The following is a 115343-nucleotide window of genomic DNA, read 5'->3' on the forward strand; positions in this document are numbered from 1 at the left end:
CCCCGCGCTCGGCGGCAACCCGGTCGTGCAGGGCAAGGACCCCACTTCGCTGATTCACGTGCTGCTGGCAGGCAGCGCCCTCGAAGGCACGAAATCGTCGCCCTCGTCGTTCACGATGCCGGCGTTCGGCTGGCGTCTATCCGATCAGGAAGTGGCCGACGTGTCCACCTTCGTGCGTGCGAGCTGGGGCAACACCGGCGCGCCAGTGAGCGCAGAAGACGTCGCGAAGGTCCGCAAGACCGTCACCGTGAGCACGCCGGGGCTGCCGCCTGGCGCAACGCTCAAGCACTAACGCGCCCCGCGCAGCACTTTTCCCTCCCCGCGTTTCACGCCTGCGGTCTCGTTCGCGAGACCGCAGGCGTGTGCGCGCATAACCAGAAATCGCTCAACAGGCGATCTTTAGACGTTGATACAACAAATGATGAGAAAACACCTGCTCGCCGCACCAGTCCTGTTCTCGCTCGCCGGCATCGCCTCGGCGCAAGGCTCGGTCACGCTCTATGGTATTGCCGACGCCGGCATCACGTATCGCAGCAACGAGCGCACCGGCACCACCGGCGCTTACACGGGCCATTCGAACGCGGGCCTCTCCACCGGCAACCTCTCGGGCAGCCGCTGGGGACTCAGGGGCAAGGAAGACCTGGGCAACGGTCTCGCGGCCATCTTCCTGCTCGAAGACGGCTTCGACATCACGAACGGCAGCTCGGGCCAGGGCGGGCGCCTGTTCGGCCGCCAGGCCTTCGTGGGCCTCGCGGACCAGCGTTACGGCTCGCTCACCATGGGCCGCCAGTACACCTCGCTCGACGACTTCGTCGGGCCGGTTGCGCCCGTGAACTTCATCGGCGGCTTCGGCGCGCATCCGGGCGACATCGACGACCTCGACCAGACCACGCGCGTGGACAACTCGATCAAGTACACGAGCGCGAACTACGGGGGATTCACGTTCAGTGCGCTGTACGGTTTCGGCGGCCAGGCGGGCAGCATGAAGCGCAAGAACACCTGGAGCGTGGGCGCGGGCTATGCAAACGGCCCGCTGCGCATGGGCGTGGGTTATGAACGCTCGGACAACAGCAAGACGGGCCTCGACGATCCCACCTACGGCAAGTGGCAAGGCACGTACGACGGCACGTTCAACTCGTCGATCAACGAAGGCTATGCGAGCGCGCAATCGCAGCAGGTGGTGGCGGCGGGCGCAACGTGGGACTTCGGTCCCGCCGTGGTCGGCGTGAACTACAGCAACGTGCAATATCGCTCGGGCGCGAATTCGCTGTTCTCGGGCAAAGCGATCTTCAATATTGCGGGCGTTTTCACGCAGTGGAACGTGCAGCCGCGCACGCATCTGTTTGCGGGCTACAGCTATACGCGGGGCAGCGCGGTGGAAGGCGTGGATCAAGACGCGCAGTACCACAACATTTCGGTGGGCGCGACCTATGATCTCTCGACGCGCTCGACGGTGTATATGCTCGCGGGCTACCAGCACGCATCGGGCATGACGCTCGACGCCGCCGGCAATCCGGTTGCGGCGACCGCTTCGGTCTCCGACAAGGGCAACGGCCACTCGTCGGCCACGCAATCGCAAGCCATTGTGAGCGTGGGCTTGCGTCAGAAGTTCTAATAATCTAAAGCTTCGTTGCTTGCGCAACGAAATCGCGGGTGCTCATGCCATGAGCACCCGCTTGTTTTTTTCAGCCGCGCCGCCTTTCAGTGCAGCACCTCGGGCCGATCCAGCAGGCCGTAGAACTCGTCGATCGTCACGGTCGGTGCGAACTGCGAGAGCGTGGCGACGATCACGTCGTCGGTAATCGCCGATCCTGCCGCCGATTCGAGCTGAACCCCGGCCGCGGCGGCCTGGCTCTCGGCCAGCTCGAGGGCGATCGACAGGATGAAGCGCGCGTCGGTTTGGGTGAGTAGGGCTTTCATGCTTGCTCTAACGGCGCGCGCACGGGGAATCTTTAGGGTTTTGTGGGGTTTCGTGAGGTTTGGTAATCGTTGCGCGCAACCCTATGCTCAGCGCGTACGCGCCACGAACTGCCCGGGACTCGTACCCGTCAATCGTCGGAACATTGCGATGAACGCCGACGACGTGGCGTACCCCAGATCCAGCGCCACGGCTTCGACGCTGCGCCCCGCATGCAGCATCGGCAGCGCGTCGACGAGCCGGATGCGCTGGCGCCATTCCGTCAACGACATGCCCAGCTCGTTTTGCGCGCGGCGCATGAGCGTGCGCTCGCTCATGTGAAACGCAACGGCAAGCTCTGCAAGCGAGCGATTGTCGGCGGGATTCTGCCGTAGCACCTGGAGGATAGCGTTGAGATCGGCGTCGTCGGTATGCGGCACGAAGCTGCCCGTGGTCGCGCAGGTCGACAGCTGATCCACGAGCACGCGCAACAAACGCGCGCGCTGCGCTTCGCCCTCCTCCTCCGCTAGCGTCACACGCAGATGCTCGAGGATCGCGCGCACGAGCGGCGACACCATCACCGCGCAGCTCGTTGCCGGCATGCGCGTGCACAGGTCGCGGCTGATGTAGACCGAGCAATGCACGGTCTCCTGCTCGTTGAAGCCCACGTGCTCGGTGCCCGGCGCGATCCACAGCCCGAGATGCGGCGGCGTGATGTAGTGCTCGTCCCCCGCCTTCACCTCGGTCGTGCCGCTGAACGCGTAGACGAACTCGCCCCACGGGTGGCACATCTGCGGATACGTGGCATGCGAAGGCATGTGCTCCATGCGGAAGAACACGGGCGTGGGCAGCACGTCGGTGAAGGGCGGCAGGCGCAGGTAGCGCGCCGGGCGAGCACGGGCAGGTGTTTTGGGCATGGCGGTCTGGGGCTATCGATTGTCAGTTTTGCGCTATATGCGCGCATCCCGTCGCATCAATACTACGCCCACTGCCAACAAACTTCAGCCGAATCCTTCAAATCAGTGAGCCCGCAATGAGAAAGCAAGTCGACGCAACGGCCGCGGCCATCATGGTGGCGCTCTGCCTCGCATGGGGTCTGCAACAGGCCGCGATCAAGGCGGTGGCCGGGGACATCGCGCCCATGCTGCAGATCGGGCTGCGTTCGGGCGTGGCGGCGGCACTCGTGTGGCTCTTCAACCAGCTCGTTTCGCGCGAGCGCTGGCTGCCGGGCGTGGCGCGCGGCGCGGGGCTCGTCACAGGCGGCTTGTTCGCGCTCGAATTCGTGTTCGTGGCCATGGGCCTGCGCTGGACCAATGCCTCGCACATGGCCGTGTTTCTCTATACCGCGCCGATGTTCGCGGCAATCGGCCTGCATCTGCGCCTGCCCGACGAGCGCCTCGCGCGGCTGCAATGGGGCGGCATAGCGATCGCCTTCGCAGGCATCGCCATCACGTTCCTCGGCCCCGCGCTGCTGGGCGCCGACATACCGGGCTCGCCGTTGTGGCTGCTCGGTGACTTCATGGGCCTTTGCGCAGGCGCGGCGTGGGGGCTCACCACCGTCGTCGTGCGGACGAGCCGCCTGAGCGAGGCGCCCGCCACGCAAACGCTCTTCTATCAACTGGCGGGCGCTTTCGTCGTGCTGCTGCCGTGCGCGGCTCTGACCGGCCAGGCGCATTTTCACGGCACGCCGCTCGCCCTGGCCTCTATCGCATTCCAGACCTTGCTCGTCTCGTTCGTGAGCTATCTCGTGTGGTTCTGGCTGCTTCGCCGCTATCTGGCCGCGCGCCTCGGCATACTGTCGTTCATGACGCCGCTGTTCGGCGTGGCGTTCGGCGTCGCGCTGCTGCACGAGCGCGTGGAGCCCGCGTTCCTGTTTGGCTCGGCACTCGTGCTGCTCGGCCTGCTGGTGGTGAATGCGCAGAGCTGGGTCCGCCAGGCGTTCGGCCGCCGTGCGGCCAACGCAAACGGCGCCCATGCTTCCTGATTCGATCTACAAAGTACCCGCATTACGCGGCATCTACGGTTTTTCGGTTGGCGTGACGACGTCTCGCCGCATGCCTGCGGTTTCTGAGGTAAAGTCGCTCGGGTTCCGACTCACCGCGAATCCGGCACCCGATGCAAACCCTCTCGACTTTTACGCCCGTAGCGCTCGAACACGCGAGCCGCCTCATCAATCACGGCCCCACCGTGCTCGTCACCAGCAACGACGGCAAGCGCCGCAACGTCATGGCGGCCGCGTGGTCGATGCCCGTTGAATTCACACCGCCGCGCATCGCCATCGTGATCGACAAGCGCACGTTCACGCGCGAACTCATCAACGTGAGCGGCACGTTCGGCGTGATCATTCCGGGCGCCGCCGCAATCGATCTGACCTACGCCGTGGGCAGCGTCAGCGGCCGCGAGACCGACAAGTTCCAGCGCTTCGATATCGCCGCCATTACGGGCCCGAAGCTCGGCTTGCCCCTGCTCGAAGCAGGCTGCTGCGCGTGGATGGAATGTCGCCTGATTCCCGAACAGCACACCGAAGACGCGTACGACACGTGCTTCGCCGAAGTCATCGCTGCCGCGGCCGACCCGCGTGTCTTCCGCAATGGCCACTGGGAACTCGACAGCAGCAACGCGGACTTGCACACGATCCACCATCTGGGCGCCGGCAATTTCGTGCGCGCCGGCAACACGATCAAGGCACGCGAACTCGTGTAAGCGCGCCAACGCGATCAGCCCGCTATGATCGCGTGTGGCGGGGAATCGCCGCAATTATTTAGCATTGCAAATATTTGAAAACATCCAACGGCGTGTTTTCAAACGGCCAGGAGCCACGCATGAGCGATCTCGATACGCCGGCATCATTTGGCAGCCCCAAGGCGACCGCGCAAGCCGGACGACTCGGTTACCTGCCCGTCGCGCTGTTCGGCTCGGTCATGGGGCTTGCCGGGCTCTCGTCGGCGTGGCGGCTCGCGCACCGCATCTACGGCATGCCGCTATGGATCGCGCAGTTGATCGGCGTGCTCGCCGTGCTGGCGTTCCTGATGATCGGCTTCGGGTACGCCGTGAAATGGGTCACCGGCCCCGATGCCGTGAAAGCCGAATTCAATCATCCCATCGCGGGCAATCTCTTCGGGACCCTGTTCATCAGCCTGCTTCTGTTGCCCATCCCGCTTGCCGACATGAGCGTGCCGTTCGCGCGCGCTGTGTGGATCGTCGGCGCGATCGGCATGATCGTGTTTGCGTGGTTCGTCATCATGCGCTGGCTCAGTCAACGTCAGCATCCGTCCCACGCCACGCCCGCGTGGATCGTGCCCGTCGTTGGGCTCATCGACATACCGCTCGCCACGCCCGCCATCGAGATCACGGGCGTGAACGGCGTCCTGATGCTCGCGCTCGCCGTGGGCCTCTTTTTCGCTGTGCCGCTTTTCACGCTGATTTTTTCGCGTCTCATGTTCGAGGAGCCTATGGCCAACAATCTGCAGCCGACGCTCCTCATTCTGCTCGCGCCGTTTGCCGTGGGCTTCTCGGCCTATGTCACCGTGACAGGCGAAGTGGACCGCTTCGCCGATGCGCTCTACATGCTCACGCTGTTCCTGCTCACTGTGCTCGTCGGCCGGTTGCGCTATCTCGCGATCACCTGCCCCTTCCGGCTCTCGTGGTGGGCCGTGAGCTTTCCGCTCGCGGGCTCCGTGAGTTGCGCCGAGCGTTACGCCGATCATGCTCCGAGCCCCATCACGCACGGCATCGCGATCTTTCTGCTCGCGACGGTCACGCCGCTACTGCTCCTGCTGGCCGGCCGCACATTGTGGGGCGTGCTGCGGGGAGAACTGGAAGCGCTGGCCCGCTAGCAGCTCGAACACAACTGCGTGCTTGAATTTCATAGACAATCGGTCTAATATCGGCCACATGGAACCGATCATCGCCAAACCGCGCCGCGGCAGGCCGCCGAAAGATCCGCGCGCGCACGCCGACACACGCGACACGCTCATTCGGGCCGGCATGGAAATGCTGACCGAACAGAGCTTCGCGGCCACGGGGCTGGATGCCCTGCTCAAGCGGGTGAACATCCCCAAGGGCTCGTTCTATCACTACTTCGACAGCAAGGAAGCGTTCGGGCGCGAACTGATGACCGCGTACGACGCGTACTTCTGCGCGAAGCTCGACCGCTGGCTGCAGGACGACACGCGCCCTGCTCTCGAGCGGCTCGGCGCCTTCGTAGACGACGCCAGCAAAGGCATGGCCCGTCACCACTACACACGCGGCTGCCTCGTGGGCAACCTCGGCGTAGAGGTGGACATCCTGCCCGACGACTTCCGCGACACGCTCGAACGCATTCTGCAGGGCTGGCAAGCGCGCATCGTGTCGTGCCTGCGCGAGGCCCAGCGCGAAGGCGTGCTCGCCAGGCGCATCGACCTTGCATCACTCGCCGCTTTCTTCTGGATAGGCTGGGAAGGCGCGGTGCTGCGTGCGAGGCTCGTGCGCAGCGCGGCTCCGCTCGATACATTTTTTAGAGGTTTCATCGCAGGGTTGCCTCGCGCGTGAGCCGCGGCAACGCCACCCGTATACTGTTTCAGGAGCAGGATCCATCATGTTCAAGGCCATTCTGATCGATAAGGAATCCGGATCGTATGAAGCGCGCATTGCCGACCTCGACGACGCGCGCCTGCCGGAAGGCGACGTGCTCGTCGAGGTCGGCTACAGCACGCTCAACTACAAGGACGGCCTCGCGATCACGGGCAAAGGCCCTGTCGTTCGCAGTTTTCCCATGGTTCCGGGCATCGATTTCGCAGGAACAGTCGCGCAAAGCGCGAACCCTGCCTACGCGGTGGGCGACGCGGTGGTGCTCAACGGCTGGGGCGTTGGCGAACAACATTGGGGCGGGCTCGCACAGAAGGCGCGCGTCAAGGGCGACTGGCTCATTGCGCTGCCGGCAGGCTTCACGCCGCGGCAATCGATGGCGGTCGGCACGGCCGGCTACACGGCCATGCTCTGCATTCTCGCGCTGGAGCGGCATGGCATCACGCCCGCCCATGGCGACGTGCTGGTCACGGGCGCGAGCGGAGGCGTGGGCAGCTTTGCCATCGCACTGCTCACGCGCCGAGGCTATCGCGTGGTGGCGTCGACCGGCAGGCTGCAAGAGGCGGAGTATCTGAAGCAACTTGGCGCCGTCGAAGTCATCGACCGCGCCTCGCTATCGGAGCCGGGCCGCCCGCTGCAGAAAGAGCGCTGGGCTGCCGCGATCGATTCGGTTGGCGGCCACACGTTGGCAAATGTCTGCGCGAGCCTGTGCGCCGATGGAGCGGTGGCTGCCTGCGGCCTGGCACAAGGCATGGATCTTCCCGCGACGGTCGCGCCATTCATTCTGCGCGGCGTGAGCCTCCTCGGCATCAATAGCGTCACGCGTCCGTTTGCGCAGCGGCAGCAAGCCTGGCACGCGCTGGGAGAGACGCTCGATCTGAAGCAGCTCGACACCATTACGCGAGAAATCGGCCTGACCGAGGCCATTGCGGCCGCAAGCGATCTGCTCGCCGGACAGGTGCGCGGGCGGCTAGTGGTGGACGTCAACCGGTAACGTGCGCAGCCGCGGCGATTCAACGCCTCACGATCTCGCCGCGTTCACGAACCCTTCGCGAACGCGCGCGGCGTGACGCCGAGAAGTCGCGTCGTCCAGTGGGACATATGGCTTTGGTGCGCGAACCCCGCTTCGAGTGCCACCTGGCTCAGGCTGAGTTTGCCTTCGATGAGCAGCGCCCTCGCGCGTTCGACGCGCCGCCGCACGACATATTGATGCACGGGCATACCCAGCGTTTCGCGAAACAGGGTCTTGAAATGCGGCACGCTCAGGTCGACGAGTGCTGCGAGTTCGCCGAGCGTGAGGCGTTGATCGAGATGGCTTTCGATGTAATCGGTCACGCGCGCCGCTTTGTGTGCCGTAAGCACGGCGGCTCCCCGGCCTTCTGATGCGCCCGTGCCGCCGAGCAGCCGCACGACCATTGCAGTGGAAATGCTCTCGGCGAATAGCGGGTCGCAAGCCGTTCCCGCATCGATTTCGGCCAGCAGCGCGCCCGCCAGCGAATTGATGCGCGGGTCGCGCAACTGGAGATGCGGCCGGATCTCGCGCTTGCCCCATGGGTTCTCCATCTGCTCCGCAATCGATCGCACGAAACGGTCGTCGAACCACACGCGCAGAATCGTGCACGCCGCATCATCGGTCCATTCGCCTTCGACGCCGGCGGGCACCACGTCCGCGTCGCCGTGCGCCTGAAGCCGCGATTGACGGCGGCCGTCGCACGCGCATCGCGCACGCACCGGCGTGCCGACATGAATGCCAATGCGGTGGTACGCCATTGCGGGGAAGCGATGCTGCCCCGCACTCACACGCAGCAGTTCGGCGCCACCGCCATGCCAGCCCAATCCGGCGCTCGAACGCAGGCTCACGCTTGTTCCAGCGTGCCGGTGCGAATCTGCAGTCAGTGCGCTCATGGCAATCCTTTTCGACGCTCAAGCCGTGCGGGAATTCGTGCGATGTTTGCGGCCAGTTTACTGGATTCCGGCCACGCTCGCGCACCGCGCCATGGTGGACGTATTCAATCATCCGATTCTGCGCAACGCCATCCGTTCCTGCGCGCCATACGGCGTTCGTCTGCTTACGATGACGCAGACCACGCACACCAGGAGAAAGCGATCATGTTCGTGATTTTTGGAGCAGCGGGAAAAGCCGGGCGCGTCACCGCCGCCGCGTTGCGCCGTGCGGGCAAGCCCGTGCGCGCCGTAGTGCGCCACGCTCGCCAGAGCGAGAGTCTTGCGGCGCTGGGCTGCGAAATCGTGCTCGCCGATCTGGCCGACGCGCAGTCGGTCGCGGCCGCGATCAAGGGCGCTCACGCCGTCCAGTTGCTATGCCCCGTTCCATCCGGTGATACGGATCCCGAAACGACCATGCGCACGATGATCGACGTCGCGACCGACGCCCTGCGCGAAAACCCGCCCGCCACGCTGCTCGCCATTTCCGACTATGGCGCGGAATTGCCATTGAATACCGGCATCACGCGGCTGTATCACTACCTGGAAAAGCAGCTGAAGCCCATTGCCACGCAATTGGTGTTGCTGCGCTCGGCGGAACATATGCAGAACTGGGCGGCGTTCATTCCCGGCGCGCTCGCAACCGGTACGCTGCCGAGCCTCCATCTGCCTTTGGAGCGCCGCTTTCCCACGGTCGCCGCACAGGACGTTGGCGCGGCAAGCGCCGCGCTGCTGCTCGAACAGCACCGGTCCGGCACGCCGAGAATCGTGAGCATTGAAGGACCGCAGAGGGTCAGCGTGAACGACATCGCGGCGGCGCTCAGCGCCGCGAGCGGCCGCACGATCACGCCTCATGCGCTGCCGCGCGAATCGTGGGCCCCCATGCTTCTCAGAGCCGGACTCGGCGAGAAACACGGCCGGCTCATCACCGATCTTTACGACGTCTACAACACCGGCCGCATCGACGTGGAAGCAAGCCGCAGCGAGCGGCGCTTCGGCACGACTGCGCTAAGCGACGTGTTCGGCCCGCTCGTTGCGAAATTCAACAGCCAATAGCGCGCACGCCGCGATGACAAAAAAGCCGGGCGCTCCGCACGCCCGGCCTCTAGTGCATGACTGCGCGGCGATCAGAACCACTTGCCGAACTGGCCGCCCGGCGCAAGCGACACCCCGCGCAGCACTTCGCCGAAGCCCGCGTTGCGCAGCGTCACGAAACGCTCGTTCGCAGCACCCGAAGCCGTGGTGTTGCGCAACACGTCGCGCACGGCGACGAGGCGATTCGGGTCCGCGCCCTGGTCGCCGTTGCCGCTCACCGTCGAGGTGATCGCCCAGATCGTGACCGTGCCGTCCTGCTCGACGTGGCCCGTGATGTTACGCAGGCCGTCGGTGGCGGGCGACCACGGCAAACCGGTCGCGCTGTTCGTGCCCACCGGATAACCGGCCACGGTGTACGAAGTCCCCAGATTCAGGCCGTTCTGGAGCGTGTACGCGAGCTTCCACGACTTCGTTGCGGCGTTGTACACCCACTTCTGCAGGCCCGCACCGGTCTGCTGCGCGGCGTGCGTGTACAGGTCCGTGCCGCCCGAATAGCCATCGCCCTCGTCGGCCACATAGAGCGTATTCGCATTGGCGAACCACAGGCCGAACGGATACGAGAGCGTCGTCGCCGTCTTGTTCGGCGTAGCCGGGAAACCCGCGAGCACGCATACGTTGCTCGGCAGGCCGCTGGTCGTCAACGTGGAGGCGTCGTACGCAAGCGGATTGGACGGCAGTTTCGCGCCCGCCACCGGCACGCCTACGCCGCCCGAGGGGCACGCCTTGCCCGTGGTGTCGACGAAGTACACCGTGTTCACGCCGTTGCCGCCGCTGCCCTTCGTGAAGTACACCACGTTGTTGAAGACGGTGAGACCGCGGTAATTGTCGTCCTTGCCGACCTTGTCGGCCTTCGCCCCGAGTTGCGTGACCGAGAAGCTCGCGAGCGGCGTGGGCGTGCCGGGCGTTTGCTGCGCCTCATGCTGGTGCGTCGCCGCGATGAATTGCGCGCCCGCCCCAAGAATCACGCCTGCCGGCTGCGGGTTCGATCCGTTGCCTGCGTTGCCCACCGTGTAGTAAAAGCCGTTGCCTTCGCCGTTGTCGTTGCCGTTGTTGAGCAACGCGGCTCGGCCGTTATTGCCGCTGTATGCATTCGTCTCCGTAAATGAGAAGTGCCCTTCGGCATCGAGCCGCGCCACCGCGCGATAGAACGCCTGACCGTCCGGATTCGTCGGATCGATCGCGCCCGGCGTATTCGAGTTCGATACGTCGACCGTGTTGACCGGCGCAACGTAGCCCATGAAAGTCAGGTAACGGCCGTCGCTCGAGAGGTTGAGCGCGAGTTCGGACTTGGAGCTGAAGCTCGTCACGAGCTGGTCGTGGCCATGGCCCGGGTGCAGACTGTTGGGCACTTCCAGCGTGTGGACGACCTGGCCGCCCGGCGTAATGGTATCGAGGAAAATGCGCGCCGTGATGCCGAAGCTCGGATCGTAGAGCACGTTATTCCAGACGGCCGGATACGTGCCGTCAGTGGGCGCGCCGCCCGTGGGGCAGCTCGCCTGCGCGCTGTTGCAATTGGGCGGCAGCGTCATGCCCGGGGTGACGTTGCTCGACACATTGTCGTAGACACCGCGGCTCACGACGAGCAGGCCCGAACCGCCGAAAAACGTGTCGGTATCCTGGCCGGCAGCGGATGCGCCTGCACTGGCGCAAACCAGAGCAGCGGCAAATGCAAGACGGGAAGGACGTGCGGCAAAACCAGCGCCGCAAAATGCTGAGCGAAGCGTATTGATGGCCATCTGTAGCGTCTCCGAAAGGAATTACAAGCGTTTTGTCAGGACGAACTGGGGGTCAATCCCGCTTACCGTAGCGAAATTTTGTGAAAGATTCGTTGCAGGTCATGCGGCGCGGTTCAGGCGTTTTCCTCTGCGGAAATCCAGACACTCAGCCTGTCTTCGATGCGGGAAAATTTCGTTTGTTATCCTCATTATCCGTTCGTGCGCCCGCACGCGACGCTTCGTCATAAAACCGCCGCACGATAGCGGGATTCAATTTGAATCCTGCCTGTCATCATCCTGTAATTGACACTACGCGGACCCGATAGCCTCCGCGACTTCCCAGAGAACATGAATAACGGGAGAGGCTTGTGAGACCATTGCGCCCCCTGATTGCCGCGTTAGTTTGCGGCGTTTGCACGTTGTCGGCCCGCGCCGACGGCGTGACCGGATGCGGCAGCACGCTCGCCGCGCCCCTCTACACGCACTGGGCCACCGCCTACCAGAAGTCCGGCGGCGGCAAGGTGATCTATCGCAGCACCGGCTCCACGGACGGTATCAAGCAAATCGTGGCGCACACGGTCGACTTCGCCGGCTCCGACGCTCCTCTCTCGAGCGAGCAATTGAGCAAGGACGGATTGCGGCAGTTTCCCACCGCGATCGGCGGCGTGGTGCCGGTGGTGAATCTTCCGGGCATCAAGGCCGGGCAGTTGATGCTGAACGGCGAAGTGCTGGGCCAGATCTTTCTCGGCAAGATTCTGTTCTGGGACGACCCGGCCATCGTGCGGCTCAATCCGAAGATCAAGATGCCCAACACGCCGATCGCCGTCGTGCGGCGTCTGGATGGTTCGGGCACGACGCTGATCTGGACGCACTATCTATCGCAGGTCAGCCCCGAATGGAAACGCAAGGTCGGCGAAGGGACCAACGTTCACTGGCCCCTGGGGATAGGCGGGAAGGGTAATGAGGGCGTCGCCACGTTCGTGGGTTACCTGCCCGGCGCGATTGGCTATGTCGCCTGGGACTTCACGAAGCAGAATCATCTGACCTACACGGCGATGACCAACCCGGCGGGCGCGGTCGTGGAGCCGGGCATCGATACATTCAGCGCTGCGGCCGCGAATGCGGACTGGTCAAGCTCGCTCTTTCAGGTGCTCACCAATCAGCCGGGCAAGGATGCATGGCCCGTGATGGGCGCGACCTACGTGCTGTTGCAGGCGACCCCGGACGGCTCGCCGCGCAACGCTGAAACGCTGAAGTTTTTCGACTGGGCGCTCACGCACGGTGAGCCGACGATTCAGGCGCTGGACTATATTCCGCTGCCTGCCGTGGTCGTCACGAAGATCCGCGCGCAATGGCACGGCGATAAACCCGACGCCGTCGCAGCCAAAGCCGTTGGCACGCAGTAGCGCCCACAAACGCGTCGCCTGGATGGATGAGCAAACGTGGGCAGAGTTCAGTGACGGCGCGCGCGAATCAACGCTTGCCTGCTTTGCGCCTGCGGGAATCGGATTTACGGCAGAGGTCAGTCAACACCCAGCGCGCGATGATCTCGGGGCGATTCGTCCCGTACTGCGCAAACTTGATTTCGTTTTCGAAGTACACGATGACGCTTCCGGCCATGACGCGGTAAGCACCCGCGTAGTTCACGCCACCCAGTTCGATGTTCAGGGGATGAGTGGTTTCGTATTCTGCAAGAGCCAAGGTAAACGCGGAAATGTCTAAATTATGACAATATCGTCTCGCGGCCCCATTGGTCAATTAAATATGCGTTTTGTTTCATATTGACGATTGCCGTCCTGATTTCCGGACATTACGGGACGCTGTCGTGCCGTTTACCGGGGCACGCATTAACGCCGCCTGACTCAGCCTGCCATATGGGCTTGCGGCGAACCAGCGCTCGCCGACGGAAGCGCTCCACGCATTCACCCAGCGCGTCGCCATCAATTTTTCAGGTTCTGCTTCGGCATTCATCAGCCTCTTCATTGCTAGCCCAAGGCGGTGCATTGCATACCGCTTACGGCGCGCTTCAGCGTCTACTCGCGCGTTCATCGTCTCGCCTCTTCCAGTTGAGTATTGCGTAGACAAAAACCTGGAGACCCACCCGCACCGATACCTTGCAAAGCCGGAGCATTGATTTTCGCCGAACCACGCGAGAACGCTCATTAAGGCACGGAAAATAAGGCGGAAACATCAGGGAGAGTATTGAGGCAGTCGCCATGAAAGCGCTTTCGCACGACGACGGGAAAAAGGGCACGCCATCCATGACGATCCGGCTTTCTGCTCGCCACACTACGCCGGCCATATGACACTCGTTAGTAAGCCACGAATTCAGGCCTTTTTGTCGAAATACAACCGATGAATGGCGGCGACCTGGCGACGCACCGCGCGATCATGATGGATCGCAATCCCTCCCCAGAAGGTTCACAGCGCATCGATCCATGCGAACAACGACACCCGGCGGCCCCCGATTCGCGCTCGGTCGCGCACTCAAGCAACCGTTGCTGAATGTGGTGGCCCGGTTGCCCGACAGCGTGCAGCGCGCAATGTTCATCCCGCCGATACGGCGCCTCTGCATTCGCGTTCCGGTATTGCGCGCGGTGTACTCCGGCTGTCTGCGGCGCCACCCCATCGATCTCCTGTACGGAACGAATACGAGCGGACTGGTGGATTCCAACGCGCTGCAGCGCGACGCCGATCTGGCCGTCCAACTCAGGCCTTACATGGGCTCGCAGCCGACCATCATCCGCCGCGCGCTCGACACCCTGGGCGATATCACCGGCTATACGTTCATGGACATCGGTTGCGGTAAAGGCCGGCCGATGATCGTCGCCTCCGAGTATCCATTCTCTTTGGCGCTGGGCTACGACATCAGCGCGGATCTGGTGCGAACGGCGAACGCAAACGCGACCGTCATGGCGCGGCGCTTCCCACAACGGCCGCCCATACGCGCACTGCACGCCAACGTCGCCGATTTGCAGGTGCCGTCGGGCAACGTGGTCGTCTTTCTGTTCAATCCATTCGGACCCGAGTTGATGGCGTCGTTGCTCCAGAAACTCGAAGCGGGCCTCACGAGCGGCACCATCGAGCATCTTTTCATCGTCTACGATAATCCCGTGTGCGGCGAAGTCTTCGACGGCTCCTCCCAGTTGCAGCGCTGGTTCGCCGGCGTATTTCCGTACGGTCACGACGAAGTCGGCTTCGGACCTGAGGACCACGAGAACGTCGTCGTCTGGCAAAGCGTGCGCGGCGCGCGCCCTGACAAATTCGCGGACCGCAATCGCCGCATTACGACTAAAGACCGCCTCAGCACTTCCATTGAAGGCTGAATCACAGCACCACGAATTCATTCAGGAGACGCAAGTGCCGACCTCCGTCGTGGCGATATACGAGTCGTCGCCGGCCGCTTCCTTCCGGTACGCGGTGCGCACGTGCGAGACCGTCGATGCGTTTCGTGCATTCGAACCCCAATGGCGTGCGCTTTTATCCGGGACCGAGCCGTATTCGCCTTTCATCAGCTACGCCTACTGCGAGGCAGCCGTCGAGGCGGCGCTGAAAAGCGGCGCGAAGGTCGAGGTCGCGACGGTTCATGATGCGCGTGACCTTCTGGCACTATGGCCGGTTGTAATCACGCGCACAGGCGCGTGGCGAACGGCCCGGGCGCTGGGCTGCGGATGCGGCGAGGAATACGGCGGCCCGCTGATCGCCGACACCCGCCGCGCAGAGCTTTACGATGCGGCGGTCAAGGCCGTCTTGCGGATTCACGCCGACGTACTCCACATTCCGATGCTGGAAAACGGCAGCACGCTGCAGCATGCGCTCGATGCCGCGCCACAGTCCTGGGTGCAGCGCGCGCTGCCGCAGCGTTGGCGCGTAATGCCCGGCTATTCGATCGACCTGCGCGCTGCGCCCACGTGGAACGATTTCCTTGCAACGCGGCACTCGACCCTGCGCGCCGCGCTGCGTTCGAGCGTGAAGCGGCTGCGGCGCGAAGGGGAAGTCAGTTTTGGATGGTGCAACAGCGCCGAGGACACTGAGCGCGTTTTGAGGTGGCTATTCGCCAATAAACGCCAATGGGCCCTCAAGCGCGGAATCGAATCGCCCTATTTGATGGACGACCGCGTACGCGATTTCTTCATAGACCTTGCCAGGCGAACCGACCTGACCACCTTGCCGCTCGTCGCCTATGTGCAGGTCAATGGGCAACCGGTGGCGGCGTCGGTCAATCTCGTCGGCACGCGCAGCGTCGAGTATTTGATCACCACCTATGACGAAGCGTTCAGCGTGTTTTCTGTGGGGAACCTGCTGATCGAATTTATTGCGCAATGGGCCCAGGCCCATGGCCGCGATTTCGACTTCCGGCCGCTGCATGGCGACTACAAGGTACGTTGGGCGGATCGCGAAACAAAGCACGAATCGCGCATCGTCGTGCTCAATGCACGCGGGCGGCTCATCGAGCTGGCGTTGTCGTGGGCCCAGGCGAGGCGCGTCTATCGAAAACTCACGACACTTGTGATGGCGCGCCTGAGATGAGCGAATAGCGTGCAATGCATAGGCGCCGCTCACGGCCTCACCGCACCGCCCTCCCCGTGTGTTTCGCTTTGCGGCGAATCGTCAAGCTTTTCGAGCGCCGGGTTGTGAGGGAGGACGAGCGCCGCGCCCGCGCCCACGAGCCCGGCTCCCGCAAGACATAGCAGGCCTGCGCCGAAGCCGCCCGTGCTGTCCTTGATCCAGCCCATCGCGTAGGGGCCGAAAAAACCCGCCAGATTGCCGAGCGAATTGACGGCGGCAATGCCGCCGGCCGCCGCTGCGCCCGAAAGGAACGCGGCCGGCAGCGTCCAGATCACCGGCAGGCAGCCGAAAATACCGAAGCCCGCAATCGAAAGCGCGAGCATCTTGAGCACCGGATTATCGAGTCCCGCGGCAGCCGCAATACCGGCGGCCGCGACGGCCAGCGCGAATGCGACGTGACGCTTGCGCTCCAGCCGACGGTCGGAATGCCGACCCCACAGCACCATAGAAACGACGCCCACCGCGTAAGGCAGCGCAGTGACGAAGCCTGTCTGCACATTCGTGAGCCCAAACGCCTTGACGATCTGCGGAAGGAAGAAACTGAGACCGTAATTGGTTGCATTCGCACCGAAATAGATCAGCGCCACCGCCAGCACGCGCGGATTGATCAGCGCCTCCAGCACGCTGAACGAGCGCACCTTCTCCCGATGACGTCGTTCCTGCGCCTGGCGATCGACGAGCCAGCGGCGCTCGTCGTCGGCTAGCCAGCCGGCGTCGGCGGGTTTGTCGGTCAGATAGAACAGCACGGCCACGGAGAGCAGGACCGCAGGAATTGCCTCGATCAGATAGACCCACTGCCAGCCCGCCAGCCCCCCTCTACCGTCCAGCGAAAGCAGCGATCCGGATACCGGGCCGCCAATCACCGTCGACAACGGAATGGCCGCCATGAAATAGCCCACCACGCGCGCGCGATATTTGGCGGGAAACCACAGGGTAAGCAGAAAGATGATGCCGGGGAAAAAACCCGCTTCAGCGATACCGAGCAAGATACGCAGTCCGTAGAAAACGTGCGCGTTCGACATGCCAGTGATGCGGGCGAGATCCGGAATGAACGCCATCGCGCCCGCGATAATGCCCCACGTGAACATGATGCGCGCGATCCAGCGCCTTGCGCCGAAACGTTCGAGCAGCAGGTTCGACGGCACCTCGAAGAAGAAATAGGCAATGAAGAAAATCCCCGCGCCAAAACCGAACGCGCTCGCGGAAAGATCGAGTGCCTTGTTCATTTGCAATGCAGCAAAACCGACGTTGACCCGATCGAGATACGCCACGAAATAGCATAGGATCAGGAACGGCACGAGCCTTGCCGTCACGCGCGCCATGGTGCGGTTTTCAAGCTCCATCTCTGTCTCCTTCGAGGCCGGCTCCGCTGCGCGGTGCGCCAATCACGGGCCGGACCGTTCGTCCGTTTGGAATCGTTAAAGACTAGTCGCTCGCAACCCGATACGAAAGGGTGGTTCACATGGTGGGACATCGACCGCAAACGGCATGACAGCCGAACTAAAGCTTCGGACACGACAGCACTTGCAGGGGCTGTGTGGCGACCCCGGGCTGGGCGCCACCGGTCGGTGTGCCCTGCGGAGGCGTCGAAACGAGGCGCACGCTGTCTGGCCCGGCGTTGGCTAGTGCGTACTTCTCTTCGCTGCCTTGGGGTTGCCAGTACGCGCGAAATACGGGTCCATCGCTAAAGACGAGCAGCGTGCCATGCGTGGCCTGGCCCTCGGAAACGAAATCGACCGGCTCGCCGCTGCGCAGTGCGAAGCCGCCCGCGGCGTTTGTCCCTATGAGCTTCCCGCACGGCGGCGCGGCGTCAGGCGTGGGCGTGAGGGCAGGATCTGCGCCATGTGCGGGCTGCGTCGTGAGCACCGCCACGCCGAGACATGACGACAACGCGAGCATAAAAGTCGTTTTCACGCGCAACCTCGTGAATTCGCCATCGATCTTGCGGACTCGCAAAACGCATTCCCGCGCGAGAAGGGAACGAATGGCCCCCAGCACCTTAAAAGTCGCCGGAGTCCTTGCCGAGCGTGTTGATATCGATCTCGAGGGCGCGGCAGACGTCACGCACGAATTCATCCATGGCAGCCGTGCATTCAGGACTTCCCGCCGGGAAGTCCTCGGGGTTTTTCTTGCCTTGCGCACGGCGGATGGCGCGAATGCTTGCCTCGAGCGCGCGCGCCTCTGCCCAGATGGGAGGTTTGTCGGGATAGTCGGGATGTTTGCGCGCCATGGACGGTATTTCGGCAACGGCTACGCGAACTTTAGGCCGGGCCACCAAGCGAACGGCGGCACGTCCATATAGTTGAGGACGCCAAACGTTTGCGCCGAAATCATTGCATTGCGAATGACCGCCCTGGTGCGGAAAAGGCCGGGATTGAGGGCACGTTGAAAGCCCCCGAAGAATGAGGCGCGCGTCTACGATGAAAATCACGCGCGCTACCTCCAGAATTCATGTGAGCGGTCGTAAACGGGGGTATTACATTTCGTTCCCGGCAGTTGCAACGGGACCGCCCCGACTCGCAAGACCATGTTCAACGTTCTGGCCCAGTATTGGGGAACGATTCGGCGCACTTTCCTCGCCGGTAACAGCTCGGCCCTGAAGCTGGCGCAGTTGCGCGTGATGATCTATCAGCTTCCCATGATGTATGGGCTGCTGGTCGTCAACACGTGGGGCATGGTGCTGCCCCACGAGAACGTGATTCCCGCCTGGCAGGGCGTAATCTGTCCGCTCGTACTCACAGCATTTTGTTTCGTACGCGTGCTCTCGTGGTTGCGACTCTCCAGGATCCGTGTCAGTGCGGAAGACGCCGCTACGATCCTGCGCAATTCCGGCAGGCTCGCCTGGGTCTTCTCTATCTCGTTCACGGCATGGTCGCTGTCCCTGCTGCCTCATGGCGGCGCGGCATTCAAGCTTCATGTCGCGTTTTACATGGCCATCACGGTCATCGGCGTCATCTTCTGCCTGATGAACGTCATCAAGGCGGCGTTCACCGTCACCGCCATCGTCAACGGCGCACTCGTCGTAACATTCCTGAGTTCCGGAAATGGCGTATTCCAGGCAATCGCCATCGATACGTCGCTGGTTTCGCTCGCGATGCTGGTCGTTGCCTTCACGCAATTCAAGAACTTCTCGGATCTCGTTGCCACACAAGCCGAAAACAAACGCCTCGCGAATATCGACAGTCTCACGAATCTCCCCAACCGGCGGGCTTTTTTCGCCTCGCTCGACAAGCATTTCGATGCTGCCATGGCATCGGGCGGCCGGCTCGCGGTGGGCCTCGTCGATCTCGACGGCTTCAAGTCCGTCAACGATATTCACGGCCACTCGCTGGGCGACCACGTGCTGGCCGAAGTCGCGTCGCGCCTCGCCGACGCGGCGCGCGTCACGATCACGCTTGCGAGACTGGGCGGCGACGAATTCGGCATCATCGTCACGGACGACTGCACGGACGCCGGCCTCTCGCAACTCGGCCGCACCATCTGCGATGTTTTTCACTGTCCCGTACAGGTCGGCGAGATTTCCGTTCGGCTTGGGGCGACGATCGGCTTCTCCACCTATCCGCACATTTCACGAACCAAGGCGGATTTATTCGAAACGGCCGACTACGCGCTTTACGAAGGCAAGCGCCGTTCGCGCGGCTCGGTGACGATCTTTTCGGAGACGCACCGCAACGCCATCATTCGCGAGTCGCAGATTGCCCAGGCGCTGCGCTCCCCCGATCTCGCCAACGAACTTGATCTCGCGTTCCAGCCGATTTACTCGCTCGATCGCCAGCGCACCGTCGGTTTCGAAGCCCTGGCGCGCTGGCGCAGCGCCTTGCTCGGCACGGTCCCGCCCAGCGAGTTCATTCCTGCCGCGGAGCGCAACGGCGTCATCAACGGCTTGACCCTCGCGCTGTTTACCAAGGCCCTGGCCAGCGCGAAGCAATGGCCAGCTCGTATCGGCTTGTCCTTCAATCTTTCCGCGCATGATTTCGCCAGCGAGTCCGCGGTGAAAGAGTTGGCCCGGTGCATAGTCAGCAGCGGCATCGACCCGGCCCGGCTCGACTTCGAAATCACCGAAACAGCGATGGCCAAGGACTTCGACCAGGTCCAGAAAGCGGCCAAGGTGCTGCGCGCGCTGGGCTGCGGTTTGTCGGTCGACGATTTCGGCACCGGCTATTCGAGCCTCTCGTACCTGTGCAAACTTCCGCTCACGCGACTGAAGATCGACAGGATGTTCGTGAGTGGCCTCAAGGAACGCACAACGGCGTTCACCGTCGTGCGCACGCTGCTCAATCTCAGCCGGCAGATGTCGCTCGACTGCGTCGTCGAAGGGGTGGAAACAGCGGACGAACTGCAAACGGTCGCGGCGCTCGGGGCCACGCTCATTCAGGGCTACTACTGTTCGCGCCCGATGGAGGCTTCGGCAGTGGCGGCTTTTCTGGAGCGAGAAAGCGAGGGCGAAACGGTGGCGCGCCTCGCGCAGGAATGACGAGTAGTCCGCATACCAGAACGGCTGCTGGACTGTTTATGCGGCTCAGCCCGTCAGAGCGCCCAGGCAGCGGCCGCACGAACGCGCCTGACCCAGGCGCAGGCGCCCGGCGCTAACAGTCACCTCATTGCCGCATTCGCACCGGCAAACCCACTTGCCATCGCCGGCATAGCGATCCGTCGTTAGCTGGCCGAACACCTCGCCACCCTTCAGCGCAGGCGAGCCCGGCCGCGACCGCCACACGCGACGCTGCTCGCCGCAGCCGCAATCGCGGGTCTGGCCGCCCTCCACCGCATCCAGCGCGGCCGTAACGTGAGCGCCGCAGCGGCACCGCCAGAGCCACACGCCGGCGCCGCGATATTGAAGCGCGACGAGATCGCCGAACGCGCGACCGGAAACGTCGCGGTACGGCGGAAACGGCCATTCAGGCGGCAAGGGGGGACGGATACGCTGGTTCACGACAGGTAGATGGGATTCGGCGTTCTGGTCTCAAGGGTATCCGGCCGTCCAATTCGCGGGCGCGCGGCCCGGCAAAGAGGGGCGGATCGTCCTGCGCGGCCGGCAGGTCACCGCCTCGTTACGGGGTATCGGTGTATTTTGGCATCTCACGCCACCAATGATAAATCGTGAACGTCCTGGCAGCAGAAGTGGACGCCATTTGATCCGGTTTGGCCCGGGCTATGCGGCTGCTCTCCGGGCGCAAGCTCCGCGAGCGATTCGATGCGCAACGCATGGGCGATGATGTCTCGCGCCACCTTTCGTATCGGAACAAATTCGACATCGAAAGTCACTCCAGAACATCCTGTTCGCACGATGCACTGCGGGCCAGCAAGCGGGAGCCTGCCGAGCCTCTCCGCAGCCTGCGGCGCTCCAGCGCATTGCGCAACTGGCCCACGATCAGCGTGCCGGCAATCACCGCGAGATACAGGGTGACGAGAGTGTGACGTGCGCCGTTGAGGGCGGCCTGATGGACGACGAGCGCGGCATCGACGGGCGGAAGCCGGTGGCCCGCCCCTTCGACGGCTCCCATCATGTGAATGAAGCCGGCCGCCGAAAGCAGCGGCAACATTACGAACAGGATCAGCAGGGCCGGCCGAAAGCGACGCGCCCATGCATGGTGGCGCAACCGGAACCACAGTCCGAGGCATCCGTGTATCCAGCCGGGCGCTAACAGCGCGAGTTGCAGGCCCTGCGTGCCGCTCGTCAGCAGCACGACGATAACGCGCTCGTAGTTGGGTTCGAAGCCATAGAGCGAAGATGCAAGCCGGGTCGTCACCGCATGCCGGATCAGCAGGAGCGGCAGGCTGAGCCCGGCCCACAGGCGAATCCATTCCGCAGGCGGCAGCACCCAGTGGCGCCGCCCGTATATCGTGTGCAGCGCCAGCGCGAAATGCACGGATGCGGCGCCATACAGCGCGATCGTGCCGGGCGCGCTGCGCCAAAGCCGCAGCGCGAGTACGAGACCGTGTCCGGCAAGCTCGAGCGACCAGATGCCGAGCGCGTGATTGACCAGATGCAGAAAGAGATACGTCAGCATCACGAGGCCCGACGTGAGTTGCAGCCGGCGCAGCATAAGTTGAACGTTGATTCTCGCTGCGCTGCCGCGGCGACGGGTCATGCCGACGATGTCCATATTTGTTTCCGCCATTCGTGTGCCACGCCTGCCGTACCGCGAACCCACGCCGGTTATTCCCGCGCTCGACCCGCAAAAAATCAGGGAATAAAACAGCGGCGCTCGCGGTATTGCACGTGAAGCCCGCCCTGGAGGCGCTCCGAATTGCACCGGCGGTCGACTTCCCGAACCCACGCGAGAGGACATCATGTCGTCAGATCTTCCTTCCCAACCGTCACGCCGTAACGCCCTGAAATGCCTCGCCTTCGGTGGCGCCGGCACCGTGTTCGTTCTGGCCGGAGGCGTCCTCACGCCCATGGAACTGGCACTGGCGGCGAGCAGCAAAGAGAACGCCGGCGTGCCGCTGTTTCTGCAGATCAGCGACTCGCATATTGGCTTCAACAAGGAAGCCAATCCCGATGTCGCGGGCACGCTCAAACAGACCATTGACTATGTGAACGCCATGCCCGTCAAGCCCGCGCTGGCGATTCACACGGGCGATATCACCCATCTCTCCAAACCTGAGGAATTCGATCTGGCGGCGCAATTGCTGTCCGGTCTCGACATTACCGAGTTGCACACGACGCCCGGCGAACACGATGTGACAGATGGACCGCAAGGCGAATACTTCAAGCGTTTCGGCAAGGCATCGGATAACCGGGGCTATTACAGCTTCGACCACAACGGCGTGCACTTCATCGCGCTCGTCAACGTGATGCATTTCAAGCCGAACGGGCTCGGAAACCTGGGCGAGGACCAACTCGCCTGGCTGGAAAACGATCTGAAGGGCCGCACGTCGAGTACACCGATCGTCGTGTTTACGCACATGCCGATGTGGACGATCTACGAACCATGGGGATGGGGTACCGGCGACGCGGGCCAGGCCATGGATTATCTAAAGCGCTTCGGCTCGGTGACCGTGCTCAATGGCCACATACATCAGATCGTTTCCAAGGTGGAGGGCAATATCACGTTCCATACGGCACGCTCGACCGCCTATCCGCAACCGACGGCCGGCGACGGTCCCGGACCCGGGCCGCTCAAGGTGGCAAGCGATCAGTTGCCGAAGATGCTTGGCGTGACCAGTATCCGGATCTCGCGTCATCCCCTCGCGGCGACGCTTTCCGACACGTCCCTCGCCTGACCTTGCGTCTCGCTCATTGAACAAGGATTCGAGCCATGCTATCCATTCACTATCGTCGCGCGTTCGCCCTCTTCTACGGGATCGGGATGCTCATGGCGGGGGCGTCCCTTGGTGTGCCTGTCGCGCAGGCGCAGGAGCCCAATGAGATCGACATCAAGAACTTCATGTTTTCGCCCATGGCGCTCACCGTGAAGGCAGGCACCACGGTGACCTGGAAAAATATGGACGGCGAACCGCATACCGTCGTCAACGATGCGGGCGTCTTCCACTCCGCCGCGCTCGACCAGAACGACACGTATCAGTTCAAGTTCGACAAGCCGGGGGTGTACAAGGTGTTCTGCGGCATTCACCCGTATATGAAGGGGACCATTACGGTGCAGTAGAAACCAGGCGATGATACAAAGCGTCGTCGCGCGTATCCAACTCGCTTGCGCGACGCGACGACGCCTGTTCGCGGTTCAAGGATTCGGCAGCAGGGTCGGCGAAATCTGCGCTGCGTTGCTGATGAAAACGTTCGTCGCATCGTCCTGCAGCAAATAGCCTTGCTTGACGAGTGCGTTTGCCGCGGCCGCAACCGCCGCTTGGTAGCGTGAGCGGCTGCCGCCATAGAGCGCGTTCAGGGTGGCCCGGCTATCGACGCCGCCTGACTGCGCGGACGCGTTCACCGCGAACGGAATCGCCGCGCCGTTGGAGATGCAGCCTTCGCCAATCGCGTGGCCGGCACCGCGATAGTTCCACCCGGTGTAGGTTGCAAGCGGTACGCTCACATCCGGCACGAGTACGCCCGTGGTTTCGTTGCCGTTAGCGTCGACTTTTGGCACGAGAATCGTGTAGGGCTGCGCAGTGTTCACGACCGGCACGGCCTTCCTGTAGTCAGTCACGAAGACCTGATTGTATTCGCCGTTGAACGTGAGACGGAGCGCTGTGGGCGTCGCGGCGGGCCCGCTCGGCACGGTCACGTTCTCGAGATCAGGGAAGCCGGTCGCCGCTTGCGTCGGCGCAACCAGATTGCCCGATGCGACGGTCGGATACTGCGAGGCGGGCGGCTCCGTGCCCTTGCCGGCCCACGCGACCAGCGCGGGAATCAGTGCGCGCTCAACGGGCGTCTCTTCCACGGGTGAGCCCGGCAACTGACACAGACTGCCTGTGGCCGGCACCGTGAAGTTGCCCGTGGTCACGCCGCTGCCGCCGCCGTGCTGCGTGCCCGGCACGAGGTAGTAACGCACGTTCGGCGGCAAGCGGATGTCGTTGCCCCGTCCATCGGTGACGACCAGCGACGCGGCGCCGCCCCACCATTCAAATGCGCCGTCGAGTTGCATGATCTTCGGACAGGTCCCGGAGGCCTCGCAACGCTTCAGCAGGCCATCGGTCGCGCCGCTGACCGGATCGGTCGTGACCGCGTACGTGAAGGGGAACTGGAAACCCGGCATGAAGTGGTCTTCATGCTGTTTCGACCACCGTCCCGGCTGTGCGAACGCGGCGTTGGTCCACGTGCGGCGGGCAGCCGAAATGATCGGAAATAGTCCGTCGAAAACGATCCTTCCGTGCTTGTCCTCGTTGAACCCCTGGTAGAGAAAGTCCTTGATGAAGCGGCCCGACTGCGAAATGCCTTCCCCGATGGCGACGTCGAAGTTCGTATCCCGGGAGCACTTCGACGCGGCACACGCCGCGTCCTTCAGATCGTTGAGCGGATTCTGCACGCCACGTTCATCGGCCCTGTCGTAGCGCAACCATGAGACGAGATCGCGCAGCGCCGCAAAGCCGATGCCGTCGATGGTCGGCGCCGCGGCCTTGTAGACGAAGCTGTATATTGTCCCGGCATCGGGCGGGACGGTCCTGCCGTTGGGACCCGGCACCGACGCGGGCGGCGTGAACTTGACCGAGTAATTCCCTTCATAGACATTGTTCGGCGTGCTGATATAGCTCCACGTACTCACCTTCTCCGAAGGCGCTGTGTAGGTTTGCACACCGCCCGGAATGCTGCCGTAGGCCGATAGCCACGACTGCCGCGCGGTGAAGGTCACGCTCCCCGTGTCGTTGAGATCGGCGGGCGGGTACGTGAGCGGGATCGTCGTCGGATCGCCTCCCGCATAGTCGGGAATGAACTCTTCGCGCGATAACGCGGTCATCGGCGAACCGTCCTTCTTGGTGGCCACGGGGAATCTCGTGCCGACCAGACCCGTGCCGGCGAGCGTACTCGTACCGTTGAGCGGAATATCGCCTTGCCAGCCGCTCCAGAGAATCGTATAGCCGTGGCGCAGCAACGATGGGAATGTGGAGGGCGGGGGTGCGCCGGTATCGAGCGCGCCCCCGCCAATGAACGACCCGTCCGCGAGCTTGTTGCCGCGATTCACCACGTCGTAGAAGAGCACGCGCGTGGCGTTCGCCGCGCTTTGCGGACGCAGGATCACGACATCGGTCCAATAGTCGACGTAACCATCGACGCCGACCGGCGCGTTCCTGATGTTGACAATACCCGCATTGAGCGGAGAGCGCGGATCGAGGGCGCCGTGCACGACGGCGGTGATGACCTCGTATGGGCCCGCCGCGCCGGCAGGCGTCGCACCGCCAAACGCCGGTTCGGCAGCAATAATCTGAAAGCTCTTTATGAAGCCCGCGCCCCGCTGGCCAGGTTGCGGGCCGTGCGGATCGCTGTGGGCAATTCCGCCGACGAACATGCCACTCGCACCGGCAATCAGTAGCATTCCTATATTTCTCGTCTTCATCGTAGAATCTCCTAACCGTGGCGAACATGGCGGAAGCGGAGTCTCGCGCCGTGTCCTTCAAGAACGGCGAGCCCGAGAGATGCAAGGCTTCCACGCGAATCGGCCAGCATGGCGCATGCATGCTGGACCGACACGCGCGAACAGGCGTGGCGGAAGTCGAATGCTTACGATTGGCCGAAATCGTTTGATATATCTTGCGCGGCCTTGTGTATTTATAATTCGCGCAAACACGATTCCTACTGTCGTTTACGCGTACGCTGAAGGTACTCGCGCAAGCATCGCAGGTCAGCGTTTCGCAATATCGTCGCCGTGCGAGTCCTTGTAGACGACCTGTACGTCGACGGTCCGGCCGTCGTCGCCGAACTCGCGCGCCTGCCTGCGCAGCGCGCGGATCTTCCACCAGAGATAGCCGACGACAATCGCGCCTACGCCGAATAGCACGGCAAGCAGCACCAGCGACAGCATTGCTGCCACCACCAGCACGATCGTGCTGACGACGACGGCCGCCAGCCGGCTGAACCATCCGTACGCGCCGATCCGGATCCCTTTCTGGTATGTCGCGCGCCGCGGCGACGGTTTGTCGTTGTCCATTCCACTTCTCCTGGCCGCCGTCCGGCTGAACTGCCCGCGCGAGCGTGGACTTTGCCTGGACGGCGGATCCTCAATGATGCCGACGAGTCCCGCGATACGCGTGGCGCATTGTCCGGATCCCACATCTTGACGATGCACATGAAGCGTTCCGAAACATATCTGCCCACGCAAGCCGGTCGTCGTCGTTCGGTTAACAGAAAACTTACCCATCGGCCGCTCGCGCCTGTGTCTATTCTAAAGAAGTAAGGCAAGCCGAATCGAGTCGTTTCCAGTCACTGTTGAATGGGACAACCTATCATGGCTGACACGAGCTACACGGCGCGCAAGTCCGTCGCCGACATAGTGCGAAGCGCCGATGCCGAAGGCGGCCGCGCGCTGTCGAAGACCCTGGGGGCGCCCAGCATCACGGCGATGGGAATCGGCGCCATTATCGGCGCGGGCATTTTCGTCCTCACCGGCACGGCGGCGGCACAATTTGCCGGACCGGGCATCATCCTGTCCTTCGTGCTGGGTGGCATTGCGTGTGCGTTCGTCGGCCTCTGCTACTCCGAACTGGCCGCCATGCTTCCCGTATGCGGCAGCACTTACACGTATACCTATGCGACGCTCGGCGAAGTGTTTGCGTGGATCATCGGCTGGGACCTGATTCTCGAGTACGCCATGGGTGCCGCGACGGTAGCCGTCGGCTGGTCAGGGTATATCGTCAGCCTGTTGCGCAACGTCGGAATCAGCATCCCGCCCACGCTTGCTGCCGCACCCGGCACGACGGTCCAGTTGCCTGACGGCTCGACTGTCGCCGGCATCATCAATCTCCCCGCCGTGCTGATCATCGCGATTCTCACGACGATGCTGGTGCTCGGCACGCGCGAGTCGGCTCGCATCAACAACGTGATGGTCGCAGTCAAGTTGACGGTCGTGGTGGCCTTCATCGTTATCGGCGTGTTCTTCGTGCATCCCGCCAACTGGCACCCATTCGTTCCGCCCAACACCGGCGCGTTCGGCAGCTTCGGGGCGAGCGGCATTTTGCGTGGCTCCGCCGTTGTGTTCTTCGCGTTCATTGGCTTCGATGCGGTATCGACCGCCGCCCAGGAGGCGAAACGGCCACAGCGCGACATGCCGATCGGGATCCTCGGCTCGCTGGTCATCTGCACCTTGCTCTATATCCTCGTGGCCGCCGTGCTCACCGGACTCGTTCCATACGCACAGCTGAACGTGCCAGACCCGATCGCAAAGGGTGTCGACGCCATTGGTTTCACCTGGTTTTCCATACTGATCAAGATCGGCGCACTCACCGGGCTGACCACTGTGATTCTGGTGCTGCTTTACGGGCAAAGCCGGATCTTCTTCACGATGTCGGAGGACAGACTGCTTCCCCATCTGTTTTCCACCGTCCATCCGCGCCTGCACACGCCGCATCGAAGCCAGATGATGATCGGCACGGTCGTCGCCATAGTGGCGGCCCTCACGCCGATCGGCGTACTGGGCGAGATGGTCAGCATCGGCACGCTGTTTGCGTTCGTGCTCGTTTGCGGCGCCGTCATGTACCTGCGCCGCAGCGACTCAGACGCGAGCCGTCCATTCCGCGCGCCCGGTGTGCCGATCGTCCCCATTCTCGGCATCGCCTTTTGCGTGTTGCTGATGGTGGGACTGCCGGTCATCACCTGGGTACGGCTGATCGTCTGGCTGTTGATCGGCATGCTGATCTACATGTCTTATGGCCGGCATCATTCGCGACTTCGCCATCCGGAGCGTGAATGACGGAACCGGTGGGCAACCATGAACGCTCAGCATGCGTGTTTCGTTCGCCCGGCGCGGGCTGCAATGTGTGCGGCTTCACTCGCAACGCTTGCCGCCTGCGGCGGAAACGCATGCATTGGCCTCAATGGCTGCGGCGGCACAAGGGTGACGCCAAACGTCACTATTTCCGGCACGGCCGCCACCGGCACAGCGATCGCCAGCGCGACGGTCAACCTAAGTTGCGCTCAGGGCTCGGGGTCCACCCTGTCCGACGCTGGTGGACACTACGCGATCACGTTCAATGCCACGCCTGCCTGCATCCTCAGCGTAAGCTCCGGCGGCGTGAGTCTGCATTCGGTGGCGGTTGCCGGGGGCACTTTCAACACGACGCCCGAGACCGAGCTGATGCTCGTCTACCTTGCCTCGCAACTCGGCACGACCGAGAGTGGTTTGATAGCGGGCTTTCCCGCCAACTCGCAGTACCAGCAGGTGCTGGGCAACCCGTCCGACGTGCAGGCCGCGCAATCCGCAGTGGTGACGAATCTGCAGCAGCACTATGCGGTCACGCTGTCGGTACCGGCTTTTTTAACGACATCCTTTACGGTTGGCCAGGCAGGTGTCGATCGCGATCTAGGCGCGCTGGCGGCAGCCGGCGCGATCGACGCGAATGGCATGCCCGATCCGGCCGCCGTCTCGCTGCTGTCGGCGGCGGGCGCCGCGCATCCGCTTACCGCGACGTCTGCCCCCTCTTCCGGCACTGGCGGTGCTGGCAGCGGCAGCGGAATGATGTGACGCGGACGTGCCAATGTCCGAACGGCGCCGGACCGCTGCGCCCAAAGGAAGGTTAGAACCGCGTGCGGAAGCCCACCGTTGCCACGACCTGATTCCCCGTTGACGATGCACCGCCCGCGGTGTTGATGAACGCGACGTACTGATGACCCGAGACGTGCTGGTACATCGCTTCGGCGTAGACGTCCGTGCGCTTGGAGAACATATACACGGCCTGCAGATTCACCTGATTCCACTTCGGGTCCGAGCCAAAGGATGTGTTGCTGCCGTTGCCTACGCTACCATCGGTATACGTGTACGCAATGCCGATGTGGAACGCGGGCGTGAAGGTGTACTTGCCGTTCAGTTCGTAGTTGTCGAATCGCATCGTGCCGCTGTTGTTCACGTTGGTCTGGCCGAATGACGTCGTGCCCTGATACTGGCTGTGGGTGTAGACGAAACCGACGACGGCCGGCCCGAACGTGTAGTTGATGCCAGCGCCCACTGTGCGCTGCACGTCGGCCCCGAGCACGAAGCCACCCGTGCCGTTTGCCGTCGATTCGCCAATATCCACTGCACCGGAACTGCTTGCCGAAGTACCGGTTGATCCATTGATCTGCAGGTAACCGGCAGCCACGTTCAATGGACCCCAGCTATAGCTCGTACCCGCACTGTAGGCTCTGTTGACGGCGAACTGCGTGTTGTTCGAGAACGCATACAGACCGCCGAACTGGAATCCGGCGTAGTTGGCGCTCGCGTACTTCACCGCATTGTTCATCCGCAGTGAGTGGTTCAGATTGTCGTTGTCGAACGGATGGGCGAACCCGGTGTCGCCGAACGTTCCCGCGGTGCCGGACAAGGGGGCGACGAAGTCGACGAGAGAGTCGTATTGACGGCCGAGTGTGAGCGTGCCGAACTGGCCGGACGAAAGGCCGACGTACGCCTGGCGCCCAAATAGTCTGCTGTCCTGACCAAGCTTGCCGTTTTGCACATTGAAGCCGTTTTCGAGTACGAACAAGGCTTTGAGCCCGCCGCCGAGATCCTCGGCGCCGCGCAACCCCCAGCGGCTACCGTTGATGTTTCCGCTCGTGGCCTGCCAGAGCGCGCCTTGCGCCGTACCTTTCTTTACGTTGTTCGTATACATCAGACCGGCGTCGATGAGGCCGTAGAGCGTGACGGAACTTTGCGCATGCACGGTCGCTGCGGCAACCAGACCCGAAGCAGCGAGAGTCAGGCGGATCTTTTTCACGGGCGACTCCAGATATCAGTGAAATGAAGTGAGCAGTGCCCGTGAAGTGTACGAATTCTGGGTATTCGGCAGAAACGATTCCATGGAATACTGGATAGAACGAAGTATTCCCGTTCTCTGTCATATTCCATTCAAATTCCATAAACGACGGTGCCTGGCAGACGCGTAAGTCGCTGCTGAATAACTTTGGGATGTTGTGGTGACGCGACAGGAAGCGGAACTACTTTGCGCATAGCATAAAACGTCCTAAATCAATTTATGAAATTCCTATGAGGATTCCTCCGGAATGATTCTCGATGTCGCGGCCTTCGCGTACTGCTGATTTCGTCGTCAGCGTGCTCACTTGGCACGAATATCGATACCTCCAGTACAGCCACCAGACTCGCCGCTGCGGCATCGTTCTTGCGCTAGACGCTGGGCGCTCGTTCGAAATCAACGATTGGAGAGACCGTGAACACGACCAGCTATCCGGCGGCCATCGCAGTGGTATGCGCTTCACTTGCATGCACGCTCGCGCACGCACAGGGCACCGGCACGGCGCCTTATGGCACGAACCTTAGCCAGCAATCCGCCGCTTCCGGCACGCAGGGCAGTGGGCAGTCCGGCGCGACGGCCCATAAGACACCTTCGCAGCAGCGAGCGACGCGGGCAAACGGGGCATCCGCACCGCGTGCCAATGCAGCCGAAGACACGGGCGCGAAATGAGAGCGATGCCGGACCGTCGGCGCAACGCCCATTGTGAAGTCGCGGCTCAACGCTCCGTGGCGCGAGGACCCGCTGGCTGGCTGGAAGTGCGTTCGCCATAGGGCGTGCCCCGTTAACGGCTTTCAACGTCGATAGCCGTCCGAAACGGACGATTAACGAACGCGTCGACGATACGCTCTGCACTTGAACGGAAAGGGTGCGAGAGCTACGATCAAAATACAGGTGTTGTCCAACCTTCTCCACGTCCCCCGCATGGCTAGCGCCAGCGGGGATTTTTTTGGCGCGGAACGCGAAGACCGCTACTAGACCGCTACTAGACGATAGGCAGCTGGCTGTCGCCTGCGAGCAGCAATTGAGGTTTCTGGACAAAGGACCATCCATGGGCGGTGCGCTCGAATACCCACACCATGTCGAAGCGATCGTCCGGCCAGACCTGTGGAACGGGAGCTGCACCGGGTAGATGCCTGATCAGCGAAGGCAAAACTTTGTGCTCCCAGGCAATCAGGACGACACCGCTTTGCACGAGAACGTCAGCCATCAACTCCTGGCCTTCGTCCTTGGCGTACCTGGTCACATAGTTCACGTGCGTGCTTTCGCGCAATACCGCGACGAGCGGTTCGACCGTCTGCATCGAGCGTTTGCTCATGCTGCCCTGCCCCAGGCCGGCCGCAAATACGGCGTTGGGCCACAACTGCCGGTCGCGATCGTTATGGCATGCCGCGAACATGCGCGCGAGCGCACCGGCGCGCTGCCAGCCTCGCACCGCGAGGCTTTCCTCGTCGGCGCCACCGTCCGAACCGACTCCACCACCCAGCGCCACGCCAGGCTTTTCCGCGTGGCGGATAAAAAGAATGCGATGCGGTCCCATGTCGATGCTCCTGGAACAGGCGGGTTTCTCGTCGCCCGCGCGCCCCTTTCTGCGTCTGCGCTTCACGTACCGTTGCAAGCGAGATCGCGCGGATGTCTGTCCCTCTTTCAGGCGGACAGATCGCCCTTACCGCGCGGCTCTGCATCCGGGTCGACGTCTGGGACCTTTTGGTCGTGCTCCGCTTCGTATGGCCCCTGCTCCGGATGGTCTTTCCCTTTCGGAAGCAGCGTACTGTCCATGTTCCCATGGGGCTTCTGCTCGACGGTACCGTCGGGCCGCACGTCGACATCGTGATCGCCCGGTGCGTTCTTCCGGGCGTCCGCACGCTCGACGGGATCGGCTGGGTCATCCTTTCTTTGCTCGCTCATGACTATCTCCGCAGTGAGTATCGCCTTGAGCGCATGACGCGTGCCGGCACATGTTAGCCATGTGCGGCGCACAGGGCGACACGCTGTTGCGATCCGGGAACGTGTCTGGCTCCAGCTCTGTGAACCCACTCATAGGCTCCTGGGTCGTCACGACCGACGAACCCAACGACATGAATAACTCCTCCGATTTGATCATTGCCCTTCCTGAGGGACTGTACTGCCCGGCAGGGGCGTTTTACATCGATCCGTGGCTGCCGGTCGACCGGGCAATCATTACTCATGCGCACGCTGACCATGCACGCGTTGGTCATCGCCACTACCTGACGGCACAAGCGGGACTCGGCGTACTGCAGACCCGACTGCCAGGTATCGCAGTGCAGGGATTGCCGTACGGCGAACAGATCGAAATCAATGGCGTGCGCCTGTCATTGCATCCGGCAGGACACGTGCTCGGGTCAGCCCAGGTGCGGCTCGAGCATGCCGGGCGTGTATGGGTCGCATCGGGCGACTACAAGATCGAACCGGACCCGACATGCACGCCGTTCGAACCTGTCCGGTGCGACACGTTCATCACGGAATCGACTTTCGGTTTGCCTGTCTACCGGTGGGAACCGTCGCATGCCGTATTCGACGGCATCAACGCGTGGTGGCGGCATAACGCGGCCCAAGGACTGGCGTCGGTGCTGTTTTGCTATTCCTTCGGCAAGGGGCAGCGTGTGCTCGCCGGCCTGGACCCTGGCATCGGCCCGATCTTCTGCCACGGCGCCGTCGAGACGTTGAATCGAATCTATCGTGATGCGGCAATCGACTTGCCCGCTACGCGACTCGTCGGCGAAATCCCGATGCACGACAAGGCCGCGTTCAGCAACGCGCTGATCATTGCGCCGCCCTCCGCGAAAGGCAGCGCGTGGACACGGCGTTTCGGCGAGCATCGCGACGCATTGGCATCCGGCTGGATGCGTTTGCGCGGTGCGAGACGCAGGCGCGGAGTCGACCGCGGATTCGTGTTGTCGGATCATGCGGACTGGCCCGGTCTCCACGATGCCATCGAAGCAACTGGCGCAGAGCGCGTGATCGTCACGCACGGCTACATCGAGCCGATGGTGCGATGGCTACTCGAACATGGATTCGATGCCGGCACCTTCGCAACCGAATACGGCGGCGACGCGATCGAGGCGGACGCCGATGCCGCCTCGACGGAGGACGCGCCGAAATGAAACGATTCGCGGCACTCTACGCAGCGCTCGACGCGACGACGTCCACCAACGACAAGCTCGAAGCATTGGTTGCCTATTTCTCCGGCGCCGAACCTGAAGACGCGGCGTGGGCGTCGTATTTCCTCGCAGGAGGCAAGCCTCGCCAGTCGGTGCCTACGCGCGTGCTGATCGAATGCGCACGCGATTGCGCCGGCCTGCCGCAATGGCTGTTCGACGAGTCATATCAGGCAGTCGGGGACCTGGCAGAGACGATCGCGCACGTGCTGCCGCCGGCGTCGCGTGAATCGGAACTGGGTCTCGCGCAATGGGTCGAGCAGCGCCTGCTGACGTTCCGAGGCAGCGAGCCGGACACCGTACGCGAGCGTTTGACCGCCTACTGGGACGAACTGAACTGGAGCGAGCGGTTTTTGCTCACCAAGCTCATCGGCGGTGGTTTTCGTGTCGGCGTGTCACGGCAGCTCGTCGTGCGCGCGCTCGCGCAGGTCGCGGGCGTCGACCACAAACGCATCGCGCAGCGCTTCGTCGGGTGGACGCATTCGCACAAGACGCCGACAGCAGCCGGGTATCTCCGGCTTGTCACCGCTTCGGCCGATGGCGAAGATACCGACACGCCGCAAGAAACCGACATCGGCCTGCCCTATCCGTTCTTTCTCGCGCATCCGTTGCAGGCCGACCCCACAACGCTCGGCCCGACCGCCGACTGGATCTTCGAGTGGAAATGGGACGGCATTCGCGCGCAGCTCGTCAAACGCGCAGGACGCGTCTGGATCTGGTCGCGGGGCGAAGACCTCGTAACCGAACGTTTTCCGGAGCTGGAGGCGATGGCTGCTGCCTTGCCGGACGGCTCGGTCATAGACGGGGAAATCCTCGCGTGGGAACCGGGGGCGAGCGCACCATTGCCATTCGCGCGTCTGCAGCCGCGTATCACGCGCAAGTCCCTGACCAAAAAGGTGCTCAGCGAGTCGCCCGCCGCGATGGTCGCCTACGACCTGCTCGAAGCCGACGATCGCGATCTGCGCACCCAACCGCTCGTAGTACGACGCGCGCGACTGGATGCGCTTGTTCAGTCGCTGTCCCAATCGCCCGCGATCGATTTGCTGCGCGTGTCGCCAGTCGTCGCCGCCGAAGACTGGAACGCGATCCGGCAATTGCGCGAGGAAAGCCGCGCACGCGGCGTCGAAGGGCTGATGCTGAAACAGCGGACATCGATGTACGGGGTTGGACGGACCAAGGCATCGGGTACGTGGTGGAAATGGAAGATCGATCCGTTTTCGATCGACGCCGTGCTGCTATATGCCCAACGTGGGCACGGCCGGCGTGCGAGTCTCTTCACCGACTACACGTTTGCGGTCTGGGACGAAGCGAACGGCGTGCGGACGCTGGTGCCGTTCGCCAAGGCGTACTCAGGGCTCACCGACGAAGAGATCCGCAAAGTCGATGCAATCGTGCGCAAAACGACCATCGAGAAGTTCGGACCGGTGCACGGCGTCACACCAACGCTGGTGTTCGAGATCGGCTTCGAAGGAATCCAGGCAAGCTCGCGGCATAAGTCGGGCATCGCAGTGCGCTTTCCCCGGATGCTGCGTTGGCGCACCGACAAGTCAGTCGAGGACGCGGATACGCTCGGCATGCTCAAGGGCTTCCTGAGCGAGGCACAGACATGAGCGAATTCTCGCCTGGCGCCTGAGTGTTGCGAGCGAGAAGCGCTCGCGCTAACGGTCAAGCGCATAGCGCGCGGCAATGTTCGCAGGTATTAGCCGACGGAAGCGTTCATAGCTCGAGACTTTCACGGAGCCTTGCGAGCCGCCTTCGTTGTGACGCAACGAGATCGTGGGTACTTTCTATGGCGTTCAGCCGGCCTACCCAATATTCGCGGTCGAGTCCCTTCGGCAAAGGTTCTGCACCCTGGAACCGTACCTGCCGGACAATACGCTCGATGTGATCGAGTTGCAGATCGGCAAGCCTCGATGGCAGCAAGCCAACGCGACCGTTCGCCATGGTGGTGCCATTCACTTTCGATATCCCCTGTCGATGCTGTCTATATGGTTTGCACGAATGGGCCGTGGCCTGCTTCGCGGACACTGCCAAGCCATGGCGCATGACTCGTACCTGTCAGGTGTTCGTGGGGAATTACCGTATGAATTAGCGCTTTACGTGTTGGAAGCATCGGCGTCCTGCGCACGGGGAAAGCGGTCGTGCCCGAGCGGTCGCGCCCGGAAAGACCAGCCGAAATGCGCACGACTGCACGCGGTGCGCGGGGCGTGGGAACAGGCTGTGCTGAGGGTCAGCAAACAACTGACTTGCGCGAACGGGAGCAGCGTTCCCGTTCGCGCAAGCCGGGCATGCGATTCAATGGTTCGCTGGCGCGGTGCCGTTTGCGCCGCTGCGGCACGGCGCATGCCTGCACGTCTCTCGCAGATCGACGAGGAAAACATCATGGGCATAGTGCGGATCGGCATTTCCGGCTGGCGTTATGATGGGTGGCGCGGCACGTTCTACCCGCACGGCTGGCCGCAAAAGCGCGAACTCGACTTCGCGTCGCGGGCCGTACAGACCATCGAAATCAACGGCACGCACTACAGTCTGCAATCGTCGTCATCGTTCGAGCACTGGCGAGACGAAACACCGGAAGGTTTCGTCTTCAGCATCAAGGGCGCGCGCTACCTCACACACATGTTGCGCTTCCGCGACGAAACGGCAACGGTTGCGTGCGCGAACTTCTTTGCGCAAGGCTTGCTCGCACTGAACGATAAGTTGGGGCCTTTGCTCTGGCAGTTCCCGCCAAACTACACCTTCCATGTCGATCGCCTCGAACGCTTCCTCGCACTGCTGCCGCGCGACACGGAAGCCGCGTTGCGTCTGGCGAGGCGCCACGACGCGCGGGTGAAGGCTCCGTGGCTAACCATCGACCGCAACCGGCCCCTGCGCCACGCCATCGAAATCCGTCATGCGAGTTTCGTTGTCCCCACGTTCGTGGATCTGCTACGACGCTATCGCGTGGCGCTCGTGGTGTCCGACTCCACGGAGCCGTGGCCGTATGCCGAGGATGCCACCGCCGACTTCACCTACGCACGGCTGCATGGTTCAACAGGAAAGTATGCGGGAGCCTACAGCGACGCGGCGCTGGACAAATGGGAAGCGCGCTTCAGGGCGTGGAGCGAGGGGAAATCCGCCGCGCACGCGCGACTCATCGCTCCAGAACTCGAGGCAGTCGAGCGCAAGCCGCGCGACGTGTACTGCTATTTCGACAACGATCAGAAGACCGAAGCGCCTTTCGACGCGCGCCGCCTGATGACCCGGTTTGGATTCGCGGAAGAACCGCTCGCGCGCGACACGTGAGGTCGCGCGCGTTCACTACACCTGGCGCACCGCTGCCGCCACGGCCCGCCATTCCATACGCTTCAGCGTTCCGTTGGCGAGCTTGACTCAATTGCGCCGTCTACCGAAGGCGGTGGCCCCTCCCCGAGCTCCGCACCGGTCTTCGGATCGCTCGTGGGGTCGGACGTGAGCCGCTTCGCCATGGCCTGCAGCGCCGCTAGTTGCGAGGGTTCCAGCGAGACGGAGGCCCCGCCGTCTCCTCCGTCGACTGCTGGCTCTCCCGCGCGGATGCCAAGGCCGTGCCCGCTATTCCATGCCGCCGCCACAGTCTCGGCACCTTGCGACATCTTGTAGTAGACGCTCGCGTATTCCGGCACCGGCGGAAGCTTGCCCGGCGGGAAGTTAGGCGAGATCGAATACAACGCCTTTTCGAACGACTTCTGGTGCGAAACCTCGCGTGTCATCAAGAAACCCAGCGCCTCACGCACGCCCGGATCGTCGGTCACATTGATGAGCCGCTCGTAGATGAGCTTCGCACGCGCTTCGGCGGCAATGTTCGAGCGCAGGTCCGCTGTCGGCTCGCCGATGGTGTCAATATAGGCAGCGCTCCACGGCACACCGCCCGAGTTCGTAAGCGCAGGTCCACCCCCATAAAGCACCTGAGTGACGTGGCTGTCGTTTCCCGCGCCATTGAGCTTGCGATACAGTTCGGCTTGCCGGTCCACGGCTTCGGCAAGCTCGCCCTTCGCGCCACGATTGAGCATTGCCACGATCGAGCCGATTATCTCCAGGTGACTCAATTCTTCCGTCGCGATATCAAATAACATGTCCTTGCGACCTGGGTCCTCCTCGCCTACCGCTTGGGTGAAGTAGCGCATGGCCGCAGCCAGTTCACCCTGGGGGCCGCCAAACTGCTCGAGAAGCAGGTTGGCCAGGCCGGGATCCGTCGCGGCGACGCGCACGGTGTATTGAAGCCGCTTGTTATGCATAAACATAGGGTTCTCCTTGAAAAACGATTGATCTCCACAGTTGGAGAACCCGAAAGCGCAACGACCGTACCTAAACTGATTCTTGTTCAGTGAAAAGGGCCCGCAGTGGAGTCGATGATGGCTCGCCACTGCTCAAGCTCGCGGGCTTGAGCAGCATTCGGCGAAACTTGATTGCCAGTTGCGCGCGGCTATACGGTTTGCTGTGGGAGTCGGTTGAAGTAATGCTCGATACGCGACAACGCGTATTGCGCGGCCGCGGCGCGAATCTCATTGCGCGATCCCGCGAAGCGTTCGGTTTCGGTGAAGGTCACGCAGCGCCCATCTTCCAGACGCCAGGACCAGCCGAAGCACTGCGTGCCGGCCGGCGGCCCCTGCCCGTCGCAAACCGCATCTGCAACGCCGGTATTGGAGACGGCAACATCCGCAGTGCACCCCTGCGCCGCTAGCGCTCCCTCGGCCATCTCGCGCGCGACCTCTTCGCTCGTGAGCCCGTAACGGTCCATCGTTTCTTCGCGCACGCCGAGGAAGCCGGCCTTTCCTGTGGGCGAGTAGGCGACGAAACCAACGTCCAGGCAGCCACCGCTTCCCGGCACGGCAGCCAGTGCGGAGGCCATTAGTCCGCCCGTGCAAGACTCCGCGGTTGCGAGTTTGCGCCCCACCGAGATGAGAAATGAGACGACGTGCTGTTCGATACCCATCGCAGGTCTCCACGTTCCGGCGTGCAGGCGAGCGCCCGCGTGCCCGCCTCTGAGCGCAAGGAGCGTGCCCTCCTCGCCGCCTGCGCGGTACGCCGGTTGCGCATCGTTTTAGACCGCAATAGCGATTCGCGTGTATCGCGCGCGTCGCCCGCCGTTTGGGAGCAACGATGAAACTGACCGGTCCGCGTTTCGTAAAAGGCAGCGCTTGCGCCGTGCGCGAGGTAACGCAGTGACATCGCGCACATCTCACCGCCAAGGTGATCACGACGAATCGCGCCCCGCGCGCCGCACCGTTGACCCCCAGGCCGATCCGCATCAGGAACCCGAGTCGCTGGATGCATGCCGGCGCTGCACGTTGTGGAAAGACGCCACCCAGGGGGTGCCGGGCGCGGGCAACGCGCGCGCAACGGTGATGCTCGTCGGCGAGCAGCCCGGCGACAGCGAGGACCGCGCAGGCCTGCCGTTCGTCGGCCCGGCAGGCGCACTGCTCGACACCGCGCTCGAAGAAGCGGGCATCGAACGCAAGGCCGTCTATGTGACCAATGCGGTGAAGCACTTCAAATGGGAACTGCGCGGCAAGCGCCGCCTGCACAAGACGCCTGCCCAGCGCGAGGTGGACGCCTGTTCATATTGGCTCGAACGGGAGCTTGCGCAAATCAAGCCGAAGGTCGTGGTCGCGCTCGGCGCAACCGCCTTGCGCGCAGTTCTGCGCGACCCTAACGCGCGGCTGAAGGCCTACATGGAACACGCGGGGCGCATCGGCGATCTCGTCGTCGTGGCGACCTGGCACCCTTCGTACGCGCTGCGGGCGCCGAGCGTCGAGGCCCGCGACGAAGCGCGCGCGCAGATCGTCGAGGCACTGCGCCTCGCATACGCGCTTGCTCGCAGACGTTGACGAGCCGCATCACGCAACGGTGTCCGCATGCGCGCCTGGAGTCGCAGCAGACGAGCGCACGTGCCGCGACGCTGTCTTGCTCGTAGCCAGTTTCTGCGTCTTTGTCGCGCCGCCTTTAGCGAGGTCCTTCGCCCCCTTCGCGCGTACTTTACGGCTCGACTGCGCGAGCAGGCGGACGAGGCTCGCGTCGCTTGACGCGCCAGCGCGATCGCCGCGCGACACCTCGCGCGCGCGCCGCTTTGCGTCGCTTTTCAGAAAGACAACGAGCGCTGCCTCGTCTGCCTTCAGTCCACGGCGGCGCACGACGGGTAGCGCCTGCGCGAGGGCGCCCGCCTCGAAGGCTTCGATTACGGCCGGATGGATATAGCACTTGCGGCACACCGCCGGCGTATTGCGCAGCACCTGCGAGATCTGCTTGACGGTGTCGGCGACGTCTTTGCGCGCCTGCGTCGCCGTTTGCCATTCGAGCTTGCGCAGCGCCGCAAGCGCGAACACGCTGCCCGCCCACGTGCGGTAGTCTTTTGCGGTGAAATCGGCGCCCGTGACCTCATGCAAATAGTCGTTGATGTCCGAGGAGGTGACCGAGTACCTCGCGCCATCGGCATCGAGATACTGAAAGAGGTCCTGGCCCGGCAGTTCCATACAGCGCCTGACGATGCGCGCAACGCGTGCGTCGCTGACCGCGACGTCGTGCTCGATGCCGCTCTTGCCGCGAAACCGGAAGCGCAAGCGGTCAGACGACACTTGCAGATGCCGCTTGCGCATCGTTGTCAGGCCGTAGGAGCGGTTTTCGCGCGCGTACTCCTCGCTGCCCACGCGAATCAGTGTGCTCTCGAGCAGGCGCACGACGGTCGCCAGCACTTTGTCTCGCGGCATGCCTTCGAGCGCGAGATCGCGCGCCAACCGGGCGCGCAGTTTCGGCAGCGCGGCACCGAACCTCAGCAAGCGCTCGTACTTGGTCGCGTCCCGTGTTTCACGCCAATGCGGGTGATAGCGGTACTGCTTGCGCCCCCGCGCGTCACGGCCTGTCGCCTGCAAGTGGCCCCGTCCATCCGGGCAGATCCACACCTCGGTATAGGCGGGCGGAACCGCCAGTGCATTGATACGGCGAATCTCGGCCTCGTCCTTGATGCGCTTGCCTTGCGTATCGAAATAGACGAACGCTCCATCGATCCGCTTGCGCGTGTATCCGCGATGCGAGTCATCGACATAGCGCAGGCCGGAAGGCCCGACGTCCGTTGGGGATACGCTGCTGACGCGCGCGGTGCTTTTGCGGCCCGGCTCTCTTGTAGGTGCCTGATTTTTTGCCACGGCTTGCCTCGTTCGGATGGTGTTGTTTGGGCAACGAAGCGCAATAGCCGTGCCGCCAACGCCGGTGCGAGATCATGCGTCGGGGCAGCGCTGGGACATGCATGCCGCCTTCCAGTGAGCCAGCGGGCCGAATCGAGAATACGCAATGCGGCGATGCAGCAAGACCGGGGCCCGCATCTCGTGCTCGCAGGTCGCACCGCGCGCGCCCGCAACGTTTCCTGCTGCAACGCTTATTCCCTCGAGCAAGCCGTGCGCTCAGGAATGAGTGCCGACTTTCTGGGCCAGCGCCTGGGCCATACGGTAATGCTCTTCGATGGTTGGCAACGCCTTGCGCGCCGCCTCCTTCAGGCTGGCGTTCTGGCCGTCGCTGATTTCCTTCTGGAACGCGGCCACCGCTTCCTTGTGGCCTTCTACCCCCACCTTCTGCGCGTACGCACTATCAAATTGCTCATCCTTGAGCGGCCGCAGTGAATCGAGAATCGATGTATCGGAGTTGTCCTTCGGTACCGTTACACCGTGCGGTGCCGCGAGCTTCAATTGCGCCGTAAGCTTCATATGATCGGCGATCATATGCTCTGCAAATTTGTGCACGTCCTTGTTCTTGGTGTTATGCATGGCGAGCTTCGCGGCGTCGATTTCGGTCGATCCAGACATCGATGCCGCCTGGACGAAATTTCGATCCACATCCGGCAGTGGATTTGCCGCGGTGGCGGAAGCCGCCTGGGACTGCTGTGCGGTGGCTGCGAGCGGAAGACCGCACGCCATGGCCAGACCGAGACTAGCGAGAACGAGTTTCATGTTGGTATCCCTGGGTCGTTAGCGGGGCCCACATGGACCGCGCGTTGGCTCTCGCGCATGGTGCGTGCCAGGGTGCGGGGGACCGCGAGCGCGTTCCTGCCTTCATCGGGAGAAGGGGAGCCAGGTACGCGCAGTGCGCACCACGCGCATGTCCCGCTTGTCTCTTCGCATCACCAGCTACTGGCTTGTCTGCAAGCGCCGGCACTCCGCCTCTTTCATAGCGATGTAATGCTGCCGGTCGATTTCGTGCAGTTGTCGCGGATATTGCTCGCTGGCGCTGAACCAGTTATTCAGGCGTTGGTCCAGGCGCGTGTCGGGCAGGCTGGACGGCTCGCCGATAAAGGCATCGATAGCCAGGAAATAACGCATGGTATTGCGTTCGACTAGCCCGCGCACCCCATCGGCGTATTTCGGCTCTGTTGCGGACGGACCCGCGATATTGGTGAATCCGACCTTGCCGCGACCGAACGTTGCCAGATAGCCCTTCATGGCGAGACGCCCGAATGCGCCGTAGCTATATGCGTAGGTCAAGTGCAGAAACGTGCGATTACTGCTGAGAGACACCGCCTCGAGAAAGATCTGATAATCGCGGGTGTCCAGCGGTCCGCTGCCGGCGTGGAGGTTTATCCGGAAATATCCCGGGCTGGTCGTCGCCGGATCGTATTCGAATTGAAGGCGGTAAGTGGAAGCGAGCTTCTCTTCGGGCACCTCGTCCTGGCTGACGTTGACGGTCAGCGTGTCCCCGCTGCTGCTCGGGGCGACATGGCAGTACTTTACGTTGGGATGCAGGATCAGTATGTTGCACCAGTTCTTTGGGCCGTGCGACGGGTCATTGAGGATACGACTGACAGTCGCGAACGGGTAGTCCATTACAGCGTAGATTTCGCCTGCGACCGTGGATGGGGACTCGCGTGAATCGAGGTACAGCCTCCGATGAAATGCGCTTTCGTCGAGTTGTGGTTTCAGGCTCTCGTAGGTGGCGCGCAAGCTGGTGGCACTATCGACCGTTTGAGCCGCCTGCCCGATAGATGGCGGGCAGCAGGCCGCGAGAATGAAGGCGCACGCCGCACCGCGGAGCAGCTCGGTGACCCAGTATCGGCGAGACCGGGTAATCACTGATTCAAGGAGACGGGGCATAAGCATGCCTTCAGTGCGGTGGATCGCGTCCACAAGTGTCTATCTTCTGAATGCTGCGCACGGATCATGCCTCTCCACCATGGCTCGCGGATGGTTCCTTGAAGTGACAGCGGAACGGGAGAACGTCTGTCTAGAGTTCATCAATTGATGTCGCGCCGGGACGCGATCGCTGCGAACACCGGCCGGGAGTTTCCGTCGTTGGCGTCGCCGCCTGCGTTAGCCCGGGGCTGCGATTTCGCCGCTCACCGCTGTCCGGATGCAGCACGTCGATCGGCGAAGCCTCCCGTATCGGCGAAGCTTTCCGTATCTGCGAAGCGTCCCGCATCGATCGCGCGGATGGCGTACTCGAGAGTCTCCCGATGTGCGTCGTCCGCGCTCGCCCAGCGCCGTGCGACGCAAGGCAGGTGCCAGTCCTCGACCGTCTGCTCGCCGCGCCGGATACGCACAATGGCCATGTACCTGCCTGATCCATGCGGAAGTACGCAGTGCCGCACAGCAATAGCACTGGTTTCAATCGCGAAGCCTTTCCAGTTCTGATTGCGTGTATCGTCCATGGTCGTCTGAGCGCATGTGCCGAAACGGCGCGGACTCGGCGGCCCGCGCCGCACGACCGGAAACATTCCTGTGCAATGTACCTAACCAACGCTCACCTCGATACGACGGGGTTTCGCTTCCTCACGGCGAGGAATGGTCAGCATGAGCACGCCATCGCGCAGTTGCGCGTCGATGCGCGAAACGTCGAAGTCCGGGCTGAGCGCGAAAGCGCGGTGGAAATGCGGATGGCGAACTTCGCCATGCTGCAGCCTCAGCCCGGATGGTGTCGGAATCACCGCCTCTGCCTCGATGGTCAGATTGCCGTCCTGTACCCGCACATGGAGCTTTTCGCGCGGTACCCCCGGCAGGTCCGCATATAGCGTGATGCCCCTGCTGTCCTCCAACACGTCGACTGCGGGCGTGAGGCGTGTGGACTGCTTCGCGGGTGCGCCGCGCTCACGCTCGGCGATGTCGTTGCGCGCCGCACCGGTGGTCAGTTCAGTGCTGTCGTTCATGGTGTCCTCCGTGATCTCATGGTTCACGCCGTGCTCACTGCACGGTGACCGCGCGCGGCTTCGACGCCTCGGAACGTCCGATACTGATGGTCAGGCAACCATTTGCGTAGCGCGCATTGACGTTCCCGGGATCCGCGTGCTGGGGCAGCTCGATGATGCGCCGGAACGCGCCCATGAAGCGTTCGCTGGCATACACGCGCGTATCGTCACCCGCTTTCCGCTCGGGCGGCCTGCGTTCACCACTGATCGTCAGCAGTCCTTTGTCAATCGAGACGTCGATCGCCGCCGGATCGAGCCCCGGTGCAAATGCAACGATCTCGACACTGTCGTCGGTGCTGCCGATGTTGAGTAGCGGAAACGTCTCGCTGCGCGTGGCGCGCAGGCTTGCGGGAAAGGCTGGAAAGAGGCTGGCCATCTGCCGTTGCAGGCGGTCGAATTCGCCCAGCATATCGGTGCTGAAGAAGGGATCGCTCATGACTGGCTCCTGGAAAACCGGGGCCGACACGGGGGACGAATGGAACCACGCGCTCCAGTCCGCCTGTCCGTGGGAAACCCCGTCGACAAACAAATCGAAACACGCAGCGCTTGTCGCGACTGCCTGAGCGATGGATAAAATAGCGCATGGAACAGAAATTTCAAGAGGCCCCGCAGCATGTCAAGAGCGAAGTTTCATGGCAGATGGCGACAGGCATCAGGGACCGGAGGGAGTTTGCGCACGCGGCTGCGTCCGGCGGCCGCTGCGACGCACAACCCCGGTTCGATGTGGGCCGTACTGGATCCACATAGTAGCCGATCAGGCCCGTTCCATAAGGGTATGGGCGATGCGGCGATGACCGGTTACCCCCGGATCTACCCCCACGGGAGGGCGGAATGAAATGGCACAAAAAGCAATCTGCACGCGTCAAGCTTAACGAACTCGGGCGTCCAGGTGTCTCGCTATGGGGTGTCGCGAATTTGCGACACCACGACTGGCCTACCGGGCACATTCACTTTTCCAAAATGTACGTGACACATGCGTGTAGGTCCAAGTCCCCCGCCGATAACCCACTCAATCATCAACAGGTCGCGCAAGTCCGCATGATTAAACGGATTCCAGTTGCCGAGATTACGCGCAACGATTTCGAGAGAGCATGGTCAACTCATGCTGCCGCGAATCGCCACCCAAGAGGGACCACGCTTGGGGCCAACTGGCTTACGGGCTTCGACTTCCAAATCAAGGTGATCCCTCCTATCCCAACGGGAAACGATTGATCGGGGTTGAGGGGCGCGCGAAGCGGCAACTATCAAAGCCTACTGCCCCGCAACGCCCCTTGACGCCGCCATCAACTTTCTGGCGCCGCGTTTCCACGATGCGGTTGGAGCACCAGGTCGGCCGCTTCCTCAGCATCTTTGAGGAGCGTCTTGCGCGGCGTGCCTAACTGCGCGCGCATGGTCAGCCCACGCGCAAGATCCGTGACTTGGGTTGCGCGCGCGGCTACGGGAAAGTCGGACGGGATTTCTCCCGCGCTGATTGCGTCCCGGAAACGACCTTCCACCAGCGCGGCGCCACCGGCGGTCGCGTTTTGAAACTGCCGAACTTCAGGGTCGTCCACAAGCGGCGCGACGCACACCAGAAGGCAGCCCCGGGCAGACCCTTTTTCGGTCGCGCTTTCGACCGCATACCTCAGAAAGCCCGTGATCGAGTCGCGAAGACTCTGTGGCGAGAGGAGTGCCTTCGCGGCTGATGCGCCCTTCCGTTCTGCGTACCCCCTAAGGACGCGCAGGAATATCGCCCGCTTGTCCCCACAGAAGGCATACAGGCTCGGCCGTCCCACACCCATCCCGGCGACGAGATCGTCAATACGACGGTAGAGGCAACGTATGATCTTGCGGGGAACATTCCCTCGATTATTGTCAGCACATCATCCGATGACGCTGCCTCGTTGGCCATGAGCCATAGTCGCGGGTACGCAGTCGCGCACGGCATGTGGCGCGGTCGGGACAAGGGGTCCGCGCAGCGCCTTCAGGCAGTCAGCCTAGGGTGCGTCTGCCCGCCGGGGAGTTCGGAAATGAAACTTGATGCCGCTGCTTTCCGGCAACTGCGTCGCCTGGCTCCCGTCCTCGATGACATCTTAACGCGGGCGAGGTCGAGTATGCAGACCAGGCTATGAATCTCGCTGCATTGGCAACCCTGGCACTGCAGGTCGGAGACCGGGTTGCTCGGTAAACAGGTGACATGATGCCTTCTGCCGACGGCCGCCTGCCGCCTGCCGCCTGCCGCGCGCAGCGATAGCCGCAAACCAGCGTTCGCGACTCGTCACCCTGGAGCACAGTGCACCATTACCGGTCCGCCAGTGTGTCGCGACACCGAAGGTCAATTTGACCATATGACCGCAGCCCACCACGATGATTGGCCGCGCTGTTTTTCGGGAAGGCACACCACTTGCGCACCCTTGAGCCGCCTAACCAACAGAACGGAGGTTCAGATGGACGATTCTCATCAACTCACGAGCCCGGGCTCCGCCGGTCTATCTCAACCGGGCAATAGCTCGACAGCGAAGTCGGACGGCAATAGCCAGGACCGAGCAAACGGTGCGCAAGTTCTGTCCGACCTGAAGGACAAGATTGCCGGTGCACAGGAGGTGGTCAAGACGAAGTACCGGGTCATCTCTGAATCGACCGACGATTACGTCCATGAGGCGCCGTGGAAAGCGGTCGCGATGGCACTCATCGGCGGACTCATCATCGGAATGCTTGCTCGCCGCTAAAGTGGATTTTGCTGAAGGAGAACAAACATGGACCCTGTCTCGCATGGAATCATTTTCTGGCTGATTATCGGCGGCATCGCTGGCGCTCTGGCCGGTCGTATTGTCGACGGCGGCGGATTCGGCATCCTTGTCGACATCATTGTGGGGATCGTCGGCGCGTTTCTCGGCGGCTGGCTTGGCGGCCTTCTCGGCTTGCACCTGGGTAGCGGAATCGTTGGGTCGCTGATCACGGCCTTGGTCGGCGCCGTCATCCTGCTCGCTGTCCTGCGCCTTTTCAGCCGCGGTCGGGCGCGTTCACTCTAACGCTGGCATCTGCTGGCTCTTGGCCGCAGCGTCCTGACCACTTCACTTTTTGCTGGAGATTGAGATGGATGTGCCAGTTACCGAAGGACAGATTCGAACGCTCGCATTCTTTCTTTGGGAGAAGGACGGAAGTCCTGAAGGGCGTTCTGAAGAAATTGTCGCGCGCCACCCACTCGCCCGCACCAATCAACGCCGCGCGTCGCTTGCCAGCGTCAATCAACATCGGCATCATCATTTCTGCCGCGACATTCTCAACTTGATTGTCGCGCGTCTCTCATCCAGATTGTCGCGCCACAGAGAGGCAGGGCCCATCAGCGCGATCGTTCCAGGCAGGCTGCGCCACAGCAGTCCACGGCCGGCGAGGTCGAGTGACCAAATCCCGAGCACGTGATTGACCAGATGCAGAAACAAATAAGCCAGCATTACCAGGCCCGACTCAAGTTGAAGTCGACAGCAGAATAGATTGCACCCCGATCCTCACTTCGCCCGCCTCTTATTTCACTGTCGAGTGACCGACGCTCGACTTGCGTCGAGCAGGCAACGCCATGGCACCCGCCGTTCCAGCAAGTTTGTCGATGCGCCCGCGTAACCGCCCCGACGCGCTGGCCGCCGCTGACCGGTGCGAGGCGCTGTCGTTCCCGTACGCCGGGCACTGACACAGCGATTCGGCGAAGCGCTGCAACGCCGATACCGAACCACATACGCTTTGGTATTCCTCACGGCCAATCCGGCCATCGAGGATAACGGTCAATCCCGACGCACGGGCCAGGTCGATGATGTCCATTTCGTTTGCTCCATTCGTGTTCTACACCTGCAATACCGCGAACAAACGCGGTTTATTTCGCGACTCGACAAAATACTCGTGAATGCAGGCAGATGCTCCAGGCCCGCGCGTTGCAAGCTGGACTGCGAAGTTACGAGCCCCATCAAGCGGCCGCTCCATGATTGACGAACGGGAATAAAACGGATAATTGGGCGGTATTGCACCTGAAGCCCGCCCTGGAGAGGCTCCGGAAGGAGCCCGGTAAAGTGCACGCCGTTGTGATCGAAGCTGACATAACCTCTGGTGTCTCTGCGCGACAGGAAGATCCTTGAACCCGAGCAGTGGTCGGGCACGGCGCTGGGACCGCCCGGAACGCGTTGCGCCGCGCGAAAGCGTGGATTGTCATTCGCGGGTTGCTAGTCGGCTTCGGGCGAACCGGGGGTGGCCTGGCGCCGCTGCGGTTCGAGAGAGAGGTAGGTGACGTTCAGAGTCTTGACCTCGTCGTAGCGAAGCACAAATACATCGCCAGCGATCGGGTAAAAGCGCGTCGAGTCCTCCATGAACCGTTCGTTCGCCGCGTCGTATTGCCGGTCGTTTTCGAGTTTGCGACGTTGCGCCTGAACCATCATCAGCCGGTCCAACTGACCGTCCGCATTAACCTCGTAGTCGGCAAGCACACCCGTGTACAGAAACGAACCTTCGTTGAATTCAACGACTGCGGCGACCATCGCGCCATCGATGGCGTCTTCCTTCGGGTGATCAAGGCCGGAGAAGAGGTAGTACCAGGGGGCATCGCCGCGCGCAAGGCTCGCGAGACGGTGTCCAGTCCGGTCAAGTTCCCAGCGCTGAACCGTGCCACGCCACACGAAAGCCGAGACGAGCGCTAACCCGTTGGTGAACACAAAATACCCTGCGCCGGCGACGGGGTGAACGTTGAGCCAGGTCAGTCGACTGTCCAGATCCTTGATTGAAGACGGTCCACCGACGAGCAGGCGAACGACGTCACCGAGTTCGATTTCGTACCCTGCGACACGCGCTGCAATGGCGCCGGCCGCATTGAAGAGCGCCGCACACAGCAACGCCTTGAGCACCACCGCGCTGAACGGGGTGTGGTCAAACGTGCGAACTTCGTTGCGCTGGAAGAACTGGCGGAAGAGGAAGCCAGGAAGGACGACGAGGAAAAGAAATAGGGCCGGAAACGCTACGTTCATGCGCCCGAGCCCGCTACGCGGACGAGTCGGGGCTGATAACGTACGGCATTACCTTTGGCATCCAGGACGGTAATTTCCACGTCACTGGGGCGCGTGAGCGAGGCCGACGCGAGAAATGCCCGCAGTTGCTCGGCGGCCTTCGGGTCCTTCAGGACGTTTTCGAGACGCTGGCTGCGGATGACTTTCATGGGACCTCCTTTCGGTACTGCAATCATATAGTTACGGGGCCAGTTAAATCAACCCGCGGTATCCAGGTGGACCTTCAGAAGCCCATCCTGCCTTGCGTCCCGCGCCGGTGTCAATGACGCGCGGGCGCGCCGGGCGCCGCGGCGGCGCGGGAGCCGCCGCACGTGGGCGACAAGCTCCCCCTCACCTTACCCGCCATCAGGACCAGCGTGTACAGCCGCACACCGTCTGGGCCGGATTCCGGGCGCGCGCAGCGACGCCCGCAGCGCCAGGCGCCGCGCACGGTCAAGCAGCAGGGCGCGGCTCCCGGGCCACCACGCCGCGATGAACGCGGCGACGGGCGGAGGCAGGGTTTCGGTTCGCCGCCAGCCGCCAGCTTCAGGGCAACAGGTTCGAGGCGGTCGGCCATGCGCGGGGAGCAGGAATTCCGGGCTTCCCAAGCGCTTCCGACGGATCTGCTCGAACGCGCCGGGGAACTGGACGTCAACGTTTCGCGGGCAAGCGAACGCGGCGTGCGCGAGGAGGTTCAGGCGGCCGAGGCTCGTGCCTGGGCGGAAAAGAACGCGGACTTCGTCGCGGAAATGAATGCACGTATCGAGCGTGACGGCTTGCCCCTGGAAGAATACTCGGATGCTTTGATGGCGCGGTTTGACCTTTACAACAACCCCTCGACAAGGCCCAGGGCCAAGTCGCCGTTTCTGCTCGACGTGCAAAGCGATCATCCAGGCAATCTCATGTCACGCGTAGTCATTCCCTTGACGCGCCTTGCCGGCAATTGCACGGCGAGCAAGGTTGCACAGGATCTCTCACCCATCAACGAGATCGAGGGAGAACCGTTCGTGCTGGAAACGCCGTTGCTCGGCGCGGTTCGGACAAGTGATCTCGGCCCCGCGATTAGTACGCTTGAACAGGAGCGGATCAGTGCCGCGCTCGATCGTCTATTCGGCGCTTACTGATCCCACATGATCAGCGTCTGCAACGAGAAAGTGCTGTCTGGTGGAACCGTATCGGCCCTGCACCTCGGCTGCGATCCTGCCGCACTGCATTGCCGGTGCATTTAAGATCAGCAAAGCTTGAATGAGCGGGAGTGAGCAGCGGGACGATCCGTCATCACCGCTGATTCTCGAAGGGCCACGCCTGTTTAGGCCATCCGGAGTGGTCAGGCGCACCTGCATAACGCCGTCGCCTGCGCGGAATTATCCTCCAGGGGGTGGCGTCGGGGTCGCGGATCCGGTCGATTCCGACTACTTCGAGTCGCTGCGCGACCGCGTGCGCACGTCGCGCAAATGACGGCCAAGCCCGTCATCCCGACGAGGCTGGCCAGGCGGGACGTGGAAGACGAGCTGATCCACTATTTCGGGGACGAAGGTTCGCAGCAGGCAGCGCTCGGTTCATCGCGGAAGTCGAGCGGGCGTATGCTCAGCTCGCCAAACATCCGAACACTGGATCCCCTCGTTACGCGTACGAATTGGACATACCAGGCCTGCGGTCGTGGCCACCTGGTCGCTACCCGCACATGATGTTCTACATTGAGCGCACGGATCACGTAGAAGTCTGCGCGTGCTTAACGGCAAACGCGAGATCCCGTCGTGGCCGTTGAACGATGACAGCGAGACTCACTGACGCTTTCTGACCGGTCATGCTGTGCGAAGACGCATCTCTACGGCCGGATCCTTTTCTCTATTGTTCATTGCAACGTTCGCGTTGCGGCGGCTTTGGGCTGGTGCGTGGCGCTTCGCCAGGCCGACGTACTCGTTCGCGCTTCAGAACTACATACCAATATCCTCCCCTATTCATTAGCGATCCTAAAAAACGTTCGACAATTATATTTATGTTAAATATCGTTCATCTATACCCAGCGCCGTGAACGTGTTGCCATTGTTCTGCAGGGAAGTCGTAGAACGCGAGCAACGCGTCGCGATCTTTGGTGAGCTTCTCGACGGCTTTGGGTACTTGGCCGCGTACGTTTCGAGTGCCTTGAACGTTCTGGCTGCACGAAGGCGGTGCTCATCCGGCGCGGACCATGGTCAGATCTGCCGCGTGCAGGCCTGCAGCGCCGTAGTTCGCCCTTTGCCTTCGATGTGCCCGGTCGGGACAGAGCCGAACCGAGGACGGCTTGTCGGCCTGAAAATCGCCGGCTAAAGCGAATGCGAAACCATGGTTCCTGAAATGCCTAACGTCGCGTCCGGGGCCGTTGCCACCAGTCGTCGTGATCAAGGTTGCGCAGGAGATCGGCTCGGCGCCGTTCACGACGGTAGTGCGCCATGACGGCAATCGCAGCGACGACAAGTACGATTGTGCCAACAGCCATTCCCAGCCAAGATTGATCCACGTCAGCCTCCACAGGTATGTCCGACCCTGCCTCCTGCTACGGGTGGTACGCAGCACGCAAAGCCTTGCCATATGCGGATAGGCGCTCAACCGCCAAATTCCGCGCCAAAAGGACGAATTCGCCCGATGGCCCTGACGCCATTTGCGAGTGCAAGGACCAATGCTCATGGGGACATTGTTATCCCATATGAAGGCCGCCGTTCAGCGAGAAGTCCGCTCCAGTTGCAAAGGCCGATTCGTCGCTCGCGAGCCACGAGACAATCGACGCAATCTCATTGGCTTCTCCAAGGCGCCGTACTGGAATGCTCCGGATAATGACATCCAGCACGTCCTGAGGTACGGCCCGAACCATCTCCGTCCCAATGTACCCTGGGGAAACCGTATTCACTGTGACGCCCTTCAACGCGACTTCCTGGGCAAGCGCCATCGTAAAGCCATGAATGCCCGCTTTCGCGGTTGAGTAGTTAGTCTGGCCGAACTGTCCTTTTTGTCCATTCACGGACGAGATGTTGACGATGCGCCCCCACCTCTTGCCGACCATCCCATCGATGACCTGCTTGGTCACATTGAAAAGGCTGGTCAGATTTGTGGCAATGACTTCGTTCCAATTCTCACGTGACATCTTGCGAAATACACCGTCCCGCGTAATTCCCGCATTGTTCACCAGCACATCGATCTCACCAAGCTCCTTCTTTACCTTCGCAAAGGCGACCTCGGTCGATTCCCAGTCTGCGACGTTGCCCTCCGAGGCGGTGAAGCTAAAACCGAGCGCTGCCTGCTCGGCCAGCCACCGCTCGCGCCGCGGCGAGTTCGGCCCACAGCCGGCCACAACAGCAAACCCGTCGCTATGGAGCCGCTGGCATATTGCGGTTCCAATTCCACCCATTCCCCCGGTTACATAAGCAATTCGCTTTGCCATACTGACGTTCCCCTGTGCGCAACGTTGATTAACTGAAAATGCCTTCGGGTGTGGTGACGATGAGTAAATTGTCCTTCGTAAATCTCGGTCGGAGCTGTCGAACAATTTGCAAATTCCATCGCCATCCCAGGCTTACGATGGCGGGGCGCACAAAATAATCGCATGCGTAAAAGCTGCAAGTTTTCCTTCGGCGAGTGCACACGTATCTGATTTTGCGAGATTAGGACACGGAGCGATGGTTTACTTAGTTGTACCAGGTGATTGGCCGCGCTTTACAAATTCCCGAAGCACTTTAACTGCTCCGAGATTTCCCCGTTCCTCCAGCTTCCTGACGAGTGCACGCATGAATATTTTAGATTCTGCGCTTCCGTATGCTGATTCAAACTGGAGAATGGTTTCCTTGACGGCCGCTTGCATGCTTTCTTCACGTTGCATGCTCGCAATGTGAGAAGCGCTTCGTGCCAAGTCCATTTCATGATCGGCAAGCCACCTCGCATCACCTGCCCTCCCGTTGCGGCGACCTGTTGCCATATCGATACCTCTCGTCTGATGCGAATTGACCGGCGGTTCTTCCGCGACACCCGAACAGGCGCGTCCGTGCTTCTAGTGATGATGGAGATACCCGTGCCCAGATAGTCGAGAGCTAATTGATACGAAAAGGCTAATGCATAGCTTTCGCCGTCATAGTGCGTAAGCAATGGCGTTGTCGGTTAATTCAGATTGTGCCGTAAGCCGCACGCAGCGCCTTGAATGAAACTGCTGTTCTAGTTTTGCCCGCTGTCCGGGGAAGAGGAAGAGGGCCACCGAAGCACTGTAACCTGCGATGCCCCGAGGTCCAAGTTACGCTATCGTGTTCAGATGCGGGTCTCACGCGGAATCTTCATACCAGTTCAATTCCGGCCGACAGGTTCCTTGCTTATCTGCAGGCGAACGGCTTCGGGATTGGAGAGAAACGAGGGAGTGAGATCGAAGTACCGCCTGAAGGTCCGGCTCAAGTGCGCCAGATCGGAGAATCCCGACGAATGTGCAATTTCGGTTAGCGTTACATCTGCGACAAACATTTCTGCGGCTTTGCACATCTTGACCCAAAGCAGATATTCGCGAATCGCAACACCCGTCTCTTGCAAAAAGAGATGTGCGAGGCGGCTCTCCGAAAGGCCGCAGATACCGGCCAATCGCCGCGGATCCGTGCGCACCGGCACGTGAGTGCGAAGCCAGGAGGCAACCGCGTCAACGCGGGCATCGGCTGGTTGCGATCTTGCTGCCTCCGGAAACAGCGCGCTGAGCAGTCCCTGCGAGCCGGCACGCACCATTTCGCAGTCTTGTCGTTCATTCAGAGCCGATGCAGCGATTCGCATTACAAAATCATCCGCCCTGTTCGATAGATCGACAACCCGCTTTTCTTTCAGTACTTGTTTGAGCAGGTACTGGCAAAGCTCGCTCGCCGAGTCCAGTTGGACGCTATACAGCCCGGAATCACGTGCCGTGATTGAGCGCCAGACATTGGGGGCGACCAGCAAGACGCGCCCGGTGTGGCTCTCATCCGTCGTATCGAGCCGCAGCGTGTTCCAGGTACCAACCACCACCACCATCGCGGGGCGGGACGTCGCCTTTGCCGTGATACCTGGCGCTGTGTAAATGATCCGATCCGCGAAGATCGAAAGGGAAACCATTGGATCAAGCATAAACTGCATTCCTTCCGAAAGGATCAGCGTCGCACCGGGACTGCACGGTGAGCGACCGTGATGGCCGCCAACCTATGTCATTGTCCCGCGATGGGGTAAGTCGATTTGAGCGCAGTACCGCAACTGTACCCTGAGTCAGTTATCGTCGAGCGAAGGCTTCAACTACATAACCAACTGTGCAAAGGTAATTTGCCCAAAGCGGCTTGCCAAAGCTTCGATTTGAATGATATGAGCGCCCATTTCAAAAAAAAACGCGGCCCGAAAGCCGCGTAAAAACAGATGAAAAAAGACCGCTCCTTAGTCAAAAGGGGCGAGGCAAATTTTATCGCTGCGCCGAGCGGAATTTCAGGTCACAATCTGGAAAATTGCCTTTCACAAAATGACGGAAACTATGCGTTTGCGGTCGACCGGACAACTGATTCGAGTATCCAGGAGCATTGGACGTATTCCCGTAGTGCAATCTACCGTTCGCTAGGGACTGTGTACCGCATTCGAGGCACTTACACGCTTCGACTCGGCGGCTGGCAAGTGTATGACGGCGGCGTTCTTATCAGGCGTCAGTGCTCTGTCTAGAATGCAGCGAACCGGCATCCTTCTGATTATTTCAATGCCCCCGTCTGTTGCATCATGCCGGACATAACGACGTTACCCCAGCGAAGCTCAGCTCTGACAACCCATACCGCATTGTGCCCCGCTTGCATAAAGCCGCCGCTCGCATCAACGTTTCATTCGCTCAGTTCGGTCCCATCGCTTGAACGGCACAAAATTTCCGCACATCGCGGTTCCGGTGACGAACCGAAAGCATAGGTCGAGCGGCCAATGCGCTTTGCTATATACATCGCTGCATCAGCGACATCGAGCAGTTCCTCGACAGTCTGCACGCGATCGGGGAATGTCGCTATTCCAACACTGACGCCCACGGGAAAACGGCCGCTGTGCTCGCGCTCTGCTGCGGAACGTACGCAGCCGATCAGACGCCCCGCCAGCTCACGAAGCTGGCTGTCATCGCCGCAATCCTCCACAAGCAATACAAATTCGTCCCCGCCGACCCTTGCAAGTACATCGGCCTCTCGCGTCGCACCGCGGAGCGCCTCAGCCAGCCGGCACAGCAATGCGTCGCCAGCACTGTGCCCCAATGCATCATTGACGCGCTTGAATCCATCGATGTCCATGTAAAGCAATGCAACCCGCGCCGGATCCGCGTGCTCCGTCAAGGCCGCGATGGCCGCAAGCAGCCGGCGACGGTTGGGAAGGCCTGTCAGGGGATCCTGCGCCGCCTGTCTGTCAAGCACATCTGACCACGCGCGAATCCTGGCGAAGGCGCGACGTTGCACGAACAGCGCATACAGCATCAGGGCGCAAACGAGCACAGCCGTGACGGCTAGCACGGCCGTTTCCAGCTGGATTCTCTCGTGTGCGTCGCGCGTGGCCGAACGCCGCTTCTGGCGCCACACGTCGAGTAGCTGACCGAGATCCAGACGAAGCGTGTCCATATAACGCCGGCCTTCGTCTGTCTGCACGAGCGCAATGGCGGCACCGCGTTGCCCCGTGCGCGCGAGTTCTACGGTTCGGGTGAGTTCCGCGACCTTGTCCGTCTTCACCTGCTCGATACGGCGAACGACCTCTACCGAGTCCGGATCAACGCCGACGATCTGTTTAAGCCGCAGCAGCGCGCCATCGAGGTCGTTCATGCCTTGACGGTACGGATTCAGATAGCTTTCATTCCCTGTAAGCAGAAACCCGCGTTGTCCAGTTTCAGCACTCTCCAGGTCGTGGAGGACAAGGGTCGCGGCTCCGAGAACCGCGAACGCTTCCTCGTCACGGAGATTGTCCTGAACAATGACGCGTGCTTCGTACAAAAACATTGCGGCGGCCAGCAGGAGACTGAAGACGATGCCGTAATAAAGCGTCACGAAACGGTTACGGTCGCCATTCGCCGAGCGGAACAGACGCACAGGCACAGAGGAATCCCGGTACACAGGAGTGGACAATTGTGGGATGTTACATCAAGTCAGTGCTCGCAATTGTTCGTATGTTGGACCGCGAACGTCGAATGTTCCCGTTACATTTGCGATGGATCGGGACGGTGATCCAAGGGGTGCCCGAGATCCTCAGTCCGGCATTCGACGCCACGACTTCCTTGAAACTGCGGCACGGGCACGTCGCCACGCCTCTGAAGATTGGCCGCTTTCAGGACCGCGGCGAGCGAATTTCTGAGTCGTACGCTTGATCGCGCGATGGCCCTGGGATAAGTAGTCCGTATCATGTCGGACTTGGCTACCGTCCTGGCCTTACCGCGACAGAACCCATGCTGGAACAGATGGGCCTCAGCGCCACGATTCTGCGCCCGGCGTACTTCATCGAGGACGAACTGATGATCAAGGACGTTATCTTCAACCATGGCGTCTATCCGATGCCGATCTGGAGCACGGGGTCGCCATGGTCGACGCCCGCGATATCGCCGGGGTGACCGCCATCGAATTGATCCGTCGCGATCAGGCGCCGGGCGAGCTGCCGGTCGAGACCATCAATCTGGTCGGCCCCGATACGCTGACGGGTTCGAAGGCCGCCGCTATCTGGTCGGAAGTCCTCGGCCGCCCGATCATTTACGGCGGCGACGATCTGGGCGGCTTCGAGCAGAACATGGCGACCTTCATGCCGAAGTGGACCGCCTATGAGATGCGCCCGATGGCCCAGCGCTATGTCAGCGACGGCATGATCCCGGAAACGGACGACGTTGCACGTCTGACGAGGATCCTGAGCCGTCCACTGCACACCTAACGCGACTTCCCGGCGGGGCGCGCCTCGCAGCAGAGCGCCACGGCCTGAGACCGCCACCGTCCGGTGAATGCGGAGTGCCAAGCCAGGCTGACGGGTGTGCTCTTCCTGAGCGCAACGCCCGCGATGCCCCCTCGGCGCTACTCGCGCCCGGCGCCGTGCGTGAGCTTCAGCGCGATATCGAGCCGCGCGACCCACTGCGCGTCGTCGAGCGACGCGTCGAGCATTTTTTCGATGCGTTCGAGCCGGTAATTGAGCGTGTTCAGGTGAATGCCGAGTGCGTCCGCCGTGGGCCGGCGGCGTCTGCCGTTGGCATAGAACGCGTTCAGTGTCGCCAGCAGGTCCGTATCGGTTCCGATCTGCTCGACGAGCGAGACGAGATACCGCATCACATCGCCAGCCGCGCGCACCGTTTCTTCGAGCGCGATGTCGGAGTATCGCGCGACCCGCGCTACGGTCGCGCCGCGCAGCGAGACTTCGACGGCGCGAATAGCCTCGTTGGCGGAGGCCGCCCATCCTGCTGCTCCTTCGTTCAACAAACCGATACCGATCGCACGAATGCGTTCTTCCGCGTGCGCAAGGCTTTGCGCGCATTGACTTGCTGCGAGATCGCTCTGGGCAGCCAGCTCGGCTCGCTGGCCTGGAAGCCAGAAGATCGCCCGCCCGCGATGCCACACGTGGATGATCGCCTCCCGCTCGACGCGGAAGTGGCGCGACACAGCGAGCGCATAGCGCTCGGATTCCCGCTCACGGATTTCGGACGTGAGTGTCTCGAACCCGGCGTCGAGCGCGATCGCCATTCGCGGCAGCGAAGGGTCGAGCCCCAGCGCGCTCATTGCCGTCGTGAAGCTCGCGTGGTCGTGGGGAGCATGAAAGATCACCGTATACAACTGGTAAAGAATCGCATCGCGCCAATGCGTGCGGTGACGCTGCTCCTGAACGTACGCCTGCGCGAGGGTTTGCGCGACGCCTTCGAAGAATTCGAACAGGAACGGCGCCACGTTCAGCGCCAGTTCGCGCGCGAGATCCGCTTCTTCCTCGGCAACCTCGACGCTGGCTTGCCAGATTTCGCGCGCGCCAACCTGCGTGGCGCGCAGTAGTGCCTCCAGCGGCACGCTTTGGTGAACGCGTCGCCGGGCTGACTCCTCGATTTCCGCCATCACCGGTTGCGCGGGGTGCGTGCCCTTCAGGAGGAGCTGGAACCACAGATTCGCCAGTTGCTCGATCGACCGGAATATGTCGTCGCGGATCGCCGGTGAAAGCGCCTGATACCCCTCCACCTTCATGAGCGAAGCGTACACGCGCTCGATGGGCACAGAAGGATCGTTCGCGAGTGTCGTCAAGCCTTCGCGGAGTCGCCGGCTGATCTGCGGGATCGTAGTGAACAAGGTGGGTTGTACCATGAGCCGTCAGTGCGCGCGTCGCGCGGGCAACGAGATGAGGCAGTACGCCATTTCGTGAAATGACACATAGGGCCTGTGCCGTTTGACAATTTACCACGCGCCCCTGCCCACCTAGGATAAGCGGTCGGGACGAGACTCCCCCGCCGAGGTCGTTTTTTCTGTGCATCAATGCGCGTGCGCACGCCCGCAGCGCGGCGGAACGCCGGAAAGCTTGCCCGGCGGCTCGCCCTTCAACGCGTTTGCATCGCCTGCGATGCCTGTGATCGATTCATGACCTTTTCCACTGCAACACGGCTTGCCTGGCCGGCGTGCGCCTCGCTGTCATTGGGCGGCTGCGCGATTTCGCCTTCTCTACCGCTGTTTGGCGCTGCCTTTCCCGACTGGCTTTTCTGCATCGCGGGCGGCGTCGTGGCAACGGTCATCGTTCACCGCGTGCTTGGCCGCCGCGGCTTGCGCGGGGCGCTGTCGCCCCTTGCTGTCACCTATCCGGCCCTGACTGCCATCTTCGCGACGGCGGCCTGGCTCATTTTCTTCGCCCACTGAAGATGCAATCGCCTATGACGTCTCGCGCCCGGACCTTTCGCAACACCAGGGGCGCCGCAGCGGCAATCGTCCTCGGCGGCGCCGCTTCCGCGTTCGTGCTGTGGCGGCTCGACAGCATCCTGGGAAGCGTTTTCTCATCGCTCGCATCGACCGCTTTTTCTCTTCTTTGACTGCGCGTACCGCACATGACTGACAACGCTCGCGCACCGCGGCGCACGAAACGACTGCCCGCCGCGGCTATCGCACTTATCGCCATCGTCCTGCTTTGCATCGTCGCCTGGCGCAAGGATCACGCGCCCAGCACGGACGACGCGTACGTCTATGCCGACACCATCAACGTAGTTCCCGAAGTCAGCGGACGGATCGTGGAGCTTCCCGTTCGCGACAACCAGGCGGTCAGGAAAGGCGATCTGCTTTTTCGCATCGACCCGCGCCCCTACCAGGCCGCGCTCGATCAGGCGCGCGCGCGCCTCGCTGCACTCGACAAGCAGATCGGGTTGACGCAGCGCTCCATCAACGCGCAGCAGTACAACGCCGAATCGGTGAAAGCCGCAGTGGAACGGGCGCGCGCTGTGGCTGCGCAGGCCGCCGATACGCTGCACCGGACCGAGCCTCTGCTCGATCACGGTTATGTTTCCGCGGAGGAAGTCGATCGCGCGCGCACGGCACAACGCTCGGCGCAGGCCGAACTCGACGCCGCGACGCTGCAGGCCCAGCAGGCCAGCGCTGCGGTGAGCGGCGTGGACGCACTCGTCGCGCAGCGAGCCGAGGTCGAGGCGCAGATCGCGATTGCCGAGTTGAACGTCGAATTCACCGAAGTTCGCGCGCCGTTCGACGGCCGCGTCGTGTCGCTGCGCACGACGGTGGGCCAGTATGCGTCGCCGCTCAAGCCCATCTTCACGCTGATCGACACCGATCACTGGTACGTGGTCGCCAACTTGCGCGAAACAGACCTGAAAAACGTGCGCGCGGGCACACCCGTCAACGTCTACCTGATGAGCGACACGAGCAAGCGCTTTTCCGGCGTCGTGGACTCGGTCAGCTACGGCGTACTACCCGACGACGGCGGCCTGGTGCTCGAAGGGCTGCCGCGCGTCCAGCGCAGCATCAACTGGGTCCACGTTTCCCAGCGCTTCCCGGTGAAGATCGCCGTGCGCAATCCCGACCCCGCGCTGTTCCGCCTCGGCACGTCGGCCGTCGCTACGCTCGATCCCACTGGCACGCCCGCCGGCGCGGCGCAATGAACACCGCCACGGACACCGCCGGCCAGTCCGAGACGGGTTTCGCGCGCCTCGTCCGCGGTCTCGCGGACGAGCTTCGCGCCTACCCGGGACGCACCAACCTGATTCTGCGTTGCATGCTGGCCAGCGCGATCGTGATCACCGTCTCGATGGCGTTGCAGGTGCCGTTTCTCGCGCTCTCGCTCGTCGCCGTTTTTTTCGTCACACAGTCGAACGTGGTGATGACGCGGCTCATCGGCATCGTGTTCATGCTCGGGACGACGCTCGCCGTCGGCAGCATCATTCTCGTGCTCAAGCTGACGTACGATTTCCCGCTGCTGCGCATCCTGACTTCTACGGCCCTCTTCTTCGCAAGCGCGTACCTGATGCGCGTCGCGAAGATCGGCGCCGCATTCCTGCTCGTCGGCATCGTCGTCATCTACGTGCAGTCGTTCGTCGATTTGACCGACCAGGCCGAGGCGCTGGTTCGCATCTCGCTGTGGGTGTGGGTCGCCACCGTCTATGCCATCGCCGTCACGCTCGTGATCAACACGCTGTTCCTGCCCGCCGAACCGGTGCGCCAGCTCGAGGACGCGCTGCTCGGCCAACTGGCGGCGGTCGACGCCCGGCTCGCGGCGCTCGAACGCGGCGACACGTCAACCGTCACTCCCGACGCGAGCCGGGTAGAGAACGCCGCACTGACCCTGCAGAAGCTGCTGCGCTTTTCGACTATGCGCGATCCCGCATTCAGGCAGCGACAGACCTTTCATCTGGCGCGAGCGGCGACCGTCTCCCGGCTGTTCACGGCGGCAGCGAATCTGCCTGAAAGCACCGCGGGCCTCACGGGCAGCGTCGTGCCCGATCTGCGCGACGCTTGTGCGCGTCTCGCCGAATCCATCCGCACCGAAGAGCGCTTCGTCATCGCCAGCGCGGCTGTGCCCGTTTCCCCGGCCGCTGCGCTGCCTGGCTCTCTCTTCGAAATCGGCAACGCCCTGCGCGCCTTCGCCGACCGCTGCGCAGCGCCGGAGCCCGCCGAGTCTGCCGCCGAAAAGGAGCGGATGCTCGTGCCGGACGCTTTCTCCAATCCGGTCTATGCACAGTTCGCGCTGAAAACGTCGCTCGCGGCGTTGCTCGGCTACCTCTTTTACCGCGCGACCGACTGGCAGGGAATTCACACCGTCATGCTGACGGCGCTGATCGTGGCGCAGCCGAGCCTCGGCGCGACCGGCCGGCGCTCGATGCTGCGTATCGCTGGGGCAGCCGCGGGCAGCCTCATCGCGCTCGCAATGGTGATATGGGTGGTGCCGAACATCGACGGCCTGACCGGCCTGCTGCTGATGTCAATGCCCGTCATCGCGCTCGGCGCGTGGCTGGCCGCCGGTTCGGAGCGCATCAGCTATGCGGGAACCCAGCTCATGTTCACGTTCGCGCTCGCCCTGCTCGAACAGTTCGGGCCGACCACCGATCTCAGGGAAATCCGCGACCGCATGCTCGGCATTCTGCTCGGCGTGGCCATCTCCGCGGTCATTCATGCGTCACTGTGGCCGGAGGCCGAAGGCGAGGCGCTTCGCCAGCGGCTGGCGCGCCTGCTGCGCCGCCTGGCAGCACGCCTGCGGCAACCGCAGGAAGGCCCTCCGACCCCGCTCTGGGCCGAACTCGCCGATTGCGAGGCGATGGCCGCGCGCGTCGCACTCGAGCCCGGCTGGCAGTTTGGCGAAGCGCAACACGAGGCGTTCCAGGTACACATGCAGGCGGTGCTCGCGCAAACCCGCGAGATCCTGCTCGCGAGCGTCGCATTCGAAGCCGAGCGGCGTGCGCTGCCCGAGCTGCCACCCGAGGGCCCGCGCAACGCGACCCGGTTCGCAGAAACCACCGCCGCCTCGCTGGAAGCCTACGCGGACGACCTGACCGCGCGGCCCGAGTCGGTACGCACGCCCACGCTCGCCCCGCCGTCGGCCGCCAAAGAACCGACCGCTACAGAGGCGACATTGCAAGCAACGTCGGACGCGCAAGCGCGAGTCGTCGCGCGCGCCGCAAAACTGGCCGAGCAGGTTTCCACGCTACCCCACTGGGGCGTCGCCTCGACCGCCCCCGCCTTCCCTACCGAAGCATCGCAAGCATGACTGTATCCTCCGTTCACGTTGCGTCTCGCTGTCTGCGCTGGGGCGCGCGCGCCGCGCTCGCCTGTGCCCTGTCCGCTTGCGCACTGGTCCACGACGACAGCAAAGCCCCCGCGCCGGTCGCGGCGGATCAAATCCGTCTCGCCAGCGACATCCAGTTCGCGCAAGGCGACTGGCCCGCGGACACCTGGTGGAAAGCTTATGCGGACCCGCAGCTGGACACGCTCGTCGAACGGGCGCTGGCCTCGTCGCCATCCCTCCTGATTGCACGCACGCGCGTCTCCCAGGCAAAGTCGGATATCGATCTGGTGCGCGCGGGCACCAACCTCCAGGTCGCGGCGCTGGGCGCGATCGATCGCCAGCGCGTGTCATCCAACGGGTTTCTCGGCCCGTACTCGGGCGAGCAGCCGCTGATCGGCGCGACGGGGCCGTGGTACACGGAAGGCATCGTCGGTCTTGGCGCCAGTCTGAATGTCGACATCTGGGGCAAGCAGCGCGCACAGGTGCAAGCCGCGATGGGCGTACGCAATGCGCGGCTCGCCGAACTGGCGGCCGTGCAGCTCGAACTGTCCACCGACGTGGCCCAGATTTATTACGGAATCCAGACGACCTACGAGCTGATCGATCTGCTCCAACGGCTCGAAGGCGAAGCGGCGTTCTCCGTCGAGGCTCACGCCGCCCGCGCAGGGCGCGGTCTCGAGCCGAAAACACAGACGGAACTCGCACGAGCGCAACTGCTGGCGACGCAGCGTCAGATCGTGGCGGCCCAGGCCCGCGTGAAGCAACTTCGCGAATCGCTGCGCGCGCTGCTCGGCGCAGGGCCCGACGATCTGCCGGAAATCCGGCCCGTGCCTTTGCCCCTGCCGCAGGCGACCTTGCCGCCCACGCTTTCGTATGAGCTGCTGGCCCGCCGGCCGGACCTCCAGGCCATGCGCTGGTACGTGCAGTCGTCGTTCAGCCGCATTGACGCGGCCAAGGCCGCGTTCTACCCGAGCTTCGACATCAAGGCGTTCTTGGGCGTCAATGCGCTGCATCTTTCCGACCTGTTCACACATGCGAGCCAGCAGATCAACCTGATTCCGGGCCTGTATTTGCCGATCTTCGAGGGCGGACGCCTCAATGCGAACCTCAGCGGCGCTCGCAACGCGAGCAACGCGCTGATCGAGCAGTACAACGAGACCGTGCTCGATGCGGTGCGCGACGTGGCTGTGACGGCGAGCAGGCTGCAGGATCTCGGCGACGAGACGAACTTGCAGACGCAGAAGATCGAGGCCGTGTCCTTCGCCGAAGCGAGCGCGCAGGCACAGTATCAACGCGGCGTCGCAAGCCGCCTCGCCGTGATGGACGCGCGCCAGGCGGTGCTGCTCGAGCGCATCGCGCTGCTGGATATCAACGCACGGAGCCTGAGTCAGGACATCGCGCTCACGAAGGCCCTTGGTGGCGGCTACCGCTCTGGTTCGGCCAGCACTCTGTCCGCCCGCCCATGAGTGCGAGCATGCAAACGTCCATGAGTACGCAGCCGAGCGTGGGCATGCCGGAAGCCGTGGCTCTCATGGAAGCCCATTCAGAGGCTAACGATGTCCTCATGCTCCTGTTTCGGGTTCACAGGACTTTCAGCAGCGCGCTCACTGATGAGATCCAGGGCGCGCTTGGCGTTTCGGCCACGCAGGCGCGTGTCCTGCTCTGTCTGGCCGGCTCGGCCTCTATCACCTGTTCGGGCCTGGCCCGACGCCTTGGCTGGGATAGCAGCCATGTCTCTCGCCTCGTTCCGGTGCTGCAAAAGCAGAATCTGATCGCGAGCCGGCGTTGCACGATCGACCGCCGGACGGTGTGGCTTTCGCTCACCGCCGCGGGCACGGCGATCGCGGAGCGCGTGCCCGCCGTCTTTAACGCCAGTGAGCAAGCCATCCTGAGCACGTTCGACGAACACGAACGCGAGTTGCTGCGCAGCCTGCTTTGCCGCGTCGCGGGCCAAGGCGAACCCGCCGTGCGCGACGGGGCGGACGGTGCATCCGCACACCTCGACGAGGCTTGAGCGCAGCGGCGGCGCGAACTTCAAGCCGAGCGTCCGCTGTTACTCACGAACCAGCGCGACGCCCACGCGTGCGGTCGTGGACGGCATGAGCAGCAAGGCTGCGGCGAGCGACACGAGGCATCCGGCAAAGACTTCCTCGATACGCAATTCGGCAAGCGGCACGATGGCGAAGCCAAGCTGGCCGTAAACGAGCCCGACGAGCATCGTGATGAAGAACACGCCGCGAGCGTATGCGTGAAAAATGTAATAGGCCCAGCCGAAGACCGATAAGGCCATGGCGGCCACAAGCATCCAGGTTTGGTGTCCGCATAGGGTAATGAGCAGCACGCTGACCACCGCGCCGCTCAGCGTGCCGGCAATGCGCTTCATGACCCGTGCGCGCGTGCCCTGATACGAAGTCGTCCCAAGAAAGACGACGAAAGTGCTTATGACCGCCCACATCGAACGGTCTTCGGAGAATTCGCCGCCCACCAATATCGCGAGCAGGGCCGCGACGCTGGCGACGAGGGCCGGCCGCCACGCGAGCCGGCGGAGCCGGTGCGCGAGCACGGTGGAAAAGGGCCGCCGGGGCGGGCGCCCGGTCACGAGGAGGTCGGCGACATAATGGATGGTTACGCGGCCCCATGCCTTCGCAGCCACGAGGGTGTGGGGCAACGCGCACATGAACGACGGCGCCGGCGCACTGCCCCGCGCGACCGGAATGACGACGCGCCCGACGAATGCGACGATGAAAGGAGCCATCGCCATGGCAGTCAACATTGTCATCAGCCGCGTGTGTGAAGGATGCAGATACAGGCCGAGGTAGAACGACACGAGCGTGAGCATCGCTGCGCCCACCGCGCGAGCGCCGAGCGATTGGCACAAGATACCCAGAAACACGACGAGCAGCGCCCCGGCGTCACGCAGCGCGGGCTGCGACGCGAGCGTGGCGGCACCGGCAAACGAGGCGCAGGTGCACACATAGAGAACAAGTATCGAGGTGAGCCAGCTCGACCAGCGCGCTTCGCGCAGAAATAAAGGCGCAATCATCGCGAACAACGCGCCAGGTACTGCAAGCGTCGGCGCTTCGTGATGGCGCAGCGCCCAGGACACGCCCACGCCTGCCGTGAGCAGACAAGCGAGCGTCGAGCGTGCGGCACCACGCAGGCGCGCGAATTCGGGGTCCTCGACAAGTGCGCGTTGGAACGCGCGGGAGCATGCGGCGGCGATCATGGTCGACGATATCCGTGCGTGTCGGCTCCGGGCTTGTGGCCGTGGGCCGATGTCCGGGCATAGCAGCCAGGCGTTGGCGTGGACACCTGATGCGCACGCCTTCCGGGATCTCCGGTCTGACGCACGCCCGGTGAGGCGTAGTCCCGGGCGCACCCAGTCTGCGTCGAGGTACGATGCAAGGCGGGCATTCCGGGTTTTCCCGGATGATAGCCGATCAAAATTAAGCCAATGTCGCGATCGACAAGATCGTGCACCAGGCGTGGCATCGACGCTCTACGCGCGAGGCGTTGGGACGAGCAAACGCGTCGCGGCCTCCCCTACTTTGGAGACAACGACAGCCAAGGGCTTTCGCAGCCGGCCCCTGTTTACACCGGGAGCCCGATAGTAATGGGCCGACGCGATTGCGCCGGCCCGAAACCTCAGACACGCAGTGCGTCAGAGGACATAAGACGCGTCGCGTTAGAACATCTTGCGCAGACCAATTGCCAGGCCCAGCTGGTTCGTGCGGCCAATATTGTTGGTCGCGTTGTTGTTGGCGTCTACACCGCCCGGATAGTCGGCAGAGAAGGCACCGGTGCCGCGTGCCCAGTCGGCAATCCCGTAAACTTCCGTGTGCTTCGAGAACGAGTACTCGGCAAGCACGGTGGCCGACTGGTTGTCGCCTCGCCCGAGGCCGCCATTGAGCAGAAGCGCATTGCGCGTCTGGCCGTAGTAGTACGCAAAGGTAAACAGCAGCGGCGCGGTAGCTTGCCAATTCGCACCGACATAATAGGTATCGTCGATCCGGTTACGGCTGAAGCCGTGCAGTGTCGGCGCGCCCGCTTGTTGCATGTTGTAGTCGGTCAAGCCAGTCTGATCCTGCCCGTGCAACCAGCCGGCCAGCAGGCGGATATCCTGGTTGAGCTGATACGCGCCGCTGACGTGATAGAACGTGGTCTTGCCGCCATTGATTGCGCTACCGATATTGTTGCCGACCGACGAACCTGTCGCGGACGTCGGGACGGAAACCTGGTGGAAGCCAACGTTGAGTTGGGCGGGACCGTACGCGTAGGTCAATTCCACGGCGTAGGTCGCGCCGAGACCGACCGAACCCGCCTGGTTGCCGAAGCCGTACAGCGCGTCGATCGACAGATTATCGAAGGTGCCCTTGTACTTGACCGAGTTGTTGACGGTAAGGTAATTCCCGATGCCGTTGTACATCCAGCTGTTTTGCCAGTAGTCACCCACGGTCAGCGGATCGAAGACGTCACCCAACGTATCGTAGGCGGGCGCATATTGCCTGCCGAAGGTCAGCGCGCCCCACTTGTTGCTCGACAGCCCCACGTAGGCCTGCCGGCTGAACAGCGTGTTGTTCTCGTGGAGTTGTCCATTGAATGCCTCGAAGCCGTTTTCAAGCCGGAAGACAGCAGAAAGGCCGTCCCCCAGGTCTTCGGAGCCCTTCAAACCCCAGCGGCTGTGGGTTTCCGGGCCGGAGGTCATCGAGACCTGATCCTTGCCGCCAACACCGGCATTCGTCTGATACCGAATGGCGTTATCGACCAGCCCGTACAACGTAACCGAACTCTGTGCGAACGCCGATGTTGCTGCAACAGCGAACAGTGCACCCACAGCACTGGAAATTGCGACCTTCTTCATTTCTACCCCAAGCGTGATTAATTCTTTACCACTCGATCAATTCTGTTCGAGCCAACGCAATAAAACCGTTGACGCGATACTAGGTCGCCGCAATTTTGACGCATAGCGTTCGGGAGGCATTGTTGCGTGTTTGCCAGGCGCGGTGCATACGCGATACGGCATGCAAGTCCCTGATTGATAGAGCTGTTTTTTGATTGCTACATTCTGGGAAAAGCTCTTTTCCGAACTTGCGACTAGTCCCGGCGATCCGGGAGGCGCTTTCAAACGCCCCCCTCGCCCACACTTAACCAGACACGCGATCCGCAACCTTTGCGCGCGCGCCGAGGCTGCTTTCGTCTTCACGCTCGTCGAGGTACTCGGTACGGTAGCCCGCGCGTACGCCCCAGTAGTAAAAGACCAGCGAGCAAACGATCACAGCGAGCATGTCCCAACCGTAGGGCAGTATGCCGAGGCCGCCGAAATCCTTGCTGCCGATCTCGGACAGAATCGCCATGACCGGCAGGTAGGCTATGAGCCACCACGCCGCCTTGAGGTCGCGGCCCCAGCCGTTAAAGCCCGACTTGGCCTGAAAATAGAAGTACACGGGTAGCGCCACGATCATCAGGAGAATGATCTCCCCGGTCAGCGGCCACTTCGCCCAATAGAGAACGAGCGATGCGCAGACGAACGCGAACGGCGCGATCACGTTCATGAACGGCAAGCGCAACGGACGAGCGAGATCGTGGGCTGCACGCCGCAGCGCCATCAGGCTGATCGGTCCGGTCAGAAAGGAGACGACGGTCGCGACCGAAATCACCGCGGACAGCGTTCCCCAGCCGCGGAAGAAGAACAGAAAAATAAACGACACCGACAGGTTGAACCACATGGCCTGACGCGGCACGCCGTAGAACGGGTGCACATTGCCGAACATCTTCGGCATGGTGTTGTTGCGCTCCATTGCGTAAATCATGCGTGCCGTCGTCGCCATGTAGGTCGTGCCGGTACCGCTCGGGCTCACGAACGCATCGACGTACAGCAGGACTGCCAACCAGTTCAGGTTCAGCGCGATCGCCAGTTCCGCGAAGGGGGACGCGAAGTTGAAGTGACTCCAGCCCTTCGCGACGTCGGCGGGATTGACGGCGCCGATATAAGCGACTTGCAGCAACACATAAATGACCAGCGCAAGCAGAATCGAACCGACCACGGCGAAAGGCACGCTTTTGGCCGGATCGCGCGCCTCACCCGCCAGGTTGATCGGGCTCTGGAAACCGTTGAAGCTGAATACGATGCCGCTCGTCGCGACCGCCGTGAACACCGCCGGCCAGCCAAATGGCGCGAAGCTGCCGGCCGCGCCGAAGTTCTCCTTGTGGAAGCCCGTCAGCATCAAGCCGAGGATCGTGGCGCCCGGCACGAGGAACTTGAAGACCGTGATCGCTGAATTGGCGCGCGCGAACACCTTCACACCCCAATAGTTCAACATGAAGTAGATGACGACGAGCAACGCCGAGAGAAAGACACCGATCGGTGTCAACGATCCATCGACCAATAACCGGTGCGCCCAGTCATAGGGCCACGTGCTCATGTACTGGATCGACGCTTCAGCCTCGACCGGAATTACGGATACCATCGCAATCCAGTTGGCCCACGCACTAACGAAACCGACGAGCGCGCCGTGCGAATAGCGTGCGTACCGCACCGTGCCGCCTGACTCGGGAAACATTGCGCCAAGCTCGGCGTACGTCAACGCGATGGCGAGAATCACGACCGCACCGATGATCCACGCACAAATGGCCGCCGGCCCCGCGATTTTCGCTGCCTTCCATGCGCCGAACAGCCAGCCCGACCCGATGATCGAGCCCAAACCAGTGAACATCAGCGCAACTGGCCCGATGTTCCGTCGAATAGAACTTTTCACTTCTTTCCCTGATATTTACAGATCCTCAACGGGAGAATCCAGATAAAAGCGGTGAGGCTAAGCAGCCAAAAAAGCCGCATTAACCCCACGTTCCGAATAAGTTCCTTTCGGGTCGGGCTGTATATCAGGGCAAAAGAAGACGGGTTATGTCGCAGTCAGGTCACCGCCTGATGCGATGTGCGAATCCACGTGGTCAGGCAACAGCACGCAACGCAACGGTTTTGTTGGGCGTCCGATATTGGCTCACCGTGAAATCGATGAAGCTGCGGACCTTTCTCGACAGGTTGGTGCGCCCCGAGTAGAGCATCGAAATCTCGCGCGGGCCCCCATTTACATCGAACTGCTCGAGCACGCGTACAAGCGTGCCGTGCGCGAGATCATTGGCGACAAGCGGAGCGGGCAGCAGTGCGATGCCAATGTGATTCAGCGCGGCCACGCGCACCATCGAGCTGCTCGACGCGCTAACGCCTCGCCCAGTGCACACGCGATAGACGCCGTTCGCGTTGGAGAACTCCCACGTGCGCGACGAGCCGTCGGACACGGCGAGCAGGCTATGCCCGCCAAGCGCCGAGGGATCGCGCGGCGTATCGTGCCGTGCGAGATACGTCGGCGACGCGACGACCACGTCCTCAATGTTCGTCAGGCGCCGGCTCACCAGTGTTGCGCTGGCATACCGCCGGCCGTCGGAAAAGCAGACGTCGTAGCCCCCTTCGACCATGTCGATGTGCGTGTCGAACGTCGTGACGTCGAAGTCGATGCGGGGGTGCAACGTGCGATAGGCGGCGAGCAGCTCCCCGAGGCCCGACACGGCGAACGTCATTGGCGCCGCGATCCGCAGCGTGCCGCTCGGGTCGCGCGTGGTCTCCATCAGGTTCGACTCCATTTCATCGAGCTTCTCGATGATCTCGCGGCAGCCCTCCAGATAGTCCTTGCCGATTTCCGTCAGCGAGAGGCTGCGTGTGGTGCGGTTCAACAGCCGTATGTTCAGATGCGCTTCCAGCATGCCGATGCTGCGCGTGACTGCAGCTGCCGACATGCCCAACTGCCTGGCGGCCAGATGAAAGCCGCCGAGGTCCACCACGCGCGTGAATACCCGCATCGCTTGTAACTGATTCATGTTCTCTTAGACAGAAGGTGTGCTCGACATGGTGAATCATGGACGACCGAGACTAAATCTATCCTGCCAGGCCGATTAATTCTTCTTTAAGTTCGCATCGCATTCGTGAACGTTTGCGGAGTCGTTTCCCATCCAACAGGCATTTCCCTAACCTTGCCGGCAAAAAAAACGCGAGCCAGGCTCGCGCAAAAGGGATAATGATGAACAAGTGCAGCTGCCGACAGGGCGTCCATTCCATTAACGCATTGCGACGGCACGAGCAGTATAGGTATGTCGACGATGGCTCGGTTGGCTCACTCTGCAATTCACTCGTTTGTTCAACAAAATAATTCCGGTCCGGCAAGCTGCATCAATTTCAGTTAGGCAGCATCGCCAGGCGCTCTGCGCTCTGCGCTTCCTTCACCGCCTTCGCTGTGCTGGACAGCACCTCAGTGAGCTTTTCGAGGTTCTCTTGTGGAATCGCAAAGCCGGCCCAGCCGATACCGGTGTGCCGGAGCATCAGTACGACGCCGTCAAATAGCGGGCTCGTCTCCGCGTGCCAGCACGGGTCCATCTCGATCAGGTACTGGTGCGAGTGCGCGGGTTTCCTCGGAACCTCCGGACGCATCGACGCGCGAAGCATCGCGAGGTGCTCGATCACGGCGTCGACATCGGTGCTCTCCAGCATGGCGGTTCTGCCTTCTATTCGGATGCACACTGCAGGCGTGCCGTATTCGTTCACCAGTTCGATGCTCATCGGGCGGGTCATGTCCCTGTTCCTTTCACTATCACGATCAGGAAATTATGGCGCGCGTGCTGGCGCGGAACGTTGCGAACCGATTGCCGGACCATGAAAGTATATTCATGTTCCACGTCGGCGAGCGGGCGCGCGGAACGATGCGCCCGCGCTAGCGACGCGCCGTGCTGAGCTGATAGCCGTAGCGGTTAACGGTTTGGACGTGGACGTCGGGCAGGTGCTGCGTGAGCTTGCGCCGCAGTCGCGAGACGACGAGATTGACGTTCGACGGGTCGACATCACCCGTCTCGGGCCACGCGTAGCGGGTCAGCTGATCACGCGGGACGGGGGCGTTGAACTGGCGCATCAGGCATTCGAGCAACAGGTACTCGCGCCGGGTCACGGCGAGCCGCCGTTCGCCATCGACGAGCTCGCGCGTCAGCGGATCGAGCAGCAACGGCGCCGCGGCGGGCTGAACATTCGCGGCGCGCGAGAGCGCCGTGCGACGCAGCGCCTGCATCCGCTCGTGCAATTCGATGAACGAATAGGGCTGGCAGAAGCAGGCATCAGCGCCCGCACGCAGCACCCGAGCGCGGTCCTGCGCCGCCGCCAGCCCTAGCAACACGATGATCGCTGCGCCGCGACCCACCGCCGACAGCTCGCCGAGGGAGCCGAGCAGCGCCGCGTACCGCGCCGGGTCAAACGTCATCGTGACAATCGCGTCGTACGCCTCATGGCGTGCGAGAAAGATGCTGTCGCGCAGGTCGTCGGCGCGTTGGAGGCTATACGCGCTTTCCTGGAGCGCCTTGAAAAGCCAGGTGGATTCGGGATGCGAAGGCGCGGCGAAGAGAACTCGCATTCGGTTGGACCTGCAGTCCTGCAATGAGTATCGATTTGATCAGGCAAGCGTGCGTGACCAGCATTCGATCGTCACACGCGTGCCCGGCTTCTCGTCGTCGATGCGCATCGTAAAGTCGTGTACGCGGATCACCGCCGACACGATGCTGAGCCCGAGCCCGGAGCCTGTAAGGTGGCTCGTCCGCTCGCTGCGGTAGAAACGCTGCAGCACTGCTTCACGCTCTTCCGCGGGGATGCCGGCGCCATTGTCGACGATGTCGATGCGCGGCCCTGCCGTCGTCTGGGCCAGCGTGATCGACACCGAGCCGCCATCGTGCGTGAACTTGATCGCGTTGTCGATCAGATTGCTGAGCATCTCGAACAGCAGGGCACGGTCGCCATGTACCGGCTCTGTGCCGCCAGCGTTCACGGTGAGGTTGATCGCGCGGGTTTCCGCAAGCGGCTCGTAGAGCTCGCCGACCTCGCGCACAAGCGCCGCGAGCTCGACCTCGCCGAAGCCGCCGCGCCGTTGCAGCGTGCCGATCTCGGAGATCCGCAGCATCGCGCGGAAGCGGTCGAGCAACGCATCCGTTTCGGTGCGCGCGCGCTCCACGAGATCGTGGATCGCTGCGTCGTCCACGCGGCTCGTGCGCTCCGCGATGTGCGAGAGGAGCGTCCGCACATGGGCGAGCGGCGTGCGCAAGTCGTGCGCGATGCCGTCGCACGCCCCTTTCACTTCGTTCATCAGCCGCTCGACGTCGTCGAGCATGCGATTGACGAGGTGCGCGAGCATATCCAGCTCGTCGCGCCCGCCGACCGGCAGGCGCTGCCCCAGGTCGCCCTGCGCGATGCGCTGCGTGACGCGCCGGATCTCCTTCGCGCGCCGCATCTGCCGCATGCTCAGCGCGAGGCCGCCCGCGACGCCCGACGCGAGGCACAGTATCCCGCCCGCGACGAGCGCGTTGATGATGGTCTTGCGGATGTGCAGGATATGCGTGAGGTCGCGCGCGATGACGAGTGTTTTACCGTCCTTGCGCCGTTCGACCATCGCACGCACGACCGGCGACGGTCCGCTGCCCTCGATCTGCATCGAATGTTGCAGCGTTACGCCCGTGCGGTCGGCCCGTACACCGGACGGCATCGCAAGCACATCGCCCGCGAGGTGGGACCCATCGGGCGCAAAGAGACCGTAGTAGTTGGAATGCATCCGCTCGCGTTCTATCCGGCGGTAGATCGCGTTGTTCAATTCGGAGTCGGGCAGCGAATCGAAGTAGATCAACTGCCAATCCATGACGACGTCGGTTTCGCGCTCCATCTCCGCCGTCACGGTCCAGCCGATGTAGCTGAGCAGCAGCGCGACTGAGCACGAAAAGACCACAGCATAGGTCGTCAGCAGCCGGAAGGTCGCCGAATGCCAGCGCCCCCTTACGCCGACCGGCGGCGTCGAAGTAGAAATTTCTGTCAACGTGTTGCGCTCACGCGAGCATGATGTAGCCGGCACCGCGCACCGTCTGGAGCAGTGGGGGAGCGCCGGGCGGATCGACCTTCTTGCGCAGTCTGCCCATGTGCACGTCGATGAGATTGGTGCCCGGATCGAAGTGATACCCCCAGACCGCCTCGAACAGCATCGTGCGTGTGATCGTCTGTCCGGCGTGGCGCATCATGAATTCGAGCACGCGATACTCGGTGGGCAAGAGCGCGATCTCTTCGCCATTACGTTGGGCCTCGCGCGAGATCAGATCGAGTTCGAGCGGCCCCACGCGCAACGTCGTTTCGGATTGGGTTGCGGGCGCCTGGCGGCGGCGCAGCAGCACTTCGAGGCGTGCGGCCATTTCCTCGGGGTCGAACGGCTTCGTCAGATAATCGTCGCCGCCCGCGCGCAGGCCGCGGACGCGTTCGTCGACGTCGCCGAGCGCGCTCAGCATCAGGACCGGCGTCTGGACGCCGATGCTGCGCATCGTGGTCACGATGGTCAGGCCGTCAACGCCCGGCAGCATGCGGTCAAGCGTAATCACGTCGTACTCGTCGCTGATCGCGCGCGCAACCCCGTCGCGGCCGTTCGCGGCCCAATCGACCGTGAAACCGCGGCTTTTCAATTCGCCAACGATTTCATTCGCGGTGATTTCATCGTCTTCGATCGTGAGTACACGTGCCATGATCGGGTCGGACGCCACGGTGTACGGCGCCACCTGGCGCGGCAAGTTATCGGAAGGGGGACATGATGCCATATTCGGTGCTTGCGTTCATCCCGTAAGGGCTGGTTCAAAAAAGGGAGCGCGAATATCGAGCATTGCCCCACGCGGACTACCCGGTCAGACGACAAAAACCCAAAACCGGTTTCATTAAAAAAAATTTAGAGTGCGAGCCGCGGCCCGAGTCCTCGTGCCAGGCCTCCCCTTTTTAAACACTTTTTCACCTTCATGCCGGGCCTTCGATACGTCGCGCAAAATATCATCGTGGCTGTCATGCCGGGATCAGCGGCCAGCCCGATTACGTGAAGAGGACGCTTTGCGCCAACTCCCGTTAGCGTGCGGTAACCGCGAAGTGCTGCTGTCCGCCTGACACGACATTCGGTCTTTCAGCTTCGCCGCATTCGCGAACGCATTCGCCTTGCGAACTTTGAACCTCGCAACCACATACAGGGAGTACTAATGAAAAAGCTTACTCGTTCGACAATGCCCGTCGTGATCGCACTCGCCGCCTTGTTCAGTGCTGCGGGCGCTCACGCGCAGACCGTTCAGGATAGCCAGACCCACGCCGCTGCCCCAACGCAACACGCGCTGACGCGGCGGGACGTCGAACGCCAGCTCGTCAAGGCCGAGCAGGACGGCTCACTAGCGAGTGCGGACTCGATCTACTACGGCACCTACTGGGGCTGGGAGAATCCTGTCGAGACACGAAGTCTGGTTTCCGTACAGTAAATGGCAGCAGGCATCGAACCTCACCAGTGAGGACTGCGGCGTTGCACTTCGACAACGCCGCGTGCACGTGGCCGCCTCTGCGGCCACATTCGAGCAGCGTTGGTACGCTGAGCGGGCTCTCCAGCCCATGACTTTTTTATGACGAACGACGTGAATGCCGGCACGTCACTCTTTCAGTTTTCGGCGCCTTCGGCCTTTCTCCGCTTCCTATACTCCGCCCTTCCTGAAGCGCAGCGGTTTCTTTGCGCAGAACGGAATCGGGTCTAATAACGGAGAAACTTGATGAAGTACAGGAATATAGCCGTCATCGTCGTATCGATGGTGGTCGCCAGCGCCGCACATGCGCAAAGCAGCGTCACATTGTTCGGGTTGATCGACACGAGTGTTGCCTACAGCAGCAGCGCGCGCACCAACGCCGCGAACCCTGCCGCAGGCGGCGGCACGCAATGGCAGATGTTTGCCGGAAGCGTCTATACACCGCGCTGGGGTCTGCGCGGCAGCGAGGATCTCGGCGGCGGGCTGAGCGCGGTCTTCTGGCTGGAAAACGGCTTCAATTCGGCGAACGGAACGTTCAGGAACGGCGGCGACCTCTTCGGCCGCCAGGCATGGGTTGGTCTGAGCGCAAGGCAATACGGTACGCTGACGCTCGGCCGCCAGTATGACTTCATGGTCAGCTACCTTGCGCCGCTGAGTGCGACGGGCTCGGGTTTCGCGGGCAATCTCGCTGAGCACCCGTATGACAATGACAACCTCAACAACGACCTGCGCCTCAACAACTCCGTGAAGTTCAGCAGCGTCGAGTTCAACGGGCTGAAGTTCGGCGCGATGTACGCGTTTTCGAACCAGGCTGGCGAGGTTTCGAACAACAACGCCTACAGTGCCGGCCTGAGCTACGCGTTCGGGCCGCTGAACCTCGCGGCGGCGTACATGCAGATCAACCGCAACACGAATGCCCAGAATGCGAACGGCGCAGTCAGCACGGGCGATGGCGATGCGTTGACGATAGGCGGCCTGCAGCGGATGTACGGCCTGGGCGCGCACTACGCGTTCGGCAAGTCGACCGTTGGCCTTCTCTGGACGCATTCGTCGACCGAGAGCGTTTCGAGCCTCTGGTTCGGCGGCAGCACGAGCAACGGCGCGCTGCCGGGGCCGTCGAACGGCGCGGGCAACGACATCAAGTTCGACAACTTCGAGGTCAACGGACGCTACTTCGTGCGCCCCGACTTCAGCCTCGGCGCGTCGTATACGTACACGACGGCCTCGTTCACGTCGTCGAACGGCAACGCCCATCCGCACTGGAACCAGGTCACGGCTCAGGCGGATTATCTGTTCTCGCAGCGTACTGATGTGTACCTCGAGGGGGTCTATCAGCGCGTGGGCGGTGGCAATGGCATCTCGGCGTTCGACGCTGGCGTGTATACGCTGACACCGGCTACGGGCAACCAGCAGGTCGTTGTAGCCGTCGGCCTCAAGCACCGCTTCTGAACGCACGCATCGTTGCGGTTTGGGGGTGCTGCGATGCCAGGCGTCGCGGCATTGCAAGGAACGGGTTGCGCGGCCATCGCGCAATCCGTTTCCCTCTCGCGCTACGCTCGCAGCATTCGGATGCTATTCCTCACGATCGCCCCAAAGTTACGGCAATGCTCGCCGCAACCGCCTTCAACGCGCACATGCCGTCGCCAGCTTGCCGACGGTTATGACCGCCTGCTCGATTTCGCTCGACCACGGACTGCTGTAGTTCAGGCGGATGAAATTCCGATAGCTGTCCGAAACTGAAAACATATAGCCGGGACCGATCGTGATACGTCTTTCCAGAGCAAGCTGATAGAGTCTCATCGAATCGACTTTGGAAGGCAGCTCGACCCACAGCACATAGCCGCCTGCCGGGCTCGAAATGCGCGTGCCGGCCGGAAAAAACCGCATGACCATCGCTCTCATCAGGTTGGCCTGCTGCGCATATTGCTTGCGCACGCGCCGCAGGTGATGCTCATAGCCGTCACGCTCGAGAAACTCCGCGATCGCCAGTTGCGGAATCACCGGGGTCGCCAACGTATTGAGGAACTTCAGCTTTTCTACCTGATCGCGGTAGCGGCCAGGCAGCGCCCAGCCGATGCGGTACGCCGATGTGAGGCTTTTCGAAAACGAAGCGCAGTGCAGCACCATGCCCTTTTTGTCGTACGATTTAAGCGTGCTCGGATGCGATTCGCCGTAATAGAGCTCGTTATAGACGCCGTTTTCGATAAGCGGCACATCCGCACCCGACAGCAATTCCACTAGCGCGCGCTTGCGCTCGTCGGGCATCTTGAAGCCGAGCGGATTCTGGAAATTCGGCATTGCCATGCAGGCCGCGATCGGTTGTTCCCGGATGATTGCCGCGAGTTCGTCGATGTCGATGCCGTACTCCGGGTTCGTCGCGACCTCGATCGCCTTCATGCCGGCTCGCTCGATGGCGTGCAGCATGGCATAGAACGTCGGCGATTCGACCGCAACGACATCGCCCGGCTTCGCGACGGCCTGCAGGCACAGATTGATCGCCTCCGTTGCACCCACGGTCACGATGATTTCGTGCGGATCGATCGCCATGCCGTTCTCGAGGTAGCGCCGGGCGATCTGCCGCAAGAGTTCCGGGCTGCCCGGCGGCAAAGCGTTCGTTACGCCCCATAGCGCCTTGTTGCGACCGACGGCTGCCGCATAGCGATTGAGCTTGTCAAAAGGAAAGAGCTCGGGATCGGGATAAGGCGAGCCGAGCGGAATGGCGTCGTCGATGGCGATCGAGCGCAGCGTCGAAAGCACGAGCCGGCTCACGTCGACGGACGCCGACACGGCAATGGGCCGTGTCGGGCGCAACTCATCGGCGTGGCGATCGCCCTCGGCCACGCGCAGGCTCACGAAGTAGCCCGACTGTGGGCGGCTCTCCAGCAAGCCCCGGCTTTCCAGCAGCACGTACGCGCGAATCACCGTCGTAATACTGATGCGATGCTGCTGACTCGCTTGCCGCACCGATGGCACACGATCCCCCGGCCGATATACACCCTTGCGTATCAGATTTTCGATGTCGTCGGCGAGTTGCTCATAAAGATTCACTTCTTTACTCCTCGATCCGCGCGCGTGTTTCACTTGAAATGTTCCGGCGCGCGCGCAACTGTACTCTAGCAAGCCGGTGGAATCTGTGTGCCTCGATGCAGTGCTTCTGCTCTTAAGCTTGGGCCATCCAATCGCAGTGCGCGGCATTGGCCAGAAAACGCTGGGCGGCCTGCGCGAAGTCTACGGAACGAAAGTCATGGACCAGACAAAGCCAAAGGGCAAAATCGAGGCGTATCACCACCCCGCCGCCGGGTGGGGTGCGTTGAAGTACGTTGCCGTCAATCTGATCAAGGAGCGCGTTGCGGGCGGCAACTACCGCACCCTGTTCAAGCAGAACCAACCGGACGGTTTCGACTGCCCTGGCTGTGCGTGGCCCGACCGCCAGCACGCTTCGACCTTCGAATTCTGCGAGAACGGCGTGAAGGCCGTAGCCGCCGAAGCCACGACCAAACGCGTCACGCCGTCGTTCTTCGAAGAGCACACGGTCGAATCGTTGATGAAGCAGACCGACTACGAGCTCGAGCAGCACGGCAGGCTGACCGACCCGATGGTGTACGACGCCGTCACGGACCGCTACCGGCCCATCGCCTGGAACGACGCCTTCGCACTCGTCGCGAAGCATCTAAACCAGCTCGACTCGCCCGACGAAGCGGCGTTCTACACTTCGGGTCGTGCGAGCAACGAAGCCGCGTTCCTCTATCAGTTATTCGTGCGCATGTATGGCACGAATAACTTTCCCGACTGCTCGAACATGTGCCACGAGGCGACGAGCCGCGGCCTCCCTGCAACGGTTGGCATTGGCAAGGGCACGGTCACGCTCGACGACTTCGAACTGGCCGACACCATCATCATCTTCGGGCAGAACCCCGCAACGAACCACCCGCGCATGCTCGGCGAACTGCGAGAAGCATCGCGCCGCGGCGCCACCATCGTGTCGGTCAATCCCCTGCGGGAGCGCGGCCTGGAGCGCTTCACGAGCCCCCAGCATCCAGTCGAAATGCTGACGTTCAGCAGCACGAAGATTGCCTCGATGTTCATCCAGCCGAAGCTCGGCGGCGACTTCGCCTTGATCAAGGGCGTCGCCAAGCATCTCATCGAACTCGACGACAAAGCGATCGAGAACGGCGCGCAACGGTTGCTCGACCTCGACTTCATCAACCAGCACACCCTCGGCTTCGACGCCTTCGCCGACGACCTGCGCAACGAAAGCTGGCCGCTGCTCGAAGCGGAGTCCGGCGTCGCGCGCGAAGATATTGAGGGCCTGACGCGTACCTATGCGAACGGCGAGCGGGTGATTGCCACCTGGGGCATGGGCATCACGCAGCACAAGCATTCAGTGCAGACCGTGCATATGCTCTCCAACCTCCTCATGATGCGCGGAAACATCGGCCGCGCGGGGGCCGGTCTGTGTCCCGTGCGCGGCCATTCGAACGTGCAGGGCAACCGTACCGTCGGTATCGAGGAGAAGCCTGCGCAGGCATTCCTCGACCGGCTCGGCGAGGTCTTCGACTTCGAACCGCCGCGCGAGCATGGCCTCGATGTCGTCGAGACGGTCGAGCACATGCTGGAAGGCAAAGTGAAAGTGTTCATAGGTCTCGGCGGCAACTTCGCCATGGCGACGCCGGACACCCCGCGCACTTTCGACGCGCTGCGCTCGTGCAAGCTCACTGTGCACGTCACGACGAAGCTCAACCGCAGCCATCTTGTCCACGGCACGGACGCACTGATTCTTCCGACGCTGGGCCGCACCGAAATCGACGTGCAAAACGGTATCGCCCAGGGCATCACCGTCGAGGACTCGATGAGCATGGTGCATATCTCGTACGGCATGAACAAGCCCGCTTCGCCGAACCTGATGTCAGAGACGGCCATCGTCGCGAACATCGCGCACGCGACGCTCGGCGACCGCAAGGTTGACTGGCTCGCCTATGCCGGTGACTACGCGAAGATTCGTGACGCCATCGAGCAGGTTATCGACGGGTTCCACCAGTACAACGAGCGCATCCAGAAACCAGGCGGCTTCCATCTGCGCGTCGCCTCGCGCGAGCGCGACTGGAAGACCGAAAGCGGCAAGGCGAACTTCATCGTACACGCCGTGCAGCAGGACACGCCGATCGCCCGCGCAAGAGCGCTGCACGGCGAACGCCTGATGACGCTCATGACGACGCGCTCGCATGACCAGTACAACACCACCATCTATGCGCTCGACGACCGCTATCGAGGCGTGTTCGGCCAGCGCCGCGTCGTGTTCATCAACCCGGCCGACATCGCCATGCTCGGCATGCGCAACGGCGACTGGGTCGACATGACCACCGTCTGGGACGACGGCATCGAACGCCGCGCGAATTGCTTCCGGCTCGTCGAGTACGACATCCCGCGCGGCTGCATCGGCGCCTACTACCCCGAGACGAACCCGCTCGTACCGCTCGCGAGCGTGGGCGACATCTGCAACACGCCGACCTCGAAGTCGATTCCGGTGTTGCTGCACCGTTCGGCCGAACCGCCGGTCCTGCCAGCGTTTGATTCCTCTTGCCGGGCAGTGCCGCTCCCATTCGGGCCGCACAGCGGCTCTCAACTTCCCAAGTGATGACCATGTCTGTCGAAGCTCTTGATCTGGCGCGCGGCCAGTTTGCGATGACCGCGATCTTCCACATACTCTGGCCGATTCTCACGATCAGCCTGTCCGCTTTTCTGCTCGTTGTCGAGATACTCTGGGTCAAGACCAGCGATGTCGTCTGGTACCGCCACGCGCGGTTCTGGAGCAAGCTTTTGTTGCTCAATTTCGCCGTCGGCGTCGTGAGCGGGATCCCCATGGAGTTCCAGTTCGGCACCAACTGGGGGCCGTTTTCGGAATACACCGGTCAGTTCTTCGGCAACATTCTCGGCTTTGAAGGCGCAATGGCCTTCATGCTCGAAGCCGGCTTCGTCGGCATCATGATGCTGGGATGGGAGCGTGTTCCCAAGGGCGTTCACCTGTTCGCCACGGCGATGGTCGCACTCGGCTCTTCGCTGTCCGCGTTCTGGATCATGGTCGCGAACTCCTGGCTGCAAACGCCGAGCGGCGTCGCCGAAGTCAACGGCAAGCTTGTCGTCACCGACTACGTGAAAGCGATCTTCAGCCCGGACATGCCGTGGGGCACCTCGCACATGTGGTTTGCCGCGCTCGAAACCGGCCTTGTGGTGGTGGCGGGCATCTCGGCGTACTACCTGCTCAGGCGCCGCGATCCGGCCTTCTTCGTGCGCTCCTTCAAGCTCGCGCTGCTGCTTCTCGCGTTCGTGGCCCCCGTGCAGATCTGGCTGGGCGACTCCAGCGGCGTGGATGTCTTTGCCACGCAACCGGCCAAGGGTGCAGCGATCGAAGGCCACTGGGAAACCAACGCACCGGGCACTGGTGCGAGCTGGTCGCTCCTCGCGTGGCCCGACGCCGCCCAGCAACGCAACGACTGGTCGCTCGAAGTGCCAGGCCTGCTAAGCCTCCTCGGCACGCACAGCCTGCACGGCCAGATCAAGGGCCTGAGGGACATTCCCGTGGCCGAGCAGCCGCCGATGATTCCTCTGCTCTACTACGGGTTCCGGGTCATGGCCGGTGTGGGTTTCCTGTTCATGGTGCTCGCCTTCTGGACGCTTTACGCGCTGCGCAAGTCACGTGGCCGCCTTGAGGCGCTGCTGGCGCGACGCAAGCTGCTGCTCGCGTGGGTATTGGCGATCCCGCTGCCGTACATTGCGGTCGAGTGCGGCTGGATCGTGCGCGAAGTGGGCCGCCAGCCGTGGCTCGTCTATGGCCTGTTGCGCACGAGCCAGTCCGCCTCCGCGATTCCGGCCGGCGCCATCTCGGGCAGCATGATCATGTTCGCTGCTTTCTACGTCATCCTCATAACGTCGTTCTTCGTCTTCGCTCGCCGCTGGCTGCGCCGCGGCCCCGACCTCGGCCTGATGCCGCCGGCCGAGCCTGCCCGCCAGAGCGCCGCGCACGCCGTCGACTACTGAGCGACGACGCATCCGCCGTTTCGCATTCACCACAGGAAGTCATCATGCCTCCCTCAACAACTCAAGACCTGCTAAGCCATGCGTGGTTCGGGCTCATCGGCCTGATGCTCGTGCTCTACGTCGTCACGGACGGCTTCGACCTCGGCGTGGGCGTGCTCACCCTCCTGCGCCGCCGCGAAAGCGACCGCGACCTGATGATCCAGTCCATTGGCCATGTGTGGGACGCCAACGAGACCTGGCTTGTCGCGCTCGGCGGCGCGCTCTTCGGGGCGTTCCCCGAGGCCTACGCGATGATTCTTTCGGACCTCTACGTTCCGGTGATGCTGCTGATCGCGAGCTTCATCATGCGCGGCGCGGCGATCGAGTTTCGTCATGCCGCACACTCCAGCAAGACCGTGTGGGACCGCGTGTTCGGCATCGGCAGCCTGCTCGCGGCGATATCGCAAGGCATCGTGCTCGGCAAGATACTGACCGGCTTCGTGCCGGGCGCCACGAACCTCGGCTTCGTGGCCGTCACGGCGATCGGCGTCGTGTCCGGCTATTGCCTGCTCGGCGCGACCTGGCTCGTAAAGAAGACGACGGGTGCAATCGAAACGTCGGCGCGCCGCTATGCCGTTGTCTCTGTGTTCACGACCGTGGCGGCCGCGCTGGTGGTGTCGTTCGCCACGTTGAAGCTAAGCCCGGTGGGCGTGACGCGCTGGCAGGAAACCGGCGTGTTCCACCTGCTGATCGCGCTGGGCGTGCTGGCCGCACTCGCGTTTCTCTACGTGCTCTACTCGATTCACATGCGCGGAGAGCATGGCCCATTCGTCGGCGCCACGATCCTGTTCGTGGTCTCTTTCGCGGGCCTCGCGATCAGCCTGTTCCCCTACATCGTGCCCGGTCAGCTCACCGTCGCCGCTGCGGCATCGGACAGCACGACGCTCACCTTCATGCTATGTGGGATTGGCATCGTGTTCCCGATCATGGTCGGCTATAACCTGTACCAATACCATCTGTTCCGCGGGAAGGTCGTGCCGGTCAAGCACTAGTCATCTGCCCGCTAATGTGAAGAGATCATGAACGCCATCGCCGAGCCACTCATCGCCGCCGGACCGTCGTCGGACGGACTGCCCCGCATCGCTGCGCCGGCCTTCGACAGGCTCGGACGTCCCCTGCGAGATCTGCGCCTGTCCGTCATCGATCAATGCAATTTCCGTTGCACCTACTGCATGCCTCGTCACGTGTTCGGCGCGGACTACCCCTTTCTGCGGGCATCAGAGCGCCTTTCCTTCGATCAAATGGTCAAGCTCGCACGGGCATTTGCGTCTCTTGGCGTCGAGAAAATCCGCATCACCGGCGGCGAACCGTTGCTGCGGCGCGGACTCGAAGCGCTCATCGAGCGCCTCGCGCGCCTCACGGCAGCGAGCGGCAAGCCCATGGACATCGCGATGACGACAAACGGCTCGCTGCTCGCCAGCAGGGCACGCGCTCTGCGCGATGCGGGCCTCGGCCGCGTCACGGTCAGCCTCGATGCGGTCGATCAAGGGGTATTCCGGCGCATGAGCGACGTCGATCTGCCCGTGACTCGCATCCTCGACGGCATAGAGCAGGCGCAAGCCGTGGGCCTCGCTCCCGTCAAGGTGAACGCGGTGATCCAGCGGGACGTCAATGACAGCCAGATCCTTCCGCTCGTGCGTCTGTTCAGGAACACGAGTGTCGCCGTACGCTTCATCGAGTACATGGACGTCGGCGGTGCGTTCGACTGGTCTAACGCGACAGTGCTCACGGCGCGGGAGATACGAGCCATCGTGGAGTCCGAATTTCCTCTCGTGCCGCTCGCGGCCGAACGGGAAGGGGCAACCGCCGTCAAGTATCGGCATGCGAGCGGCAGCGGCGAAGTCGGATTCATCTCGAGCATCTCGGCGCCTTTTTGCGGCGCGTGCTCCCGTGCGCGCGTATCCGCCGACGGTCAACTCTATACCTGCCTCTTCGCCACGCAGGGAACGGACCTCAATCCCTGGCTCGGCGACGCCGTGCCCGTCGAGCAGTTGGCCGAATCCATTCGTGCAAGCTGGAACGCCCGTGATGACCGGTACTCGGAACTGCGCTGGATGCGGCGCAAATCGGCCACCGGCAAGGCGTGGCCGACAGTGCGCATGTCGCTCGTAGGCGGCTGAACGTTGCCACGCGCTTCACGACCCGCTACAGGAGGAAGGATTATGACGCCTGCCGGACCCTCGCAGGGCGCCCTGCCCGACATCCCGTCTCACTCCGAGAACACGCAGCCCCGCATCGGCATAGCAGCCGGCTTCGAAGTACGTATCCAGCATCAGCCGATCGATATTCAGGCGGAGATTGCACCGATCATGCGCAACCCGAACGTGGGGGCCGTGGTCAATTTCGTCGGGGTCGTCCGCAATAGTGGTGATTCCGACGACGTCGTCGCGCTCGAACTCGAGCAGTATCCCGGCATGACCGAGCACTCGCTATGGGGCATAGTCGAAGAAGCCAATGCACGATGGAAGGTCGATGCCATCAAGGTCGTTCACCGGGTCGGCCGCGTCGCCCTCGGCAATGCCGTCGTATGCGTGGTTGTCGCCGCGCCGCATCGCGCTTGCGCATTCGGAGCGTGCGAGTTCGTGATGGACTTTCTGAAAACGCACGCACCGCTGTGGAAAAAAGAAGTCAGCCGTGACGGGACATCCGAATGGGTAGAAGCCAGAGCACATGACGAACAAGCCATGCTGCGCTGGGGCTGAGGCTCCCGCGCCGCCGGCGACAACCGGAACCCAATCATGAGACTCACCATCAAGTATTTTGCGAGCATCCGGGAACAGCTCGGCATGCAGCAGGAAGTCGTCGATGTCGACGCGCCGCAGCTCACGATCGACGCGCTGCGGGCGCGGCTGGCCTCGCGCAACGCCCGGATGGCCGCAGCCTTACCCGAAGGCCGCCGGGTACGCACAGCCGTCAACCACGAAATGGTCGCCGGCTCATTTGTCGTGCGCGAGGACAGCGAGATCGCATTTTTTCCACCGGTGACCGGCGGGTAAAGCAGCGCTCGATTCACCGCTGCTGCGTCGTCCTCACTCGCTGAAGAACACACGTCACGACAAAGGGAAACGGCAGCATCAGCAACAGCAATATCCACGTCAGGACGTATACGGCCTGGATTCCACTATCTTGCAGGTCAACGAACAGCTTGACTGGGATACCCTGCGGAAAGTATGAGAAAACCGCAACGATTCCAAATTCGCCGACGATACGAACCCATGCCAACAACACAGCGGTCACGATGGCCCGCGAGCAAAGTGGCAACGTCACGCTGAAGAACGTCGTCAAAGGCGGTGCGCCCAGATCGTACGCCGCTTCTTCGAATTCGGGCGCCACGTTCTCAAAAGCCGTCCGTGCCGAAGTCACGTAGCAGGCCAGGCCGCCATAGACCTGTGCAAGCACAAATGAACTGGCATTATTGTTCAGTGAGACGCCAATCTCTGCGAAAAGCTGTCCGAGCGGTCCATAGGGACCATATGCTGAGACGAGCAGGATGCCCATGGCGAGCGATGGGATGAGCATCGAGTAGAAAACCAGAATGTCGACGTATCGCGTGAGCCGCGATTGGCTGCGTGCCAACCAGATCGACAGTGGCGTACCGACGATCACGATCACGATGATCGCCCAGACGCTCAACCGGAGCGACACGCCAACGGCCCGCCAGTCGCCGTAAGCCGCGTGAAGATCGTTGAACTGCGTCTCGCCGACGAGGCAGACGAGCGGGAGAGCCAGCAGCGCCAATGCGGGCGTCAGGCTCAACCATCCCGCGCGAGCCATCTTCGATCGAACAGGTTTCATTCCGCGATTGGGCCTTACTTGTTCAGGGCGCTGCCCTTTGGTGCGTCGTACCCTTTCTGATGGAAGATTGCTTGCCCCGCAGGACTCAGCATGAAGTCGATGAATGCTTGCGCGAGTTGGGGATGCGGCGCGTTGTTGAGCACGGCAGCGTAAAAGACCAGCGGTTGCGGGGAGAGTGTGCGCGGAGCACCGGCCGTGCCGGCGAGCTTGAACGAAACCGTGTCGTACCACCGGCGGGCGTCAGCCGGATTGCTGAGGTTGATCTCGTCCGGAAGTGCAATGTAGGGGAGCTTCGCGGAAATCACCGCGCTCCGATAGCCGGAAGAGGCATCGACTTGCCCCGCCTCCAGCCTCGAGAGCAACCCCCCTTCCGCAAAGACTTGCTGCGGATTCTCCGTGGCGCCTAGAATTCTCCGGGCAAGACCAGGCTGTCCGTAGTACCTTTCCGCCAGTTCCACAGTGAAGATGATGTTCTGCCCTTGGGGATCGAACTGCGGATCCGTTCGACCAAAGCGCAAACCCGGAGATTGGAGCACCCCCCACCACGGCGAGCCATGCCCCGCCCTCGCCGCTTCCATCTGCTTCGCAAACGGGCTTTTCGGATTGAAAGCGATCACCATGCCCGTGCTGGCGACGGGAAGCGCGCGATCGACCAGGTTCGCTGCCTCGAGGATCTCGATCGGACCTGGCGTGATCGAGACGAACACGTCGGCAACCTGCTTTCTCGACGCCAGCAGCCGAGCCATGCCGTAAGCGCCTTCACCTTGGCCCTCGTAATCGACGCCGTTCCTTTTTGCAAAGGCCGGCCCGAGCGCTTCGTCCATCACCACGCCCATCGAGCCGGCATATGCGACACGTATCGCTTCATGCGCGCGTGCTACCGGCGCTGTCGCCAACATGGCCACGCATATAAGGCCAGAAATGCGCCATTTCACTCTATGTCTCCCGATATCGGCGCAAGCAGTCCGGCACGTCCGCGCCCCGCCGTCGTTGCGCATCAAGAGCGATCGCGCAGGCCGCAATTGCCAAGCTTTCCGTTCGCGCCTGAAAAGCCGTCTTCAACTCGAAAGATTGCATGCAGACCGCCTCCCAGATCCTGTCCATAATGGCACTTGCGAACAGCCGTCGCCGCTTACGTCTTCGAACCGACCCGAAGCAGCGCCGAGTCCCAAAGCCGGCTTGCGAGTCCCGCCTGCGGCACGGCTTCGAGCGCGACCAACGGCGCCTGCGCAAGCACCTTGCCATCGTCGATAAGCGCGACGCTGCCGACACGCTGTCCAGCGGCGAGCGGCGCGATCAAGGGCGTACTCAGGGTGACACGCGAAACGATTTTGCTGCCCGTGCCCATCGGCACCGTTGCTGCAAGATCACCTGAAACACCGACCGTTACGGACAGGCTCGTCCCCTCGTAGACACGCGCCGTCTGTACGGCCTGTCCCGGCTGCCATGGCCGTACCTGCGTGAACGCGTGATAGGCGAAGTCGAGCAGTTTCATGCTGTCACGCACGCGGTCAGCCCCGCTGGGGTCTCCCATCACGACGATAATCACGCGCCTCGTCGCACCGGCGGCGCCGGGCTCCGTGCGGTTCGCGCTCGCAATGAGGCAATAGCCAGCGGCTTGCGTGTGCCCGGTTTTGAGGCCGTCCACCGTCGGATCGAGCCACAGCAGACGATTGCGATTAGGCTGCCGGATGTTGTCATAGGTGAACGTCTTGACCGAGAAAATCGGGTAGTACTCCGGAAAATCGGAAATCAGACGCGCCGCCAGCCGCGCGAGATCGTCGGCTGTCGAATAGTGGTCCGGTTCCGGCATGCCGTTGACGTCCGCGTAATGCGTGTGGACCATGCCGATCCGTCGTGCCTCTGCGTTCATCATCTCGACGAACTGCGCCTGGCTGCCGCCGACCAGTTCGGCGAGCGCAATGGCTGCGTCGTTACCCGATTGGACGATTAACCCATAGAGGAGGTCCTGCACGGTAACCGGCTTGTTCGGCGAAATGAACATGCGCGACTGGTCGGAGCCCACTGCGCGAACCGCATCGCTGGGGAGCACCGTCTGATTCAAGGCAATCTTCTTCGACTGCAGCGCCCGAAATGTCAGGTAGGCAGTCATGAGCTTCGTGAGCGACGCCGGCTCCATTCGCGCATCGGCATTGGCCGAGGCAAGCACCTGGCCATCGCTCTCGTCCATGATGACCCACGAGCGCGCGAGCACGTTCGGCGGGGCGACCTGCGCGAACGAAGTGACACTTGTGAGCGAGAGAACGACTGCGGGCAACGTGCGGCGCAACACGCGTGTTTGCAACGATAACCCGGTGAGGCGCGACAGCCGCGCGTGGAGTGGGGACGGACGCATGATTTCGAATCGGGAATAGCAGTTGAAGTGACGGAGTGCGGTTGGAGGCTGGGTACAACGCGGAATATCGAAGTGCTGCGAGTCACGATCGGAATTCGGCGAGCTCTCGCCCGTGTGTGACAAAGCCACAGCGTCAACGTCACTATAGATAGGTTGACGTCCGGCCAGAACGGCGCCAACGAAAAATCAGCTTTGCGCAAGGGGGACAGCGTCACTGGCGACCCGCCACTACGCTGTGAACAAATCGCATCCTGCCCTCCCGAATTACCCACCAACCGGCGAGTATCGACGAAAGCCAAAACAACGAGGACCTCCATGAACCTGGCGACGAAGACCTCGCCCCTGCGCAGTTGAAGAAGAACGACCACATCCTCGCTCAAGGAAGACCAGACGCTGCTCGACATCGGCTGCGGCTGGGGCGCGCTCGTGCTGCGCGCGGCGCAGAAGTTCGGCGCGCGCTGCGTGGGCGTGACGCTCTCGCAGAACCAGTTCGATCTCGCCACCGCACGCGTGAAGGCGGCAGGCCTCGAAGACCGCATCGAGATCCGCCTGCAGGACTAGGTCCAGGCGCCCCGGTACGGTCACGGCGCGCTAACTGCCACTACGGATCGATTTTCAAAAATGCGCCATGATCGACGCCTTGCCTGCTGTCGCACGTCCGACTATCGCACTCGCGTATATTGGAACAGGCAAGGCACGCCGTAACCGAGCAATACCAAAGCTGCGAGGATGACTATCCGCTCCCCGATATACGGATAGATGACCGCCGCTGTCAGAGCGCCCAGGCAAAAAGCCCCCACCGTAGCAACGCGAAGGAGCAAGTCCTGGAGTTCGCGGCCCGCTGCGCACAAACTTCCGCGCTTGCATAACTGTGCGATGATCACGCCCACCCCCACGCCGATATCGGTCGACGTACCGGACACGTGCGTAGTGCGCAACCGTGCATGCGAAACGCGGGCGGCCATCGCATTTTGCAGCCCCATCAGGAAGCTCAAGCCATAAACCATTATGTCGGCCCGATGCGTGCTCGCGAGGTGGTCCGCGCCATCGAGCGCCACGAGCAATAACGCCTCGGCCACCAGGATGGCTATGCATGCGCGGGCACGCCGATGCGATCCAACCAGTTCGAGCATCAGTGCGGCGAACGTCGCGCCGGCAACAAACAGCAGCACGATCGTCAGGTAGCGCACTCCGTGCCTAGCATCACCGCCGCCGAATTGGTCGGCCAGCGACGTGACGTTGCCGGTCATATTGGCCGAAAAGACACCGGCGATCATGAAGCCCATGACGTTGAGCGCACCGGCCACACCGGCAAGCGCGCTTGCGAGGCCCACCTCCACGAATAGCGCGTGGCGAGTATGAGCGTCATTCGGCGTCGCAGTGAAGGGATTGTTCATGAAACGGCTTGTATGAGCTTCAACCAGGAATGCTATCGGAGTTGTTGCACGCTCTAGCGCAGCGGGGGTTGTACCGTGGGAAATCCGCCCCCTACGCTCACCATGTTGCAGCCATGTCGATCGCCAATAGAATACCCGGCGCGGTAAAGGAGAATTGCGCTATTCGTATAACGCTGTTAATCGATCGACCTGCTTTTCACTCATTGCATGCCACACGCGCGGAAATTCAGCAACGGGAACGAGGGACCGTTTCAGTTGCAACTTATCCAGCCGGAAACTGAAACCCTCGAGTAACCGCCGGTTGTTGAAATGCACCCGACTGCAGTCGAGACACGGAGAATCCGCGCCATGCCCACGCGCGGCGTGCATGGGCTGTTTGATCGTCGTTGCGGGACCGCCTTCGGGCACGTCCAATGCCGCCATCCCTTTCAGCCTCACCGCGGTATATGTCGAAGCCACCGGCAGGCATTGCGATCGAGGGCGGCGAGATGCAGACAAGCTCACAATTTGGGAGCGTGGGCACATGAAACAGCGCAAAACGCAACTTCACGATTGCGTTTCCAGCGTAAACCTCGACCGTCGTTTCGGCGCCCGTCGCGCTACCCGCGTCACGTGCTGGCACGCGGCAGGGCACCGAATCCGTTTGCAAGGTACCGTTGCAGCGACCGTATCAACGGACGCCTGGCGGCACTCCCATCGCTACAGAAATTCGTCGGGAAATGCTGAGTCGCTTGATTAACTGGAATATGTTGTTGCGCGCAGCCGCGTTGCTCGTGCCGATCTTTATCGTCGAGTGGGTGACGGGTGACACCAAATGGTTGAGCGTACCGGTCGTCACTGTGTCTGCGTTTGTGGCGGTAGAGCGCGGACGTCTGGCGCCGCTTGGTGCCGTGCTCTACGCGCTCGCGATTGGCGTGGCCTTCGTCGCCGTGACCGCCTCTTATGGCACACCCGCCGCGTATATCGGCGTCTCTGTGCTGCTTGCGGCCGCATGTGCGAGCTTGCTCGCCGGTGGCAGCGAGATGCGCTGGACCGGCTTTTTTGCGTTTATTCCTGTCATGTACTTCGGCTGCGAAACGGCACGCGGGGCGCATGGCCATGCGTATCTGAACGCCGGCATAGAGGCCATGCCCTACGCGCTGGCCGCAACGCTGCCCGTCATTGTCGCCTCGATCGTCAGCTACGCCACGCAGGGTGAACCACGCTCCGAGCGCGGCTGGCTGGCGCTAAGGCTGATCAGCGAGCCGCCTTCACCGGGGCTGCGTGAGGCGATCGTTGCCGGGGTGCTCGCGGTGGGATTGGCATCGGCCCTGGCGGCTTTGCATCCGATGCCCTATCAGGAGTGGTTCGTCTGGTCAGCCTTCAGCGTTGTGACAGGTGATTGGAAATCGGCACGCTTAAAGTGGCGTGACCGCCTGGCGGGCACCATTGTCGGTGTGCCGGCGGGCGTGCTGGTGGCGATGCTTTTGCCGCATAGCCACGCGCTCGCCAATGCGGTCGAGATCGCGATCGCGCTGGAACTCGTTGCTTTCCACCGCTACGTGGTGGCGTTCGGTGTGCGGTGTGCGATGCATGGGGCCGCGATCGTCATTTCGGGCCACACCTGGCTCTGCGCGGACGCACGCCTCATCGATGTGGCGCTCGGCAGCACCATCGGAATTCTGTTCGTACTCGCCGCGCATGAGGGAGCGCGTTCCCTGCGGCGCAACAATATTGCGGTGTGACGGCACAATTCAGCCCCCTCGTTCATCACGGCCTTGTCTTGTGCTTCGTCGTGGTCGCGATCTGCGTCACCGCAAGATTCTTTGCGATTTTGGCAGTGCACGCGCCGCCCAAAGTCAGACCGAAATCGGGTACTCCAAAAGCCCCTCCTTCATGTACGTCCAGCCCGAGTGATGGTGCGCGTTCGTTCGATATTAGACAGAACGCTGCACGCCAGGACCATCTGTCGATCCCGCTTCTCCGATGAGCTTTCGCGAACGAAGGCATCTGAATATGTCACTTGTCGGCGTATTTGCGGCTACTTAGGACCAGTCCGACTAGCCGCGGCGGGAGGGCTCGGCGCGGCCGACGCGGGCCCGGTTCTTTCTCCGGCTTTTCTCTCTCGGCAGATGCTCACCATGATCGACCCCAATAAAAGCAGGCGCGCCAGCCTCGCGGTATTTGCGCTGCTCTATCTCGGCTACGGCATCTCTTACATCGACCGTTCGGCGATCGCGTTGTCGCTCGTCGCCATCGGCAACGAACTCCACCTCGGTGCGGCCGCGCTCGGCTTCGTCATGAGCACGTTCTACATCAGCTACGCCGCCATGCAGATTCCCGGCGGATGGATCGCCGACCGCTGGGGCAGCAAAAAGGTCATCGTCGTATCGGTCGCGTTCTGGTCGCTGTTCACGTTGATGACGGGCCTTGCGTGGTCACTCGCCTCGCTGATCGCGATCCGCTTCATTTTCGGTCTCGGCGAAGGCGGTTTTCCCGGCGCTGCGATCAAGGGCGTCACCGAATCGTGCGCGCGCGAGGATCGCCCGAAGATGTCCGCGCTCCTGATGTCGTCGAACTATGTCGGCAGCTTCATCGCGCCGCTCGCCATCGCGCCTCTCATCTTGTGTCTCGGCTGGCGTCATGCGTTTTTCGTCGCAGGCGGCGTCGGTCTCGTGTTTGCGCTCTTCTATCTGTTCGCGGTGAAGGACACACCTCAGAAGCGCGATTCGGCTGGCCGTTCCACAACCATCGACGGCGCGGCGACGCGCGCGCTACTTAGAACGCCGCTCATGTGGAAGATTCTGCTCACATGGTTTGGCATGGGCATCGTCAACAAAGGACTCGATGCGTGGATGCCCGCGTATCTCCTGACAGAACGTCATCTCGATCTAAAAGCGGTCAGCATGCTCACGCCGCTGCCGTTCGTCGCTGCGAGCGTATCGACGGCTCTCGGCGGCTGGATTCTCACGCGCTGGTTCGACGGCCGGGAGAAGTGGCTGATGGCCGCGTGCTGCGCGCTTTCCGGCGTGTTCCTCTACGAGATGTACACGGCCCAAACGGTCACGGGCGTGATCGCATATCAATCGATCGTCTACTTCTTCAAGTCGTTCGTATTCGCCGGCGTGTTCGCGCTGCCGACCAAATTTCTGCCGCAAAAGCTCATCGGCACGGGCGCGGGCATGGTCAACTTCGGTGGACAGATCGCGGGATTCGTCGCGCCGGCGGCCATTGGCCTGCTCGTCTCGACGACAGGCAACTACAACGCCGTGTTCGGCTTCCTGATCGTGGCGACAGCGCTCGCGTTCATCACCAGTCTGTCGATCCGCCTGTCGCCCGAAGCCGAGGCACACCTCGGCGCCGCCGAAGAGGCCTGATCGCTTCGCCAGGCATGCAGGCGCTATGATGGAGCATTACGTGGCTTTCCATCCATCCCTCATGAGCGCCCGCATTCTTCAGGAAGCCGCCGTCCGCTATTTCCTCGAAGTGGTCAACACCGGTTCCATCGTTGATGCCGCCCGTCGGCTGAACGTCGTGCCGTCCGCCGTGAGCCGGCAGATCACGCGGCTAGAAGGCGAACTCGGCACGCCGCTTTTTATGCGGCAATCGCGTGGCATGGTGCCGAGCAAGGCGGGCGAAATACTCGCCACATACGCGCGCCGCTCGCAGCTCGACGCTGAACAGATTTCGCTGGAAATCGATGCGCTTCGCGGCGCAGCAGAACGCACGATCCGCATCGCCTGCACGGAAGGTTTCGCGGGCACCTTCCTGCCGCGCGCGATGGCGGATTTCCGTCGCACTGTCGCGCCGGCATCTTTCGAAGTCGTCGTCGATACAGCCGCCGGCGTCACACAGCGCGTGCGCGAGGCGCAAGCCGATATCGGCCTCACGTTCAGCTTTGGACCTGAGAAGGACATTCACATCGCGTTTTCGGCGCCTTCGCCCGTATTCGCAATCGTCGCGTCGTCTCATCCGCTGGCGCAGTGTTCGCAGGTGTCGTTTCGCGAGTTGCTGGCGTATCCTCTCGCGTTGCCGGGCATTCATTCGACCCTGCACAAGCTGATCGACATCTATTGCAGCCGGGAGGGCGTTGCGTGCAAGAGCGTGCTCAGCAGCGCAACGCTCGAAACGCTCATCGGCTTCACACTCGCAAGCGACGCCGTGACATTCAGCGGCGAGCTCTTCGTGCGCCGGCGTCTCGCGTCCGGAGAGCTTGTTGCGTTGCCCGTTCCTGAACTCGCAACGAGCGAACGCGCCATCGAAATACAAACCCTTGCGCGGCGCGCGCTGCCGCCGCTTCTGCAATCGTTCATCGAGCGCCTGAGCGACGAACTGACGTGGCCCGCTCGCGTTGATAAAAAGTGAAATCACCGTTCGATAAACGTCGCTGGTAGCCGTTTTTCTCGTCGTCTACATTGAGCGCATTCTTGCACTACCGCTCAAAGGACTGCCCGATGGACGACCGTTTCGAACTCACCCGCCACAGTGCCGTCGCGCTCCGTGCGCTGTTGCAGGCGCGCGAAATCTCCGCCGTCGAATTACTCGAGGCCTGCATCGCGCGAATCGATGCACTCAATCCGTTTGTCAACGCCATCACGGCGACCAGCTTTGAACGCGCGCGCATCGAAGCCCGCGCGGCCGACGCCGCGCTCGCACGCGACGACGCCGTAGGTCCCCTGCACGGCTTGCCCATCGGCATCAAGGATCTCGAAGAGACCGAAGGCATTCTGACCACGTATGGCTCGCCGCTCTATCGCGCAAACGTGCCTGCGCACGACAACACGCTGGTGCGCCGCCTGCGCGCAGCGGGTGCGATCGTCGTCGGCAAGACCAACGTGCCGGAAATGGGCGCGGGTGCGAACAGCTTCAATCCCGTGTGGGGTGCGACGGGCAACCCGTTCGATCCGCGCCTGAATGCGGGCGGCTCGTCGGGTGGCTCGGCCGCCGCTCTCGCGCTCGATATGGTGCCGCTTGCCAGCGGTTCCGACACAGGCGGCTCGCTGCGCATTCCAGCGGCGAAGTGCGGCGTGGTCGGACTGCGCACCTCGCCGGGACTCGTGCCGAGCGATCGCAAGCCGCTCGGCTGGACGCCGATTGCCGTGGTTGGGCCGATGGGGCGCAACGTCGAAGACACATGGCTGCAACTCGCGGCGACGGTCGGCCAGTCGGGCAGCGACCCTCTCGGCTACTCCTTCGCCATGAATCCGACGATGGACGACCGTGCGCCCACGGACTTGTCGAAGCTACGCGTCGGTTACACAGAGGATTTCGGCGTCTGCGAAGTGGATGACGATATCCGCGCCGTATTCCGCCGCAAAATCGACTTTCTGCGCAAGGAAGTGGCCGTTTGCGAGCCGATCGAAGTGGACTTCGGTGACGCACATCGCTGCTTCGACGTACTGCGCGCGGAAGCCTTTGTCGCGGGCCTGCAAAAGGCCTATGAGACCGATCCCGGCTCGCTCGGGCCAAATCCGCGCGCGAACTATGAGATGGGCATTGGCCTGGGTCTCGCGGATTGCGTGCGCGCGCATGGCGACCAGACGGGCTTGTTCCGACGCTTCCAGACGCTGTTCGACCGCTACGACGTGATTCTCTCTCCAACGACGCCTGTCTCGCCGTTTCCGTGGGCGCAGCCATATCTGAAGTCGGTGAACGGCGTCGCGCTGGAGAACTACTATCGCTGGCTGTCACTCACATATGTCGTGACGCTCACGACCAATCCGGCGTTGTCGCTGCCGTGCGGCATCGATCATCGCGGCATGCCGTTCGGACTTCAGATGATCGGCGCGTTTCGTGGTGATCTCGCACTGCTCGATGTGGCGCGCGCGTTCGAAACGCTCTTCGCGTCGTCCGACGAAACGCGCCGCCCCATTCCCGATGCCACGAAGCTGCGGGCAGCGAAGGTGGACCTGAAGTCCATCGTCACGCATCCGCCGGTGCTTGATGCCGTGTCGTCTTCCAACGCTTTGGATTCCGCCGTCTGACTTTCACCTTTTGCCATTGGTGAACGTCAACAGACTTAAAGGATGGAGAAGAAAAAAATGATCGGACGAAGAGCCTTCCTGGCCGGCGCTTTCGGCGTGGCGGTAACGCAACCGATTGCGAGCGCTTTCGCCCAGATAAATGGAAAACTGCCCACGAACATCGTGTCAGTGAATGCCCCTGATGGGGCGGTGCGGGGCGTGGCCTATCCGAATTACAGCGTCTTCAAGGGGATTCCGTTCGCCCAGCCTCCGGTGGGCGCACTTCGGTTTCGCCAGGCGGTGCGTATGCCGCGAAGTTCAGGGGTTCGGTCAGCCTCCAGTTTTGGGCCCGCTCCTATGCAGGAGAGGCGATCGCTCCCCGGAACAAACCTGCCCATGCTTGGCGATGCGAAATGCAGCGAAGACTGTCTTTATCTCAACGTATGGGCACCGCGAGGAGCTGGGCCGCACCCCGTTTTCGTTTGGATTTATGGGGGCGGGAACACCTTTGGCGCAACGAGCCAAGCCATCTACGACGGCAGTGCTTTCGCAAGAGATGGCGTTGTTTGCGTGACGATCGGGTATCGCATTGGCGCTTTTGGTTTTCTGGAGCTCGGCGAGATTCTTGGAGGTGAATACCAGGGCAGCGGAAACAACCCTCTTCACGACCAGATTCTTGGCTTGCAGTGGGTTCGGAACAATATCGCCGCCTTTGGTGGCGACCCCGACCGAGTGACCGTTGCGGGTGAATCGGCCGGAGCAAAAAATGTCTCTGCTCTTCTGAGCATTCCGGCGGCTCGCGGACTATTCCAATCGGCAATCGTGCAGAGCGGTGGCGGTCATACCGTCCACAATCTGGATGAGGCTCACGGTGTCGCGGATCTGTTCATGCGCGAGTTTGCGAAAGCGGGCTTCAGGCGTGAAGATCTGTTGCGCGTCGGGTCCGACGACTTGCTTAAAGTTCAAACCGCCACGGTGGCCGCCTATCCGCGCGCCTTTGCGTTCCGCTCTGTGGTTGACGGCAAGACGATGCTGCAAAGACCGATTGACTCTGTGGCGGCAGGTTTTGCGAAAGACGTCCGTTTGCTGATAGGCAGCAATCGCGACGAGAGCGTTCTGTTTTTCCCTCAGGACCTGGTAGAAAGTCATAACAGCGACCCGAAGGCAGATCGACCGATCAGCTCAAAGGAACTCGCCAATATCAAGCTGGATACCCTGTCTCTCATTGCCGACGAATACGCGCATGCGTTTCCGGCACTCTCTCCGTTTGAACGCCGCGTCCGTCTTGTTACAGCCGAAGAATACTGGATTCCGACAGTCCGTCTTGCTGACGCGCATGCCGCTTCAGGAGGAGAGACCTATGCTTTTCGATTCGAAAGGCCGATCGCCGAAGGCCGTTATGCGGGACTTGTTCCGCATACCAGTGAGTTGCCGCTGGTCTGGGACAACTTTAAGGATCCGGCTTTCCGGGATTTGTTTTACAGGGGCGCGTCGGCGCCCGAGGCCTTCGCCAAACAGGTTCATTCGGCGTGGGTTTCGTTCATAAAAGGATCCTCTCCCGCGGCCGAGGGGCTGCCAACCTGGCAACGCTACGAAACGACGGGCTCAGAGTCGCGGAGTACGATGCTCCTGAAGGATCAGCCGGTGATGGTTTCCGATCCTTCGGCAAGTGAGCGGCAAATTTGGAACGGCGTCATGTGAGCCGGTGCGCTTTGAGTTCGAACGCGACCTGCACGCGGCTACGCTTGTATCAACCCGGAGAAGAAGCCATGTCAGCAGACAAGCCAGGGCCCGGGTCTCGCGGATTGCGTGCTCACATGGCGAACAGGCGCGTTTGTTTCGCCGCTTCCAGATCCCGATAGCGCTTGCTATCCGTTACAGACCGTCGCGCTTCATTGGCGAGGTCCAGCAGCGTCGCACCGTAATCGAGGAAGGCCCAGCCAATGGCGGACAAACCAAGCCGCGGCCTTTCTCGTATGAACAGATCGATACCCAACTCGTCTTCAGGCTGTTTTATGCGCGGCCAGATTGAAGGCATCCGGTGCAATCGTTGCGCGGCAGCCTGGATGCTGCCATCCTGCGCGGATCATTGTGTGATTTCCGGTACGGGGACGCGCATCCCGGCCGCTTTCCGGCCGTTGCCGCCGTGTCGCGTCAAGCCTGAGCCCCTACTCTGCTGGCATCGACGCCGGTGCGTGCGATGAGTGCAGCGCGAGCGGCGAAAACGGGACGGTCTCCTGCGGCGTCGGCAGCGCCGCCGCCGTCCAGCCGCCCCCCAACGCGCCGACCAGGTCGACAGCCGCCTGCAGCCGTCTTGCATGCACCTTCGCCGCCGACAACTCCGCGTTGAGCGCCGCGACCTGCGCCACGGTCACGTTCAGATAGTTGTCGAGGCCGCTCGTGTATAGCTCCATCGCGATCGTCTGGACCTTCACCGCCGCGGTGACCGCGTCGCGTTGTTGTCCGTACTCCGTCGCGAGCTTGTCGGTGAGTGCAAGCTCATCCTCGACCTGCCGGAATGCATCCAGCACGGTCGCACGATAGTTGTCGGCGGCCTGGTGCACGGTGGACCAGCTCTGCTGAAGCTCTGCCCGGCGCAGGCCGCCCTCGAACAGCGGCAACATCGCCGAAGCGCCTACCGACCACAGACTTTCCGGCAGCGCCGCGAGCGCAAGCCCGTTGTCCTCGAAGCCGAAGCTGGCGGCCAGATCGATATTGGGGTAGAACGCGGCACGCGCCACGCCCACCGCTGCATTGGCGGCAGCCATCCTGCGCTCCGCCGCCGCGATGTCCGGGCGCCGCTGCAGCAGTGCAGAGGGCACGCCAACCGGAACGACCGGCATGCTCAGATGCGCAAGCCCCTCGGGCGCCAAGGTGAACGTCGACGGATTGACGCCCGCCAGCACCGCGATCGCATGCTCGAGCACGGCGCGCTGCGCCTCGATCTCCGTATCGGCTGCCTGCGCGGCGGCCAGCTGGTTGCGCGCCCGCTCAACGTCGAGGCCCGGACTGATCTGCCGGTTGTAGCGCAGCGAAGTGAGCTTGAGGGCCTCGTTGTACGAACGGACTGTGTTCGTATAGATCACGTGCTGCTCGTCCAGACCTCGCAGCTTCACGTAGTCGTCCGCCAGTTCCATTTCGAGGCTAAGCCGCGCCGAGGCGACCATGGCCGCGGCAGCCTGGGCGTTGGCCTTCGCATAGTTCGTCCGGTTACGGATCTCGCCCCACAGGTCAGGCTCCCAGGTCGCGGCCGCGCCATATCCCAGTGAAGACTCTTCGAGCGGCGATCCGGAACTGGCACTGTGAAAGAGTGCGTGCTTCGACAAGCCGTTGTCCGTCGCGAACGCCTGCGCGCTCAACTGGGGGAACAGTTGCGAACGGGCCTCGGCCACGACGTCGCGCGCCTGCGTATACGTTTCCTGCTCGGCGCGCAGTGTCGGATTCGAAGTATCCAGCTCGCGTTCCAGGGTGTCGAGTTGCGGGTCCTTGAAAACTTCCCACCAGGGGCCGCGCGAGAGCTGATCGCCGGGCCGCGCGAGCACGAACGGTCCGGTCCCCTGGTAGCTGTCGGGCAGCACCGTTTTGGGCGGCTTGTAGGTCGGCGCGAGACTGCATGCGGCGAGGGGCGCGAGGAGCGCCAGCAGTACGCCAGCCCGGCGCAGTGCGATCTTGATTGGAGATTTCATTTTGGATTATTCCCCGCATTGTCGGCGTGCGCTTGCACTGGCGCCTGCGGTTGCCCCTGGGGGGTTCCAGCCGCGTTGCCCGGCCCGATGCCCGGCACGCCGCTCACGATGCGCACCTGCTGACCTTCGAGTATCCCGGCGGACGGACTGACGATCACGCGATCGTCGGACTTGAGGCCCGACACGACCTGCACGTCCTGACCGAGGTTGAGTCCGAGCTTCACGTTCTGGAGGTGGACCCTGTCATGCGAATCGACGAGCGCGACCTGCATGCCCTGATCGCGGAACAGCAACGCCTGCTCAGGAATGACGAGGACGTTCTTGTCCGAGGGAACCTCGAAGTGCACCGTTGCATAGGTGCCGGGCCACAGCAGATGCTCGGGATTCTGTGCGACCAGTTCGGCCACCACGGTTCTCGTCTGTGGATCGAATGCGTTGGCCGTGGTCACGAGCTGTGCATCGAATACGCGCCCCGGATACTGGGGCACCGTAAACGTGGCGTGGAGCCCCGGGTTCAGCATCGCTGCATAATCCTGTGGTACCGAAACGAAGATGCGCATGGCGTGCACGTCGGCCACCGAATACAGTTCGGCCGCCGCGCCGTGCGAACTGACATCGCCCCCCGCGGGACTCACGTAGTTGCCGATGTCGGTATTGCGCGCGGTCACGATGCCGTCGAAGGGCGCTACGATGCGCTCGAACTTCGTCAGCGCGAGGTCGCGCTGCACCTCGTCCTGGGCGGCTTGTACCTGCGCCTTCTTCGCGGCGGCATCGGCCACCTTGATGTCGACATCCTCCTGCGACACGGCTTCGGTACCGGAAAGCGCCTTCCAGCGCGTGGCGGTGACGTCGGCGAGCACGCTGTTCGTCTTCGCGACCGCCAGCTTCGCGAGCGCGGCCTGGTATTGCGCATCGACGGTCGGCGCATCGATCGCGGCAAGCAACGTGCCGGCCTTCACGAACGCCCCGTAATCCACGTACCACTTGTGCACATAGCCCGATACCTGCGCATAGATCGGCGCGGTGTACCACGCCTTGACGTTGCCCGGCAGCGTAACCAAACGCGTCGCCGGCCCCGCGGCCGGGGAGGTCACCTGAACGGGGGCAATGGCGTCCTGGTCAGCGACGTTCTGCAGATCTGCCACGTTGTCGTGGCGTTCGACGATCCCGTGGATCACCAGCCCTCCCAGTATCAAGGCGGCGACCGCCGCGATCAGCTTGGGTCGGGTACGGCTCGGAGCCTGGGCCTCCAGCTCTACCTCGCGATGTACGTTCATTGATGAGACTCCGTGGCTTTCTTGTCGCTGCGATGCATGATGGCAAAGACGCAGGGAACAAATAGCAAAGTGGCAAACGTGGCGACCAGCAAGCCGCCGATTACGGCCCTGCCGAGCGGGGCGTTCTGCGAATTACTGAAGGACATGGGCAGCATGCCGATGATCATTGCGAGCGCCGTCATGATGACCGGACGGATCCGCGCGTAGCCCGCTTCGATCGCGGCCGCGACGGCGTTGCCGTGCGCCGCCAGACGTTCGCGGGCGAACGAGACGACGAGGATCGAGTTGGCGGTGGCGGTGCCCATGCACATGATGGCGCCGGTGAGCGCCGGAACCGAGAGGTGCGTGTGCGTGAGGAACAGACTCCATACGATGCCGGCGAGCGCGCCCGGGAGCGCCGTAATGATGATGAACGGGTCGAGCCACGACTGGAAATTAACGACAATCACCAGGTAGACCAGCAGCACCGATACCACCAGCCCGCCTATCAGCTCGATGTAGGCGCTCATCATGGTCGTTGCCTGTCCACGCACGTGGACGCTTGCGCCATGCGGCAGTTGAGGCGCCATCTCGTGAATGGCCTGCTGAACGTCGTCGTACACGGCGCCCAGATCGCGTCGCTGATTGCTGACGTAGATATCCACCACCGGAAGAATGTTGTAGTGCGACACCAGCAGCGGCGTGCCCGTCTGTGTGATGCGCCCAAGCGCGCCCAGCAGTTCCATGCGTTTGCCGCTCGGTGCGCCAGTCCCCTCGTCGATCGGAATCGTCTCGAGGTCGTTCATCGAGGTGAGCTGGTCCTGAGGCGTCTGCATGTTGACGAGGTGCGAAACGCCGCTCGTCGTGTCCAGCCAATAGGTCGGCGCGGTCTGGCCGCTGCCCGAGAGCGTCGCGAGCGCATTGTTCGCAACATCGGACTCCGAAAGGCTCATGCCCGAGGCAAAAGAGCGGTCAGCGGCGACGAGCAGAGTCGGTTCGTTGAATGCCTGCTGGATGCGCACGTCCGCGGTCCCCGGAACCTTCCTGAGGCGCGCCGCGAGCTGTTGTGCAAACGCCATATTGGCCGCTTGCCCCCGGCCCGAGATCTGCACGTCGATGGGCGCGGGCAGTCCAAAGTTGAGGATCTTCGCCGTGATGTCCCCGGGCAAGAACGAGAATTCGGTGCTCGGGAACAGCTTCGGCAGTTCGCGGCGCAGCTTGAAGCGGTAATCGTCGACGGGCGACGCATCGTTCTTCAGACCAATTTCAATGTCGCAGTCCTGCGGCCCGATGGTGCCGTCCGCGCTGTAGGCTTCGTTGATGCCGCTCGCCGGCAGGCCGCAATTATCGACCAGGTTCGTCACCTGGCCCGGCAGGATCTGACGGATCGCCTGGTTCACGAGCACTGCGTTACGGCTTGCGTCTTCCAGACGCGTGCCGATCGGCGCGCGCATGTGCATCGCGATCTCGCCGGATTTGATGCCGGGAAAGAAGTCACGCCCGAGGAAGGCGATCAGGCTCATCGAGGCGACGGTACACGCGACGAATACCAGCACGAAACGGCGCCGATGGTGCACGGCGCTCGTGAGGACCACCCGGTACCGCTCGCGGAACCTCGTGAAACGACGCTCGAAGCCCCGCTGGAACCGCTTGAAGAACCCGGGATTGCCGTGGTCGCCGCCGTGCCCGTGTACCTGGCCGCGAAGCAGCCACGCAGCCATGGTGGGCACGAGCGTACGCGAGAGGATGAACGAAGCGATCATTGCGTAGATGATGGCTTCCGCAAGCGGACGGAAGAGGTAGCCTGAGATGCCGCCGAGCTGGAACATCGGCAGCCAGACAATGCAGATGCAAAGTGTGGCCACCAGTGTGGGCACCACGATCTGGTTCGCCGCCGCGATGATGCCAGGTTCGAGTTCCGCACCGGACTCAAGGTGCGAGTCGATGTTCTCGATCATGACGGTGGCATCGTCGACGAGAATGCCCACCGCGAGCGCCAGACCGCCTAGTGTCATCACGTTGATGGTCTGCCCGGTCAGGTGCAGCATGATCACGGAGCAGAGGATCGCCAGCGGAATGGAGGTCGCCACGATGATCGTGGAGCGCCAGCTGCCGAGAAATAGCAGCACCGTCATGCCCGTAAGGACGGCGGCCGTCAACATTTCCTGCACGACCTCACGAATCGAGTCGCTCACGAAGCCCGATGCGTCGTTCAGCGGCGTGATCTTCACGCCGGGCGGCAGCGTCCGCTCGATGGCGGGCAGCGCCTTCTTGACGCCGGCCACCACCGCTAGCGTCGAAGCATTGCCGCTCTTCAGGATTTCGATGAGCACCGACTGCTTGCCCTTGACGAGCACGGCGTTCATCTGCGGCGAGGGACCGCGGTGGACATAGGCGACATCATGCAGGTAGACCGTGGCGCCATTGACGGTCTTGATGGGCAGGTTGTTGAACGTCGATACCGCAACCGGCGTGGAGTTGGTCTCCACCATGAAATCGAGCGCGCCGATCTTCTGGTCACCCGCCGGCAGCACGACGTTCTCGTGGCTCAGCGCCGCGGCTACGTCCGCGGCGGAAAGGCCATGCGCGAGCAGCTCCGCCTGATTGAGATCGACCTCCACGTACAGCGGCGCACCGCCATACGGGCTCGGGATTGACGTGCCGGGCACCGACACCAGCGCGGGCCGGATAAGGTTCGATGCCATGTCGTAGACCTGGGCGGCAGTCATGTTCGACGCCGACACCTGCAGATCGAGCACCGGCACGGATGAGGCACTGTACGACAGGACCTGCGGCGGCGTAATGCCCGCGGGCATCTGCTTGAGCACGGTTTGTGAGATCGAGGCCACCTGCGCCTGCGCCGCGTCGATGTCGGTGCCGGGCTGGAAGAAGATCTTCACGACGGCGCGCCCATAGAGCGACTGACTCTCAATGTGTTCGATATTGTCGACTGTGGCGGTCAGCGCGCGTTCGTAGTAGTACGCGACGCGCCCGGACATGTCTTGCGGCATCAGCCCGGTATAGGTCCACACGACTGCGACAACGGGAATACGGATGGCAGGAAAGATATCTGTGGGTGTCTTGCTGATTGCCGATAGCCCCCCGAGGATGATAAGTATGCTCATCACCACGAAGGTCAATGGACGGCGCAGCGCAACGAGGACAATGGCGTTCATGAATGGGTGTCCGCAACGTCTGGTTCAGTCAGTTCGAATGTCTAGCGTGATACAGCGAGGCGTTGAAAGATACCGCCGATGCCAATCCCGATGAGAAAACTAAATGAAATTTCACGAGCATTGGGCCTTCCTTGGCGATGGGGGGGAACGTGGAGTATTTTGTCCGACGGTTAGCAAACCATTTCAACGCGGCGCGTAAGCGGTTACAGTCGTAACGATTGCGAAGAGGTCTCCCCGTTTTTGTCACCGGATCAAGCCGGGCACGAGTCTTCCAGAGTATTTCGCATTCCTTTGTAAATTAAAATTCATTTGCCAAGGGCATTTCTTTATCTATGACTTCACGCAGATTTCATTTGTAAATCGGGAGATATGGACAACCCTGCCTCAGGGGAACAAGAATGAGTCCCGAAAGCAGGCAACCATCAACCGGACATTGCCTGGGGCGTAACAACCGCTCGCTTGCGGGCGGCTGCCGCCGATGTCATGTGAAAAAACTGTGGAGCATGTTATGAGCACGAGTAACACACGGACCGCACGTCAAATCCTTCGAGATCCCCGCAGCAACCGGGGCACGTCCTTTAGCGAAGAGGAGCGCCGCCGCTTTGGGCTCGAGGGGCTGCTGCCCCCCACGGTGCTGCCGCTGGACCGGCAAGTCGCGCGAGTCAAGGCCGAAGTCGCAGCACTGGACAACGACCTTCAGAAGTACCTCTTGCTGTCCGATCTGCAGGCCCGCAACGAAACGTTGTTCTATGCGACGGTCATGTCCGATCCCGCCCAGTTCATGCCGATCGTCTACACCCCGACCGTGGGCGAGGCGTGTCAGAAGTTCGACCATATCTTCCGTGCGACGCGAGGCGTGTATCTTCCGATCACGGCTCGCGGCCGCGTCGACGAACTCCTCGCCAACTGGCCGGTCGAAGACGTTCGCTTCATCGTGGTGACGGATGGCGAGCGCATTCTGGGACTGGGCGACCTGGGCGTCGGCGGCATGGGGATTCCGATCGGAAAGCTCGCGCTCTATACCGCCTGCGCGGGTGTCCCACCGGAAGTCTGCCTGCCGGTCATGATCGACGTCGGGACGAACAACCAGGCCCTGCTGGACGACCCCCTGTATCTCGGCCTGCGCCGTGAGCGCGTACGCGGCGAAGAATACGACGCCTTCCTGGCGGAATTCGTCGAAGCGGTCCAGGCGCGCTTTCCGAAGTGCTGCATTCAGTGGGAAGACTTCGCGAACTTCAACGCGGTCGCGCTGCTTGCCCGTTACCGGGACCGCATCTGCACGTACAACGACGACATTCAAGGCACAGCCGCGATCGCCCTCGCCGGCATCTATGGCGGCCTGCGCATCACCGGTCAGAAACTCTCGGAACAGCGCTTCCTCTTCCTCGGCGCAGGCGCCGCGGCAACCGGCATCGCGGGCCTGATCACGCAGGCCATGATGCAGGAGGGGCTGTCGCGCGAACAAGCGCTGCAACGCACCGCGCTGTTCGACGCGAACGGCCTGCTGGTGAGTTCGCGCGACGATCTGGCCGACTTCCAGCGCCCCTTCGCGCTCGACCACTCACCGGTCGACCGCTTCGTCGACGCGATCCGGGCATTGCGCCCGACGGGCATCATCGGCGTGAGCACCGTCCCGCACCTGTTCGACAAGGACGTGATCGAAGCCATGAGCGCGCTCAACGAGCGGCCCATCATCTTCCCCTACTCGAACCCGACCTCGCGTTCCGAATGCACGGCCGAGGAGGCTTATCGCTGGTCCGATGGCCGTGCGATTTTCGCGAGCGGCAGTCCGTTCGCGCCCGTGACGTTCAACGGCCGCACCTTCGTCCCGGGGCAAGGCAACAATGTGTATATCTTCCCCGCACTGGGCATGGCGATCTACGCGACCGAGGCCACCCGCGTGACCGATGAAATGTTCATCGTTGCCGCGCAGGCAGTAGCCGAACAGGTATCCGCCTCCGACCTGGAGAAGGGATTGATCTATCCGCCGCAGCAATCGATTCTCGAAGCTTCGCTGCATGTCGCCACCCGTGTGGCGAACTTCATCCATGACCATGGCTTTGCCCGTGCGCCGCGCCCCGCCGACATGGCCGCTCACATTCGCGCATGCGCATATCGTGCGGATTATCGGAGCATCGCGGACCTCAGCGCCGCCGCATGACCGCGTCTCGAACTGCGCCGCCCGGCGCAGTTTGGCGCACCGACATCGAACCCATGGAAAGGCAGGTGCCTGAATGCATCGCATCGTAATCATAGGCGGCGGGGCCGGAGGCCTCGAGCTGGCGACCCGTCTGAGCAACCGCTTCGGCCTGCGCAAGCGTCAACGCGAGGGCAATGTTTGCGTCACGCTGGTCGACCGCCACCCCGCCCATGTCTGGAAGCCCCTGCTGCACAAGGTGGCGGCGGGCAGCATGAGCCCGGCCTCCCACGAGCTTTCCTATGCCGCCCAGGCTCGCTGGCACGGATTCGATTTCCATCAGGGCGAGCTGGTCGGGCTCTCGCGTTCGTCAAAGCAGGTAATGCTCGGCGCCGTGCATGACGATCAGGGTGTCGAGTTGTTGCCGCAGCGCGCGCTCGACTACGACACGCTGGTCGTCGCTATCGGCAGCACGACTCAGTACTTCGGCGTGGAGGGCGCGGCCAGTCATGCGATCGCGCTCGACTCGGTCGCCCAGGCCGAGCGCTTTCGCAGGCGCTTCATCGAAGCGTGCAGACGGGCCGGCGGGGCCGCGCCGGCCTGCGGCAGTGAGAACGGCGCCCTCGCGCCGCGCATGCAGGTCGTCATCGTCGGGGCTGGGGCAACGGGCGTCGAACTGTCGGCGGAGCTGCGCGACGCCGCCTGCGAATTGTCGCAATATGGACTTCACGATCTTGACCCGACCCACGACGTGGGAATCGTCGTCATCGAGGCGGGGCCGCGCATCCTGCCAGCGCTTCCCGAGCGCGTGGCGCGCGCAACGGCTGAACGTCTCGACCAGCTGGGCGTGACGTTGATGGTGGGAGAGTCCGTCGCGCAGGTGCTCCCCGGCAGTGTCCTCACGGGCAGCGGCCAGCGGATACGCGCGGACTTGACGGTCTGGTCCGCGGGCGTGACGGCGCCCCCGGTGCTTTCCCTGCTCGACGGCTTGAACGTCAATCGGCGCGGCCAACTGGTCGTGCGCGACACGCTCCAGTCCGAAACCGACGACGACGTCTTCGCGCTCGGCGACTGCGCAGCCTGCGAATGGCCGGGAAAAAGCGGCGGCGTGCCGCCGCGCGCGCAAGCCGCGCATCAGCAGGCCGCCTTTCTGGTCGAAGCGCTCACATGCCGGGTTGAGGGCAAGACGCTGCCACAGTTCAAGTATCGCGACTTTGGGTCTCTGGTTTCGCTTAGCCGGTTCGGCGCGGTCGGAAACCTCGTGGCGGGCAGCGGTGAGGGCATGTATGTCGCCGGCTGGGTTGCGCGCGGTTTGTACGCGTCGCTCGAGCGTATGCACGTCGCGGCGTTGTACGGCATCCGGCGCATGGCGCTCGACACCGTGGCGAACTGGCTGCGCCGGTCGACGTGCCCTCGCATCAAGCTGCATTGAAGCGACGACGCGGCGCCCCCGCGCGCGGCGCGGCCGTAGTCTGTGCCGAAAGTAAACGTAAAGGTAACCTCAAAGTGGCTTCTGCAGCGCATATCCTTTTGCCCATCTTCGCCCTGATCGCGGCGGGCTTCGTCGCCCGCCGGTTGGGCTGGTTCGGCCCCGCGGCGGCGTCGGAGCTCAACCGGTTCGTCGTTCATCTGGCGTTTCCCGCGTTGCTGTTCTCCGCCATGGCTCGCACGTCATGGCACGATCTCGACCAGCCCGCACTGGCCACGACATTTGCCCTGTCATGCGCCGCGGTGTTTGCCGCCGTGCTCGTGTGGCGCATGATCTCGGGCCGCCGCCTGGCCGATGCCAGCATCGACGCCATCGCTGCGTCCTATCCAAACGCAGGCTTTATAGGCTTCCCGCTGTGCCTGCTTGCGTTCGGGCCCGCGAGCCTCACGGCGGCCACCATCGTCAATATCCTGGTCGCAACGGTCCTCTTCGGCGTCACCTGCGTGCTGATGGAGTTCGGCCTGCAAGAGGAGGCAAACCGCCTCAAGATGGTACTCAAGGTGGTCAGAGGGCTTGCGCGCAACCCAATGATCGTTGCCCCGCTTGCGGGAGCCTTGGTGTCCGGACTGAAGCTGAAACTCCCCGGAGCGGCCGGCTCGTTCCTGAGCCTGCTTGGCGGCGCCGCAACCCCGGCCGCGCTCGTGGGGCTCGGAATGTTCCTTGCCGAAAAACGCAGTCCGGCGCGCGGCACGGCGCGCGATAGCGTGCTGCTAATGCTCGCGAAGCTGCTGATGCAGCCACTGGTCGCCTGGTGGTTCGCGTTTCGCGTTTTTGCGCTGCCTGCCTCGCTGGCCCAGATCGTCGTGATGCTGGCCGCACTGCCGACCGGCACCGGGCCTTACATGCTGGCCGAGCACTACAAGCGCGATGCATCGCTGACCTCGCGCATCATTCTGCTCTCCACCGCGGTTTCCCTGGTCTCGCTTTCGGTTTTGATGACCTACCTTCATGCCGCACATTGACAGCGAGTTCGCACGCAGATGGCAAAGCTCGATTCACTGGATTGCATTTGAAATGGGTGACGGACAGCGTTGAACTCCGCTCGCCAATTGCGCGAACCCGCGTTACATCGAGACCGAACGCGGCGCGGGCTACGTCTTTATCGCGCAGGTGGATAAGCTGCCCGCCCTGGTCGAGTGGGAAAAGCGCTGACCGGCAGCTCGCTCGCCGCATCGCCTGAGTTTCACATGCAATACCGGTTCGCAGGATGGGTTTCAGTCGCAATTGGTTAGCCGAAAGCTGAAACCGTCGAATAATCCCCGGTTGTTGAAATATCCCCATCGAACGCGGTCCGACGCAACGAATCCGCCACAGGCGCGCAGGCTGCGTGCATGGGCCGAAGGATCGCCGTTGCGGCACTGCCTTCGAAATGTCGGCTTTCCCAGCCGGACATCCTTTCAACGACCAGGCCAAATTACGAACATGAACCGAAGAGAAATGATGCAGTCGACGCTGCTCGCCTCGCTCGCCCTGACGAGCGGTGCCGCACTTGCCCAGCACTCCGGCGAAAGCGCCGCCGGGTCGGCCAACGCTTTCCGGCAGGAAACGGACAGCCTGGGTGTCGTCAACGTTCCGGCGGACAAGCTTTGGGGCGCGCAGACGCAACGCTCCCTGGAGCACTTCAGCATCGGCGGGGATCTGATGCCGCGCGAAATGATCGCGACGTACGCACTCGTCAAGAAGGCGGCCGCCAACGTGAACTTCGCGCAAGGGCGCCTCGGCGCCGAGCAGCACGACCTGATTGTCAAGGTATGCGACGAGATCCTCGCCGGCCAGCACCAGGACATGTTTCCGCTGCACGTGTGGATGACCGGCAGCGGCACCCAGTTCAACATGAACGTCAACGAGGTGATCTCGAACCGCTGCTGCCAGATCGCGGGCACGCCGCTCGGCAGCAAGACGCCCGTGCATCCCAATGACCATGTGAACATGTCGCAGTCGTCCAACGACTCGTTCCCCACCGCCATGTACATGGCAGCCGCGATTAACGTCAAGCAGCGCCTGATGCCCGCCGTGGCGAACCTGCGCGATTCCATCGGCGCGAAGGCGAAGGACTGGATGGACATCGTCAAGATCGGCCGCACCCACATGCAGGACGCGACGCCCATCACGCTTGGTCAGGAGTGGTCCGGCTACGAGGGCATGCTGATCGACAACCTCGAACGGCTCGACGATGCGCTCAAGGGCGTCTACCGCCTTGCCCTCGGAGGGACGGCGGTGGGCACCGGCCTGAACGCAACGCCGCAGTTCGCGGCCGCGGTTGCCGCGGAAATTGCGCGTCTCACGAACCTGCCGTTCGTGACCGCCCCCAACAAGTTCACCGTGCAGGGCGCCCACGATGCGCTCGTTCACCTCTCGGGTACGATGCGCACGCTGGCCGTGTCGCTCTACAAGATCGCCAACGACATCCGGCTGATGTCGTGCGGCCCCCGTGCCGGCTTTGCGGAACTGATCATCCCGGAAAACGAGCCGGGCTCATCGATCATGCCCGGCAAGGTCAATCCCACGCAGGCGGAAGCGCTCGCCATGGTGGCCGCGCATGTAATGGGCAGCGATGTTTCCGCAGGAATCGGCGGCGCAAGCGGCTACCTGGAAATGAACGTGTACAAGCCGCTCATCATTTTCGACATCACGCACTCGATCACGATCATGACGGACTCGTGCACGAACTTCCGCAAGTTTCTCGTGGAAGGCACAAAGCCGAACCTGAAGAAGATCAAGGAGTACGTGGACCGCTCCCTGATGCTCGTCACCGCCCTCTCGCCGGTCATTGGTTACGACAAGGCTTCGAAGATCGCGCATTACGCCTATGACAACGACCTCACGCTCAAGGAAGCGGCGCTCAAGCTCGGCTACGTCCAGGAAGCCGAGTTCGATCGGATCGTGGACCCGCGCAAGATGGTCCAACCATACGTTGCCCACAGCTAATCACCCGGACACACGCCCTTCCCCGTGCTCACGGGTTTCCGCCTCTCTCTCCGTTTGAACGTCGTGTCCGTAGTGTTTCAGCCGAAGAATTCTAGATTCCGACAGCACGTCTTGCTGAGCCGCATGCCGATTCAGGAGGCAAGACCTATGCTTTCCGATTCGAGAGGCCGATCGCCGGAGGCCATTATGCGGGACTCAACGAATCGCTTCATGAGTCCCCGATCCCAATCTGAAGCAAACGCTCTCTATGGAACGGTGGGCTCACGTATGAGCGCAGCCTCGGGGCCGCGCTGGGGTTGCCGGGTAGTGACTCGGCACCGGCCCGCTTAACGGTGGTCGCCGTACCGCGTGCGATAGCTGCCCGTACCCGTCCGGCGTCGGAAAAAGCGCCCGGACCGCGAAGGCCCGGGCGAAGCCATCGGAGGGGGCCAATGGCGGAGGTATTCGAATTGAAGCTGGCCCACTGCCGGACATTGCCGCGCTAGCGAGCCAGTTCTTTAAACAAGAACGCGCTGGGGTGGTGCGCGCTCAGCCTGCCATGCTCAGGCCAGACACTTTTGACATCCTGCCCGTGCGTCCGGGATCAATGCATCAATGATGGCTGTACGTCGAGTTGAAGTCGGTCTTCGACACTGCGGAGCGTCCTGCGTCAGACGAACCACTCACAGCACCACCGTATCCGCCATTTGCGGCGGTTTGCTGCTCAGCAACCTTGGCTTCAGCTGCTTGAATTTGCACGGGATACGTCGTGTTGTCACCGTCGCCGACGTGATAGCCAGCCTTCTCGAGCTGGACCAGCTCCGCGCGTACCTGCGCCCGGGTGATGGGCTGGTTCGATTGAGCGAATACAGCAACCGGAGCAACGAGGGCAGCGGCAACGACAACAGCTTGAATAAGGGACTTCATGTTACTTACCTCAGACTTTGTTCAGTTCTGCTACGAACAGCCCTGTTCGTAAACCAGTGACTACAGTCTAATTAAGTAGCTGCCGAAGATTAAGGCGCACCTCCGAAGGGGACTTTTCCGGAAGGAGAGGAAAGCCCCGGTACAGTTTTGGCTGATCCGAACGTTATTGGGCGATGAAGCTCTCAAGAGTTAGAGCCCCCACCAAACCCCGGGGCGGTTCACGGCAATCGCCGGTCCCCCGAGGAGGCCATCATCAATTGCTGTTTAAGGTGCGTTGCAGCGTCGACTCAGAATGACATCCGTAATAGGTGACGGATGCATTTGCGCACCGCTCGCCGATTGCGCGATCCACGCAATGCGGATAACGTTGGCGGCGGTGTTGATGCTGATTCCGCACAACCGTTAAAATCCGCGTACAGTCAAATCAGCAGGCTGACCTTCCTTACGCAACGTTGTCTGAACGATCGGCAACGCGAACCGGCAACCGCCGATCGCATGGGCTAACCCGCCAGGCATTCACTGTCTCGAGCTTTTCAGTCATGGTCGACGTCACCTTGCCTCACATCCTCATCGTCGATGACGATCCCGCCATTCGCGACGTCACGACCGAGTACCTCGGACAGAACGACTTCCGCGTCTCCGCGGCGGCGAACGGGACGGAAATGGCGGTCACGCTCAGGAACGGTGCTGTCGATCTGATCATTCTGGATTTGCGCATGCCGGGCGAAGACGGTATGAAAATCGCCAGCCGCATTCGTGAACAATCAACGCTCCCCATTTTGATTCTTTCGGGCCGAAAGGAAGAGGCAGACCGTGTGATGGCGCTGGAGCTGGGCGCGGACGACTACATGACCAAGCCGTTCAGTTGCCGCGAACTGTTGGCGCGTGTTCGCGCCCTTCTGCGCCGATCGAAGACCGCCCAGGTTGCCACCGGGCGGCAGGCCAATGCGCGAGGCTACCGTTTCGCCGGTTGGGAACTGAACATCAACACACGACGCCTGCTCTCCCCAGCCGGCGAACCGGTGGGCTTGACCAACGGCGAGTTTTCGCTGCTCGCCGCGTTTCTCGCTTCGCCCGGCATGGTCCTGACGCGAGATCAACTGCTCGAATCGAGCCGGCTTTACGACGAGGTCTACGACCGCGCAATCGATGTGCAAATTCTGCGGCTGCGCCGAAAAATCGAGGAAGACCCGTCGAACCCTCGTTACATCAAGACCGAACGCGGCGCGGGCTACGTCTTTACCGCGCAGGTGGACAAGCTGCCCGCCCAGGTCGAGTGGGAAAAACGCTGACCCGCAGCTTTCTCGCCGCATCGCCTGAGTTTCACATGCAATACCGGTTCGCAAGAATGTTTCCGCCGGAATACGACACTGCCCCCTCTACGTCGGATGACTCGAAGCAATACGAGGTGGCCCGCGTTTGTCTGACCGTTTCTAACTGAACACCAAAGCCTCGATGAGCACCGAAAGAATCAGGCGCCGGTTTGCGTGGCCGCACCGGTACAGGCTATTGGCGGCGGGCGGATGCCTGATCGTGGTCCTTTTGTGGATCGGCGCCGTCACGGAAAGCCTTCGATCGCGCCAACTGGTGCTCCAGTCCAACGGCAGGGAACTGTCCAGCCTCGCAAGCGCACTGGCGGAGCAAACCGCCCGCTCCTTGCAGGGCGTCGAATTCATTCTTCGGCGCACCTCCGGCTGGGCGCTCGACGCAAAGATCGCACAGGACTCCCAGGAGGCGGCGAACCGCTTTCTTCGCGAGGAAATGGCCGGCGTACCCCAAGTCAGGCAACTCGACATCGTCGATGCCACTGGCCGGCGGATAGCAACGACCCTCCCCGGCAGCCCCGCCGCCAACGTTTCACAGCGGGCTTACTTCAGGGCCGTGCAGCGCGCATCGGGCAACGCGCTGGTGGTGAGCGAGCCGCTCGTCAGCATAGTCGACGGTCGGCCCACGTTTGCGATGGCCAGCCGTCTGGAGGACGAACATGGCCGGTTCGCGGGCGCCGTGGTCGCGCTGATCGAGAACGGCTACTTTCGCGACTTTTATAGGCGGGTCGATTCGGACGAAGGCACCGGCATCACGCTACTGCGCGAGGACGGCGCACCGGTCGTGTCGTCCGAAAGCAGAAAGGAAGCAGGCGGGCTTGGGCGGCCAGTACTCTCCGCCCGCAAGCAGGTGCCCGGATTCCAGCTGGCGGTCGACGTCACCCGAGACGAGGCACTGGTGCTTCAGACATGGCGCGTATCCACGATCTACGATTTCATGGCCACCGGTGCATTGTCGCTTCTCGTGGTGGGACTCGGCATCGCGCTCATGAGGCGGCTGCAGCAACTCGGACGCTTCACGCACCGGCTCCAGTCGAGCCAGCAACGCTGGAGGGCCGTGTTCGACAACGCACCGGCGGGAATCATGCTGTTGCGGCGTCGCGGGCGATACCTCGCCACCAACCCCGCTTTTCAACGCATGGTCGGCTACTCTTCGGCGGAACTCAAGAACCTGTCGGCGACCGACATCACGCACCCCGAGGATGTCGAGCTTACCCGGCAACATTTCGAACGGCTGCTGCAAGGCGGCTTGCAGAGCGTTCGCTTCGAAAAGCGCTACCAGCACCGCGACGGATACACCGTCTGGGCCGACGTGCGCCTCGCGCTGGTGACTGTGTCGGAGGAGGCGTCGAGCAAGGATCCGGCACGCCAGGAAGATGTCATCGTGGCGACCGTGGAGGACGTCACCCAGCGCCGCGAAGACGAACAGGCGCGCCGTCTGCTCGAAAGCCAGCTGAGGCAGTCGCAGAAGCTGGAGGCGTTGGGCACCTTCGCCGGCGGCATTGCCCATGACTTCAACAACATCCTCGGCGCGATCGTCGGCTATGGCGAACTCGCGCTCCAGGCCCTCGCGGACGAGACACCTCAGCAGCGCTATGTCGCGCAGGTTCTCAAATCGGCGGACCGCGCGCGCGCGCTGGTCGAGCGCATTCTCACCTTCAGCCGCAGCGGACTGACGACCCGGCAGCCCGTACACGTTCAGCCCGTCGTCCATGACGCGATCGAAGCGATGAAGGTGCGCCTTCCTGCCGGCATCCGGCTGGAAGTCGAACTGAACGCACCAGAGGCCCGCATCGAAGGCGATCCGGCGCATATCGACCAGTTGGTGATGAACCTTTGCGCGAATGCGGTCCACGCGATGCCGGACGGCGGAACGCTCAAGGTAGTCCTGGACACGCTGGATCTGGGCGCCGCGCGCTCGCTTTCGCACATTGCCGTGGAAGCGGGGCATTTCGTGCGGCTCGCCGTATCCGATAGCGGCGTTGGCATGGCGCCCGACCTCCTCGAACGCATCTTCAACCCCTTCTTCACGACGCGCAAGGCAGGCGAGGGAACGGGGTTGGGACTCGCGCTCGTGGACGGAATCGTTCGCGAATACGGCGGAGGAATCGACGTAACGACGACGGTTGGCGCAGGAAGCCGATTCGAGCTTCTGCTACCGACAACCGATTCGCTCGCCAGTCAACCGCGTGAGGACGACAAGGGCTGCCCTTACGGTGAAGGGCAGGCAATCCTGCTCGTCGACGATGAGGAAGCGCTCGTGAGGATCGGCGAAGAGCGCCTCGCGGAACTGGGCTATGAACCTGCAGGCTTCGTCTCCAGCAACGCGGCGTGGCAGGCTTTTCGGGCCGACCCTCAACGCTTCGACGCGGTCGTTACGGACCAGACCATGCCCGGGATGACCGGCGTCGAACTCGCGCGGATGATACGCTCGCTTCGCGCAGACATACCTATCATCCTTGTCAGCGGATTCAGCAGCCCCGCGCTCGAAGCGCAGGCGCGCGAGGCAGGCGTCAATGTGCAATTGCGCAAGCCGTTGCCCAGGGCGGAGCTGGCGCGCACGCTGAAGCACCTGCTGCCCGACCTGCCGCCCCCCACCCCACCGGAGGTGTCCACGGCGCGCTGAACGCCGCGCGGCGGCCGCTCAGCGCGATTCGCGCGCCCCTGCGGTCAACGCCGCAGCGGCTTGCAGCAAGACTTCGCGCTTGAACGGCTTGGCCAGCGCCTGCTCCACGCCCAACCGGCGGGCAAGCATCGACGTGGCGTGAACCTGTGTCGGAAAATAGCCAGAGATCGCGATTACGGGTACCGAAGGAAAGCAACGCCGAACGCAAGCGATTCGCTTCGCATCCATCGCCTTTGGCTGATTGATATCGACCACCGCAAGATCGACCGGACCCGGACGAAAGTCGGGCAGGCCGGCGCTTGTCGCCTCCACGACGTCGTAGCCCGCGTCTCGCAACGTAAGCGAGAGCAGCGCCCGCATCGACACGTCGTCCTCCATCACCAGGACCCTCTTTCGATCTTCCACCATCGACCTTTACTGTTGTCACACATTGGCAGTGCGGATTCCCATCACCCACATGTCATCTCAACAGATGCCTGTTTCGGAGATCTTTCGTCAGACTGCCCCCTGGTTTCAAATGCAACAGGCGTGAGATCCGCTACGACTCCGGATCGCTCGCGGCGCAGGGCGATATTCCAACGGTTTCCTTATTAACCGGAAGCCGGGCCCATGGAGCATCCGGATCCATAGCGCGGATACGCAATTCCATTCCTTGTCGAAAAAATTCCTTTGCGGCATGGGGGTTAAACATCCAGAGCGATCTCCCTACACTCGGGCTGTCGAATCTGGACATCAATCGCCAGCCACATTTACGGAGTCAATCGTTGTGAAATCGCTTACCCGCGCCATGGCGCTCGCCACGCTCATCTTCCCGATCGTTTCATTCGCGCAATCGAACGGCCCAATCACCCGCGCGCAAGTGCGCGCTGAACTCGTGCAACTCGAGAGCACCGGATGGCGCCCTGGCGCAGGCTCGGATCCGCACTACCCAGACGACATTCAGGCTGCCGAAGCAAAGGTCGCAAAAATGAACAGTGCGGCAAGCGGATACGGTGGAAGCGCCAGCGGGACGTCGAGCGCCGGGCAGGCGCAAACAGGGCAAATGCACGATGTCGAAGTGTCGTCGTACTCTCCCCCGATCTACCTACACCATTGAGCCCTGCGTGGCAGGCCCCGGTAGCGCGGAGAGGGTCCCGCCAGGCGCTATTAAATGGCGGGACGAGCAAGCCCGGCGGCAGGGTCGCGCTTCAGCGGCGGCGGCG

General features: G+C 62.5%; 102 protein-coding genes and 4 pseudogenes. 52 read left to right on the forward strand and 54 right to left on the reverse strand.

Going from position 1 to position 115343, the window contains the following annotated elements:
* Both M3I53_RS18435 and M3I53_RS18440 read left to right on the forward strand, forming a co-directional pair.
* Positions 1-292 (forward strand): cytochrome c (locus tag M3I53_RS18435; RefSeq protein ID WP_254317326.1); only part of this gene is annotated, 292 nt, incomplete at its 5' end.
* A 129-nt stretch (positions 293-421) separates the two neighbouring features.
* A complete protein-coding gene (locus M3I53_RS18440; RefSeq protein ID WP_309249531.1) occupies positions 422-1615 on the forward strand; it encodes a porin in 1194 nt (397 codons plus the stop codon).
* Between the two features lie 86 nt (positions 1616-1701).
* Here the strand turns inward: M3I53_RS18440 and M3I53_RS18445 are convergent, their stop codons facing one another.
* Together M3I53_RS18445 and M3I53_RS18450 are read right to left on the reverse strand one after the other, a co-directional pair.
* Positions 1702-1920 carry a hypothetical protein gene (locus M3I53_RS18445; protein WP_028207581.1) on the reverse strand — a complete coding sequence of 73 codons (219 nt, stop codon included), beginning with the start codon at positions 1918-1920 and terminating at the stop codon, positions 1702-1704.
* An 87-nt stretch (positions 1921-2007) separates the two neighbouring features.
* On the reverse strand, positions 2008-2814 hold the full coding sequence (locus tag M3I53_RS18450; RefSeq protein ID WP_254317328.1) for a helix-turn-helix domain-containing protein: 807 nt from the start codon (positions 2812-2814) through the stop codon (positions 2008-2010).
* A gap of 116 nt (positions 2815-2930) precedes the next feature.
* Here M3I53_RS18450 and M3I53_RS18455 point away from each other — a divergent pair, with 116 nt between their 5' ends.
* From M3I53_RS18455 to M3I53_RS18475, 5 genes are all read left to right on the forward strand, one after another.
* Positions 2931-3881 (forward strand): DMT family transporter, encoded by a 951-nt coding sequence (locus tag M3I53_RS18455; RefSeq protein ID WP_254317329.1) that lies wholly within the window; start codon positions 2931-2933, stop codon positions 3879-3881.
* Between the two features lie 131 nt (positions 3882-4012).
* Positions 4013-4600, forward strand: coding sequence for a flavin reductase family protein (locus tag M3I53_RS18460; protein ID WP_254317330.1), 588 nt, complete (start codon positions 4013-4015; stop codon positions 4598-4600).
* Positions 4601-4719: 119 nt separating this feature from the next.
* Entirely contained in the window at positions 4720-5733 is a 1014-nt protein-coding gene (locus M3I53_RS18465) for an SLAC1 anion channel family protein (RefSeq protein WP_254317331.1), read from the forward strand.
* A 58-nt stretch (positions 5734-5791) separates the two neighbouring features.
* Positions 5792-6427, forward strand: a complete 636-nt coding sequence (locus M3I53_RS18470) for a TetR/AcrR family transcriptional regulator (protein WP_254317332.1) — start codon at positions 5792-5794, stop codon at positions 6425-6427.
* A gap of 46 nt (positions 6428-6473) precedes the next feature.
* Positions 6474-7457 carry an MDR family oxidoreductase gene (locus tag M3I53_RS18475; RefSeq protein WP_254317333.1) on the forward strand — a complete coding sequence of 328 codons (984 nt, stop codon included), beginning with the start codon at positions 6474-6476 and terminating at the stop codon, positions 7455-7457.
* Positions 7458-7501: 44 nt separating this feature from the next.
* Here M3I53_RS18475 and M3I53_RS18480 read toward each other — a convergent pair whose 3' ends face one another.
* Positions 7502-8368 (reverse strand): helix-turn-helix domain-containing protein, encoded by an 867-nt coding sequence (locus M3I53_RS18480; RefSeq protein ID WP_254317334.1) that lies wholly within the window; start codon positions 8366-8368, stop codon positions 7502-7504.
* A 204-nt stretch (positions 8369-8572) separates the two neighbouring features.
* Here M3I53_RS18480 and M3I53_RS18485 point away from each other — a divergent pair, with 204 nt between their 5' ends.
* Positions 8573-9460 carry an NAD(P)H-binding protein gene (locus tag M3I53_RS18485; protein ID WP_254317335.1) on the forward strand — a complete coding sequence of 296 codons (888 nt, stop codon included), beginning with the start codon at positions 8573-8575 and terminating at the stop codon, positions 9458-9460.
* A gap of 71 nt (positions 9461-9531) precedes the next feature.
* On the opposite strand, the gene M3I53_RS18490 is transcribed toward M3I53_RS18485, so the two are convergent.
* Positions 9532-11235 carry a hypothetical protein gene (locus M3I53_RS18490; protein WP_254317336.1) on the reverse strand — a complete coding sequence of 568 codons (1704 nt, stop codon included), beginning with the start codon at positions 11233-11235 and terminating at the stop codon, positions 9532-9534.
* 368 nt (positions 11236-11603) lie between these two features.
* On the opposite strand from M3I53_RS18490, the gene pstS reads away from it, so the two are divergent.
* The gene (gene pstS, locus M3I53_RS18495; RefSeq protein ID WP_254317469.1) at positions 11604-12620 is read left to right on the forward strand and encodes a phosphate ABC transporter substrate-binding protein PstS; all 1017 of its coding nucleotides are present in this window, start codon (positions 11604-11606) and stop codon (positions 12618-12620) included.
* 67 nt (positions 12621-12687) lie between these two features.
* On the opposite strand, the gene M3I53_RS18500 is transcribed toward pstS, so the two are convergent.
* Together M3I53_RS18500 and M3I53_RS18505 are read right to left on the reverse strand one after the other, a co-directional pair.
* Positions 12688-12915 (reverse strand): hypothetical protein, encoded by a 228-nt coding sequence (locus tag M3I53_RS18500; protein ID WP_254317337.1) that lies wholly within the window; start codon positions 12913-12915, stop codon positions 12688-12690.
* A 75-nt stretch (positions 12916-12990) separates the two neighbouring features.
* Entirely contained in the window at positions 12991-13185 is a 195-nt protein-coding gene (locus tag M3I53_RS18505) for a hypothetical protein (protein ID WP_254317338.1), read from the reverse strand.
* A gap of 467 nt (positions 13186-13652) precedes the next feature.
* Here M3I53_RS18505 and M3I53_RS18510 point away from each other — a divergent pair, with 467 nt between their 5' ends.
* The gene (locus tag M3I53_RS18510) at positions 13653-14540 is read left to right on the forward strand and encodes a class I SAM-dependent methyltransferase (protein WP_254317339.1); all 888 of its coding nucleotides are present in this window, start codon (positions 13653-13655) and stop codon (positions 14538-14540) included.
* A 457-nt stretch (positions 14541-14997) separates the two neighbouring features.
* Positions 14998-15744 carry a GNAT family N-acetyltransferase gene (locus M3I53_RS18515; protein WP_254317340.1) on the forward strand — a complete coding sequence of 249 codons (747 nt, stop codon included), beginning with the start codon at positions 14998-15000 and terminating at the stop codon, positions 15742-15744.
* Positions 15745-15773: 29 nt separating this feature from the next.
* Here M3I53_RS18515 and M3I53_RS18520 read toward each other — a convergent pair whose 3' ends face one another.
* The 3 genes from M3I53_RS18520 to M3I53_RS18530 all read right to left on the reverse strand — a co-directional run bounded on the left by M3I53_RS18520 (position 15774) and on the right by M3I53_RS18530 (position 18214).
* The gene (locus tag M3I53_RS18520) at positions 15774-17126 is read right to left on the reverse strand and encodes an MFS transporter (protein WP_254317341.1); all 1353 of its coding nucleotides are present in this window, start codon (positions 17124-17126) and stop codon (positions 15774-15776) included.
* A gap of 157 nt (positions 17127-17283) precedes the next feature.
* A complete protein-coding gene (locus M3I53_RS18525) occupies positions 17284-17697 on the reverse strand; it encodes a hypothetical protein (protein WP_254317342.1) in 414 nt (137 codons plus the stop codon).
* 85 nt (positions 17698-17782) lie between these two features.
* A complete protein-coding gene (locus M3I53_RS18530) occupies positions 17783-18214 on the reverse strand; it encodes a hypothetical protein (RefSeq protein ID WP_254317343.1) in 432 nt (143 codons plus the stop codon).
* Positions 18215-18310: 96 nt separating this feature from the next.
* Between M3I53_RS18530 and M3I53_RS18535 the strand changes: the two genes are divergently transcribed.
* On the forward strand, positions 18311-20257 hold the full coding sequence (locus M3I53_RS18535; RefSeq protein WP_254317344.1) for a bifunctional diguanylate cyclase/phosphodiesterase: 1947 nt from the start codon (positions 18311-18313) through the stop codon (positions 20255-20257).
* A 45-nt stretch (positions 20258-20302) separates the two neighbouring features.
* Here M3I53_RS18535 and M3I53_RS18540 read toward each other — a convergent pair whose 3' ends face one another.
* From M3I53_RS18540 to M3I53_RS18550, 3 genes are all read right to left on the reverse strand, one after another.
* Entirely contained in the window at positions 20303-20716 is a 414-nt protein-coding gene (locus M3I53_RS18540; protein ID WP_254317345.1) for a hypothetical protein, read from the reverse strand.
* Positions 20717-20862: 146 nt separating this feature from the next.
* Positions 20863-21048: a hypothetical protein gene (locus tag M3I53_RS18545; protein WP_254317346.1), complete on the reverse strand. Its 186-nt coding sequence runs from the start codon at positions 21046-21048 to the stop codon at positions 20863-20865.
* The gene (locus M3I53_RS18550) at positions 21045-21875 is read right to left on the reverse strand and encodes a hypothetical protein (RefSeq protein WP_254317470.1); all 831 of its coding nucleotides are present in this window, start codon (positions 21873-21875) and stop codon (positions 21045-21047) included. The genes M3I53_RS18545 and M3I53_RS18550 overlap by 4 nt, the downstream gene beginning before the upstream one ends.
* Before the next feature lie 202 nt (positions 21876-22077).
* Here M3I53_RS18550 and M3I53_RS18555 point away from each other — a divergent pair, with 202 nt between their 5' ends.
* Together M3I53_RS18555 and M3I53_RS18560 are read left to right on the forward strand one after the other, a co-directional pair.
* A complete protein-coding gene (locus M3I53_RS18555) occupies positions 22078-23013 on the forward strand; it encodes a metallophosphoesterase (protein WP_254317347.1) in 936 nt (311 codons plus the stop codon).
* A gap of 86 nt (positions 23014-23099) precedes the next feature.
* Positions 23100-23396, forward strand: coding sequence for a cupredoxin family copper-binding protein (locus M3I53_RS18560; RefSeq protein WP_254317471.1), 297 nt, complete (start codon positions 23100-23102; stop codon positions 23394-23396).
* Positions 23397-23471: 75 nt separating this feature from the next.
* Here the strand turns inward: M3I53_RS18560 and M3I53_RS18565 are convergent, their stop codons facing one another.
* Together M3I53_RS18565 and M3I53_RS18570 are read right to left on the reverse strand one after the other, a co-directional pair.
* Positions 23472-25718 (reverse strand): alpha/beta hydrolase domain-containing protein, encoded by a 2247-nt coding sequence (locus M3I53_RS18565; protein ID WP_254317348.1) that lies wholly within the window; start codon positions 25716-25718, stop codon positions 23472-23474.
* Positions 25719-26024: 306 nt separating this feature from the next.
* A complete protein-coding gene (locus M3I53_RS18570) occupies positions 26025-26330 on the reverse strand; it encodes a hypothetical protein (protein ID WP_254317349.1) in 306 nt (101 codons plus the stop codon).
* A gap of 297 nt (positions 26331-26627) precedes the next feature.
* Between M3I53_RS18570 and M3I53_RS18575 the strand changes: the two genes are divergently transcribed.
* Together M3I53_RS18575 and M3I53_RS18580 are read left to right on the forward strand one after the other, a co-directional pair.
* Complete coding sequence (locus tag M3I53_RS18575) at positions 26628-28088, forward strand: amino acid permease (RefSeq protein WP_254317350.1); 1461 nt, start codon at positions 26628-26630, stop codon at positions 28086-28088.
* 18 nt (positions 28089-28106) lie between these two features.
* Positions 28107-28859, forward strand: a complete 753-nt coding sequence (locus tag M3I53_RS18580; protein WP_254317351.1) for a hypothetical protein — start codon at positions 28107-28109, stop codon at positions 28857-28859.
* Between the two features lie 52 nt (positions 28860-28911).
* On the opposite strand, the gene M3I53_RS18585 is transcribed toward M3I53_RS18580, so the two are convergent.
* Positions 28912-30084 carry a porin gene (locus M3I53_RS18585; RefSeq protein WP_254317352.1) on the reverse strand — a complete coding sequence of 391 codons (1173 nt, stop codon included), beginning with the start codon at positions 30082-30084 and terminating at the stop codon, positions 28912-28914.
* Between the two features lie 450 nt (positions 30085-30534).
* On the opposite strand from M3I53_RS18585, the gene M3I53_RS18590 reads away from it, so the two are divergent.
* Positions 30535-30789 carry a hypothetical protein gene (locus M3I53_RS18590; protein WP_254317353.1) on the forward strand — a complete coding sequence of 85 codons (255 nt, stop codon included), beginning with the start codon at positions 30535-30537 and terminating at the stop codon, positions 30787-30789.
* 313 nt (positions 30790-31102) lie between these two features.
* Here M3I53_RS18590 and M3I53_RS18595 read toward each other — a convergent pair whose 3' ends face one another.
* Together M3I53_RS18595 and M3I53_RS18600 are read right to left on the reverse strand one after the other, a co-directional pair.
* Complete coding sequence (locus M3I53_RS18595) at positions 31103-31657, reverse strand: phosphoglycerate mutase family protein (protein ID WP_254317354.1); 555 nt, start codon at positions 31655-31657, stop codon at positions 31103-31105.
* 107 nt (positions 31658-31764) lie between these two features.
* Positions 31765-32025, reverse strand: coding sequence for a hypothetical protein (locus M3I53_RS18600; RefSeq protein ID WP_254317355.1), 261 nt, complete (start codon positions 32023-32025; stop codon positions 31765-31767).
* A 170-nt stretch (positions 32026-32195) separates the two neighbouring features.
* On the opposite strand from M3I53_RS18600, the gene M3I53_RS18605 reads away from it, so the two are divergent.
* From M3I53_RS18605 to M3I53_RS18615, 3 genes are all read left to right on the forward strand, one after another.
* Complete coding sequence (locus M3I53_RS18605; protein ID WP_254317472.1) at positions 32196-33242, forward strand: ligase-associated DNA damage response exonuclease; 1047 nt, start codon at positions 32196-32198, stop codon at positions 33240-33242.
* Complete coding sequence (locus tag M3I53_RS18610) at positions 33239-34906, forward strand: ATP-dependent DNA ligase (RefSeq protein ID WP_254317356.1); 1668 nt, start codon at positions 33239-33241, stop codon at positions 34904-34906. Before M3I53_RS18605 ends, M3I53_RS18610 begins: the two co-directional genes overlap by 4 nt.
* A 733-nt stretch (positions 34907-35639) precedes the next feature.
* Complete coding sequence (locus M3I53_RS18615; RefSeq protein WP_254317473.1) at positions 35640-36581, forward strand: DUF72 domain-containing protein; 942 nt, start codon at positions 35640-35642, stop codon at positions 36579-36581.
* 62 nt (positions 36582-36643) lie between these two features.
* Here the strand turns inward: M3I53_RS18615 and M3I53_RS18620 are convergent, their stop codons facing one another.
* Both M3I53_RS18620 and M3I53_RS18625 read right to left on the reverse strand, forming a co-directional pair.
* On the reverse strand, positions 36644-37555 hold the full coding sequence (locus M3I53_RS18620; protein ID WP_254317357.1) for a manganese catalase family protein: 912 nt from the start codon (positions 37553-37555) through the stop codon (positions 36644-36646).
* 182 nt (positions 37556-37737) lie between these two features.
* Positions 37738-38247, reverse strand: coding sequence for a CinA family protein (locus M3I53_RS18625; protein WP_254317358.1), 510 nt, complete (start codon positions 38245-38247; stop codon positions 37738-37740).
* A gap of 229 nt (positions 38248-38476) precedes the next feature.
* Here M3I53_RS18625 and M3I53_RS18630 point away from each other — a divergent pair, with 229 nt between their 5' ends.
* Positions 38477-39142 (forward strand): UdgX family uracil-DNA binding protein, encoded by a 666-nt coding sequence (locus M3I53_RS18630; protein WP_254317359.1) that lies wholly within the window; start codon positions 38477-38479, stop codon positions 39140-39142.
* 9 nt (positions 39143-39151) lie between these two features.
* Here M3I53_RS18630 and M3I53_RS18635 read toward each other — a convergent pair whose 3' ends face one another.
* The 7 genes from M3I53_RS18635 to M3I53_RS18665 form a co-directional block, all read right to left on the reverse strand.
* Complete coding sequence (locus M3I53_RS18635) at positions 39152-40453, reverse strand: DNA topoisomerase IB (RefSeq protein ID WP_254317360.1); 1302 nt, start codon at positions 40451-40453, stop codon at positions 39152-39154.
* A gap of 255 nt (positions 40454-40708) precedes the next feature.
* Positions 40709-41251: a DUF4142 domain-containing protein gene (locus tag M3I53_RS18640; protein WP_254317361.1), complete on the reverse strand. Its 543-nt coding sequence runs from the start codon at positions 41249-41251 to the stop codon at positions 40709-40711.
* Between the two features lie 177 nt (positions 41252-41428).
* Positions 41429-42388, reverse strand: a complete 960-nt coding sequence (locus M3I53_RS18645; RefSeq protein WP_302057735.1) for a hypothetical protein — start codon at positions 42386-42388, stop codon at positions 41429-41431.
* A gap of 242 nt (positions 42389-42630) precedes the next feature.
* Positions 42631-42942, reverse strand: coding sequence for a DUF6566 family protein (locus tag M3I53_RS18650; protein ID WP_254317363.1), 312 nt, complete (start codon positions 42940-42942; stop codon positions 42631-42633).
* 81 nt (positions 42943-43023) lie between these two features.
* On the reverse strand, positions 43024-43437 hold the full coding sequence (locus M3I53_RS18655; protein WP_254317364.1) for an Hsp20/alpha crystallin family protein: 414 nt from the start codon (positions 43435-43437) through the stop codon (positions 43024-43026).
* Between the two features lie 34 nt (positions 43438-43471).
* Positions 43472-43912 carry an Hsp20/alpha crystallin family protein gene (locus M3I53_RS18660; RefSeq protein ID WP_254317365.1) on the reverse strand — a complete coding sequence of 147 codons (441 nt, stop codon included), beginning with the start codon at positions 43910-43912 and terminating at the stop codon, positions 43472-43474.
* 847 nt (positions 43913-44759) lie between these two features.
* Complete coding sequence (locus M3I53_RS18665) at positions 44760-45029, reverse strand: hypothetical protein (RefSeq protein ID WP_254317366.1); 270 nt, start codon at positions 45027-45029, stop codon at positions 44760-44762.
* A gap of 873 nt (positions 45030-45902) precedes the next feature.
* On the opposite strand from M3I53_RS18665, the gene M3I53_RS18670 reads away from it, so the two are divergent.
* The 3 genes and pseudogenes from M3I53_RS18670 to M3I53_RS18680 all read left to right on the forward strand — a co-directional run.
* A complete protein-coding gene (locus M3I53_RS18670) occupies positions 45903-46184 on the forward strand; it encodes a YqjD family protein (RefSeq protein WP_254317367.1) in 282 nt (93 codons plus the stop codon).
* A 27-nt stretch (positions 46185-46211) separates the two neighbouring features.
* Positions 46212-46487, forward strand: a complete 276-nt coding sequence (locus M3I53_RS18675) for a GlsB/YeaQ/YmgE family stress response membrane protein (RefSeq protein ID WP_254317368.1) — start codon at positions 46212-46214, stop codon at positions 46485-46487.
* Between the two features lie 64 nt (positions 46488-46551).
* A pseudogene (locus M3I53_RS18680) lies at positions 46552-46632 on the forward strand (DUF2934 domain-containing protein); the annotation flags it as partial.
* An 86-nt stretch (positions 46633-46718) separates the two neighbouring features.
* Here the strand turns inward: M3I53_RS18680 and M3I53_RS18685 are convergent.
* The 4 genes from M3I53_RS18685 to M3I53_RS18700 all read right to left on the reverse strand — a co-directional run bounded on the left by M3I53_RS18685 (position 46719) and on the right by M3I53_RS18700 (position 48649).
* Positions 46719-46910 (reverse strand): hypothetical protein, encoded by a 192-nt coding sequence (locus tag M3I53_RS18685; protein WP_254317477.1) that lies wholly within the window; start codon positions 46908-46910, stop codon positions 46719-46721.
* A gap of 70 nt (positions 46911-46980) precedes the next feature.
* Positions 46981-47271: a hypothetical protein gene (locus M3I53_RS18690; protein ID WP_254317369.1), complete on the reverse strand. Its 291-nt coding sequence runs from the start codon at positions 47269-47271 to the stop codon at positions 46981-46983.
* 395 nt (positions 47272-47666) lie between these two features.
* Positions 47667-48461 carry a hypothetical protein gene (locus tag M3I53_RS18695; RefSeq protein ID WP_254317370.1) on the reverse strand — a complete coding sequence of 265 codons (795 nt, stop codon included), beginning with the start codon at positions 48459-48461 and terminating at the stop codon, positions 47667-47669.
* A complete protein-coding gene (locus M3I53_RS18700) occupies positions 48458-48649 on the reverse strand; it encodes a hypothetical protein (protein WP_254317371.1) in 192 nt (63 codons plus the stop codon). The genes M3I53_RS18695 and M3I53_RS18700 overlap by 4 nt, the downstream gene beginning before the upstream one ends.
* Before the next feature lie 162 nt (positions 48650-48811).
* Here M3I53_RS18700 and M3I53_RS18705 point away from each other — a divergent pair, with 162 nt between their 5' ends.
* Complete coding sequence (locus tag M3I53_RS18705) at positions 48812-49603, forward strand: CcdB family protein (RefSeq protein WP_254317372.1); 792 nt, start codon at positions 48812-48814, stop codon at positions 49601-49603.
* Positions 49604-51156: 1553 nt separating this feature from the next.
* Here the strand turns inward: M3I53_RS18705 and M3I53_RS18715 are convergent.
* The 3 genes from M3I53_RS18715 to M3I53_RS18725 all read right to left on the reverse strand — a co-directional run bounded on the left by M3I53_RS18715 (position 51157) and on the right by M3I53_RS18725 (position 55543).
* Positions 51157-51897, reverse strand: coding sequence for a 3-ketoacyl-ACP reductase (locus M3I53_RS18715; RefSeq protein WP_254317373.1), 741 nt, complete (start codon positions 51895-51897; stop codon positions 51157-51159).
* Positions 51898-52787: 890 nt separating this feature from the next.
* Positions 52788-53582 (reverse strand): helix-turn-helix transcriptional regulator, encoded by a 795-nt coding sequence (locus tag M3I53_RS18720; RefSeq protein WP_254317374.1) that lies wholly within the window; start codon positions 53580-53582, stop codon positions 52788-52790.
* Positions 53583-54307: 725 nt separating this feature from the next.
* Positions 54308-55543: a diguanylate cyclase domain-containing protein gene (locus M3I53_RS18725; RefSeq protein ID WP_254317375.1), complete on the reverse strand. Its 1236-nt coding sequence runs from the start codon at positions 55541-55543 to the stop codon at positions 54308-54310.
* Positions 55544-55884: 341 nt separating this feature from the next.
* Here M3I53_RS18725 and M3I53_RS18730 point away from each other — a divergent pair.
* Positions 55885-56363, forward strand: a pseudogene (locus tag M3I53_RS18730) (NmrA/HSCARG family protein); the annotation flags it as partial.
* Positions 56364-56500: 137 nt separating this feature from the next.
* Here the strand turns inward: M3I53_RS18730 and M3I53_RS18735 are convergent.
* Positions 56501-57748 carry a CdaR family transcriptional regulator gene (locus M3I53_RS18735; protein ID WP_254317376.1) on the reverse strand — a complete coding sequence of 416 codons (1248 nt, stop codon included), beginning with the start codon at positions 57746-57748 and terminating at the stop codon, positions 56501-56503.
* Between the two features lie 183 nt (positions 57749-57931).
* On the opposite strand from M3I53_RS18735, the gene M3I53_RS18740 reads away from it, so the two are divergent.
* From M3I53_RS18740 to M3I53_RS18760, 5 genes are all read left to right on the forward strand, one after another.
* Positions 57932-58306: a YtcA family lipoprotein gene (locus M3I53_RS18740; protein WP_254317377.1), complete on the forward strand. Its 375-nt coding sequence runs from the start codon at positions 57932-57934 to the stop codon at positions 58304-58306.
* 185 nt (positions 58307-58491) lie between these two features.
* Positions 58492-59550: a multidrug transporter subunit MdtN gene (mdtN, locus tag M3I53_RS18745; protein WP_254317378.1), complete on the forward strand. Its 1059-nt coding sequence runs from the start codon at positions 58492-58494 to the stop codon at positions 59548-59550.
* Complete coding sequence (locus tag M3I53_RS18750) at positions 59547-61649, forward strand: FUSC family protein (RefSeq protein ID WP_254317379.1); 2103 nt, start codon at positions 59547-59549, stop codon at positions 61647-61649. The genes mdtN and M3I53_RS18750 overlap by 4 nt, the downstream gene beginning before the upstream one ends.
* The gene (locus M3I53_RS18755; protein ID WP_254317380.1) at positions 61646-63133 is read left to right on the forward strand and encodes an MdtP family multidrug efflux transporter outer membrane subunit; all 1488 of its coding nucleotides are present in this window, start codon (positions 61646-61648) and stop codon (positions 63131-63133) included. Before M3I53_RS18750 ends, M3I53_RS18755 begins: the two co-directional genes overlap by 4 nt.
* A gap of 44 nt (positions 63134-63177) precedes the next feature.
* Positions 63178-63681 (forward strand): MarR family winged helix-turn-helix transcriptional regulator, encoded by a 504-nt coding sequence (locus M3I53_RS18760; RefSeq protein WP_254317381.1) that lies wholly within the window; start codon positions 63178-63180, stop codon positions 63679-63681.
* A 39-nt stretch (positions 63682-63720) separates the two neighbouring features.
* On the opposite strand, the gene M3I53_RS18765 is transcribed toward M3I53_RS18760, so the two are convergent.
* The 8 genes from M3I53_RS18765 to M3I53_RS18800 all read right to left on the reverse strand — a co-directional run bounded on the left by M3I53_RS18765 (position 63721) and on the right by M3I53_RS18800 (position 73247).
* Entirely contained in the window at positions 63721-64893 is a 1173-nt protein-coding gene (locus M3I53_RS18765; protein ID WP_254317382.1) for an FUSC family protein, read from the reverse strand.
* A 459-nt stretch (positions 64894-65352) separates the two neighbouring features.
* The gene (locus M3I53_RS18770) at positions 65353-66528 is read right to left on the reverse strand and encodes a porin (protein WP_254317383.1); all 1176 of its coding nucleotides are present in this window, start codon (positions 66526-66528) and stop codon (positions 65353-65355) included.
* A 283-nt stretch (positions 66529-66811) separates the two neighbouring features.
* Positions 66812-68422 (reverse strand): APC family permease, encoded by a 1611-nt coding sequence (locus M3I53_RS18775; protein WP_254317384.1) that lies wholly within the window; start codon positions 68420-68422, stop codon positions 66812-66814.
* A 193-nt stretch (positions 68423-68615) separates the two neighbouring features.
* Complete coding sequence (locus M3I53_RS18780) at positions 68616-69539, reverse strand: LysR family transcriptional regulator (RefSeq protein WP_254317385.1); 924 nt, start codon at positions 69537-69539, stop codon at positions 68616-68618.
* A 355-nt stretch (positions 69540-69894) separates the two neighbouring features.
* Positions 69895-70287, reverse strand: a complete 393-nt coding sequence (locus M3I53_RS18785; RefSeq protein ID WP_254317386.1) for a hypothetical protein — start codon at positions 70285-70287, stop codon at positions 69895-69897.
* 139 nt (positions 70288-70426) lie between these two features.
* Positions 70427-71113, reverse strand: coding sequence for a response regulator transcription factor (locus tag M3I53_RS18790; RefSeq protein WP_254317387.1), 687 nt, complete (start codon positions 71111-71113; stop codon positions 70427-70429).
* A 39-nt stretch (positions 71114-71152) separates the two neighbouring features.
* Entirely contained in the window at positions 71153-72556 is a 1404-nt protein-coding gene (locus M3I53_RS18795; protein ID WP_254317388.1) for a HAMP domain-containing sensor histidine kinase, read from the reverse strand.
* 10 nt (positions 72557-72566) lie between these two features.
* The gene (locus M3I53_RS18800; protein WP_254317389.1) at positions 72567-73247 is read right to left on the reverse strand and encodes a response regulator transcription factor; all 681 of its coding nucleotides are present in this window, start codon (positions 73245-73247) and stop codon (positions 72567-72569) included.
* Between the two features lie 495 nt (positions 73248-73742).
* On the opposite strand from M3I53_RS18800, the gene M3I53_RS18805 reads away from it, so the two are divergent.
* Together M3I53_RS18805 and M3I53_RS18810 are read left to right on the forward strand one after the other, a co-directional pair.
* On the forward strand, positions 73743-74012 hold the full coding sequence (locus M3I53_RS18805) for a DUF4148 domain-containing protein (protein WP_254317390.1): 270 nt from the start codon (positions 73743-73745) through the stop codon (positions 74010-74012).
* A 282-nt stretch (positions 74013-74294) separates the two neighbouring features.
* Positions 74295-75497, forward strand: a complete 1203-nt coding sequence (locus tag M3I53_RS18810; RefSeq protein WP_254317391.1) for a porin — start codon at positions 74295-74297, stop codon at positions 75495-75497.
* A 174-nt stretch (positions 75498-75671) separates the two neighbouring features.
* On the opposite strand, the gene M3I53_RS18815 is transcribed toward M3I53_RS18810, so the two are convergent.
* Positions 75672-77096: a PLP-dependent aminotransferase family protein gene (locus M3I53_RS18815; RefSeq protein WP_254317392.1), complete on the reverse strand. Its 1425-nt coding sequence runs from the start codon at positions 77094-77096 to the stop codon at positions 75672-75674.
* A gap of 196 nt (positions 77097-77292) precedes the next feature.
* On the opposite strand from M3I53_RS18815, the gene M3I53_RS18820 reads away from it, so the two are divergent.
* From M3I53_RS18820 to moaD, 6 genes are read left to right on the forward strand one after another with little or no spacing between them, the layout of a single operon-like run.
* Positions 77293-79683 carry an FdhF/YdeP family oxidoreductase gene (locus M3I53_RS18820; protein ID WP_254317393.1) on the forward strand — a complete coding sequence of 797 codons (2391 nt, stop codon included), beginning with the start codon at positions 77293-77295 and terminating at the stop codon, positions 79681-79683.
* Between the two features lie 5 nt (positions 79684-79688).
* A complete protein-coding gene (locus M3I53_RS18825) occupies positions 79689-81083 on the forward strand; it encodes a cytochrome ubiquinol oxidase subunit I (RefSeq protein WP_254317394.1) in 1395 nt (464 codons plus the stop codon).
* 44 nt (positions 81084-81127) lie between these two features.
* Positions 81128-82114, forward strand: coding sequence for a cytochrome d ubiquinol oxidase subunit II (cydB, locus tag M3I53_RS18830; RefSeq protein WP_254317395.1), 987 nt, complete (start codon positions 81128-81130; stop codon positions 82112-82114).
* Positions 82115-82141: 27 nt separating this feature from the next.
* On the forward strand, positions 82142-83242 hold the full coding sequence (gene moaA, locus M3I53_RS18835; RefSeq protein ID WP_254317396.1) for a GTP 3',8-cyclase MoaA: 1101 nt from the start codon (positions 82142-82144) through the stop codon (positions 83240-83242).
* Positions 83243-83284: 42 nt separating this feature from the next.
* Complete coding sequence (locus M3I53_RS18840; protein WP_254317397.1) at positions 83285-83824, forward strand: molybdenum cofactor biosynthesis protein MoaE; 540 nt, start codon at positions 83285-83287, stop codon at positions 83822-83824.
* Between the two features lie 36 nt (positions 83825-83860).
* A complete protein-coding gene (moaD, locus tag M3I53_RS18845; RefSeq protein WP_254317398.1) occupies positions 83861-84118 on the forward strand; it encodes a molybdopterin converting factor subunit 1 in 258 nt (85 codons plus the stop codon).
* Positions 84119-84131: 13 nt separating this feature from the next.
* On the opposite strand, the gene M3I53_RS18850 is transcribed toward moaD, so the two are convergent.
* The 3 genes from M3I53_RS18850 to M3I53_RS18860 all read right to left on the reverse strand — a co-directional run bounded on the left by M3I53_RS18850 (position 84132) and on the right by M3I53_RS18860 (position 87273).
* Positions 84132-84917 carry a molybdenum ABC transporter permease gene (locus M3I53_RS18850; RefSeq protein WP_254317399.1) on the reverse strand — a complete coding sequence of 262 codons (786 nt, stop codon included), beginning with the start codon at positions 84915-84917 and terminating at the stop codon, positions 84132-84134.
* A gap of 14 nt (positions 84918-84931) precedes the next feature.
* Positions 84932-85852: an extracellular solute-binding protein gene (locus tag M3I53_RS18855; RefSeq protein ID WP_254317400.1), complete on the reverse strand. Its 921-nt coding sequence runs from the start codon at positions 85850-85852 to the stop codon at positions 84932-84934.
* A 197-nt stretch (positions 85853-86049) separates the two neighbouring features.
* Positions 86050-87273: a D-alanyl-D-alanine carboxypeptidase family protein gene (locus M3I53_RS18860; protein ID WP_254317401.1), complete on the reverse strand. Its 1224-nt coding sequence runs from the start codon at positions 87271-87273 to the stop codon at positions 86050-86052.
* Between the two features lie 317 nt (positions 87274-87590).
* Between M3I53_RS18860 and M3I53_RS18865 the strand changes: the two are divergent.
* Positions 87591-87831 (forward strand): annotated as a pseudogene (locus tag M3I53_RS18865) (SAM-dependent methyltransferase); the annotation flags it as partial.
* Between the two features lie 104 nt (positions 87832-87935).
* Here M3I53_RS18865 and M3I53_RS18870 read toward each other — a convergent pair.
* A complete protein-coding gene (locus M3I53_RS18870) occupies positions 87936-88670 on the reverse strand; it encodes a YoaK family protein (protein ID WP_254317402.1) in 735 nt (244 codons plus the stop codon).
* A gap of 719 nt (positions 88671-89389) precedes the next feature.
* Between M3I53_RS18870 and M3I53_RS18875 the strand changes: the two genes are divergently transcribed.
* The 5 genes from M3I53_RS18875 (at position 89390) to M3I53_RS18895 (ending at position 96313) form a co-directional block, all read left to right on the forward strand.
* A complete protein-coding gene (locus M3I53_RS18875) occupies positions 89390-90394 on the forward strand; it encodes an FUSC family protein (protein WP_254317403.1) in 1005 nt (334 codons plus the stop codon).
* Positions 90395-90790: 396 nt separating this feature from the next.
* Positions 90791-92026 carry an MFS transporter gene (locus M3I53_RS18880; protein WP_254317404.1) on the forward strand — a complete coding sequence of 412 codons (1236 nt, stop codon included), beginning with the start codon at positions 90791-90793 and terminating at the stop codon, positions 92024-92026.
* 40 nt (positions 92027-92066) lie between these two features.
* The gene (locus M3I53_RS18885; protein WP_254317405.1) at positions 92067-93014 is read left to right on the forward strand and encodes a LysR family transcriptional regulator; all 948 of its coding nucleotides are present in this window, start codon (positions 92067-92069) and stop codon (positions 93012-93014) included.
* Between the two features lie 89 nt (positions 93015-93103).
* The gene (locus M3I53_RS18890) at positions 93104-94633 is read left to right on the forward strand and encodes an amidase (RefSeq protein ID WP_254317406.1); all 1530 of its coding nucleotides are present in this window, start codon (positions 93104-93106) and stop codon (positions 94631-94633) included.
* 42 nt (positions 94634-94675) lie between these two features.
* Positions 94676-96313, forward strand: coding sequence for a carboxylesterase/lipase family protein (locus M3I53_RS18895; RefSeq protein WP_254317407.1), 1638 nt, complete (start codon positions 94676-94678; stop codon positions 96311-96313).
* A 112-nt stretch (positions 96314-96425) separates the two neighbouring features.
* Here M3I53_RS18895 and M3I53_RS18900 read toward each other — a convergent pair.
* From M3I53_RS18900 to M3I53_RS18915, 4 genes and pseudogenes are all read right to left on the reverse strand, one after another.
* A pseudogene (locus M3I53_RS18900) lies at positions 96426-96683 on the reverse strand (LysR family transcriptional regulator); the annotation flags it as partial.
* 97 nt (positions 96684-96780) lie between these two features.
* Entirely contained in the window at positions 96781-98298 is a 1518-nt protein-coding gene (locus tag M3I53_RS18905) for an efflux transporter outer membrane subunit (protein WP_254317409.1), read from the reverse strand.
* Positions 98295-99575: an efflux RND transporter periplasmic adaptor subunit gene (locus tag M3I53_RS18910; RefSeq protein WP_254317410.1), complete on the reverse strand. Its 1281-nt coding sequence runs from the start codon at positions 99573-99575 to the stop codon at positions 98295-98297. Before M3I53_RS18910 ends, M3I53_RS18905 begins: the two co-directional genes overlap by 4 nt.
* Positions 99572-102730 (reverse strand): efflux RND transporter permease subunit, encoded by a 3159-nt coding sequence (locus tag M3I53_RS18915; RefSeq protein WP_254317411.1) that lies wholly within the window; start codon positions 102728-102730, stop codon positions 99572-99574. Before M3I53_RS18915 ends, M3I53_RS18910 begins: the two co-directional genes overlap by 4 nt.
* Before the next feature lie 508 nt (positions 102731-103238).
* Between M3I53_RS18915 and M3I53_RS18920 the strand changes: the two genes are divergently transcribed.
* From M3I53_RS18920 to fumC, 4 genes are all read left to right on the forward strand, one after another.
* On the forward strand, positions 103239-104891 hold the full coding sequence (locus M3I53_RS18920) for an NAD-dependent malic enzyme (RefSeq protein ID WP_254317412.1): 1653 nt from the start codon (positions 103239-103241) through the stop codon (positions 104889-104891).
* A gap of 73 nt (positions 104892-104964) precedes the next feature.
* Positions 104965-106299 (forward strand): NAD(P)/FAD-dependent oxidoreductase, encoded by a 1335-nt coding sequence (locus M3I53_RS18925; RefSeq protein WP_254317413.1) that lies wholly within the window; start codon positions 104965-104967, stop codon positions 106297-106299.
* A gap of 74 nt (positions 106300-106373) precedes the next feature.
* Complete coding sequence (locus M3I53_RS18930) at positions 106374-107318, forward strand: AEC family transporter (RefSeq protein ID WP_254317474.1); 945 nt, start codon at positions 106374-106376, stop codon at positions 107316-107318.
* A 460-nt stretch (positions 107319-107778) separates the two neighbouring features.
* On the forward strand, positions 107779-109284 hold the full coding sequence (gene fumC, locus M3I53_RS18935) for a class II fumarate hydratase (RefSeq protein ID WP_254317414.1): 1506 nt from the start codon (positions 107779-107781) through the stop codon (positions 109282-109284).
* On the opposite strand, the gene M3I53_RS38655 is transcribed toward fumC, so the two are convergent.
* Positions 109285-109392 carry a helix-turn-helix domain-containing protein gene (locus M3I53_RS38655; RefSeq protein ID WP_368605321.1) on the reverse strand — a complete coding sequence of 36 codons (108 nt, stop codon included), beginning with the start codon at positions 109390-109392 and terminating at the stop codon, positions 109285-109287. It lies immediately after the preceding gene.
* Positions 109393-109875: 483 nt separating this feature from the next.
* Positions 109876-110190, reverse strand: a complete 315-nt coding sequence (locus tag M3I53_RS18940; RefSeq protein ID WP_254317415.1) for a DUF4148 domain-containing protein — start codon at positions 110188-110190, stop codon at positions 109876-109878.
* Positions 110191-110729: 539 nt separating this feature from the next.
* Here M3I53_RS18940 and M3I53_RS18945 point away from each other — a divergent pair.
* Complete coding sequence (locus M3I53_RS18945; RefSeq protein ID WP_254317416.1) at positions 110730-111482, forward strand: response regulator; 753 nt, start codon at positions 110730-110732, stop codon at positions 111480-111482.
* A gap of 163 nt (positions 111483-111645) precedes the next feature.
* Positions 111646-114141 (forward strand): PAS domain S-box protein, encoded by a 2496-nt coding sequence (locus M3I53_RS18950; protein ID WP_254317417.1) that lies wholly within the window; start codon positions 111646-111648, stop codon positions 114139-114141.
* Positions 114142-114159: 18 nt separating this feature from the next.
* On the opposite strand, the gene M3I53_RS18955 is transcribed toward M3I53_RS18950, so the two are convergent.
* Entirely contained in the window at positions 114160-114519 is a 360-nt protein-coding gene (locus M3I53_RS18955) for a response regulator (RefSeq protein ID WP_254317475.1), read from the reverse strand.
* Positions 114520-114907: 388 nt separating this feature from the next.
* Between M3I53_RS18955 and M3I53_RS18960 the strand changes: the two genes are divergently transcribed.
* A complete protein-coding gene (locus M3I53_RS18960) occupies positions 114908-115237 on the forward strand; it encodes a DUF4148 domain-containing protein (RefSeq protein ID WP_254317418.1) in 330 nt (109 codons plus the stop codon).
* The last annotated feature ends 106 nt before the right edge of the window (positions 115238-115343 follow it).

The sequence above is a fragment of the Paraburkholderia sp. CNPSo 3272 genome (assembly GCF_024206495.1).
Classification (GTDB): Bacteria; Pseudomonadota; Gammaproteobacteria; order Burkholderiales; family Burkholderiaceae; genus Paraburkholderia.

Excerpts from the sequence above, each read along its gene's own strand:
- M3I53_RS18535 (WP_254317344.1), top strand. The coding sequence starts at position 18,311 with ATGTTCAACGTTCTGGCCCAGTATTGGGGAACGATTCGGCGCACTTTC.
- M3I53_RS18770 (WP_254317383.1), bottom strand. The coding sequence starts at position 66,528 with ATGAAGAAGGTCGCAATTTCCAGTGCTGTGGGTGCACTGTTCGCTGTT.
- M3I53_RS18605 (WP_254317472.1), top strand. The coding sequence starts at position 32,196 with ATGAATAACTCCTCCGATTTGATCATTGCCCTTCCTGAGGGACTGTAC.
- M3I53_RS18490 (WP_254317336.1), bottom strand. The coding sequence starts at position 11,235 with ATGGCCATCAATACGCTTCGCTCAGCATTTTGCGGCGCTGGTTTTGCC.
- M3I53_RS18910 (WP_254317410.1), bottom strand. The coding sequence starts at position 99,575 with ATGAACGTACATCGCGAGGTAGAGCTGGAGGCCCAGGCTCCGAGCCGT.
- M3I53_RS18690 (WP_254317369.1), bottom strand. The coding sequence starts at position 47,271 with ATGGACATCATCGACCTGGCCCGTGCGTCGGGATTGACCGTTATCCTC.
- M3I53_RS18450 (WP_254317328.1), bottom strand. The coding sequence starts at position 2,814 with ATGCCCAAAACACCTGCCCGTGCTCGCCCGGCGCGCTACCTGCGCCTG.
- M3I53_RS18560 (WP_254317471.1), top strand. The coding sequence starts at position 23,100 with ATGCTCATGGCGGGGGCGTCCCTTGGTGTGCCTGTCGCGCAGGCGCAG.
- moaA (WP_254317396.1), top strand. The coding sequence starts at position 82,142 with ATGAACGCCATCGCCGAGCCACTCATCGCCGCCGGACCGTCGTCGGAC.
- M3I53_RS18655 (WP_254317364.1), bottom strand. The coding sequence starts at position 43,437 with ATGAACGACAGCACTGAACTGACCACCGGTGCGGCGCGCAACGACATC.
- M3I53_RS18565 (WP_254317348.1), bottom strand. The coding sequence starts at position 25,718 with ATGCTACTGATTGCCGGTGCGAGTGGCATGTTCGTCGGCGGAATTGCC.
- M3I53_RS18825 (WP_254317394.1), top strand. The coding sequence starts at position 79,689 with ATGTCTGTCGAAGCTCTTGATCTGGCGCGCGGCCAGTTTGCGATGACC.
- M3I53_RS18580 (WP_254317351.1), top strand. The coding sequence starts at position 28,107 with ATGAACGCTCAGCATGCGTGTTTCGTTCGCCCGGCGCGGGCTGCAATG.
- M3I53_RS18620 (WP_254317357.1), bottom strand. The coding sequence starts at position 37,555 with ATGTTTATGCATAACAAGCGGCTTCAATACACCGTGCGCGTCGCCGCG.
- M3I53_RS18555 (WP_254317347.1), top strand. The coding sequence starts at position 22,078 with ATGTCGTCAGATCTTCCTTCCCAACCGTCACGCCGTAACGCCCTGAAA.
- M3I53_RS18700 (WP_254317371.1), bottom strand. The coding sequence starts at position 48,649 with ATGAAAGTCATCCGCAGCCAGCGTCTCGAAAACGTCCTGAAGGACCCG.
- M3I53_RS18510 (WP_254317339.1), top strand. The coding sequence starts at position 13,653 with ATGCGAACAACGACACCCGGCGGCCCCCGATTCGCGCTCGGTCGCGCA.
- M3I53_RS18685 (WP_254317477.1), bottom strand. The coding sequence starts at position 46,910 with ATGCTGGCTTATTTGTTTCTGCATCTGGTCAATCACGTGCTCGGGATT.
- M3I53_RS18840 (WP_254317397.1), top strand. The coding sequence starts at position 83,285 with ATGACGCCTGCCGGACCCTCGCAGGGCGCCCTGCCCGACATCCCGTCT.
- M3I53_RS18470 (WP_254317332.1), top strand. The coding sequence starts at position 5,792 with ATGGAACCGATCATCGCCAAACCGCGCCGCGGCAGGCCGCCGAAAGAT.
- M3I53_RS18805 (WP_254317390.1), top strand. The coding sequence starts at position 73,743 with ATGAAAAAGCTTACTCGTTCGACAATGCCCGTCGTGATCGCACTCGCC.
- M3I53_RS18445 (WP_028207581.1), bottom strand. The coding sequence starts at position 1,920 with ATGAAAGCCCTACTCACCCAAACCGACGCGCGCTTCATCCTGTCGATC.
- M3I53_RS18760 (WP_254317381.1), top strand. The coding sequence starts at position 63,178 with ATGCCGGAAGCCGTGGCTCTCATGGAAGCCCATTCAGAGGCTAACGAT.
- M3I53_RS18945 (WP_254317416.1), top strand. The coding sequence starts at position 110,730 with ATGGTCGACGTCACCTTGCCTCACATCCTCATCGTCGATGACGATCCC.
- M3I53_RS18895 (WP_254317407.1), top strand. The coding sequence starts at position 94,676 with ATGGAGAAGAAAAAAATGATCGGACGAAGAGCCTTCCTGGCCGGCGCT.
- cydB (WP_254317395.1), top strand. The coding sequence starts at position 81,128 with ATGCCTCCCTCAACAACTCAAGACCTGCTAAGCCATGCGTGGTTCGGG.
- M3I53_RS18485 (WP_254317335.1), top strand. The coding sequence starts at position 8,573 with ATGTTCGTGATTTTTGGAGCAGCGGGAAAAGCCGGGCGCGTCACCGCC.
- M3I53_RS18465 (WP_254317331.1), top strand. The coding sequence starts at position 4,720 with ATGAGCGATCTCGATACGCCGGCATCATTTGGCAGCCCCAAGGCGACC.
- M3I53_RS18515 (WP_254317340.1), top strand. The coding sequence starts at position 14,998 with ATGCTGGAAAACGGCAGCACGCTGCAGCATGCGCTCGATGCCGCGCCA.
- M3I53_RS18505 (WP_254317338.1), bottom strand. The coding sequence starts at position 13,185 with ATGAATGCCGAAGCAGAACCTGAAAAATTGATGGCGACGCGCTGGGTG.
- moaD (WP_254317398.1), top strand. The coding sequence starts at position 83,861 with ATGAGACTCACCATCAAGTATTTTGCGAGCATCCGGGAACAGCTCGGC.
- M3I53_RS18480 (WP_254317334.1), bottom strand. The coding sequence starts at position 8,368 with ATGAGCGCACTGACTGCAGATTCGCACCGGCACGCTGGAACAAGCGTG.
- M3I53_RS18790 (WP_254317387.1), bottom strand. The coding sequence starts at position 71,113 with ATGCGAGTTCTCTTCGCCGCGCCTTCGCATCCCGAATCCACCTGGCTT.
- M3I53_RS18460 (WP_254317330.1), top strand. The coding sequence starts at position 4,013 with ATGCAAACCCTCTCGACTTTTACGCCCGTAGCGCTCGAACACGCGAGC.
- M3I53_RS18950 (WP_254317417.1), top strand. The coding sequence starts at position 111,646 with ATGAGCACCGAAAGAATCAGGCGCCGGTTTGCGTGGCCGCACCGGTAC.
- M3I53_RS18475 (WP_254317333.1), top strand. The coding sequence starts at position 6,474 with ATGTTCAAGGCCATTCTGATCGATAAGGAATCCGGATCGTATGAAGCG.
- M3I53_RS18905 (WP_254317409.1), bottom strand. The coding sequence starts at position 98,298 with ATGAAATCTCCAATCAAGATCGCACTGCGCCGGGCTGGCGTACTGCTG.
- M3I53_RS18715 (WP_254317373.1), bottom strand. The coding sequence starts at position 51,897 with ATGGCAAAGCGAATTGCTTATGTAACCGGGGGAATGGGTGGAATTGGA.
- M3I53_RS18645 (WP_302057735.1), bottom strand. The coding sequence starts at position 42,388 with ATGCCCCGTCTCCTTGAATCAGTGATTACCCGGTCTCGCCGATACTGG.
- M3I53_RS18870 (WP_254317402.1), bottom strand. The coding sequence starts at position 88,670 with ATGAACAATCCCTTCACTGCGACGCCGAATGACGCTCATACTCGCCAC.
- M3I53_RS18610 (WP_254317356.1), top strand. The coding sequence starts at position 33,239 with ATGAAACGATTCGCGGCACTCTACGCAGCGCTCGACGCGACGACGTCC.
- M3I53_RS18675 (WP_254317368.1), top strand. The coding sequence starts at position 46,212 with ATGGACCCTGTCTCGCATGGAATCATTTTCTGGCTGATTATCGGCGGC.
- M3I53_RS18955 (WP_254317475.1), bottom strand. The coding sequence starts at position 114,519 with ATGGAGGACGACGTGTCGATGCGGGCGCTGCTCTCGCTTACGTTGCGA.
- fumC (WP_254317414.1), top strand. The coding sequence starts at position 107,779 with ATGAACCGAAGAGAAATGATGCAGTCGACGCTGCTCGCCTCGCTCGCC.
- M3I53_RS18570 (WP_254317349.1), bottom strand. The coding sequence starts at position 26,330 with ATGGACAACGACAAACCGTCGCCGCGGCGCGCGACATACCAGAAAGGG.
- M3I53_RS18860 (WP_254317401.1), bottom strand. The coding sequence starts at position 87,273 with ATGCGTCCGTCCCCACTCCACGCGCGGCTGTCGCGCCTCACCGGGTTA.
- M3I53_RS18765 (WP_254317382.1), bottom strand. The coding sequence starts at position 64,893 with ATGATCGCCGCCGCATGCTCCCGCGCGTTCCAACGCGCACTTGTCGAG.
- M3I53_RS18600 (WP_254317355.1), bottom strand. The coding sequence starts at position 32,025 with ATGAGCGAGCAAAGAAAGGATGACCCAGCCGATCCCGTCGAGCGTGCG.
- M3I53_RS18850 (WP_254317399.1), bottom strand. The coding sequence starts at position 84,917 with ATGAAACCTGTTCGATCGAAGATGGCTCGCGCGGGATGGTTGAGCCTG.
- M3I53_RS18695 (WP_254317370.1), bottom strand. The coding sequence starts at position 48,461 with ATGAACGTAGCGTTTCCGGCCCTATTTCTTTTCCTCGTCGTCCTTCCT.
- M3I53_RS18640 (WP_254317361.1), bottom strand. The coding sequence starts at position 41,251 with ATGAAACTCGTTCTCGCTAGTCTCGGTCTGGCCATGGCGTGCGGTCTT.
- M3I53_RS18915 (WP_254317411.1), bottom strand. The coding sequence starts at position 102,730 with ATGAACGCCATTGTCCTCGTTGCGCTGCGCCGTCCATTGACCTTCGTG.
- M3I53_RS18750 (WP_254317379.1), top strand. The coding sequence starts at position 59,547 with ATGAACACCGCCACGGACACCGCCGGCCAGTCCGAGACGGGTTTCGCG.
- M3I53_RS18920 (WP_254317412.1), top strand. The coding sequence starts at position 103,239 with ATGAGCACGAGTAACACACGGACCGCACGTCAAATCCTTCGAGATCCC.
- M3I53_RS18925 (WP_254317413.1), top strand. The coding sequence starts at position 104,965 with ATGCATCGCATCGTAATCATAGGCGGCGGGGCCGGAGGCCTCGAGCTG.
- M3I53_RS18880 (WP_254317404.1), top strand. The coding sequence starts at position 90,791 with ATGATCGACCCCAATAAAAGCAGGCGCGCCAGCCTCGCGGTATTTGCG.
- M3I53_RS18455 (WP_254317329.1), top strand. The coding sequence starts at position 2,931 with ATGAGAAAGCAAGTCGACGCAACGGCCGCGGCCATCATGGTGGCGCTC.
- mdtN (WP_254317378.1), top strand. The coding sequence starts at position 58,492 with ATGACTGACAACGCTCGCGCACCGCGGCGCACGAAACGACTGCCCGCC.
- M3I53_RS18550 (WP_254317470.1), bottom strand. The coding sequence starts at position 21,875 with ATGACCCGTCGCCGCGGCAGCGCAGCGAGAATCAACGTTCAACTTATG.
- M3I53_RS18520 (WP_254317341.1), bottom strand. The coding sequence starts at position 17,126 with ATGGAGCTTGAAAACCGCACCATGGCGCGCGTGACGGCAAGGCTCGTG.
- M3I53_RS18740 (WP_254317377.1), top strand. The coding sequence starts at position 57,932 with ATGCGCGTGCGCACGCCCGCAGCGCGGCGGAACGCCGGAAAGCTTGCC.
- M3I53_RS18890 (WP_254317406.1), top strand. The coding sequence starts at position 93,104 with ATGGACGACCGTTTCGAACTCACCCGCCACAGTGCCGTCGCGCTCCGT.
- M3I53_RS18625 (WP_254317358.1), bottom strand. The coding sequence starts at position 38,247 with ATGGGTATCGAACAGCACGTCGTCTCATTTCTCATCTCGGTGGGGCGC.
- M3I53_RS18440 (WP_309249531.1), top strand. The coding sequence starts at position 422 with ATGAGAAAACACCTGCTCGCCGCACCAGTCCTGTTCTCGCTCGCCGGC.
- M3I53_RS18595 (WP_254317354.1), bottom strand. The coding sequence starts at position 31,657 with ATGGGACCGCATCGCATTCTTTTTATCCGCCACGCGGAAAAGCCTGGC.
- M3I53_RS18720 (WP_254317374.1), bottom strand. The coding sequence starts at position 53,582 with ATGCTTGATCCAATGGTTTCCCTTTCGATCTTCGCGGATCGGATCATT.
- M3I53_RS18820 (WP_254317393.1), top strand. The coding sequence starts at position 77,293 with ATGGACCAGACAAAGCCAAAGGGCAAAATCGAGGCGTATCACCACCCC.
- M3I53_RS18615 (WP_254317473.1), top strand. The coding sequence starts at position 35,640 with ATGCCTGCACGTCTCTCGCAGATCGACGAGGAAAACATCATGGGCATA.
- M3I53_RS18755 (WP_254317380.1), top strand. The coding sequence starts at position 61,646 with ATGACTGTATCCTCCGTTCACGTTGCGTCTCGCTGTCTGCGCTGGGGC.
- M3I53_RS18650 (WP_254317363.1), bottom strand. The coding sequence starts at position 42,942 with ATGGACGATACACGCAATCAGAACTGGAAAGGCTTCGCGATTGAAACC.
- M3I53_RS18810 (WP_254317391.1), top strand. The coding sequence starts at position 74,295 with ATGAAGTACAGGAATATAGCCGTCATCGTCGTATCGATGGTGGTCGCC.
- M3I53_RS18575 (WP_254317350.1), top strand. The coding sequence starts at position 26,628 with ATGGCTGACACGAGCTACACGGCGCGCAAGTCCGTCGCCGACATAGTG.
- M3I53_RS18785 (WP_254317386.1), bottom strand. The coding sequence starts at position 70,287 with ATGACCCGCCCGATGAGCATCGAACTGGTGAACGAATACGGCACGCCT.
- M3I53_RS18875 (WP_254317403.1), top strand. The coding sequence starts at position 89,390 with ATGCTGAGTCGCTTGATTAACTGGAATATGTTGTTGCGCGCAGCCGCG.
- M3I53_RS18780 (WP_254317385.1), bottom strand. The coding sequence starts at position 69,539 with ATGAATCAGTTACAAGCGATGCGGGTATTCACGCGCGTGGTGGACCTC.
- M3I53_RS18660 (WP_254317365.1), bottom strand. The coding sequence starts at position 43,912 with ATGAGCGATCCCTTCTTCAGCACCGATATGCTGGGCGAATTCGACCGC.
- M3I53_RS18800 (WP_254317389.1), bottom strand. The coding sequence starts at position 73,247 with ATGGCACGTGTACTCACGATCGAAGACGATGAAATCACCGCGAATGAA.
- M3I53_RS18670 (WP_254317367.1), top strand. The coding sequence starts at position 45,903 with ATGGACGATTCTCATCAACTCACGAGCCCGGGCTCCGCCGGTCTATCT.
- M3I53_RS18940 (WP_254317415.1), bottom strand. The coding sequence starts at position 110,190 with ATGAAGTCCCTTATTCAAGCTGTTGTCGTTGCCGCTGCCCTCGTTGCT.